Annotated in this window: 101 protein-coding genes and 2 tRNA genes (2 of these 103 only partly in view); 58 read left to right on the top strand and 45 right to left on the bottom strand. The window is 68.7% G+C overall.

Translation table 11 applies throughout. The features are described 5' to 3' along the window. Positions 1 to 405, top strand: partial view of an NAD(P)/FAD-dependent oxidoreductase gene (locus ABD333_RS30835; protein WP_344546044.1) — the final stretch only. Its footprint begins 687 nt before the window's first position; only the last 405 of its 1,092 coding nucleotides appear in the window; its start codon lies beyond the left edge, outside the window; its stop codon occupies positions 403 to 405. A 37-nt stretch (positions 406 to 442) separates the two neighbouring features. Here the strand turns inward: ABD333_RS30835 and ABD333_RS30830 are convergent, their stop codons facing one another. Beyond that, the gene (locus tag ABD333_RS30830) at positions 443 to 898 is read right to left on the bottom strand and encodes a MarR family winged helix-turn-helix transcriptional regulator (RefSeq protein WP_344546043.1); all 456 of its coding nucleotides are present in this window, start codon (positions 896 to 898) and stop codon (positions 443 to 445) included. A 104-nt stretch (positions 899 to 1,002) separates the two neighbouring features. Between ABD333_RS30830 and ABD333_RS30825 the strand changes: the two genes are divergently transcribed. Next, a complete protein-coding gene (locus tag ABD333_RS30825) occupies positions 1,003 to 1,911 on the top strand; it encodes an LLM class flavin-dependent oxidoreductase (RefSeq protein ID WP_344546042.1) in 909 nt (302 codons plus the stop codon). A 263-nt stretch (positions 1,912 to 2,174) separates the two neighbouring features. Here ABD333_RS30825 and ABD333_RS30820 read toward each other — a convergent pair whose 3' ends face one another. After that, positions 2,175 to 6,260 (bottom strand): replicative DNA helicase, encoded by a 4,086-nt coding sequence (locus tag ABD333_RS30820; protein WP_344546041.1) that lies wholly within the window; start codon positions 6,258 to 6,260, stop codon positions 2,175 to 2,177. 352 nt (positions 6,261 to 6,612) lie between these two features. Between ABD333_RS30820 and ABD333_RS30815 the strand changes: the two genes are divergently transcribed. Then, complete coding sequence (locus ABD333_RS30815; RefSeq protein WP_344546040.1) at positions 6,613 to 7,944, top strand: MATE family efflux transporter; 1,332 nt, start codon at positions 6,613 to 6,615, stop codon at positions 7,942 to 7,944. Positions 7,945 to 8,039: 95 nt separating this feature from the next. After that, positions 8,040 to 8,204: a hypothetical protein gene (locus ABD333_RS30810; RefSeq protein WP_344546039.1), complete on the top strand. Its 165-nt coding sequence runs from the start codon at positions 8,040 to 8,042 to the stop codon at positions 8,202 to 8,204. A gap of 2 nt (positions 8,205 to 8,206) precedes the next feature. Here ABD333_RS30810 and ABD333_RS30805 read toward each other — a convergent pair whose 3' ends face one another. From ABD333_RS30805 to ABD333_RS30775, 7 genes are all read right to left on the bottom strand, one after another. Continuing rightward, a complete protein-coding gene (locus tag ABD333_RS30805) occupies positions 8,207 to 8,983 on the bottom strand; it encodes a peptidoglycan recognition protein family protein (RefSeq protein ID WP_344546038.1) in 777 nt (258 codons plus the stop codon). Between the two features lie 577 nt (positions 8,984 to 9,560). Then, positions 9,561 to 9,698 (bottom strand): hypothetical protein, encoded by a 138-nt coding sequence (locus ABD333_RS30800; RefSeq protein WP_344546037.1) that lies wholly within the window; start codon positions 9,696 to 9,698, stop codon positions 9,561 to 9,563. Between the two features lie 359 nt (positions 9,699 to 10,057). Beyond that, positions 10,058 to 10,504, bottom strand: coding sequence for a 50S ribosomal protein L9 (rplI, locus tag ABD333_RS30795; protein WP_344546036.1), 447 nt, complete (start codon positions 10,502 to 10,504; stop codon positions 10,058 to 10,060). A gap of 18 nt (positions 10,505 to 10,522) precedes the next feature. After that, the gene (rpsR, locus tag ABD333_RS30790) at positions 10,523 to 10,759 is read right to left on the bottom strand and encodes a 30S ribosomal protein S18 (protein ID WP_019631633.1); all 237 of its coding nucleotides are present in this window, start codon (positions 10,757 to 10,759) and stop codon (positions 10,523 to 10,525) included. Positions 10,760 to 10,826: 67 nt separating this feature from the next. Then, the gene (locus ABD333_RS30785; RefSeq protein WP_344546035.1) at positions 10,827 to 11,369 is read right to left on the bottom strand and encodes a single-stranded DNA-binding protein; all 543 of its coding nucleotides are present in this window, start codon (positions 11,367 to 11,369) and stop codon (positions 10,827 to 10,829) included. A 53-nt stretch (positions 11,370 to 11,422) separates the two neighbouring features. Continuing rightward, a complete protein-coding gene (gene rpsF, locus ABD333_RS30780) occupies positions 11,423 to 11,713 on the bottom strand; it encodes a 30S ribosomal protein S6 (protein WP_344546034.1) in 291 nt (96 codons plus the stop codon). Between the two features lie 220 nt (positions 11,714 to 11,933). Then, positions 11,934 to 12,101, bottom strand: a complete 168-nt coding sequence (locus ABD333_RS30775; RefSeq protein ID WP_344546033.1) for a hypothetical protein — start codon at positions 12,099 to 12,101, stop codon at positions 11,934 to 11,936. Positions 12,102 to 12,335: 234 nt separating this feature from the next. On the opposite strand from ABD333_RS30775, the gene ABD333_RS30770 reads away from it, so the two are divergent. From ABD333_RS30770 to ABD333_RS30760, 3 genes are all read left to right on the top strand, one after another. Continuing rightward, entirely contained in the window at positions 12,336 to 12,641 is a 306-nt protein-coding gene (locus ABD333_RS30770) for a hypothetical protein (RefSeq protein ID WP_344546032.1), read from the top strand. A gap of 532 nt (positions 12,642 to 13,173) precedes the next feature. Next, the gene (locus ABD333_RS30765; protein ID WP_344546031.1) at positions 13,174 to 13,944 is read left to right on the top strand and encodes a deoxyribonuclease IV; all 771 of its coding nucleotides are present in this window, start codon (positions 13,174 to 13,176) and stop codon (positions 13,942 to 13,944) included. A gap of 203 nt (positions 13,945 to 14,147) precedes the next feature. Beyond that, the gene (locus ABD333_RS30760) at positions 14,148 to 14,540 is read left to right on the top strand and encodes a DUF4190 domain-containing protein (RefSeq protein ID WP_344546030.1); all 393 of its coding nucleotides are present in this window, start codon (positions 14,148 to 14,150) and stop codon (positions 14,538 to 14,540) included. Positions 14,541 to 14,604: 64 nt separating this feature from the next. Here ABD333_RS30760 and ABD333_RS30755 read toward each other — a convergent pair whose 3' ends face one another. Beyond that, positions 14,605 to 15,057 carry a barstar family protein gene (locus ABD333_RS30755; RefSeq protein WP_344546029.1) on the bottom strand — a complete coding sequence of 151 codons (453 nt, stop codon included), beginning with the start codon at positions 15,055 to 15,057 and terminating at the stop codon, positions 14,605 to 14,607. A 265-nt stretch (positions 15,058 to 15,322) separates the two neighbouring features. Between ABD333_RS30755 and ABD333_RS30750 the strand changes: the two genes are divergently transcribed. Continuing rightward, complete coding sequence (locus ABD333_RS30750; RefSeq protein ID WP_344546028.1) at positions 15,323 to 15,787, top strand: hypothetical protein; 465 nt, start codon at positions 15,323 to 15,325, stop codon at positions 15,785 to 15,787. 627 nt (positions 15,788 to 16,414) lie between these two features. Here the strand turns inward: ABD333_RS30750 and ABD333_RS30745 are convergent. The 4 genes from ABD333_RS30745 to ABD333_RS30730 form a co-directional block, all read right to left on the bottom strand. Then, positions 16,415 to 17,836: a glycosyltransferase family 87 protein gene (locus ABD333_RS30745; RefSeq protein ID WP_344546027.1), complete on the bottom strand. Its 1,422-nt coding sequence runs from the start codon at positions 17,834 to 17,836 to the stop codon at positions 16,415 to 16,417. A 45-nt stretch (positions 17,837 to 17,881) separates the two neighbouring features. Next, positions 17,882 to 20,134, bottom strand: a complete 2,253-nt coding sequence (locus ABD333_RS30740) for a transglycosylase domain-containing protein (RefSeq protein ID WP_344546026.1) — start codon at positions 20,132 to 20,134, stop codon at positions 17,882 to 17,884. Between the two features lie 600 nt (positions 20,135 to 20,734). Then, a complete protein-coding gene (locus tag ABD333_RS30735) occupies positions 20,735 to 23,065 on the bottom strand; it encodes a transglycosylase domain-containing protein (RefSeq protein ID WP_344546025.1) in 2,331 nt (776 codons plus the stop codon). A gap of 760 nt (positions 23,066 to 23,825) precedes the next feature. Next, a complete protein-coding gene (locus ABD333_RS30730) occupies positions 23,826 to 24,209 on the bottom strand; it encodes a DUF5318 family protein (protein ID WP_344546024.1) in 384 nt (127 codons plus the stop codon). 186 nt (positions 24,210 to 24,395) lie between these two features. On the opposite strand from ABD333_RS30730, the gene ABD333_RS30725 reads away from it, so the two are divergent. The 5 genes from ABD333_RS30725 (at position 24,396) to ABD333_RS30705 (ending at position 30,720) form a co-directional block, all read left to right on the top strand. Next, positions 24,396 to 25,031: a PadR family transcriptional regulator gene (locus ABD333_RS30725; protein WP_344546023.1), complete on the top strand. Its 636-nt coding sequence runs from the start codon at positions 24,396 to 24,398 to the stop codon at positions 25,029 to 25,031. A gap of 73 nt (positions 25,032 to 25,104) precedes the next feature. After that, positions 25,105 to 26,184: an inositol-3-phosphate synthase gene (locus ABD333_RS30720; RefSeq protein ID WP_344546022.1), complete on the top strand. Its 1,080-nt coding sequence runs from the start codon at positions 25,105 to 25,107 to the stop codon at positions 26,182 to 26,184. A gap of 279 nt (positions 26,185 to 26,463) precedes the next feature. Beyond that, positions 26,464 to 28,251: an ABC transporter substrate-binding protein gene (locus tag ABD333_RS30715; RefSeq protein WP_344546021.1), complete on the top strand. Its 1,788-nt coding sequence runs from the start codon at positions 26,464 to 26,466 to the stop codon at positions 28,249 to 28,251. A gap of 77 nt (positions 28,252 to 28,328) precedes the next feature. Then, on the top strand, positions 28,329 to 28,724 hold the full coding sequence (locus tag ABD333_RS30710) for a RidA family protein (RefSeq protein ID WP_344546020.1): 396 nt from the start codon (positions 28,329 to 28,331) through the stop codon (positions 28,722 to 28,724). Positions 28,725 to 29,430: 706 nt separating this feature from the next. Beyond that, a complete protein-coding gene (locus tag ABD333_RS30705; protein ID WP_344546019.1) occupies positions 29,431 to 30,720 on the top strand; it encodes an MFS transporter in 1,290 nt (429 codons plus the stop codon). On the opposite strand, the gene ABD333_RS30700 is transcribed toward ABD333_RS30705, so the two are convergent. The 3 genes from ABD333_RS30700 to ABD333_RS30690 form a co-directional block, all read right to left on the bottom strand. Beyond that, entirely contained in the window at positions 30,717 to 33,083 is a 2,367-nt protein-coding gene (locus ABD333_RS30700) for an ATP-binding cassette domain-containing protein (protein ID WP_344546018.1), read from the bottom strand. The two genes, ABD333_RS30705 and ABD333_RS30700, sit on opposite strands and share 4 nt — an antisense overlap. Before the next feature lie 206 nt (positions 33,084 to 33,289). Beyond that, complete coding sequence (locus ABD333_RS30695; protein ID WP_344546017.1) at positions 33,290 to 34,609, bottom strand: adenosylmethionine--8-amino-7-oxononanoate transaminase; 1,320 nt, start codon at positions 34,607 to 34,609, stop codon at positions 33,290 to 33,292. Further along, positions 34,606 to 36,177, bottom strand: coding sequence for a CCA tRNA nucleotidyltransferase (locus ABD333_RS30690; RefSeq protein ID WP_344546016.1), 1,572 nt, complete (start codon positions 36,175 to 36,177; stop codon positions 34,606 to 34,608). Before ABD333_RS30690 ends, ABD333_RS30695 begins: the two co-directional genes overlap by 4 nt. Positions 36,178 to 36,552: 375 nt before the next feature. Between ABD333_RS30690 and ABD333_RS30685 the strand changes: the two genes are divergently transcribed. From ABD333_RS30685 to ABD333_RS30670, 4 genes are all read left to right on the top strand, one after another. Further along, positions 36,553 to 37,242 (top strand): aminoacyl-tRNA deacylase, encoded by a 690-nt coding sequence (locus tag ABD333_RS30685; protein WP_344546015.1) that lies wholly within the window; start codon positions 36,553 to 36,555, stop codon positions 37,240 to 37,242. 137 nt (positions 37,243 to 37,379) lie between these two features. Next, positions 37,380 to 39,869, top strand: a complete 2,490-nt coding sequence (locus tag ABD333_RS30680) for a DUF6049 family protein (RefSeq protein WP_344546014.1) — start codon at positions 37,380 to 37,382, stop codon at positions 39,867 to 39,869. After that, a complete protein-coding gene (gene murJ / locus ABD333_RS30675; protein WP_344546013.1) occupies positions 39,853 to 41,604 on the top strand; it encodes a murein biosynthesis integral membrane protein MurJ in 1,752 nt (583 codons plus the stop codon). Before ABD333_RS30680 ends, murJ begins: the two co-directional genes overlap by 17 nt. A 213-nt stretch (positions 41,605 to 41,817) precedes the next feature. Beyond that, positions 41,818 to 43,374 (top strand): protein kinase family protein, encoded by a 1,557-nt coding sequence (locus ABD333_RS30670; protein ID WP_344546012.1) that lies wholly within the window; start codon positions 41,818 to 41,820, stop codon positions 43,372 to 43,374. A 253-nt stretch (positions 43,375 to 43,627) separates the two neighbouring features. Here ABD333_RS30670 and ABD333_RS30665 read toward each other — a convergent pair whose 3' ends face one another. Next, positions 43,628 to 44,044, bottom strand: a complete 417-nt coding sequence (locus tag ABD333_RS30665) for a hypothetical protein (RefSeq protein WP_344546011.1) — start codon at positions 44,042 to 44,044, stop codon at positions 43,628 to 43,630. Between the two features lie 283 nt (positions 44,045 to 44,327). On the opposite strand from ABD333_RS30665, the gene sigM reads away from it, so the two are divergent. Both sigM and ABD333_RS30655 read left to right on the top strand, forming a co-directional pair. Further along, positions 44,328 to 44,948 (top strand): RNA polymerase sigma factor SigM, encoded by a 621-nt coding sequence (sigM, locus tag ABD333_RS30660; RefSeq protein WP_344546010.1) that lies wholly within the window; start codon positions 44,328 to 44,330, stop codon positions 44,946 to 44,948. Further along, positions 44,948 to 45,745 (top strand): anti-sigma factor family protein, encoded by a 798-nt coding sequence (locus tag ABD333_RS30655; protein ID WP_344546009.1) that lies wholly within the window; start codon positions 44,948 to 44,950, stop codon positions 45,743 to 45,745. The genes sigM and ABD333_RS30655 overlap by 1 nt, the downstream gene beginning before the upstream one ends. A 48-nt stretch (positions 45,746 to 45,793) precedes the next feature. Here the strand turns inward: ABD333_RS30655 and ABD333_RS30650 are convergent, their stop codons facing one another. Continuing rightward, entirely contained in the window at positions 45,794 to 46,363 is a 570-nt protein-coding gene (locus ABD333_RS30650) for a dienelactone hydrolase family protein (protein ID WP_344546008.1), read from the bottom strand. 181 nt (positions 46,364 to 46,544) lie between these two features. On the opposite strand from ABD333_RS30650, the gene trxB reads away from it, so the two are divergent. Continuing rightward, positions 46,545 to 47,498, top strand: a complete 954-nt coding sequence (gene trxB / locus ABD333_RS30645; RefSeq protein WP_344546007.1) for a thioredoxin-disulfide reductase — start codon at positions 46,545 to 46,547, stop codon at positions 47,496 to 47,498. A 99-nt stretch (positions 47,499 to 47,597) separates the two neighbouring features. Continuing rightward, positions 47,598 to 47,912: a thioredoxin gene (gene trxA / locus ABD333_RS30640; protein ID WP_344546006.1), complete on the top strand. Its 315-nt coding sequence runs from the start codon at positions 47,598 to 47,600 to the stop codon at positions 47,910 to 47,912. Positions 47,913 to 48,441: 529 nt separating this feature from the next. On the opposite strand, the gene ABD333_RS30630 is transcribed toward trxA, so the two are convergent. The 3 genes from ABD333_RS30630 to ABD333_RS30620 form a co-directional block, all read right to left on the bottom strand. Further along, positions 48,442 to 48,882, bottom strand: a complete 441-nt coding sequence (locus ABD333_RS30630) for a nitroreductase family deazaflavin-dependent oxidoreductase (RefSeq protein ID WP_344546005.1) — start codon at positions 48,880 to 48,882, stop codon at positions 48,442 to 48,444. A 309-nt stretch (positions 48,883 to 49,191) separates the two neighbouring features. Then, on the bottom strand, positions 49,192 to 49,851 hold the full coding sequence (locus tag ABD333_RS30625; RefSeq protein ID WP_344546004.1) for a DedA family protein: 660 nt from the start codon (positions 49,849 to 49,851) through the stop codon (positions 49,192 to 49,194). A 129-nt stretch (positions 49,852 to 49,980) separates the two neighbouring features. After that, positions 49,981 to 50,598 carry a GNAT family N-acetyltransferase gene (locus tag ABD333_RS30620; protein ID WP_344546003.1) on the bottom strand — a complete coding sequence of 206 codons (618 nt, stop codon included), beginning with the start codon at positions 50,596 to 50,598 and terminating at the stop codon, positions 49,981 to 49,983. A 398-nt stretch (positions 50,599 to 50,996) separates the two neighbouring features. Here ABD333_RS30620 and ABD333_RS30615 point away from each other — a divergent pair, with 398 nt between their 5' ends. After that, positions 50,997 to 52,235 carry an aminotransferase-like domain-containing protein gene (locus tag ABD333_RS30615; RefSeq protein ID WP_344546002.1) on the top strand — a complete coding sequence of 413 codons (1,239 nt, stop codon included), beginning with the start codon at positions 50,997 to 50,999 and terminating at the stop codon, positions 52,233 to 52,235. An 84-nt stretch (positions 52,236 to 52,319) separates the two neighbouring features. After that, positions 52,320 to 53,261, top strand: coding sequence for a D-alanine--D-alanine ligase family protein (locus tag ABD333_RS30610; RefSeq protein ID WP_344546001.1), 942 nt, complete (start codon positions 52,320 to 52,322; stop codon positions 53,259 to 53,261). 1,890 nt (positions 53,262 to 55,151) lie between these two features. On the opposite strand, the gene ABD333_RS30605 is transcribed toward ABD333_RS30610, so the two are convergent. The 3 genes from ABD333_RS30605 to rsmG form a co-directional block, all read right to left on the bottom strand. Continuing rightward, positions 55,152 to 56,129, bottom strand: a complete 978-nt coding sequence (locus ABD333_RS30605) for a ParB/RepB/Spo0J family partition protein (protein ID WP_344546000.1) — start codon at positions 56,127 to 56,129, stop codon at positions 55,152 to 55,154. Between the two features lie 25 nt (positions 56,130 to 56,154). Further along, positions 56,155 to 56,970, bottom strand: coding sequence for a ParA family protein (locus ABD333_RS30600; RefSeq protein WP_344546243.1), 816 nt, complete (start codon positions 56,968 to 56,970; stop codon positions 56,155 to 56,157). Positions 56,971 to 57,344: 374 nt separating this feature from the next. Then, on the bottom strand, positions 57,345 to 58,031 hold the full coding sequence (rsmG, locus tag ABD333_RS30595) for a 16S rRNA (guanine(527)-N(7))-methyltransferase RsmG (protein ID WP_344545999.1): 687 nt from the start codon (positions 58,029 to 58,031) through the stop codon (positions 57,345 to 57,347). Between the two features lie 170 nt (positions 58,032 to 58,201). Here rsmG and ABD333_RS30590 point away from each other — a divergent pair, with 170 nt between their 5' ends. Further along, entirely contained in the window at positions 58,202 to 58,654 is a 453-nt protein-coding gene (locus tag ABD333_RS30590; RefSeq protein WP_344545998.1) for a DUF6458 family protein, read from the top strand. Between the two features lie 625 nt (positions 58,655 to 59,279). Here the strand turns inward: ABD333_RS30590 and ABD333_RS30585 are convergent. The 6 genes from ABD333_RS30585 to rpmH all read right to left on the bottom strand — a co-directional run bounded on the left by ABD333_RS30585 (position 59,280) and on the right by rpmH (position 62,695). Then, on the bottom strand, positions 59,280 to 59,510 hold the full coding sequence (locus ABD333_RS30585) for a hypothetical protein (protein ID WP_344545997.1): 231 nt from the start codon (positions 59,508 to 59,510) through the stop codon (positions 59,280 to 59,282). Positions 59,511 to 60,358: 848 nt separating this feature from the next. Next, on the bottom strand, positions 60,359 to 60,844 hold the full coding sequence (locus tag ABD333_RS30580) for a Jag family protein (RefSeq protein ID WP_344545996.1): 486 nt from the start codon (positions 60,842 to 60,844) through the stop codon (positions 60,359 to 60,361). Between the two features lie 36 nt (positions 60,845 to 60,880). Continuing rightward, the gene (yidC, locus tag ABD333_RS30575; RefSeq protein WP_344545995.1) at positions 60,881 to 61,837 is read right to left on the bottom strand and encodes a membrane protein insertase YidC; all 957 of its coding nucleotides are present in this window, start codon (positions 61,835 to 61,837) and stop codon (positions 60,881 to 60,883) included. Beyond that, positions 61,830 to 62,186 (bottom strand): membrane protein insertion efficiency factor YidD, encoded by a 357-nt coding sequence (yidD, locus tag ABD333_RS30570; protein WP_344545994.1) that lies wholly within the window; start codon positions 62,184 to 62,186, stop codon positions 61,830 to 61,832. Before yidD ends, yidC begins: the two co-directional genes overlap by 8 nt. Further along, entirely contained in the window at positions 62,183 to 62,545 is a 363-nt protein-coding gene (gene rnpA, locus ABD333_RS30565; RefSeq protein ID WP_344545993.1) for a ribonuclease P protein component, read from the bottom strand. The genes yidD and rnpA overlap by 4 nt, the downstream gene beginning before the upstream one ends. Positions 62,546 to 62,557: 12 nt before the next feature. After that, complete coding sequence (rpmH, locus tag ABD333_RS30560; RefSeq protein WP_344545992.1) at positions 62,558 to 62,695, bottom strand: 50S ribosomal protein L34; 138 nt, start codon at positions 62,693 to 62,695, stop codon at positions 62,558 to 62,560. Between the two features lie 989 nt (positions 62,696 to 63,684). Here rpmH and dnaA point away from each other — a divergent pair. The 21 genes from dnaA to ABD333_RS30455 all read left to right on the top strand — a co-directional run bounded on the left by dnaA (position 63,685) and on the right by ABD333_RS30455 (position 88,835). Beyond that, positions 63,685 to 65,799 carry a chromosomal replication initiator protein DnaA gene (dnaA, locus tag ABD333_RS30555; protein WP_344545991.1) on the top strand — a complete coding sequence of 705 codons (2,115 nt, stop codon included), beginning with the start codon at positions 63,685 to 63,687 and terminating at the stop codon, positions 65,797 to 65,799. Positions 65,800 to 66,438: 639 nt separating this feature from the next. After that, the gene (gene dnaN / locus ABD333_RS30550; RefSeq protein WP_344545990.1) at positions 66,439 to 67,569 is read left to right on the top strand and encodes a DNA polymerase III subunit beta; all 1,131 of its coding nucleotides are present in this window, start codon (positions 66,439 to 66,441) and stop codon (positions 67,567 to 67,569) included. A 432-nt stretch (positions 67,570 to 68,001) separates the two neighbouring features. Continuing rightward, positions 68,002 to 68,922 (top strand): phosphogluconate dehydrogenase (NAD(+)-dependent, decarboxylating), encoded by a 921-nt coding sequence (gene gnd / locus ABD333_RS30545; RefSeq protein WP_344545989.1) that lies wholly within the window; start codon positions 68,002 to 68,004, stop codon positions 68,920 to 68,922. A 107-nt stretch (positions 68,923 to 69,029) separates the two neighbouring features. Beyond that, positions 69,030 to 70,154 carry a DNA replication/repair protein RecF gene (gene recF / locus ABD333_RS30540; RefSeq protein ID WP_344545988.1) on the top strand — a complete coding sequence of 375 codons (1,125 nt, stop codon included), beginning with the start codon at positions 69,030 to 69,032 and terminating at the stop codon, positions 70,152 to 70,154. After that, complete coding sequence (locus ABD333_RS30535) at positions 70,147 to 70,668, top strand: DciA family protein (protein ID WP_344545987.1); 522 nt, start codon at positions 70,147 to 70,149, stop codon at positions 70,666 to 70,668. Before recF ends, ABD333_RS30535 begins: the two co-directional genes overlap by 8 nt. A 567-nt stretch (positions 70,669 to 71,235) precedes the next feature. Further along, a complete protein-coding gene (gyrB, locus tag ABD333_RS30530; RefSeq protein WP_344545986.1) occupies positions 71,236 to 73,173 on the top strand; it encodes a DNA topoisomerase (ATP-hydrolyzing) subunit B in 1,938 nt (645 codons plus the stop codon). A gap of 337 nt (positions 73,174 to 73,510) precedes the next feature. Continuing rightward, positions 73,511 to 76,012, top strand: coding sequence for a DNA gyrase subunit A (gyrA, locus tag ABD333_RS30525; protein WP_410556124.1), 2,502 nt, complete (start codon positions 73,511 to 73,513; stop codon positions 76,010 to 76,012). Positions 76,013 to 76,051: 39 nt separating this feature from the next. After that, a complete protein-coding gene (locus tag ABD333_RS30520) occupies positions 76,052 to 77,086 on the top strand; it encodes a DUF3566 domain-containing protein (RefSeq protein ID WP_344545984.1) in 1,035 nt (344 codons plus the stop codon). An 89-nt stretch (positions 77,087 to 77,175) separates the two neighbouring features. Next, positions 77,176 to 77,253: transfer RNA gene (locus tag ABD333_RS30515), tRNA-Ile, on the top strand. Between the two features lie 592 nt (positions 77,254 to 77,845). Further along, positions 77,846 to 78,322 carry a DoxX family protein gene (locus ABD333_RS30510; RefSeq protein ID WP_344545983.1) on the top strand — a complete coding sequence of 159 codons (477 nt, stop codon included), beginning with the start codon at positions 77,846 to 77,848 and terminating at the stop codon, positions 78,320 to 78,322. Positions 78,323 to 78,491: 169 nt separating this feature from the next. Continuing rightward, complete coding sequence (locus ABD333_RS30505; protein ID WP_344545982.1) at positions 78,492 to 78,977, top strand: hypothetical protein; 486 nt, start codon at positions 78,492 to 78,494, stop codon at positions 78,975 to 78,977. A gap of 469 nt (positions 78,978 to 79,446) precedes the next feature. Next, complete coding sequence (locus ABD333_RS30500; RefSeq protein ID WP_344545981.1) at positions 79,447 to 80,643, top strand: sensor histidine kinase; 1,197 nt, start codon at positions 79,447 to 79,449, stop codon at positions 80,641 to 80,643. A 2-nt stretch (positions 80,644 to 80,645) separates the two neighbouring features. Next, positions 80,646 to 81,320: a response regulator gene (locus ABD333_RS30495; protein ID WP_344546242.1), complete on the top strand. Its 675-nt coding sequence runs from the start codon at positions 80,646 to 80,648 to the stop codon at positions 81,318 to 81,320. 66 nt (positions 81,321 to 81,386) lie between these two features. Beyond that, the gene (locus ABD333_RS30490) at positions 81,387 to 81,755 is read left to right on the top strand and encodes a hypothetical protein (RefSeq protein WP_344545980.1); all 369 of its coding nucleotides are present in this window, start codon (positions 81,387 to 81,389) and stop codon (positions 81,753 to 81,755) included. Between the two features lie 213 nt (positions 81,756 to 81,968). Continuing rightward, positions 81,969 to 82,280 carry a hypothetical protein gene (locus ABD333_RS30485; protein WP_344545979.1) on the top strand — a complete coding sequence of 104 codons (312 nt, stop codon included), beginning with the start codon at positions 81,969 to 81,971 and terminating at the stop codon, positions 82,278 to 82,280. A gap of 32 nt (positions 82,281 to 82,312) precedes the next feature. Then, positions 82,313 to 82,633 carry an ArsR/SmtB family transcription factor gene (locus ABD333_RS30480; protein ID WP_344545978.1) on the top strand — a complete coding sequence of 107 codons (321 nt, stop codon included), beginning with the start codon at positions 82,313 to 82,315 and terminating at the stop codon, positions 82,631 to 82,633. Next, a complete protein-coding gene (locus tag ABD333_RS30475; RefSeq protein WP_344545977.1) occupies positions 82,630 to 83,550 on the top strand; it encodes an SRPBCC family protein in 921 nt (306 codons plus the stop codon). Before ABD333_RS30480 ends, ABD333_RS30475 begins: the two co-directional genes overlap by 4 nt. 203 nt (positions 83,551 to 83,753) lie before the next feature. Next, on the top strand, positions 83,754 to 84,944 hold the full coding sequence (gene dinB, locus ABD333_RS30470) for a DNA polymerase IV (protein WP_344545976.1): 1,191 nt from the start codon (positions 83,754 to 83,756) through the stop codon (positions 84,942 to 84,944). A gap of 559 nt (positions 84,945 to 85,503) precedes the next feature. Next, on the top strand, positions 85,504 to 86,556 hold the full coding sequence (locus tag ABD333_RS30465; protein WP_344545975.1) for an SGNH/GDSL hydrolase family protein: 1,053 nt from the start codon (positions 85,504 to 85,506) through the stop codon (positions 86,554 to 86,556). A gap of 202 nt (positions 86,557 to 86,758) precedes the next feature. Then, on the top strand, positions 86,759 to 88,036 hold the full coding sequence (locus ABD333_RS30460; RefSeq protein WP_344545974.1) for an endonuclease/exonuclease/phosphatase family protein: 1,278 nt from the start codon (positions 86,759 to 86,761) through the stop codon (positions 88,034 to 88,036). Positions 88,037 to 88,118: 82 nt separating this feature from the next. Next, positions 88,119 to 88,835, top strand: coding sequence for a bleomycin resistance protein (locus ABD333_RS30455; protein ID WP_344545973.1), 717 nt, complete (start codon positions 88,119 to 88,121; stop codon positions 88,833 to 88,835). 580 nt (positions 88,836 to 89,415) lie between these two features. Here ABD333_RS30455 and ABD333_RS30450 read toward each other — a convergent pair. Both ABD333_RS30450 and ABD333_RS30445 read right to left on the bottom strand, forming a co-directional pair. After that, positions 89,416 to 89,766, bottom strand: a complete 351-nt coding sequence (locus tag ABD333_RS30450) for a VOC family protein (RefSeq protein ID WP_344545972.1) — start codon at positions 89,764 to 89,766, stop codon at positions 89,416 to 89,418. 169 nt (positions 89,767 to 89,935) lie between these two features. Continuing rightward, on the bottom strand, positions 89,936 to 90,685 hold the full coding sequence (locus tag ABD333_RS30445) for a methyltransferase domain-containing protein (protein WP_344545971.1): 750 nt from the start codon (positions 90,683 to 90,685) through the stop codon (positions 89,936 to 89,938). On the opposite strand from ABD333_RS30445, the gene ABD333_RS30440 reads away from it, so the two are divergent. From ABD333_RS30440 to ABD333_RS30425, 4 genes are all read left to right on the top strand, one after another. Then, the gene (locus ABD333_RS30440) at positions 90,666 to 91,208 is read left to right on the top strand and encodes a MerR family transcriptional regulator (RefSeq protein ID WP_344545970.1); all 543 of its coding nucleotides are present in this window, start codon (positions 90,666 to 90,668) and stop codon (positions 91,206 to 91,208) included. The genes ABD333_RS30445 and ABD333_RS30440 overlap by 20 nt on opposite strands. Positions 91,209 to 91,295: 87 nt before the next feature. Then, a complete protein-coding gene (locus ABD333_RS30435) occupies positions 91,296 to 91,529 on the top strand; it encodes a hypothetical protein (RefSeq protein ID WP_344545969.1) in 234 nt (77 codons plus the stop codon). Then, positions 91,486 to 92,403, top strand: a complete 918-nt coding sequence (locus tag ABD333_RS30430) for a helix-turn-helix transcriptional regulator (RefSeq protein WP_344545968.1) — start codon at positions 91,486 to 91,488, stop codon at positions 92,401 to 92,403. Before ABD333_RS30435 ends, ABD333_RS30430 begins: the two co-directional genes overlap by 44 nt. 49 nt (positions 92,404 to 92,452) lie before the next feature. Next, positions 92,453 to 93,613 carry a DMT family transporter gene (locus ABD333_RS30425; RefSeq protein ID WP_344545967.1) on the top strand — a complete coding sequence of 387 codons (1,161 nt, stop codon included), beginning with the start codon at positions 92,453 to 92,455 and terminating at the stop codon, positions 93,611 to 93,613. A gap of 34 nt (positions 93,614 to 93,647) precedes the next feature. Here ABD333_RS30425 and ABD333_RS30420 read toward each other — a convergent pair whose 3' ends face one another. The 4 genes from ABD333_RS30420 to ABD333_RS30405 all read right to left on the bottom strand — a co-directional run bounded on the left by ABD333_RS30420 (position 93,648) and on the right by ABD333_RS30405 (position 97,635). Beyond that, complete coding sequence (locus tag ABD333_RS30420; protein ID WP_344545966.1) at positions 93,648 to 94,517, bottom strand: aldo/keto reductase; 870 nt, start codon at positions 94,515 to 94,517, stop codon at positions 93,648 to 93,650. 54 nt (positions 94,518 to 94,571) lie between these two features. After that, entirely contained in the window at positions 94,572 to 95,363 is a 792-nt protein-coding gene (locus ABD333_RS30415; RefSeq protein ID WP_344545965.1) for an SDR family NAD(P)-dependent oxidoreductase, read from the bottom strand. Positions 95,364 to 95,447: 84 nt separating this feature from the next. Then, positions 95,448 to 97,265 carry a M64 family metallopeptidase gene (locus tag ABD333_RS30410; RefSeq protein WP_344545964.1) on the bottom strand — a complete coding sequence of 606 codons (1,818 nt, stop codon included), beginning with the start codon at positions 97,263 to 97,265 and terminating at the stop codon, positions 95,448 to 95,450. 151 nt (positions 97,266 to 97,416) lie between these two features. Then, positions 97,417 to 97,635, bottom strand: coding sequence for a hypothetical protein (locus ABD333_RS30405; protein ID WP_344545963.1), 219 nt, complete (start codon positions 97,633 to 97,635; stop codon positions 97,417 to 97,419). 227 nt (positions 97,636 to 97,862) lie between these two features. Here ABD333_RS30405 and ABD333_RS30400 point away from each other — a divergent pair, with 227 nt between their 5' ends. The 3 genes from ABD333_RS30400 to ABD333_RS30390 all read left to right on the top strand — a co-directional run bounded on the left by ABD333_RS30400 (position 97,863) and on the right by ABD333_RS30390 (position 98,855). After that, a complete protein-coding gene (locus ABD333_RS30400) occupies positions 97,863 to 97,982 on the top strand; it encodes a DLW-39 family protein (protein ID WP_307797310.1) in 120 nt (39 codons plus the stop codon). Positions 97,983 to 98,023: 41 nt separating this feature from the next. Then, the gene (locus tag ABD333_RS30395) at positions 98,024 to 98,752 is read left to right on the top strand and encodes an HAD-IA family hydrolase (protein ID WP_344545962.1); all 729 of its coding nucleotides are present in this window, start codon (positions 98,024 to 98,026) and stop codon (positions 98,750 to 98,752) included. A 30-nt stretch (positions 98,753 to 98,782) separates the two neighbouring features. Next, a tRNA-Ala gene (locus ABD333_RS30390) sits at positions 98,783 to 98,855 on the top strand. 369 nt (positions 98,856 to 99,224) lie between these two features. Here the strand turns inward: ABD333_RS30390 and ABD333_RS30385 are convergent. From ABD333_RS30385 to ABD333_RS30370, 4 genes are all read right to left on the bottom strand, one after another. Then, positions 99,225 to 99,497: a hypothetical protein gene (locus ABD333_RS30385; RefSeq protein ID WP_344545961.1), complete on the bottom strand. Its 273-nt coding sequence runs from the start codon at positions 99,495 to 99,497 to the stop codon at positions 99,225 to 99,227. Positions 99,498 to 99,551: 54 nt separating this feature from the next. Next, on the bottom strand, positions 99,552 to 100,586 hold the full coding sequence (locus tag ABD333_RS30380) for a peptidoglycan-binding protein (protein ID WP_344545960.1): 1,035 nt from the start codon (positions 100,584 to 100,586) through the stop codon (positions 99,552 to 99,554). Then, entirely contained in the window at positions 100,586 to 100,714 is a 129-nt protein-coding gene (locus ABD333_RS30375) for a hypothetical protein (protein ID WP_344545959.1), read from the bottom strand. The genes ABD333_RS30380 and ABD333_RS30375 overlap by 1 nt, the downstream gene beginning before the upstream one ends. Before the next feature lie 1,655 nt (positions 100,715 to 102,369). Further along, positions 102,370 to 104,559, bottom strand: coding sequence for a terpene synthase family protein (locus ABD333_RS30370; RefSeq protein WP_344545958.1), 2,190 nt, complete (start codon positions 104,557 to 104,559; stop codon positions 102,370 to 102,372). Positions 104,560 to 104,756: 197 nt separating this feature from the next. Between ABD333_RS30370 and ABD333_RS30365 the strand changes: the two genes are divergently transcribed. From ABD333_RS30365 to ABD333_RS30350, 4 genes are all read left to right on the top strand, one after another. Continuing rightward, positions 104,757 to 105,386 carry a DUF1707 SHOCT-like domain-containing protein gene (locus ABD333_RS30365; RefSeq protein ID WP_344545957.1) on the top strand — a complete coding sequence of 210 codons (630 nt, stop codon included), beginning with the start codon at positions 104,757 to 104,759 and terminating at the stop codon, positions 105,384 to 105,386. A gap of 315 nt (positions 105,387 to 105,701) precedes the next feature. Continuing rightward, positions 105,702 to 106,853: a sensor histidine kinase gene (locus ABD333_RS30360; protein ID WP_344545956.1), complete on the top strand. Its 1,152-nt coding sequence runs from the start codon at positions 105,702 to 105,704 to the stop codon at positions 106,851 to 106,853. Continuing rightward, positions 106,850 to 107,503 carry a response regulator gene (locus ABD333_RS30355; RefSeq protein WP_344545955.1) on the top strand — a complete coding sequence of 218 codons (654 nt, stop codon included), beginning with the start codon at positions 106,850 to 106,852 and terminating at the stop codon, positions 107,501 to 107,503. Before ABD333_RS30360 ends, ABD333_RS30355 begins: the two co-directional genes overlap by 4 nt. Positions 107,504 to 107,656: 153 nt before the next feature. Further along, the gene (locus ABD333_RS30350; RefSeq protein WP_344545954.1) at positions 107,657 to 108,310 is read left to right on the top strand and encodes a hypothetical protein; all 654 of its coding nucleotides are present in this window, start codon (positions 107,657 to 107,659) and stop codon (positions 108,308 to 108,310) included. Here the strand turns inward: ABD333_RS30350 and ABD333_RS30345 are convergent. Next, positions 108,307 to 109,278 carry a helix-turn-helix domain-containing protein gene (locus ABD333_RS30345; protein ID WP_344545953.1) on the bottom strand — a complete coding sequence of 324 codons (972 nt, stop codon included), beginning with the start codon at positions 109,276 to 109,278 and terminating at the stop codon, positions 108,307 to 108,309. The genes ABD333_RS30350 and ABD333_RS30345 overlap by 4 nt on opposite strands. Positions 109,279 to 109,381: 103 nt before the next feature. Between ABD333_RS30345 and ABD333_RS30340 the strand changes: the two genes are divergently transcribed. Beyond that, entirely contained in the window at positions 109,382 to 109,834 is a 453-nt protein-coding gene (locus tag ABD333_RS30340; RefSeq protein ID WP_344545952.1) for a rhodanese-like domain-containing protein, read from the top strand. A gap of 189 nt (positions 109,835 to 110,023) precedes the next feature. Here ABD333_RS30340 and ABD333_RS30335 read toward each other — a convergent pair whose 3' ends face one another. The 3 genes from ABD333_RS30335 to ABD333_RS30325 form a co-directional block, all read right to left on the bottom strand. Continuing rightward, entirely contained in the window at positions 110,024 to 111,841 is a 1,818-nt protein-coding gene (locus ABD333_RS30335; RefSeq protein ID WP_344545951.1) for a CocE/NonD family hydrolase, read from the bottom strand. A 184-nt stretch (positions 111,842 to 112,025) separates the two neighbouring features. Next, on the bottom strand, positions 112,026 to 113,636 hold the full coding sequence (locus ABD333_RS30330) for a CocE/NonD family hydrolase (RefSeq protein WP_344545950.1): 1,611 nt from the start codon (positions 113,634 to 113,636) through the stop codon (positions 112,026 to 112,028). A 185-nt stretch (positions 113,637 to 113,821) separates the two neighbouring features. Then, complete coding sequence (locus tag ABD333_RS30325) at positions 113,822 to 114,940, bottom strand: AraC family transcriptional regulator (RefSeq protein WP_344545949.1); 1,119 nt, start codon at positions 114,938 to 114,940, stop codon at positions 113,822 to 113,824. Between the two features lie 280 nt (positions 114,941 to 115,220). On the opposite strand from ABD333_RS30325, the gene ABD333_RS30320 reads away from it, so the two are divergent. Then, a protein-coding gene (locus ABD333_RS30320) for a DEAD/DEAH box helicase (RefSeq protein ID WP_410556126.1) crosses the window boundary here: on the top strand, positions 115,221 to 115,343 show its 5' portion. It continues 1,398 nt past the right edge of the window; the window shows 123 of its 1,521 coding nt (coding positions 1–123); the start codon lies at positions 115,221 to 115,223; its stop codon lies off the right edge, out of view.

Here is a 115,343-nt window from a genome sequence, read left to right as displayed (position 1 = left end):
GGCGTGAACATCAACGGCGACTACCTCAGTGACGGAAAGGTCACCACACGTACCCCGCAGGGACAGGTGAGGGTGACCGAGACGCTCACCGTCCACGGCCACGACCACATCTACGCGCTCGGTGACATCACCGACATCGCCGAGGCGAAGATGGCGGGTTACGCGATGCAGCACGCCGAGGTCGTGGCACAGAACATCAGCGCCCAGCTGCGAGGCGAACGACCCACGGCCACCTACCGGCCGTCGCCCGTGCCGTCCGTCCTCCTGCCGCTCGGACCCAACGCGGGCGTCGGCCAGGTGCCGTCAGGGGAAGGGCCCGCCGTGCTGCCGGCCGAGGCGGTCTCGGAGTACAAGGGCACCGACCTCTTCGTGGGCCGGTTCAACGAGCTGTTCGGGGTCGCCTGACCTGGAGAGCCCGCCGCGTGCGGCTGGCCGCGTGCGGCTAGCCGTGCGCGGCGGGAGCCCGTTCGTCCAGCTCCATGAAGACCGCCGGAACCTCGTTGTCCTTCACCATCCGGCCGAGCAGTTCGGCGAGCTTGCCGGAATCGGACTCGCTGAGCCCCGACGGAAGCATCTCGATCCGGCGGCAGGTCTCGGCGTAGAACTCCTCGGCGAGCCTGCCGCCCTCCTCGGTCAGCGCGACCCGGGCGGCGCGCCCGTCGCGCGGGTCGGGTTCGCGGCGCACGAGGCCGGTACGGGCCGTCCGATCCACCAGACCGGTAAGACTGGACTTGGCCAGGCCCAGCACTCCGCCGAGCTCGGTCATCCCGTACGGCTGTGACATCAGCACGCACAACAGCTGGCCCTGCTGCGGGGTCAGCCCGTACTCCCGGGCGGACTCGGCGTACACGGCATTCACCAGGAATGAGGAACGTACCAGTGCGGTGACAACGCTCATCGGCTCACCCGTGGCTTTTCCCATTCCCCCAGAATACGCCAGCCCATGAGGTAGTCCGCCCACCCTCATTAGTTCGCTATACAAACTAACAAGGATTGATGACGATGCCAGAACGACGGACAGTCTTCGGAGCCGGTGTCAGCACCGCGGTCACCGACGCACCGGAGACCCTGCGACTCGCCGCCCAGGCCGACCGGCAAGGGCTCGACCTCTTCTCGGTCTCCGACCATCCCTACTTCGCCGACCGGCTCGACGCCTACTCCATCCTCGGCGTCGCCCTCGGCCGCACCACCACCATCTCGGGGCTCGTCAGCGTCACCAACCTGCCGAGCCGCCCGGCCCCGATGCTGGCGCGCACGATCACCTCGTTGTCCACGCTCACCGGCGGCCGGATCGTGCTGGGGATCGGCGCCGGTGGCCTCTGGGACGACATCGCGAGGCTGGGCGCCCCGCGACTCGGACCCGGAGCGGCCGTCCGCGCCCTGGAGGAGGCGATCACCCTCATCCGAGCGCTCTCCGGCGGCGGCGATCCCGTGACGTTCGACGGCGAGTTCTACCAGGTCACCGAACTGCAGCCCGCCCAGGTCGCGCCCGTTCCCATCTGGACCGGCTCGGTCGGCCCCAAGTCCCTGGCCGTGACCGGCAAGCTGGCCGACGGCTGGATCCCAGGTCACGCGGCCGACTGGCTCAGCGAGCGCTACCGGACCTCCCGCTCCATCATCGACGAGGCCGCCACCGCCGCCGGCCGCGACCCCAAGGACATCGCCACGATCTACAACCTGCCCGGCCGCATCACCACGACGCCCCTCACCACCACACGCGATCACGACGGCCGCTGGCTCGGCGGCTCGGCCGAGCAATGGATCGAAGAGCTCACCGGCGCGGTCCTGGAACACGACGCCGCCGGCTTCGTTCATTTCGAGACCGGCGACGCCCCCCGGGATATCACCCTGGGCCGCTGGGCCGAAGAGATCGTCCCCGCCGTACGCGAAGCCACCGTCCACCGGCTCTAGAACCGCCGGACGTTCTGGCCACGCCCGCCCGTCCGCGCCCGTCCGCGCCCGTCCGCGCCCGTCCGCGCCCGTCCGCGCCCGCCCGCGCCCGCCCGCGCCCGCCGTGCTGAGCAAGCGCCCGGTCGTGGCGTGTTGACGTGCGTTGCCACCTGGGCTCTCCGATCACTGCGGAGATCTTCTGTGCCCCCACTACCCCGGCAGCGCCGCGACCGAGCCGGGCCTGCACCGCTTCGCGTGCCAAGGCCCGGCACCCGGGCGCCGGGCTACTGGGCCATGTCGACGAAGCGGCTGTAGTGCCCTTGGAACGCCACGGTCACGGTCGCGGTCGGGCCGTTTCGGTGTTTGGCGACGATGAGGTCCGCCTCGCCCGCCCGAGGCGACTCCTTCTCGTACGCGTCCTCCCGGTGCAACAGGATGACCATGTCCGCATCCTGCTCGATTGAATTGTGGATGGATATCCCATTTGCCACGAAGTTGTGCAGGCCCATGACCGTGGCGTCGTAGACATCCTGCTCGCCGAGGCACTCCACGGCGACGATCTCATCCCAGAAGACGTCGTTGGTGGCCAGCAGTTCCAGCTCGGCACTGTCGAGCACGGCTGCGACCCGTCCCAGACGCGCCCGGCCGGGTGCGCGGCCGGGTGAGCGCTTCCACATCGCGCTGCCACTGAACTCGGCGCCCATCGCCGCAGAGGACTCCCGATGCGTCATCCCCCGCTCGGCCAGGAGCTGCCGCACATCGCCCCACACCCCACCTGGAACGGTGTCGAGGTTGGTGCTCGAACGTAGTTCACGCAGCCTCTCCGCAGCGGCGGCCGCGATCACACCACGCGCGCCGTGCACCTTCACGGCCTCGAAGAACGCCAGCTGGTTTTCGGCGCCGTGGAGATGAAGCTGATAGCCCGGCCGGGAAGCGCCCTTTGTCACGGTCTTGATGCGCGAGAGGATCCCGAATCGCAGCAGGAGACGAGACACGCCTTCCACTAGCCGACGGCTTGTCGACGCGTAGGAGACCCGGCACTGTCCGTTCTTCGCATCCCAGTGGACGCACCCATCGGTCGCCCAAAGATGCCGCAGAAACAGCGCGACCTGCTCCTTCGGCAGCCGGAACACCGGGGCCGGGACGAACTTCTCGTGAGAACGCAGGCCGAAGAGCCCCAGCTCATCCAGCCACTCCGCGATCGGGTCGCGACGCCCGTGCGTCAACCGATATGGCGCGGGCAAGCGCAGAGTCGTGACACGGGCGGCTTCAGAGTCGCCGCGCACGGCGGTGACGCCGAAGTGCCTGGCGGCTTCAGAGTCGCCGCGCACGGCGGTGACGCCGAAGTGCCTGGCGGCTTCAGAGTCGCCGCGCACGGCGGTGACGCCGAAGTGCCTGGCGGCTTCAGAGTGGCCGCGTACGGCCGTGACGCCGAAGTGCCTGGCGGCTTCGGTCACTGCGGACAGACACGCCTCATCCTTACTGGCGTAGCGGATCGGCTGCCGCTTGACGAACGAGCCGTCTCCGATCAGATGCGCCAGCAGGGTCACCCTGTCCGCCGGCCACGGCTCGATCGTCAGAGGCGGCGGAACGTGCCGCGCCGCAGCGATCCGCGCCCCCGGGCCGAGCTCCGCAAGGGCGGTCCAGCCGGTATACGTCAGGAAGGGATGATTGGCCGTGGCTTCGATCTCCTTGCCCGACGCCAGCCGGACCCGGAAGACCTCCTTGCGTCCCGTCGAGAACGCATGGGTCAGCGTCCTCGGCACGTACTTGAGCCGCTCATCGAGGGCCCACACCGGAATGTCACGAGCGCCGCTCTCGAAGAGCTCCCCGATCGAGACCTCCTCGTTGGTATCCGCGCGCATGACTCGGGTCGCGGCCGTCACGCAACCCGATTCGCGAAGGTCGGAGACCATGGGCTTCTTGTCCGTTCGCTGCTCAGGGCCTCGGTTGAGCTGGGAGAGCGCGATGACGGGGACCTGGAGCTCCTTGGCCAGGAGCTTCAGCGAACGGGAGAACTCCGAGACCTCGACCTGTCGGCTCTCGACGCGTTTCCCGGAGGTCATCAGCTGCAGGTAGTCGATGACGACGAGGCGCAGGTCGTGCTGCTGTTTGAGCCGACGGCACTTGGCGCGGATCTCCATCATCGACATGTTGGGCGAGTCGTCGATGAACAGCGGCGCCTCGGCGACCTCGCTCATGCGGCGTGCCAGGCGCGTCCAGTCCTCGTCCTGCATCGTGCCCGAACGCATGGCGTGCAGCGCGACGCGGGCCTCGGCCGACAGCAGACGCATCGTGATCTCGTTGCGTCCCATTTCCAGGCTGAAGAACGCGGAGGTCAGGCCGTGCTTGATGGACGCCGCCCGGGCGAAGTCGAGCGCGAGCGTCGAGTTGTGCGTCGGGATGCACGAACGTCCGGCGAGATACATGTGGTCGTCGTTGTCCACTTGGACGCAGCGCACGGGCACACTCGGGACCGGCCGAACGTCCACGATGTAGCGCACCCGAGCCTCGGCATCGACGTTCTTGCGCTGCCGGGCCAGCTTGCGCGGCAACCGGAAGACGGTCTCAGCCGGGGTGAAGTTGATCCGGTAGTAGGTGGACGACCGCCCTTCGACCGGCTTGGCCGTCATGGTCGCTCGGTAGCCGAGGCTCAGGATCAGCTCATGCGCGCCTTCGGCCAGCCGCTTGTTGGCGAAGCCGAGCTGCACCTGTCCGTTCTCGGTCACACTGCCGGCGGCGTCGAGCACTCCTGCCAGCAACGCCCGACGCTGCCGCTCCGAGCCCCTCAGATAGGTAGGTGGGATGCAAGCGTCCTCTGCGACGCCGAGGGCACCCAGGCTGTCGCCCAGTCCGGGCAGTACGTAGCGTCCGGACTCCGCGCTTGGGGAGACCAACTGGCCGGTGGCTGAGATCATCTCGACGAGCTCGGGGTCATCGAGAACGAGCTCGCCAGGGCGCTCGGCTCCGGCACCGAGCCACACGCCGAGAACGTAGGGATCGACGGGCACCTCGGCCGCGGGCAGGTCGAAGGGGGCTGCCACCTCGACGGCATGGTTCGTGCGGCCGTCCCCGCGGCGCCGCAGGGTCGCGGCGATCTCCACGGTCGTGCTGATCGACCGTGGCGTGGTCACACCGAGGTGGCCATGGTCGTCGTGACCCCGCCGAGAGGCGACGGCACCGTCGAAGGCGAGATCCTTCGCGGCGTCAGTGAAGCTGAGGACGGATCTGACTCCCGTTCCGGAGCGTCCGATACGACTGGTCGCCTCGACCTGAGGGAGCGAGATCGTACGCGAACCAAGCCCGCTCGCGGTCGCCGTCCAGGGGACCTCGGAGCGCACAGCCGGGGGCTGCTCGGCTATCCCACCCCGGCCGGGCTCCATGGCGCGACGGTGCCGGGACGAGCCTCGCGCGAGGGCGTACGCGGAGGTCGTCGACCGCCTCACCGCCCGCCGTCGCCCGTGCGCGCGTACGGAGGGAGTCGTCGTTCGCCACTGGTGCTCGGCGTCAGCGACGATCACTTCGCCGTCGGAGAACTCCACCTCGTAACAAGGACGCCCGTACATCACCTCGGTGGCCGCCACGACGCGGGTGGGCTTACCGTCCGCCCCCAACAGGTAGTCACCGACCTTGACCTCCCCCATCGTCGTCCATCCAAAGGGGGACACAAGGGGAGTATCCAGGGCAAGTGCCTTACCCATCGCAGGTCGCGCGGCGACCACTACCATCTGCCCCGCGTGCAGGCCGTTCGTAAGGGCGTCGAGGTCGCTGAAGCCGGTGGGGACGCCGGTCATCTGGCCGCCGCGGCTACCGATCGCCTCGATCTCGTCGAGGGCGCCGGGCATGATCTCGCTGAGGGGAACGTAGTCCTCGCCGGAGCGCTTTTCGGCGATGGCGAAGACCTCGGCCTGGGCCCGGTCGAGCACGTCGTCGGCGTCGGCCCCGTCGGCGGCGTAGCCCATCTGGACGATGCGCGTGCCCGCCTCGACGAGCCTGCGCAACATCGACCGTTCGCGAACGATCTTCGCGTAGTAGCCGGCGTTGGCCGCGGTGGGCACCGAGGAGATCAGCGTGTGCAGGTAGGGCGCCCCGCCGACCCGGCCGATCTCGCCGCGCTTGGTCAGCTCGCCGACGATGGTGACGGCGTCGGCGGGGTCGCCGCGGCCGTAGAGGTCGAGGACGGCGTCGTAGATGATCTGGTGGGCGGGACGGTAGAAGTCCTGCGTGCGCAGTACCTCGACGACCTCGGCGATGGCGTCCGGTGAGAGCAGCATGCCGCCGAGCACGCCCTGCTCGGCGTTGATGTCGTGCGGCGGGGTGCGTTCGAACTCGGGTGCGGGTTCTGAGCCGCCTATCTCGGCAACGCTCACGTTGGACCCCCTCCGCTTCCCAGGTCTCAGCCGCCCCGCCAGCTTCGCTGCCGACCCTGTCTCACACGTCTACCGCCTGCGTCGGACATTCTCCTGAGTGCCACTCCGAGGGAGCAAAGTGATCTGTGGACGGCTCTGTGGAGCCGCTGTGCAGATGTGCCGATTCGTTGTGCACTACCTGGGGACAACTCTGGGGATTCTTGCGGGTCGGCGACTGACATAGCCTGGGTGACCTGCTAAAACGCCCGTCCACCGGGTGTGCGGGAAAGAAAGTCGCCGATGCGGTGGCCTGGGGCCACCGATGTAATAGGCATATTTCCTATAAGCCTTACACCTTGGTACTGTGGCGGTCATGGTCGGCTCACCCCCACGCCTCCGGAAGAACCCCCACGACCGCGAGATCCTGCGGCTGGCGGTGCCGGCCTTCGGCGCGCTCATCGCCGAGCCGCTGTTCCTGCTGTCCGACACCGCGATCGTCGGCCACTTGGGCACGGCACAGCTCGGTGGCCTCGGCGTAGCCGGGCAGGCCCTCAGCACCCTGGTCTACCTGTGCATCTTCCTCGCGTACGGCACGACCGCCAGCGTGGCCCGCCAGGTGGGAGCCGGTGATCTGCGCGGCGCCGTCCGGCAGGGCATCGACGGCATGTGGCTGGCGCTCACGATCGGCGTGGTGCTCATCGTGGCCGGGTGGCCGCTCGTCCCCTGGATCGTCGACGTGTTCGGCGCGTCCCCCTCGGTGACCCCGTACGCCGAGACCTATCTGAAGGTCAGCCTCTTCGGCATCCCGGGCATGCTCGTGGTGCTGGCGGGCACCGGCGTGCTGCGCGGGCTCCAGGACACGCGTACGCCGCTGGTCGTCTCGATCGGCGGCTTCTCGCTCAACCTGCTGCTGAACGTGATCTTCGTGCTGGGCTTCGGATGGGGCATCGCCGGCTCCGCGTGGGGCACGGTGATCGCTCAGACGGGCAGCGCCGCCGTCTACGTGGCGGTGGTCCTGCGGGCGGCCGGGAGGCTTAGGGTCTCCGTACGGCCCGACGCGGCCGGGTTGCGGGCCTCGGCCACGGCGGGCCTGAGCCTGGTGCTGCGTACGGCGGCGCTGCGGCTCGTCCTCATCGTCGGAACGTCGGTCGCGGCGCGCATGGGCGATCCAGAAATCGCCGCGTACCAGGTGGGATTCCAGATCTGGACGTTGCTGGCGTTCGCCCTCGACGCCATCGCGATCGCGGGCCAGGCGATCACCGGCCGTTATCTGGGCGCGAGCGACACGACCGGCGCGCGGGCCGCCACCCGGCGCATGGTCCAGTGGGGCGTGGTCTGCGGGGTCGTGTTCGGCTTGGCGATCATCGCGGTACGGCCGTGGCTGCCGGGGCTCTTCACATCGGACGATCACGTACGGGACCTGCTGCTCACGTCCTTGCTGATCGTCGCACTGCTGCAGCCGGTCGCGGGCGTGGTCTTCGTGCTGGACGGCATCCTCATCGGAGCGGGCGACGGCGGCTACCTGGCGGCCACCACGCTGATAGCGACGATGGTCTTCCTACCTGCGGCGTTGCTGGCGTACATAGCGGACGCGGGGCTCATCGGGCTCTGGCTCGCGATCGGTCTGTGGATGCTCGCCCGCTTCACCACGCTGAGCCTGCGCGCGCGCGGCGACGCCTGGATGGTCACAGGCGCCACGCGGTAGCGGAGTGAACAGTGGGACGGAATCGCGAATGTCGCCCCCCTACCCCTACCCGACCTCGCTAGGATTCGAACATGTGTTCCACACACGGAGAGCGGATGGCCAGGCTGACACAGGCCATCGACGACCTGGCGGCAGAGGGGCTGGCCGGGTTGCCGCCCGACACGCTCGTGGAACGGGTCGCCGGGATCTGGTCCCTGGTCGAGGGCATCGATCCCGAGATCGCACGACGCCGCACGCGCTACACCATGCCGGAGTCCTGAGGTCAGCCGTCCTCGGGCTCGTCGACCGCCCCGTACAACCGGACTGAAATCGCATCCCGCAACTCCGGAAGCCTCGAATACAGCACATCACCCGGACAGTCGGTGTTGCCGAGGTCGCGATGTCCAACCACGGCCTTGTCGGGATCGAGTTGATACTCGGCGCAGAGCCACGTGCAGGCCGTGACCAGCGAAGTCCACAACAACGCTGGAACGGAGGCCTTCGCGTAGTTGCCCTCGTTCTCGATTCCGATGGTGTGGTCGTTGTGGTGCAGGGCCTGCGCCCCGACCACATGCCTGCCCGTGAGGATCGCCGACAGACTGCCGTCCCGGCCCTCCATCACGTATCCGCCGCGGCTGATCGTGAGGTGCTGCCCGGTGTCGTTCCAACCCCGGTGCCTCATGTGGAAACGCTGGATGTCGCGCGACAACCGGTAGGCGTGCTCCAGCGATTCGTTGGTCGTGTTCGGCGTCGCCGTATGGTGCACCACGATGCGGTCCGGCATCCGCTCGACGACCTTGGCGCCCTTCCGCGACCTCCTGGCTCCCCATTCCTGCCGCGTGTAGACCCGTGGCCGCGACGGCAGGGGACGTTCGACCGCGCCTCGGATGCTCTCCGCCATGGCCTCATTCTCGGCCAGGCCCACCCCCATGAACACGCCGAAGATCCCCGCCGCACCCCCCAGAACCGTGCGGCGGCTCAGCACCGGGTCGCCGCCCCCCTCCGGCAGCCAGCCATCCGAACACCCGCACACGCGACCCCCCAGCTTGTCATGATCCATTATCGGAACGTAGTCGCGCCCAGAGGGAGGACCAAGGACACGGCGATTCACGGACGCTTAACAAAAACCCCCCGCAACACCATGAAACAGACGCCCACACTCCCCCGCCCTGCGCCCCGTACCACCCCGGCGCAGCAGCGCGCCGCCGCGCAAGCGCCCCGCCGCGGCATGGGAGCACGGCGCTCCGGAGGCCGTGGCGCCTTGGATTACCGTGGCATCTTGAGCGACCGTGGCACCCTAGATGCGACGTGGCGCCCTTGATGAGCGTGTCGCTTTCCGTGAGCGTGACGCTCTCAATAGCCGTGGCGCTTGACCGTGGCGCTTTAGGTGGACGTGGCGCCTTCGGTGACCGTGACGCTCTGAGTGGGCGTGGCACGTTCGGCGAACGTAGCGCCGTCGGCGGACGTGGCGCTGGCAGTAGACGTGGCGTTCTGGGGCGCTCCTGGCGCCTTGGGTGAGCATGGCGCCTTGGGTGAGCATGGCGCCTTGGGTGAGCATCGCGCCTTCGACGAGCGTGGCGCTTTCAGTAGGCGTGGCGCCTTCGGCGGACGTAGCGCCGTCGGCGGACGTGGCGCTGTCAGTGGACGTGGCGTCCTGGGGCGCTCCTGGCGCCTTGGGTGAGCATCGCGCCTTGGGTGAGCATCGCGCCTTGGGTGAGCATCGCGCTTTGAGTGAGCATGGCGCCTTGGGTGAGCATCGCGCCTTCGATGAGCATGGCGCCTTCGGTGGACGTAGCGCCTTCGGTCGACGTGCCGCTTTGGGTGGACGTAGCGCTTTCGGTCGACGTGACGCTTTGGGTGGGCGAGGCACCTTGGGCGGACGTGGCGCTCTGAGTGGGCGTGTGCCTTTTAGGTCGACGTGCCTCTTAGGTCGACGTGCCGCTTTGGGCGAGCGTGGCGCCTTGAGAGATCGTGGCGCCATCGTAGGTGTGGCGCCGTGGGTGGGCGTGGCGGTTTGGTTGGGCTGGGTCGGAGGGTGTTGTGGAGTGGGGTGGGCAGCACTAAGCCGCCGGGTGGGAGGCTTGGCGCCTCTCACCCGGCGGCTTGGTGTGCGTTATGGCGCGACGGCCGTGGTTCAGGCCTCGACGACGTTGACGTCGATCGACGCGTTGACGTCGGGGTGCAGGCGGACGCTGGCCCGGTGCGAACCGACGGTCTTGATCGGGTTGCCGATCTCGATCCGGCGCTTGTCGAGGTCCGGGCCACCGGCGGCCTTGACGGCGTCGGCGATGTCGGCCGCGGTGACCGCGCCGAACAGGCGGCCGTTGCTGCCCGTACGGGTGCGCAGCGTCACCTTGAGCGCCTGCAGCCGACCGGCGACCTCCTTGGCGTGCTCGACGGTCGCGATCTCGCGGGCCGAACGTGCCTTCTTGATCGACTCAATCTGCTTCTCGGCGCCTCGGGTCCACTTGATCGCGAACCCGCGCGGCACGAGGTAGTTGCGGCCGTAGCCGTCCTTGACCTCGACCACGTCACCGGGCTCACCGATACCGGAAACCTGCTGAGTCAGGATGAGCTTCATGGTTCAGATCCTCCTGACTCAGCGAGCGGTGCTGGTGTACGGCAGCAGCGCCATCTCGCGGGCGTTCTTGATCGCCGTCGCGACGTCGCGCTGGTGCTGGGTGCAGTTGCCGGTCACGCGACGGGCCCGGATCTTGCCGCGGTCGGAGATGAACTTCCGCAGCAGGCCGGTGTCCTTGTAGTCGACGTAGGAGATCTTCTCCTGGCAGAACACGCAAACCTTCTTCTTCGGCTTGCGGGGAGGTGGCTTCGCCATCGTGGTGCTCCTTATGTAGAGCCCCGCTCACGCGGGAATGGACGTTTGTCGAATTGCTTGATCTTGCTTAGAACGGCGGGTCGTCGGAGAATCCGCCGCCCCCGCCGGAGCCGCCGCCGGTGGCCCAGGGGTCGTCGGCCGGGGCGCCGCCGCCCTGACCCCCCTGGCCGCCCTGGCCGCCGCCGCCGCTGAAGCCGCCGCCCGCGGCGGCACCGCCGCCGAAGCCGCCGCCCCCGCCACCCTGCCGCTGGGTCTTGTTGACCTTGGCGGTGGCGTTGCGCAGCGAGGGGCCGACCTCGTCGACCTCGATCTCGAAGACGGTGCGCTTCTCACCCTCACGGGTCTCGTACGACCGCTGCTTGAGGCGTCCCTGCACGATCACCCGCATGCCGCGCTGCAGGCTCTCGGCGCAGTTCTCCGCCGCCTGCCGCCAGACGTTGCAGGTGAGGAAGAGGGCCTCGCCGTCCTTCCACTCGTTGGCCTGGCGGTCGAAGAACCGCGGGGTCGACGCGATGCGGAACGACGCGACCGCCTGGCCGCTGGGGGTGAAGCGCAGGTTCGGGTCCTCGACGAGGTTCCCGACGATCGTGATTACGGTGTCGCCTGCCATTGGGCTCGCTCCGGCGGGTAGGTGGGCCTGGGGCCTGACGCGGTGCGCCTGGCTCAGTGGACCTCGGGGCGGATGACCTTCGTACGCAGGATCGTCTCGCTCAGGTTGAGCTGCCGGTCGAGCTCCTTGACCGTGGCAGGCTCGGCCGTCAGGTCGACCACCGCGTAGATGCCTTCGGACTTCTTCAGGATGTCGTACGCGAGGCGGCGCCGACCCCAGATGTCGATCTTCTCGACGCTCCCGCCGTCGTCCTTGACGACCTTCAGGAACGGGTCGAGCGACGTGGAAACGGTACGCTCGTCGACGGCCGGGTCGAGGATGGCCATGAGTTCGTAACGACGCATGCTGTGTCCCTACCTCCTCTGGACTGGTGCGGTCACGGTCTCTCCGTGACAGGAGGGCTGTTGCGTCAGTCGCGGGGCGGTGCCGGCCGTCGTGACCGGGGCGCCTACCGCGAGACCGATACAGGCTACCAAGAGTTTGCAGCGTGTCAGGCTATGTACGCAGCCAACACACGTTCTCAGACGGCCGGGCCCTCGCGCGCCGGCCCGGAAAGCGCCCGCGTCAGCGTCTGGCGGCCCGCGTGCCGGTCGGCCGCGCGCAACGCCGGCGTTCCAGCTCGGCCATGATGTCGGCCATCCTGGCCCGCATCCGGGCGGTCTGGGTCGTCAGCACCGACAGCTCCTCGACGAGCTCGGCGTCGCCGATGACCGCGAAATCACTCGCCTTCACCGTGCACCTCCTTGCGTTCCCTGCTTCCCCTCAGGGCGGACGGCTCGCCGGGGGCGGCCGTTTTCGAATCCATGTTCGACCGTACCGCTTGGGGACGACATTTTCCGCCGTACCTCGCGGGTTGATCGCCAGCCGTCCCGGGAATCTCTTCACGGACGTGATACGTCCGTCCCGTCCGGGGCATGACGTCCCAGACGTAACGGCGAGCACACTCGCAGCTGGAGGGGAGGCCCCATGCCACAGGAGGCAGCCGGTCAGAAGCGTTCGGTCCTCAGCCTCAACACCGACGGAGAACGGCACCCGATCGAGAACTCCCTCGCGGTCGCCGCCATCGTCATCGGGTTGGTCGCGCTCATCCTGGGATTCATCCCCGCGACCCACTTCTTCGGCGCCATCGCCGGCGTGATCGGGCTTCCGCTTGCGCTCTACTCGCAGATGATCTCGGCCACCACCGGCGAACGCTGGCTCAACGTGGTCGGCATGGTCGCCTCCTTCGTCGGCACGGCCTTCGCCCTACGCCACGGCGGCTTCACCCCCTAACGGCCCTTTGCCCACCCAGACGGCCGGACAACAACCCACCCATATGCCCTCGCCAGCCGCCGTACGACCCCGGCTATACGCCACTCCCGGCTGGACGGCTGGTCCTGGCTGGACTGCTGCCCCCGGGGAACGATCGCTCCCGCCCGGACGGCCGCTCCGGCCGGACACCCGGTCCCTGACCGGACGGCTGCTCCTGACGGACACCCGCTCGCTGATCGCACGCCCGCTGCCTGCCGGACGGTTACTCCTAGCCAGACAGAGGCCCCTGCCGGACGGCCGCCCCTGACGCCTGCCGGACGGCCACTCCTGACCGGATGGCCGCTCCTGGCCGGATGGCCGCTCTTGGCGCGGACGGCTGGTCCTGGTCGGACGGCTGTTCAGCTGTGCGCCGTGCCGCTTGTGCGTCTGCATGGATGCGGCGGCCGTGCGTCTGTGCGGATGTTCGGCCGCATCGAGCGCGTCTGCTTGGACTTGCGCGGTCTATTGGACTTGCGCGGTCTAACTGTCGGAGGGCGCGGCTAGGCTCGGGGGCATGCGCATCGGAGCCCACGTCGACCAGACCAACCCGCTCGACAACGCTCGCGCCGTCGAGGCCGAGGTCGTGCAGTTCTTCCTCGGTGACCCGCAGGGCTGGAAGAAGCCGGTCCTGCCTGAAGGCGTCGACGCGGTCAGGGACTCCGATGTCGACGTGTACGTGCACGCCCCGTACACGATCAACGTGGCGACCTCCAACAACCGCATCCGCATTCCCAGCCGCAAGAACCTCACCCAGCAACTGGAGGCGGCCGCCTCGATCGGTGCCAAGGCCCTGATCGTCCACGGCGGGCATGTGCTGAAGGACGACGATCCCGAGACCGGCTTCGAGAACTGGCGGAAGGTCTTCGAGCGCATCGAGTGCCCGATCCCCGTCTACATCGAGAACACGGCGGGCGGCGGCAACGCCATGGCGCGCAAGTTCGACCGCATCGCCCGGCTGTGGGAGGTCCTGTCCAGCGTTCCGGGGCTCGACGACAAGATCGGCTTCTGTCTCGACACGTGCCACGCGCACGCGGCCGGCGAGGACCTCATCGACGCGGTCGACCGGATCAAGGCCATCACCGGCCGGATCGACCTGGTCCACTGCAACGACAGCCGCGACGCGTTCGACTCCGGCGCCGACCGGCACGCCAATCTGGGCTCGGGCACCATCGACCCCGAGCTGATCCTCGGCGTCGTCCGCGCCGCCGGCGCACCGGTCGTGGTGGAGACCCCCGGCGCGGGCCAGGCCGACGACATCGCCTGGCTGCGTTCGAACCTGGCCTGAACCGGCCTTTCCGTTCGTCCCGTCAGCGGCTCAAAGGGTGGCTTCCAGCGGGAACTTCGGCGACATGTGCGGCATCTAACTCCGCGAAGTCCCTTAATCAGCACACGCACACCAAGTCGTCACACTGGCATAATCCGCACAGTCCACACCTCAGCGCACGCGCGACACTTGCGGCGGCGGGCGCGCGAACGATCGGGAAGTCGATGGCCCAGCCCCCTTACGACCCGTACGGCTACGGCTCGCAGGACCCCTACGCACAGCAGCAGCAGTACCCGCCGGCCCAGGTTCAGCACCACTACTACGGCGGCGCGCCCGTCGCCGTGCGCACCAACGGCATGGCGACCGCTTCGATGATCTTGGGCATCATCGGCATCTTCACCTGCGGCTTCGGCTCGATCCTCGCGGTGATCTTCGGACATGTCGCGCAGAGCCAGATCCGCCGTACGGGCGAGGGCGGCAGCGGCATGGCCGTAGCCGGCCTGATCATGGGCTACATCATGCTCGCGCTCGGCCTTCTTTACTGGATCGTCGTAGTCGGTATCTACGGCGCGGCACTGTGGAGCATCAGCGAGTCCGGCTCGGGCAACACCTACTAGCCGAGGGTCTGGGCTGGGCATTGCCGGTGATCCCTCGTAGGCCGGAGACCGCGTGTCTCCGGCCTCATTCCAGTTCGGGGACGCCTATGACGTGGGCGCCGCCGTCTCCGATGAGGAGAACGGTCATAGGGGTGTCACTGTCCCGCCATGACTCCACGGCTTCGGCGAACACGTCGAGCGCCGTACGGAACGAGCCCTCGTCGGCCGCGGCCAGTTCCCACCACGTCTCGTACCCGATCAGGTAGCCCTCCTGACCGGACGCCCAGGACAGGTCGGTCAGGCAGTCCTCCAGCGCGTCCCAGTTGTCGCCGAACCAGTCCGGAAACTCGAAGACCGCGGCGCACGCCCGCAAGAGGGACTCCTTTCCACGGATGGCCGCGCCGTCCAGCCGGAAGATCCGCATGCCGGCTCGTTCAGCCCGTTCGGTCCAGTCGAACGAGGCGGGCGGCCGCCACTGGAACACGCCCGGCTCCAGCCGCCCCGCGAGCAGGTCGTTCAGTGCCCTCTTCGCGCCCACTTCATCTCCCGGCGGTCTCCCTCCGGCCGATGGCCCGCCCCTGGTCGGCCAGTCGCCGTCATCACGGCGTCCCCGCCTGCTCGCGATCGTTCCACAGGGCCGGTACGGACGGCCCCGGCGACGCGCTGACCTGGCCTGATCGTTCACTGGAGTCAACACCTTGACAGGTCGCCGAGCCATTTCCTAATATCTCTATACACGAGAGGCTCTTAACAAGAGCTACTCGCTTTGAGAGTCGGTACCCGTTCTCGGGAGGAGACCCACCATGAACCTCACCAAAACCCCCACGACCGTCGAACGCGTCCATGCGGACTACCGCACCGTGAAGCGCCTCGGCCACTGGACGACCGCACGGCACATCGAGGTGCGCGCCCACCGCGGCGGCGCCGTGATCGACCTGCGGTCGCCGCGGATTCCCGAAGGAGACATCGAGGTCCGTCTCGACCTCGACCACGCGTGGGTGAAGGTGCTCGTCGACGACGACACCGAGATCGACAGCTGGGACCTGCGGTTCGTCAGGCGCGGTCGCGTGAAGGACTGGACCGGCGAGAACGGCTCCGGCCGCCGCGTACGGCTCGTCGGCGAGATCCGCAGCGCGGAGGTCCGGGTGCACCGTGGCGGTATCGCGACGCTGTCGGCGCTGTTCTCCCGCGAGTTCCTCGACGAGGCGCGCAAGGTCCGCAAGGAGGGCGGTACCCCGTCCATCCCCGACCCTGGCTACGAGGGCTGAATCTCCACCCATCCGAGATCGCGCACGGCCCCGCACACCGTGCGCGATCAGCACGCCCGCCAGCGGCTTACACCCTCTTCCGCAAGCCACGTCGCCCACTAGTCGACTGGTAGAAGGCGTCGCTAACTGAGTGGCGGCTGACGCCGCTCACCGCGCGACAGGTGGCAGCGCCAAACCGCATCGCAGTGGCGGCGCTAGGGCGTGTTTTGGGGCGGGTAGCAGGGGTGCGGAGCCAGAGATGAAGATGGAGGCCGGCCGCCCTGCGCTCGGCGAGCGCGGCGGTGGACGGCCCGGTCGCGGAGCTGGGCGATGATGCATTTGACCTTGCGTTCGGTACTGATGCCATGCCGAAGGGAGGCCGCACTCATTGACATCACGCCTCAGGCGACGCCCTAATCGTGTCGCACGTGGCGGCGCTAACCGCGTGACAGGTGAGGCCACTGGCCGCGTGACAGGTGAGGCCGCTAGCCGCGTGGCGAGTGACGTCGCTGGCCGCGTGGCAGACGGCGGTGCCAATCGCATGGCAGGTGGCCGCCGCTAGCCGCGTGCCGGGTGGCGCCGCTTGCCGGGCGGCGGCGCCCGCCGCGTGGTGGGTGGCGGTGGTTGGTGGGTGGCGGGGTTTGGTTTTTAGGGTGTGGCGGCTACGGCTCGGCGGCTGCGTAGGGTGCGGAGGCTGATGACGTCGGGGGCGCCGTCGAGTATGCCGCCCGCTGGATCGTCCACGCCGTTCTCTCGTACGGCATCGCCCGACGGGCGCAGGATGTCAAGTACGACCAGCAGCGCCAGCAGTAGCACGGTCACGAACCTGGCGAAGAGCGCCAGGAAGTAGACGCTGTCGTCAATGCCGCCCGGCGGGACGTCGAAGTGCAGCAGTGTGGAGACCGTGGTCGATAGGTCCGCGCCCGGCTGGCGGTGGTGGACGGCCAGTAGGTACCACCAGATGCCGAAGAAGTAGATGACCTCGCCCGCCTGCCAGACGATGAACGCGGGTAGGCGTGGGCGGGCCAGGACGGCGAGCGGTAGGAGCCAGAGCACGTACTGCGGCGACCAGACCTTGTTGGGCAGCATGAAGGCCACCAGGACGAGGAACATCAGCTGCGGAAGGCGCGGACGGGTCGGGGCCGCGAGGGCCAGGATCGCGATGCCGATGGCGAGGACGAGGAAGGTGCCGGTACCGAGCAGGTTGAGGTCGTCGGTGTTGTTCGCCGCTGGCACGCCGTGGTCGCGCAGGTAGAAGAAGATCGATCCCCAGTCGATGCCGCGGCTACGGCTGAAGCTGTAGAACTCCAGCCAGCCCTCCCATGCGAACACCATCACGGGGAGGTTGACGACGAGCCATCCGATCGCGGTCCCCGCCACCATGCGGCCCATGGCACGCCACTGCCCGGTCCGTACGCACAGTAGGACGAGCGGTCCCAGGAAGAGCAACGGGTAGAACTTCGCCGCGATGGCCAAGCCCAACAGCAGGCCCGCCAGCAGCGGCTTCTTGGACGCCCAGGCAGCGAGTGCCAGGGCCGAGAGTCCTACCGCGAGCAAGTCCCAGTTGATGTACGCGGTAAGCAGCAGCGCGGGCGAGCACGCCACCATCAGGCCGACCCTCAGTGTCTTGCGTCCGGCTACATACGCCGTGGCGAGAACGGTGACAATGGCCAGCAGCGCCAGCAGCAACACGGTCACGTTGTAGAACGCCATGCCACGGGTCTCGACGCCGAACGGCCGTACGAGCGTGGCCACCAACTGCATGAAGAAGCCGCTCAGCGCCGGGTACTCGACGTACGTGATGTCGTCGCCGGCAAAGGAATCGAAGTAGGGCACCTTGCCGTCGTTCAGGCCACGCACGTAATAGAGCGGGTAGATGTCGGTGTAGCACGCCCGCGTCGTCGTCTTGACGAAGTCGAAACCCGCCGTGGCGCACGGTCGTTTCTGCAGCCAGCCAAGGACGCATACCAGCGCGGTGACTCCGGTCAGCACCGGCAACGAGCGCATCAGGCGCCCATGGCCGCCCGGCTGGTCGTCCAGGGTGGATACGGCAGGGGTAGACGACGGCATGGACGAAACCCTATTGCCCATGGCCAAAACAGCACGAACACCGGATCAGGGACCCCAGCCACCCTGGTCGCTCTGCGTTCGCGGCTGGTTCGAACGCTGATCCGGGTTCTGGCAGCGCGAGTCGTCCGGATGCCGCATGCACCACCACGACGGCGGCGGGTCGGACGGCGGGACGTCGGGGTCGCAGCCCAACGGCATGCCCCACTGGTCACACGGCTGGCCGCCGGAGTCGGGTGGGGGCGTCGGCGTGGTCGGTGTGGGCGTCGGCGTGCCCGGCGGGCACCGTTCGCCGTCCGGCGGGGCCGGTGCTCCGGGCACCTCCGGCTCGCACGACGGAGTCTTGGAAGGCCTGGGCGTGGGTGCAGGTGGGGGCGTGTCCCAGGCCTTCGGCACGCTGTCGCTGTAGGTCGGCTGGTCGAAGGCCTCCGGCGGCATGTTCTCGCCGGCGATCACCTTCTCCATGAAGTTCTTCCAGATCTGCGCCGGGATGGTCCCACCGTAGATGCTGTTGCCCCGGAAGCCGGGAATGCCGGAGATCGGCTTGACCTTCGTGTGGTACATCGTCACGGCCGTCGACAGCTGCGGCACGTACCCGACGAACCAGGCCGCCGCGTTCCGCTCCGTCGTACCGGTCTTGCCGGCGACCTCACGGCCGTCGCTCAGCTGCGCCCTGGTCGCCGTGCCGCTCTGGACGACCGACTTCATCGCGTACGTCGCCTGCGCCGCCTGATCCTTGGTCAGGACCCGCTCCTTCTCCTTGTCCCATGGCAGCGCGATCTTGCGGTACTTGCCATCGTCCTTCTTGACCTCGACCTTGGTGACCAGGTGCGGGGCGACGGGCCGGCCGCCGTTGGCGAACGCGGCGTACCCGGACGCCTGGTAGACGGCGGGGATGTTGGCGATGCCCAGCGACAGACCACCCTTGTTCCGGTGCGGGGCCAGCCACTTCTTCGGGATGCCCAGCTCCGTCGCGGTCTCGACGACGTCGTCGAGGCCGAGCTTGAGGCCGAGCTTGACGTAGGCGGTGTTGACCGACTTCTCGGTGGCCTTGACGAGGTCGATGACACCCATCGGCGGATCGCCCTCGTCGTTGTTGACCTCGTAGCAGTTGCTACTGACCGGCAGGTTGTTGCCTTCGCCGTCGAAGCACTGCGGCGACCTGCCCATGATGGTCGACTTGACGCTCTGGCCCTTCCTGAGGGCCGTGGCGAGCACGTACGGCTTGAACGAGGACCCCACCTGGGCACCCGGCGTGAAGACGGTGTCGACCTGGCTGCGTTGGGGATTGCCGCCGTAGAACGCCTTGATCTCGCCGTTCTTCGGGTCGACCGCGATGAGCCCGGCGCTGATGGTCTTCGGCCAGCGGCCGACGCCGGCCTCCACCATCGCGTCCTTGGCGTACTCCATCCACTTGGGATCGAGGCTGGTCGTGACGCGCAGCCCGGCGTTCTCGATGTCCGACGGGAGACCCTTGATCTGCCGGAGCTCGTCCAGGACCTGCTCCCTGATGAAGCCGGTCTGGCTGGTCTCCTTGGCGTCGCTCCACTTGTACGTCGTCTTCGGGAACTGCATGCTCTGCCGCGCCGAGGCGCTCAGCGCCTTCATCTCGACCATGCCGTCGAGGACGTAGTTCCAGCGGTAGCGCAGTGCCTGGTTGGCCTCGTCGTTGCCCCGGGTCTTGAAGTACGTCGGCTGCTGGATCATCGCGGCGAGCATCGCGCCCTGCGCGACGTTCAGCCTGCTCACGTCCTGGCGGAAGTAGGCCCGCGACGCCGCCTGGATGCCGTTCGCCTGACGGCCGAAGTAGACCGTGTTCAGGTACATCTCAAGGATCTTCGCGCGGTCGAGCTTGCCGGCGAGCTTCAGCGAGATGAAGATCTCCTTGAACTTACGGCTCATCGTGCGGTCCTGGCTGAGCCCCTTGTAGTAGTTCCGGGCCAGCTGCTGGGTGATCGTCGAACCGCCCTGGGTGTCGCCGCCGATGGCGGTCTTGAAAACCGCGCGGACGAGTCCCTTGGGAGAGACGCCGTGTTCGCTGTAGAAGTTGCGGTCCTCCGCGGCCAGCACGGCCTGCTGAACGTGCTTGGGCACCTTGCTCAGCGGAACCGACTCACGTGTGGCCCCCAGCCGCACGATGGGCGTCTTCCCGTCCTGATAGAGAATCGCCGAGCCCTGGTCGGTGACGCCGTCCTGCGGCTCGTCCGGGATCGGCGTGATCGCGTACCCGACCGCCACCAGCGTCACGGCGCCGAGGAACAGCAGGGCCGTCACACCGGAGACGACCTTCCATGACGGCACGTACCGTCTCCAGCCCTCACGACGAGGCCCCTTCGACCTTCGCCGCCCCCGCGACCCCCCAGATCCGCCGGGCCCACCCGGTCCGCCCCGTCCACCGCCCCCGCCACCCGGACGGTGTCCGCTGAGCCGACCCGGCCCGCCCTGCCCGGACGGCCTCGGAGACCTGCCGGGCATCGGCGAGCCGGCGGAGTTCCTCGCAGGCATGCCCGCCCTGCCCGGGCGGTATGAACCCTTTCTTCCTGAGTTCTCTCCGTAGTCCGGTCCGTACGGGCTTGGGTAACTCACACGCATCCTCGTTCGACTGGGGTACGGCTCTGCGTCGTCCGAGAGTACTGCGCACGCCGGTTACGGTGTGACCGCCGTGCTCGGCTCGCCTTTCAAAGGACCGCTTGAACAGCCAAAACGCACACGTTTGCCCTGACCTGCACCCCTCGGAGCAAGCGCAGCCGACTCCGCGGGCGATCCTCAACCTCCGGTACGCAACTCACCCCACAGGCGGTTCATCACCGCCAAAGCAGGCGTGGCGGGCCTCCACCATGGAGACCCGCCACACTCACATCCAGCCCGCAATCCGTCAGCCGCTACAGCCGATGGCCTCCGTCACTCCTCAGATCGGGGGGTGTACGGGAGAAAGAAGGCCGCCCGCTGCGATTGTTGCGGGAAGGGCGGGTCTTGGTCGCCCCCATTGCCGCCATCGTCACCGCCGCCTCGGCGGCAGGACGGGTACTGCTGCGCCAGGTCGGGGTTCGTGGCGCACCACCACCGCGGCGGATTCGGGCTCGGCGGCTTCCTGGGGTCGCAGTTCCCGTTCGGGATGGGCGTCTGGCACGGCGGCTTGTTGCCAGGGTCACCCGGGTCGCCCGGTTCACCGTCGTCCTTGCAGCGCGGGTGGTCCTTGAACATCGGGTGCTCGCACCACTTGGGCTTCTCGTCGCCCTCTTTCTTCTTCTTGGGCAGCTGGGCGTACTTGTAGACGGTGCCGTCCATCGTCGCCTGCGGGAACGGCTCCGGGCTCATCTTCCTGGTCGCGTCGACCATAAAGCTGCGCCAGATCTTCGCCGGGATGGAGCCACCCTCGACCTCCCCGATGCCGGGAAGGATGAGGGACTTCTTCCGCTTCAACGTCTTGTCGTAGTTGTCGTTGAACAACGTGACGGCGGTGGAGAGCTGCGGCACGTAGCCGACGAACCAGGTGGCCACGTTGTGGTCGGTCGTTCCGGTCTTGCCGGCCGCCTCACGGTCGGGAAGCCGCGCCGCCGTCGCGGTACCGCCGGTGACGACCCTGCGCATGGCGTGGGTCGCCTTCGCCGCTACGGTCTCATCGAAGACCTGACGCTTCTCCCACTTGAGTTCCTTGAACGTGGTCTTGTTGTCGGGCTTCAGCACCTTCTCGATCACGCGCGGCTGATGGTAGGTGCCGCCGTTGGCGAACGCGGCGTAGCCCGCCGCCTGTTCGACGGGCCGAATGTCGTTCGCGCCCAGGAACATTCCGGCGCCGCCCTTGTGACCCTTCAGGAGCGTGCTCGCGATGCCGGCGTCCGTCGCCGTCTTGAAGACGTCGTCGGAACCGACCTTGAAGCCGAGCTGGACGAACGCCGTGTTGTTGGACCACTGCGTCGCCTCGATCAGGTTCATCGCAGGCTTCGCGTGACCGGTCCGGAACTTCACGCCGCCCGGCGTGATATTGCCCTGCGTGTCGATCGGCACCATCGACCGGCCGTCGACCAGGCTCTGGAGGCTGTAACCCTTCTTGAGAGCGGTGGCGAGAACGTACGGCTTCATCGCAGAACCGGCCTGGGCGGACCCCTGCCAGACGTTGTCGAACGCCTGGTCGAGGTAGTCGGGCCCACCGTAGAAAGCCCGCACCTTCCCGGTCTTCGAGTCCACCGAGATCAGACCGACCCGGATCTTCTTCTTCGCCAGCTTCTTCGGATTCACCTGAGGGACTGTCTGCTCCGCCGCGCGCTTGGCGGCCACCATCATCGCCGGGTCGAAGGTCGTGTAGACGCGGAGCCCCTGGGTGGTCAGCTGCTTGCTGGTGATGCCCTGACGCTCGAGCTCCAGCTTGGCGCGCATGAGCATGTAACCCTTTTGCCCGCCGAACAGATCACCGGACGCACCCGCGCTGTAGTAGCGGGGCAGTCCCTTCGCCTTGTAGGCGGCCGCCTGCGCGGAGTCCATCTTGTCCATGGTGACGAGGCCGTTGAGCGTGTACTCGTACCGCTCCTTGATCCAGGCCTTGTTCTTGGCCTCGGACGGGTCCCGGTTGGGGTTCTGGATGAGTCCGCCGAGGAAGGCCGCCTGATCAGGCCTGAGCTCCCACACGTTCTTCTTGAAGTATTCGCGGGAGGCGGCTTGGACACCATAGGTATCGCGACCGAAGTAGATGGTGTTGAGGTAGAGCCCTAGGATTTCGTCCTTCTCATACCTCTCTTCAAGCTTCATCGAGATGAAGAGCTCTTTGAACTTCCGGCTCATCGTCCGGTTGTCGACGTCGGAGTAGTGGTTCTTGGCCAGCTGCTGGGTGATCGTGGAGCCACCGCCCCGGCCACCGGTGAGGTTGACCCACACAGCCCGCGCAGTGCCCTTGATCGAGATACCGCGCTTGTCGCTGTGGAAGCTCCGGTTCTCGGCGGCGAGCACGGCGTCCTGGACGAAGTCCGGCACTTTGTCCTTCGTGGGCTTCTCGCCCTGCCCGCCCAGCTGTACGATCTGCCGCTTCTTGCCGATCCGGCCGATCTCCTTCTTGCCGCCGGCGTAGTAGAAGATCGAAGCCTGGTCGTCGACACCCGTGTTCGTGGGCTTTTGAGGAAGCGGAGTCTGGGCGTAGGCGACGGCGATCATGGTGCAGAGGGCCGCGAAGCCGAGGAGCATGACGCCGACCACCGCTCGCCACGGAGGCAGGTAGCGACGCCAGCCTTGCCGCTTCACCCCTGGGCCGAGCAGAATCCGCTTCCAGCCGGTGCGTTCGGTCGGGTTCTTGGGGGCGTCGAAGCCAGTGGGGCCACCTGGTCCGCCGGGGCCACGGCCTCCGGGGCCACCTGGCCCGCCGGGGCCACGGCCTCCGGGGCCGCCTGGGCCTCGGCCGTTCGGGCGGCCGTTCGGGCGGCCGTTGGGGCCGCCCAGCCTTCCGGGGCCGCCGGGGCGGCCTCCGGGACGCGGTGGGGCCTCAGCGCGGGACGCTGCGCCTGCCGCCGCGCCCGCTCCTGCCGCGCGGGCCGGGGCGCCAGGGCGTCCTGGAGCACCTGGACGGCCGGGTGGGTTCGGGCGGCCGGGTGGGTTCGGGCGGCCGTTGCCCGCGGCACCCGGGCGCGCTGCGCCGCCGGGACGGCCGAGGCCGTTCGGCTGTCCGGAACCGTCGGGGCCCCCGGGACGTCCGACTGGAGCGCCGGGCGCCCCAGGACGGCCCGGCGCGCCGGGGCGGCCGGGCAGGGCGGAGGACTGGGGGGCTCCCGGCCGGGCGGGAACGCCACCTGGCTGGCCGGGGCGGGGGTGCTGCTGCCCGCCCGGCCGCGGCGACCCGGGTTCTGGTCGGGGCTGGCTTGGATTACTCACGCGACCTCATCAACGGGGGTAACGGCTGGTGCGTCGTCCGAAGAGTACTGTGCAGGCTGGTGAGCGGGTTACTGCCGTGCACGGTTGTGACGCCCTGACATGGGCCGTCCTCGCTGGTCGCGAGGCCGCCTGGGAGCTATCCCCGCTGGCTGCGGGGCTCGTGCCCATGGCCGAGGACGTATGACACCGACAAGTGATTCCAGGCGCAACCCTGGCACACTTCGACCACATAGACCCTGAATTCTCCGTATTCACGGTCCATCTCAGCAAGATCGGCAGTCGCCTTGACCCTGCCCTCGTAACGGCCCAGTTCGTCTCCGTAAACATAGGTGACGTGGGTGAGGTGCTCGCGGCCGCAGATCGGACAGGGCTTGTCGGTGGGTTCGCCGTGGTACCTGGCGGCGCGCAGGAGATAGGGGTGGGCGTCACAGGCCTCGTCCCTGGTCAGTGCGCCGGCGCGCAACTCGGCCAGGGCCGCTCGTTTCGCGAGGCCGTAGTCCACGACCAGCCTCGGTCTCATGGGCGGTTGCTCCGACCCCACATGCCAGCAGAGTACGGCTCTGATCCGCCCTTTGGAAGATCACTTACGGGGCGCGGCGGGCCTCGACTTGCCAGGACGGGCACCGGTACGTATCTTTCAGATGTATCGAGTCGATACATTCGGTCGATACATCAAGTCGAGACATCGGCTCTACGGGAGTGGAACATGAGCAGTAGGAAGGGACAAGGCGTGCTCGAGCTCGCCGTGCTCGGCCTGCTGCACGAGTCCCCGATGCACGGCTACGAGCTGCGCAAGCGGCTCAACACCCTGCTGGGCATGTTCCGCGCCTTCTCGTACGGCTCGCTCTACCCGTGCCTCAAGCAGCTCCTCGCCAACGGGCTGATCATGGAGGACCGGCCGGAGGAGCCGACCGTGCCGCTGGCACTCCAGAGCCGGCGCTCAAAGATCGTCTACAAGCTCACCGCCGAGGGCAAGGAGCGGCTGCAGCAGCTCCTCACCGAGGCCGGGCCGGCGTCCTGGGAGGACGAGGGGTTCGGCGTGCACTTCGCCTTCTTCTCGCACACCCGCGCCGACGTCCGGCTGCGGATCCTCGAAGGGCGGCGCAGCCGGCTGGAGGAACGCCTGGAGGGCGTCCGTGCCGCGCTGGCGCGCACCCGTGAGCGGGTGGACAGCTACACCCTCGAGCTGCAGAACCACGGGCTCGAGTCCGTCGAACGCGAGGTCAGGTGGCTCAACGAGCTCATCGGGCGCGAGCGGGCGGAGCAGGATCGGCAATCACAGCAAGAGCAAGCACAGACTTCGAATACGACTCAGGACATGCCTCGGGAGACGGGCCGCTGACCGCGGTTCCGCATTCCCCTCGGGGTCGGGTGAAACACACCACATGTTCCGCAAGAGAGAATGGAGCAACCGGATGGGTTCGGTGCGCGTAGCCATCGTGGGTGTGGGCAACTGCGCCTCTTCGCTCGTCCAAGGTGTCGAGTTCTACAAGGACGCGGCCCCCGAGACGCGAGTCCCCGGCCTGATGCACGTTCAGTTCGGCGACTACCACGTCGGTGACGTGGAGTTCGTCGCGGCCTTCGACGTGGACGCGAAGAAGGTCGGCATGGACCTGTCCGAGGCCATCCACGCGAGCGAGAACAACACCATCAAGTTCGCCGACGTCCCGCCGACCGGCATCATCGTCCAGCGCGGCCACACCTTCGACGGCCTCGGCGAGTACTACCTCGACATGGTCGAGGAGTCCGACGCCCAGCCGGTCGACGTCGTGCAGGCGCTCAAGGACGCGCAGGTCGACGTGCTGGTGTCCTACCTGCCGGTGGGCTCGGAAGAGGCCGACCGCTTCTACGCCCAGTGCGCCCTCGACGCCAAGGTCGCCTTCGTCAACGCCCTGCCGGTGTTCATCGCCAGCGACCCCGAGTGGGCCCAGAAGTTCACCGACGCCGGTGTCCCGATCGTCGGCGACGACATCAAGTCCCAGGTCGGCGCGACCATCACGCACCGCGTGATGGCCAAGCTGTTCGAGGACCGCGGCGTTGAGCTGCTGCGCACGTACCAGCTCAACTTCGGCGGCAACATGGACTTCATGAACATGCTGGAGCGCAAGCGCCTCCAGTCCAAGAAGATCTCCAAGACCCAGTCGGTCACGTCCCAGATCCCGCACGAGATGGCCAAGGCCGACGTGCACATCGGCCCGTCCGACCACGTGCCGTGGCTCGACGACCGCAAGTGGGCCTACGTCCGCCTGGAGGGCAAGTCCTTCGGCGACACGCCGCTCAACCTGGAGTACAAGCTCGAGGTCTGGGACTCCCCCAACTCGGCCGGCGTCATCATCGACGCGGTGCGCGCCGCCAAGATCGCCAAGGACCGCGGCATCGGCGGCCCGATCCTGTCGGCCAGCTCCTACTTCATGAAGTCGCCGCCGGAGCAGTACAACGACGACCAGGCCCGCGACGCCGTCGAGGCGTTCATCCGCGGCGACGTCGAGCGCTGAACGACCGGAGCCGCAGGCAGCCGCTGAACGGCCGGAGCCGCTGACGGCGGCCCCTCCGGTCCCGGACGGGACTGAGAGGCTGGTCACAAAACACACCCAAGGACGCCCTGACAGTGGACAGCACTGTCAGGGCGTCCTTACTTCTATAAGGAAATGGTGATGTAGCGGCCGTTGTCACGCTCTGGCCCTACTCTGGCACCGCCGGTGATGGTCGAGTGCTCACGGGCGGGGTCGCCGGAGAGGCCGCCCGTGGGCCGGTCGGTCTGTGGAGGAACGGGGATGGCAGGCGAGGCACGAAGGGCGACCGCGGGGCTGCTGGGGCTCGCGATGGGGCTGACGGGCTGCGGCGGTGGTGGCGGCGACTCCGAGGGCACGAACGCTGGGCCGCCACGCGACGGCGGCACTCTCCGGATCATCGGGTCGTCCGACGTCGACCACCTCGACACCGCCAGCGCCAACAGCACCGGCGCGCACGGCCTCAACCGCACGTACGCGCGGACCCTCTTCGGTACGCGGGCGTCCAACGAGTTCAAGGAGACCGTGCCGGTGCAGGCCGACGTCGCGGCCAGGGTGCCGAGCAAGGAGAACGGCGGCATCAGCAAGGACGGCCGTACGTACACGATCAAACTCCGCGAGGGCGTCCGGTGGAACACGCGCCCGCCCAGGCCGGTGGTCGCGGCCGACTTCGTCCGCGGGATCGAGAGGCTGTGCAATCCGGCCTCCCCGGCGGGAGGCCTCGCCTACTACGTGTCCACGATCCGCGGGATGGACGGCTACTGCCGAGGCTTCGCCAAGGTGAACGCGAAGGACGCCGACACCATCGCCGCGTACCAGAACAAGCACGCGATCCCCGGCGTCCAGGCCAAGGGCGACGACACCCTCGTCTTCAAGCTGCGCCGGCCGGCGAGCGACTTCCTCAACCTGCTCACGCTGCAGTTCACCGCCGCCGCGCCGAAGGAGTACGACGCGTACGTGCCCGACAGCCCCGAGTTCCGGCAGCACACGATCTCCAACGGCCCGTACCAGATCACGTCCTACAAGCCTGGCCTCTCGTACGTGCTGAGCCACAATCCGGCCTGGCGGCAGGAGACCGACCCGCTGCGCGAGCGTCATGTCGAGAAGATCCAGCTCACTCTCGGCCAGGACTCGCCCGACACCGTTCAGCAGCAACTCGAACAGGGCACCGCCGACCTTTCGTGGGACCAGCCGGTGCCGGTCACGGCGATCTCCCGCCTGCGGGGGTCGCAGGACGACCGGTTCGCCATCCGGGACACGCCGAGCAGCAGTCCGTACCTGGTGTTCAACACCCGTGGCCGGACGGGCGGCGGCGCGCTGGCCAGGCGTGAGGTACGGCAGGCGCTGCAGTACGCGGTCGACCGGACGACGCTCATCAAGATCGTCGGCGGCCCGGAGGTGGCCGAGCCGCTGCACACCATCATCCCGCCGGGCAACGCCGGCCACTTCGCCTCCAATCGCTACGCGACGCCGGGCGAGAGCGGCGACCCGGTCAGGTGCCGTCTCCTGCTCGCCAAGGCGGGGGCGCCCAAGGACCTCACGTTGAAGTTCCCCTACCGCGTCCAGGGCACGCACAAGCGCATCGCCGAGTCGATCAAGGAGAGTCTCGGTGCCTGTGGCGTGAAGGCCGAGCTCATTCCGGACACGGGGGGCAACTACTACGGCAAGACGCTCGCCGATCCGGCCAAGGCCCGTGACGGCGTCTGGGACATCGCCGCTCCGGGCTGGACGCCCGACTGGTACGGCAACAACGGCCGTTCTCTCATCCAGCCGTTGTTCGACGGCCGTACGTACGGGCCCAACTCGACCAACTTCGGCGGCTACGACAACCCCCAGGTCAACGCCCTCATCGACAGTGCACTCACGGCATCGGACCAGGGCCGCGCCGCCGGCTACTGGCAGCTCGCCGATCAGAAGATCATGGAGGACGCGGCCGTCATCCCGCTCCTCAACCGGGCTCTTCCGATCTTCCGTTCCGCCCGGGTGCGCGGCGCCCGCTATCTGCCGACGGCCACCGGGTACGACTACACCCGGCTCTGGCTGGCCTCCTGAAGCGTGGCCCAGATCACCACCAGGCGCGACCCTGGACGGCTATCCTGGATATCTAACCTCCAGAAAGGTGGACAACGATGTCGCACACCATCGTCAACCCGAGCGAGCTCCACGACCCGGTGCGTTTCGGCTACAGCCACGTCGCCGAGACCTCCGGCGGCCTGGTCTTCATCGCCGGCCAGTACGCGTCCGACGGGAACGGCGAGGTGCCCACGGCCGACTTCGCCGAACAGGTCAGGCTGTCCCTCGCCAACCTGCGCACCGCCCTCAGGGCCGTCGGCCTGGACTACGAGCACGTCGTCCAGCTGCGCACGTACATCGTCGACCACGACCTCGCCAAGCTGGAGATCCTCGGCCGTCACATCGGAGAGATCTGGGGTGGCGAGCCCCCCACGCAGACCCTCAACGGTGTCGCCGCCCTCGCTCTCCCCGGCATGAAGTTCGAAATCGACGCCATAGCCGTCCGCCCCTGACCGCGCCCACACCGCATGCAAGCCCGGCCACCGCGCCAAAGCCCCACGCCACAGCCCCGCGCCACGAGCGCCGAACGCCGCCCCGCCGGCTCGCGCTGCAGCACCGAGCCCTGCCCCGCAGGCCCGCGCCGCAGCGCCGAGCCCTGCCCACAGGCTCGCGCGCCACAGCACCAGCACCGAGCCTTGCCCCCGCAGGCCCGCGCCACAGCACCGAGCCCTGCCCACAGGCTCGCGCCACAGCACCAGCACCGAGCCCTGCCCCCGCAGGCCCGCGCTACAGCAGCGAGTCCTGCCCGCAGGCCGCGCGCTACAGCACCGAACGCCGCACCACAGGCCCGCGCACAGCACCAGCACTGAGCCCCACCCCCGCAGGCCCGCGCCGCAGCGCCGAGCCCTGCCCACAGGCTCGCGCGCCACAGCACCAAACCCCGTGCTACAGGCCCGTGCCACAGCACCGAACCACCCGCGCCGCAGTCCGCGCTACCGCACTGAGCCCCCCGCGACACAGGCTCGCGCGACAGCACCAAACCTCCAGGAGTCCAGGCCCCCGCTGCAGCCTGAGCTCGCCAAGCTACGGCTGGGCTCCGGCCATGGTCCAAGCGGTGCGGCATTGAGACCGGTGCAGCTCAGATACACCGGTGCGGTACCTGAATGGAGCGGATACCGCCCGGGTCTGGGAGGTGAGGAACGCGCGTAGGGTGATCTGGTGAGGGCCAGTGAGTTGCGGGTGATCCTGCGGGGGCGGGATTTCCGGCGGCTGTACGCGACGCGCCTGGTCTCGCAACTCACCGACGGTCTGTTCCAGGTGGCGCTGGCGGGATGGGTGTTCTTCTCGCCCGAACGGCAGACGTCCGCCGGCAAGGCCGCCGCCGCGTTCGCCGTGACCCTGCTGCCCTACTCGGCCCTCGGTCCGTTCGCGGGTGTCTTCATCGACCGGTGGCAGCGGCGCCAGATCCTGCTGTGGACACCGATCGTGCGGGCGCTGATGGTGGTCGCGGTCGCCGGGCTGGTGGCCTCCGGCAATGACGGCCTTCCGTTCTTCCTGGGCGTGTTGCTCGTGCTCGGGGTCAACCGGTTCTTCCTGGCGGCGCTGTCCGCCGCGCTGCCGCACGTGGTGCGCCGTGACCATCTGGTCACCGCCAACGCGTTCGCGGTCACCTCGGGGACGATCGTGGCGTTCCTCGGCGCCGGTGTGGGGTATCTGCTGCGGCAGGTGTTCGGCGCGGGTCATAGCGGCACCGCGCTCATCCTCCTCTGCGCGGCCGGGCTCTTCCTGCTGGCGGGCGTCGTCGCGACGAGCCTGCCGCGCGGTCGCCTCGGGCCTCACCTGGACGAGGTCGCGGCGCAGACGCGGGACGCGCTGGGGAACGTCGTGCACGGCCTCGCCGACGGGGCCAGGCACATCCGGGACCGGCCCTCCGCGGCCCTGGCGCTCGGCGCGATCTCGTTCCACCGGTTCGTGTACGGCGTCATCCTGATCATGACGCTGCTGCTCTGCCGCAACCACTTCACCACCGACGCCGACGCCGGCCTGGGCAAGTTCGCGCTGATGCTGGGGGTCTCCGGGGCCGGTTACTTCGCGGCGGCGCTGATCACCCCGCCGGTCGTGCGGCGGATCAGCAAACAGGCCTGGATCGTCTGGCTGCTCGCCGGAGGTTCGGGGGCCCTGCTGGCACTCGGCATGTCGTTCACCGAGCCCGCCTGGGCGGCCGGAGCCTTCGCCCTGGGGGTGGTGTCGCAGGGGGTCAAGCTCTGCGTCGACACGATCCTCCAGGAAACGATCGACGACGCCTATCGCGGCCGGGTGTTCGCCGTCTACGACATGCTCTTCAACGCCACGTTCGCCGCCGCAGCCGCAGCCGCAGCAACCTGGCTTCCTTCCGACGGTGTCTCGTACCCGACCCTGGCCCTGGTCATCGTCGCGTACGCCCTCAGCGCCGTCGCCTACCGGACCGTGACCTCCCGCATCACCCGCCATCCGCTGAGGACGACCTAGCACCTAGCCCGCAGATACGTCGCGGTGAGGCTGTCCGGACAGGCCGCGACCTCGCGCGGCGTCCCTTGGGCCACGATCTGCCCGCCCTCGTCGCCGCCGCCCGGACCCAGGTCGATCACGTGATCGGCGGCGGCCACCACGTCGAGGTCGTGCTCCACGACGACCACCGTGCTGCCGCCGTCGACGAGGGCGTGGAGCTGGCGCATCAGCACGTCGGTGTCCGCCGGATGCAGGCCGGTGGTGGGTTCGTCCAACAGGTAGAGAACGCCGGAACGCCTGGTCCGCTGCAGTTCGGTGGCCAGCTTGATCCGCTGTGCCTCGCCGCCGGACAGCTCGGTCGCGGGTTGTCCCAGCCGCAGGTAGCCGAGGCCGACCTCCTGCAAGGTACGGAGCGAACGGGCTGCGGCGGCCACATCGGCGAGGAACCCGGTCGCCTCGTCCACGGTCAGGTCGAGCACGCCCGCGATGGTCACGCCCCGGTAGGTGATCTCCAGAGTCGGCGGGTTGTAGCGGGCACCGTGACAGTCCGGGCAGGGCGCGTACGTGGTCGGCAGGAAGAGCAGTTCCACCGAGACATGACCCTCGCCTTGGCACGTCTCGCAGCGCCCGCCCGCCACGTTGAACGAGAACCGCCCGGCATCGTAGCCACGCGCTCTGGCCTCGTCCGTCGCTGCGAACACCTTGCGCACCGCGTCGAAGAGCCCGGTGTAGGTGGCCAGGTTGGAGCGCGGCGTACGGCCGATCGGCTGCTGATCCACCCGCACGACCCGCCCGACGGCCGCAGCCTCGGCCAGTACCTCGATCAAGGTCGACTTGCCGGAGCCGGAGACGCCGGTGACCGCCGTGAAGGCGCCCAGCGGCACGTCCACGTCGAGGTCGCGGAGGTTGTGGCGGGTGACGCCGCGAAGCTTCATCCATCCGGCGGGTGAACGAGGCGTACGCGACGGCCGTTCCGCCTCGCCGAAGAGATAGCGGCGGGTAGCGGACGCCTCGACATCTTGCAGTCCCTCGACAGGCCCGCTGTAGAGGATCCGGCCTCCGTGCGTTCCGGCGAGCGGGCCGACGTCCACGACCCAGTCGGCCCGGCGGACCACGTCCAGATCGTGTTCGACCATGAAGACGCTGTTGCCCGCCGCCTTGAGCCGCCGGAGTACCGGCATCAGCGCTTCGGCGTCGGCCGGATGCAGGCCCGCGGACGGCTCGTCGAGCACGTACACCACCCCGAAGAGGCCCGAGCGCAGCTGGGTGGCCAGCCGTAGCCGCTGGAGTTCACCGGCGGAGAGCGTGGGGCTGGACCGGTCGGTGCTCAGATAGCCCAGGCCGAGCTCCAGCAGCACCTCGATGCGACCGACGAGCTCCCGCGCCAGCACCGTCGCCGGACCGCCGCCGCCTTCGTCCGCGTACGGCCGGAGGAGGCCGGCGAGCGCGATCAGCGGAAGCGCCGCGAGCTCGGAGATCGTACGGCCGGCGAACGTGACCGCCAGCGCCTCGGGTTTGAGGCGGTGCCCCTCGCAGACCGGGCACACCGTACTCACCAGGAACTCGGCCGCCTTCCGGCGTCTGCTCTCATTCTTGGACTCGGCGTAGGCACGCAGCACGAGCCGCTTGGCGCTGGAGTAGGTGCCCTGGTAGGGCCGGTGGATGCGATGCGCCTCACGTACGGGATGCACGGTGACGACCGGCTGCTCGTCGGTGAAGAGGATCCAGTCGCGTTCCTCCTGCGCCAGCTCACGCCACGGGCGATCGATGTCGTACCCGAGCGTGGCCAGGATGTCGCGCAGGTTCTTGCCCTGCCAGGCACCGGGCCAGGAGGCGACGGCGCCCTCCCGGATGCTCAGCGAAGGGTCCGGGACCAGTGAGCCTTCGGTGACGTCGTGCACCATGCCGAGGCCGTGGCAATTGGGGCACGCGCCCACGGGAGTGTTGGGCGAGAACGAGTCGGAGTCGAGCCGTTCGGCCCCGGGCGGGTAGTCACCGGCGCGCGACACCAGCATCCGCAGCGAGTTGGAGAGGGTGGTGACGGTCCCGACCGACGAACGTGAGGACGGCACGGAACGGCGCTGCTCCAGCGCCACGGCGGGCGGCAGGCCGGTGATCTCGTCCACGTCGGGCACGCCGACCTGATGGACGAGGCGCCGGGCGTACGGCGCGACCGACTCCAGGAAGCGGCGCTGCGCCTCGGCGTAGAGCGTGCCGAACGCCAGCGAGGACTTCCCCGACCCCGACACGCCGGTGAACGCGACCAGGGAGTCACGCGGGACCGCGACGTCCACGCTCCGCAGGTTGTGCACCCGCGCCCCACGCACGCGCACGAACGGGTCGTCCGCAGCGGTGTCGTGGCCCCCCGGCGTCGCGTTCCCCATGATCTACAAGCTACAACCCGTCCTCGCACGTCAACCCGCCACGACCGACCGCTCGCTCAGCGCGGATGCCGCGCGTGGACGGGCATGGCCGGCACACACGCCGCACATGGCGCGCACGGCACGACGCGCACAGCACGGCACGGCGGGCGTGGACGGCGGGCGTGAACGGCGGGCGTGGACGGCGGGCGTGGACGGCGTGGCGGGGCTTAGAGGGATTCGGCGGCGGCGTACATCGCCTCGGTGATGTGGCCGATCTCGTCCTCGGAACAGACGTACGGTGGCATCGCGTAGATCAACTTGCCGAACGGGCGGAGCCAGACGCCGTGGTCCATGACGGTCTTCTGGATGGCGGGAACGTCGACCGGCTCGCGTGCCTCGATGACACCGATCGCCCCCAGCACCCTGACGTCGGCGACGCCCGGAAGGTCGCGGGCGTCCTCCAGGCCCGCCGTGAGCAGGGCCTCGATCGTGTCGACCTCCTCTTGCCAGTCGCGGGAGAGCAGGAGGTCGATGGAGGCGTTCGCGGCGGCGGCCGCCAGCGGGTTGGCCATGTAGGTCGGGCCGTGCATGAGCACCCGCGTTCCCCCGTCTCCGGCGGCGATCCCCTCGGCCACCCGGTCCGTGCAGAGCGTCGCGGCCATGGTCATGTATCCGCCGGTCAGGGCCTTGCCGACGCACATGATGTCCGGCGCGACCTCGGCGTGGTCGCAGCCCCAGAGCTCGCCCGTACGGCCGAACCCGGTGGCGATCTCGTCGAGGATCAGCAGCAGGCCGTGCTCGTCCGCCAGCTCGCGCAGGGCCCGCAGGTATTCGGGGGCGTAGAAGCGCATGCCGCCCGCGCCCTGGGCGATGGGCTCGGCGATGATCGCCGCGAGCTCGCCCGCGTGGGCGGCCACGAGGTCGGCAAGGTCGCTCAGGTACGCCTCGTCCGGCTCGGCCTGGTAGCCGCTCGGGGGTTTCGGGGCGAAGACGTGCTGCGGCAGGACGTCGGTGAAGAGGTGGTGCATGCCGTTCACCGGGTCGCAGACGGCCATGTCGCCGAACGTGTCGCCGTGGTAGCCGCCGCGCACCGTCAGCAGGCGGTGCCGTCCGGAGTGGCCCTGCGAACGCCAGTACTGCAGCGCCATCTTGATCGCGACCTCCACCGCGACCGAGCCGGAGTCGGCGAAGAACACCTTGGTGAGCGGCTCCGGGCTGAGCTCGACGAGCCGCTCCGCGAGCCCGATCGCCGTCGGATGGGTCAGCCCACCGAACATCACGTGCGCCATCTTGCCCAGCTGGCGGGTGACGGCCGCGTTCAGCTCCGGGTGGTTGTGCCCGTGGATGGCCGCCCACCAGGACGCCATGCCGTCGATGAGCTCGGTGCCGTCCGCCAGGGTCAGGTGCACCCCCGACGCCGAGACGACGAGCTCGGCCGGGTAGGCACCGGGCATCGGCGCGTACGGATGCCATACGTGCTCACGGTCGTACGCCAGCAGGCGCTCGGACTCCTGCGGGCTCATCCGGCCAAGCCTGAGCTGGATCATGAACTTTCGTCCTCGCTCGTGCGGTCCGTACTCACGCCTTTTGTGCCCACGCCGTCAACGCCCGGCCGGTCGGCGCCAACAGGGGTGCCTGACTTATCCAAAATGCCTTGCTCGACGGCCCAGCGGCGGAGCTCGCCGACGGCGGCGTCCTTGCCGATGAGACCGCGGTCGAGACGGAGTTCGAGCATGTAGCGGTAGGCCTTGCCGACCAGAGGGCTCGGCTTGATGCCGAGGATCTCCTGGATCTCGTTGCCGTCGACCTCGGGACGGATCGAGGCGAGCTCCTCCTCCTCGGAGAGCCGCGCGATCCGGGTCTCCAGATCGTCGTACGTGCGGCGCAGGCGGTCGGCCTTGCGCTTGTTGCGCGTCGTGCAGTCGGCCCGGGTCAGCTTGTGCAGCCGCGACAGCAGCGGCCCGGCGTCGCGCACGTACCGGCGTACGGCCGAGTCGGTCCACTCGCCCGTGCCGTAACCGTGGAAACGCAGGTGCAGCTCGACCAGCCGGGACACGTCGGCGACGACGTCCTTGGGATAGCGCAGCTCGGTCAGCCGCTTGCGGGTCATCTTGGCGCCCACGACCTCGTGGTGGTGGAACGACACCCGTCCGCCCGCCTCGAACTTGCGGGTTCTCGGCTTGCCGATGTCGTGGAGCAGCGCCGCCAGCCGCAGGACCAGGTCGGGCCCGTCCTCCTCCTGCGCGATCGCCTGTTCCAGAACGATCAGCGAGTGCTCGTACACGTCCTTGTGCCGGTGGTGCTCGTCGATCTCCAGCCGCAGCTTGGGCAGCTCGGGCAGCACCTCGGCGGCCAGGCCGGTGTCGACCAGCAGGGCCAGCCCCTCCCGGGGGTAGGTGCCGCAAACCAGCTTCGAGAGCTCGTCGCGCACCCGTTCGGCCGAGACGATCTCGATCCGGCCCGCCATGTCGGTCATGGCCTGGACGACGTCGGGCGCCACGGTGAAGCCCAGCTGCGAGGCGAAGCGCGCCGCCCGCATCATCCGCAGCGGGTCGTCGCTGAACGAGTCCTCGGGGCGGCCGGGCGTGCGCAGCACCTTGCGCTGGAGGTCGGTCAGCCCCCCGAACGGGTCGACGAACTCGTGCCCCGGCAGGCGCGCCGCCATGGCGTTGACCGCGAAGTCGCGGCGGCGCAGGTCCTCGACGAGCGAGGTGCCGTACGCGACCTCCGGCTTGCGGGACTTGGGATCGTACGACTCGCTGCGATAGGTCGTGATCTCCAGCTCGTGGCCGCGCTTGCGGAGCCCGACCGTGCCGAACTCGATGCCGATCGTCCACACCGAGTCCGCCCAGCCGCCGATGAGCTCCAGGACCCGGTCCGGCGGCGCGTCGGTGGTCAGGTCGACGTCCTTGCCGGGACGGCGCAGCAGGGCGTCCCGCACCGGGCCGCCGACGAGGGCCAGTTCGTGCCCGGCCGCCGCGAACCGCTCGCCGAGCTCGTCGGCGACGGGCGCGACCCGGCGCAGCAGCTCGGCGATCGCGACGCGCTGGGGCTGCGAGGCCCGCGACGACGGCTCATGCGGTTCAGGGGTGGAATTCTCTTCAGGCACGGCCATCGAGCGTATTTCCTTGGTGAGCGGCTGACAAAAGACTTTGGGACGATCCCGGCCGGGAAGAAAGGTAAGAGGCCTCTTCACACGTCGCGATCCCCGGGTTACGTTCTGGACACCCCGAACAGGACGCTCGCGCGGCCGCCGGTCAGAGCTTTCCGTACGACCAACGGTAGCGGGGGCCGATGGGGTGATCGGTACGGCCCGGCGCGAGAGGTACCGCGCACGCACGCATGGTCACAGTGGCCACACGGGACGCACGGCGAGGATAAAACCCGGCGCCGTGGGTATGTGGGGAGATCCCCCAGCGGAGCAGGGAGGCGGGGGCCAAGAAAGACATCGGGGGTGTGCGGGGCCTCCCCGCAGAACGGAGCTGAAGAGATGAAGGACGCTCTCACCATCCACCGCGCGCTCCTCGAACGGGAGACCCTCCACGAGATCGTGCGGCTCCCCATCGCGATCGCGCACGCCGACGAACTGCCCAAGGCGTTGGGACTTCCGGCGGGCCGATGCCTGGTGACGCGCGTCTATGCCTGCAACGACGTCCACCGGGGCCAGCGCTTCCTGGCAGGCGTGATCGTTCCGGCGGGCGTTCGTCCACCGGCCGAGCAGATCCGCCTCGCCGTCGGTGCGCGGCTGATCCGTCCCGCCCGGCCCGATCTCGTCAACACCGTCACCGACTACGCGGCGGGGCTGGTCTGCCCGCTGCTCCTGCCGGATTCGATGCCACTGCTGATCGGCGAACACACCATCGGCGAGCTTCCGGTGGACGACGTCGTCTACACCGCGACCGGCGAGGCCTCCACGGCACTCGGCATCCGGGCCCTGGACCTGTTCGCGCTCAGCGGCGCCAAGCCGGTCGATCTGAGCAGCGCCCGGGCAGCCGGCGAACGACCTGTCCAGCAGGTCGGTGAGCAGGCCGGCAAGCGCGCAGGGAAGGACGCGGAGACGCAAGGCGGCCGGCACGCCGGGAAGGACGCGGGCGCGCAGGCCGGCGAACGGACGGCCGCGACCACGACGGGCAGGCGTACGCCACTGAGCTTCCCGAGGATCCGGCACGGTCTTCGCTGATCATGCGGATCGACCGAATCGCGGGCAGGATTGGATCTACGGAGGTGGCGAGGAAGGTCTGATGTCGGCTACGTCACGGCTAACATCGAGGCCGTGATGCGGGAATGCGACGCCCGCTGCCCTCGGGCGGACATGGCGTGAGAACGTTCGAACGCGCGGCCGCGGTCGCCGCCGCGATGGCCTGCGTCATGGCGTCGGCCACGCCGGTGCTCGCCGACCCCCGCGATCACAGGGCGGAACGCGCCTCCCGGCAGGCCGCACGCCAGCTCCAGTCCCGCGACCAGGTCTCCCTCGTCCTGACGGGCGTGACGCCCAAGTCCGCCGGCCCGACGGGCCCCAAGTCCAAGGTCCAGATCTCCGGCACGGTCCAGAACCGCTCTGGCGCCGCGATCAACGGCCTGTCGGTGCAGTTCCGCTATTACGGCAAACACGTCACCAGCCGGGGGCAGCTCGCACAGCTCGCCGCGAGCCAGCCGTCCGCCGTCCTGCCGGGCGCCCCTCCGGGAGGCGCCAGTAAGAAGGCCCTGCCCGAGGCGGCCGTGGCCAACGGCAAGCAGGCGTTCACGGTCGGCTTCACGACCGGCGGGATGGGGCTGCGCCAGTTCGGGGTGTATCCGGTCGGTGTCGAGGTGTCCGACGCCACCGGCCGGGTCCTGGGCGGCCAGACGACCTTCATCACGTACGTCCCGGCAGGGCGGGCGACCTTCTCGCCCCTGAAGGTGGCGTGGATCTGGCCGATCGCGAGCGGAATCCACCGCGCCAACGACGACACGTTCACCGACGACCAGCTGGCGAACGAGGTGGGCCCGGACGGGCGGCTGACCAGGCTGGTCAGCGCCGCCGCACGGACCGGGACCCCCGTGACCTGGGCGATCGACCCCGCGGTGCTCGACGACGCGCAGGCCATGAACGCCAAGGGCGGCTATTCGCTGGTGCGCGGCAAGAAGACCACCAGACGGCCCCAGAACGCGGCCGGCGTCACCTGGACGAAGGCCCTCAAGGACGCCGCCAGATCCGATCCGCTCTTCAACCTCCCGTACGCCGACCCCGATGCCGTCGCACTGGTACGGCACAAGCTGGGCACGCACCTCACCACCGCGTACAAGAACGCCAACGAGGTCACCGCGGCGGTCCTGCAGCGGACTCCGAACGTGCAGATGGCGTGGCCGCCGTCGGGCGCGGCCGGACGGGGCACCATCAACCAGCTCATCAAGTCGGGCGGCCTGTCGAGCGGGTCCGGCACGTTCGTGATGAGCAGCCGCGAGTTCGCCGCGCAGAGCCCGACGCAGAGCGCCACCACGGCCGTGCCTACCGACAAGGGCGCCATGCGGGCCGTCGCCTACGACGAGACGCTCAGCGACATCGTCAGCGCCGACAGCAGTTCGCCGGGCGCGGCCACGCTGGTCGAGCAGCGGTTCCTGGCCGAGACCGCGATGATCACCGCCGAGGCGCCCGACGTGCCGCGCACGGTGGTCATCGCCCCCAACCGGCGCTGGGACCCGGGACCCGGGGTCGCCGAGCGCCTGCTCAAGTACTCGGCCGAGGCCCAGTGGCTCGACGAACGCACGAGCGTCGCCAAGATCGCTCAGGCCCAGCCGGTCAACCGGCCCTACCAGAACTACTCCAACGCATACGAGAAGTACGAGCTCGGCAAGGACTACCTGGCCGCGGTACAGAGCATCGCCAGGCGGGCCATGACGTTCCGCGCGATCCTGAATCCGCCGGTCAACGTCTATGAACGCAGCATCCTGCGCATGGAGTCGTCGTACTGGCGCAGCCGGTATTCGCGGTCGGTGCAGGCCCGGAAGGAACTGTCGGACGAGCTCAAGACCGACATGGACGGCCTCCATGTCGTCATGCCCAACAACAAGCGGATCTCGCTCGCCGGGACGTCCGGCCGGCCCGTGGTGACCATCGCCAACGACCTGCGCGGCAGGACGGTCAGCTTCCGGATCGAGATCATCTCCCAGAGCGCCGGTCTGCGGATCGGCAAGCTCGAACCCAGGGACCAGCGCGTGATCAAGCTCGATCCGGGCAAGAAGCACCAGGCGCGCATCCCCGTCCAGGCGTCGGGCAACGGCAACTTCAAGATGGTCGTCCAGCTGATGACGCCGACGGGCGAGCGCGGCAAGGTCTACGGCGAGCCGACGGGCATCACGGTCAGAAGCACGCAGTACGGCAGGCTCGCCCTGCTCATCACGGGCGGCGGACTTGCCGTACTCTTCGTGGGCGTCGGAGTGCGGGCCATGCGAGCAAGGCGCCGCCGGAAAGCGGAGGCAGCCGGTGACGGGTCGACGGGAGTGGGACCAGCAGGGACGACCGGACCGCAGGGGGCAGGGTTCCCCGGCGACGGGTCCGGGTACCCCGCCGAGTCCGCATTCCCCAGCGGGCCCGAATTCCCCGGCGGGACCGGGCTCCACGGCGGATCCGCGTTCGGGCCATCCGGGCCCCCCTCCGGGAACGCCGGGCCGTCCGGGCACTCCGGGAACGCCGGGCCATCCGGGAACGCCGGGGGCACCGGGCCATCCGGGAGCACCGGGACGCCCGATGACCGGCCCAGGATCACCGGCGGCTCCCCGGGGGACGGGCCGTCCCCCTTCGGCCGGTGGGATGGAAACCAGAGTTGACCTTCCGGCGGCCATCGCGGGGGCCGGAGCCCAGCAGACCCGCGTAGACATACCCGTAGGCGTTCCCGGCGCACCCGGCGCGGGCGGCGAGGCGCCGGCGTCCGGTGGCGGTGCGTCAGGACTGCTGCGATCCGGGGCGATCATGGCCGTCGGAACGCTGGCATCGCGGGTCACCGGGTTCCTGCGGACCGCGATGCTCGTGGCCGCCCTCGGCACCGACGCGGTCGCGGACGCCTACAACACCGCCAACACCGTCCCGTTCATCGTCTACGACCTGCTGCTCGGCGGGATCCTCACCGCCGTGGTCGTACCGCTGATCGTCCGCGCGCGCGAACGTGACAGCGCGTACGGCGCGCAGTACGAGCAGCGGCTGTTCACGCTGGCCGTCCTCGGACTGTCGGTGATCACGGCGATCGCGGTGCTGCTCGGGCCGGTGTTCATCACCATCTACGGCGGCAAGATGCAGGGCGACCAGCGCGAGCTGGCGGTGCTCTTCGCCCGGCTGTTCGCGGTGCAGATCTTCTTCCTCGGGGTGAGCGCGTTCTCCGGCGCGATCCTCAACACCCGCAAACGCTTCGCCGCGCCGATGTGGGCACCGGTCCTCAACAACATCGTCATCTGCTGTACGGCGGGCGCCTTCCTGCTGGTCGTCTCCGGCAAGGTGACGCCCGAGTCGATCTCGTCCGGCCAGATCACGCTGCTGACGGCGGGCACGATCGGCGGCATGGCGCTGCAGACCCTGGCGCTGTGGCCGTCGCTGCGCGGCTCGGGTTTCCGGTGGCGGCCCCGGCTCGACTTCCGCAAGGGCGAGCTCGGGCAGATGGGCCGGATGGCGAGCTGGACGCTCATGTACGTGGTGATCACACAGATCGGCTTCGCGGTGACCACCCGGCTGGCGAACGCGGCGGGCGTGGAGGGCCGCCAAGAGGGCATCGGAAACGTCGGCTACACCCCGTACTTCAACGCCTACCAGCTCTTCCAGCTGCCCTACGCGATCATCGGTGTGTCGGTGATCACGGCGCTGCTGCCGCGGATGAGCGAGCACGCGGCGGCCGGCCGGATGGCCGAGCTCCGCGACGACTTCTCGAGTGGCCTGCGGCTCTGCTCCGCGGTGATCCTTCCCGCGGCGGCGCTGATGGCCGTCTTCGCTCCCGAGATCACCACCGTGCTCTTCGCCCACGGCCACACCAGCGAGGGCGACGCCCTGGTCATCGCCAACGTGCTGCGCGCCTTCGCGATCGCGCTCGTGCCGTTCGCCGCGTACCAGCTCATGCTGCGGGTCTTCTACTCGATGCAGGACACCCGCACCCCCGTGTTCATCAGCGTCGCCGTCGTCGCCACCAACATCGCGGCGTCGATCGCGATGTACAGCCTGCTGCCCACCGAAAAGATCATCGTCGGAATCGCGAGCGGCTTCGCGGTCGCCCAGACCGTCGGCGCGATCGTCGGCTGGACGATCCTGCGCGGCCGCCTCGGCGGCATGGACGGCCGCCGCGTCTTCACGGCGTACCTGAAGCTGGCGGTGGCGATCTGGCCGCTCATCGGCTTCGCGTACGCGACCCACGCGATCATCGACGCCACCCTGGGCCTCGGGCTGCTGCCCGGACTGCTCGCCCTGGCCGTCGGCAGCGCCGGCGGAGGGCTGCTCTACCTGGTCTTCGCCAAGCTGCTGCGCGTCGGCGAGGTGCAGTCGATGATCTCCATGGTCGCCGGCCGCCTGCCCGGCCGAGGCTAGGTCCTTGCGGGACGACTGCGCCGAGAGTGACGTAAGGGTAAATCGCGGCAAAGTGCACAGGACGCGCGGCGATAAGGCAGCCACCGGCCGGTGTAAGCACTACCATGTGGGGGACTACGGCTTGCGGGGCGACACCCTGGGGAACGCAAAGAGGAGGGTCGGAGGCGTAAGCTGCCACGCCACGAACATGGGACTTTTGCGCAGGACGTTGCCGTGAGCACGTCAGTCATCGAGCCCGGCACCCGTCTCGCCGGCCGCTACCGCCTTGAGGAGCGCATCGCCGACTCCGGCGGATCCACGCTCTGGAAGGCCATCGACGAGATCCTGGCCCGCGCCGTCGCCGTCCGGACCTTCGAACCCGACTTCCCCCGCATCGCCGAGGTCGTCACCTCCGCCCGCGCCGCCAGCCGGCTCACCGACCCCCGCCTCACCCAGGTCTTCGACGCCGACGACAGCGGCGAGAACGCCTATGTCGTCAGCGAATGGGTCGCCGGCGAGACCCTTGAGCAGATGCTCACCAAGGCGCCACTGGAGCCTGGCCGTGCCGCCACCCTGCTGTACGAGGCGGCCGAGGCGATGGCCACCGCGCACGCCGCGGGCCTGGCCCACCTCTGCCTCACCCCCCGTGACCTGGTCTGGACGACCGGCGGCACCGTCAAGCTCCTCGGCATCGCCACCGACGCCGTACTGGCCGACTGCTACGCCGACGACCCCGCCGCCGAAGACGCCCGCGGCCTGGGCGGCATGCTCTACGCCGCCCTCACCGCCCACTGGCCCGGCGCCGCCGACCGTTCGGGGCTGCCCGCCGCCCCCGGCAACGACGGCGTCCCGCATGCTCCGCGCCAGGTCCAGGCCGGCATCTCGCACCCCCTGAACGCCATCACCTGCCGCGCCCTCGGCATCGAGGTCGCGGGCCAGAGCGCGATCGAGACCCCGGCCGATCTGGCGCAGGCCCTCCGCGGCGTCCCCCGTACACCCCTCCCGCTCTTCGCCGGCCTGGCCGCCGCGCAGCCGCCGCCGACCCCGCCGCGCCCCGTACGCACCCCGCCCCCCGCATCGCCGCCCCGGCCACCACAGCCGCGCCGCCCCGCGTCCCACCGCGCCCAGCCGCACCCCACGCACAGCCTCTCGGCCAGCCCGACGGCCCCGCACACCGCCCGCAAGCCGATCAGCCGCGGCCTCATGGGAGTCGGCGCCGCCGCCCTCACCGTCATCGTCGGTCTCGGCATCTGGGCGATCTCCAGCTTCGGCGAGGACGACCCGGGCAACACCAACAAGGCCAACATCACCAACGGCGGCAAACAGTCCGAACGAGCCCGCCCCACCGAAACCAAACTCCCCGCCCTCAGCGCCAGGGGTGTCGAAGAACGCTGGCTTGGCGGCCCAGACTCCTCCATCGCCAAGAACGCCGAGGCCGTCTTCGACGGCGTCATGAAGCCCGCCTGGCACTCACAGAGCTACGCCAACGTCAACTTCGGCAACTACGAGAAGGGCCTCGGCGTTCTCCTCGACATGGGCTCGGCTGTGAAGGTCGCCAGGGTCGAGGTCAACACGCCCGAAGGCGGCGCCACGATCCAGCTCCGGGTCGGCGACACCGACGTGGCCGCGTCGCTGTCGCCCGTCGCCAAAAAGATCAGTAGCGCCGGCGGCTTCAATCTCGTTCCCACCGCCGAAGCGCGCGGCCGCTACGTGGTCGTGTGGTTCACCCAGCTTCCGCCCTCGCGCAAGGCCAAGCTCAGCGAGATCACCGTCTACGGTTCCAAGGCCTGAGCCAGCCTCCGCGGCAGCCCAGTCGTTCACCACCAGCTCGACGAAAGAGGGACCCTCCGCTCGGAGAGTCCCTCTTTGCATGTCTCGGTAGGCAGCGTCTACCTCAACGGGCGGCTATGGTCCCGACAGGGAGCGCCGACCTCGACAGCTGGCATGCCTCTGCTGGCTGCGCCGGCTCCCGATAAGGGCGACTTGGGTCAATAGGCACCGCTGACTTCGGCAGGAAGCGTTCGCCTTGGTGGGCGGGCTTGCCTCAGTAAGCAGCGCTACACCGCCTCCCGTGATACCCGTTGCCGTCATACACCGCGATGCAGAGACGAGCCTGGTAGCCCTTGCCGTCCCATACCCAACGCGTCGTGTGCTTCGGGCGCGTGTTCTCGAGCCACCCGGCGGCGCCCACCTGTCGCCAGGCTCCCTTCCCCTTCCGCCGCTCAATCGTCACACGGAAGTCAGCGTTGTACTTCTTGCTGTTGTGGAATCGACCTCGCGCGTAGAACTTGCCTTTTCCGCGGTGGTCGATGTCGAGACGTCCGGTGACCCCGTCATACCGGACCACGCGTTTGCTGTAGTAGACCTTCGCTGAGGCGGGGGTGGCGGGGACGGCGACCAGGCCTCCGGTCAGGGCTGCGACGGCCACTGCGGTGATGCCTCGTTTGAGGTGTGATGCCATTGAGTGCGGTTCCCCTTCGTCACGACATCAGTACCGAACGCACGCTATTGGGCTTCTTGGGCTCGATCGAGGCTTGGCGGGGGCGTGTTGTTTGCCGGATGTGGACAGGGTGACCGGGTAGCGGGGGACGTAACATCTACGCCGCGAATGGGGAGGTGGCCAGATGAGCTGTGACGGGGGGTCGCACCAGTCGGTATCGTGCCTGTGAGCAGAATGTCCCCTCCCCTCAGGAATCTGTGGTGTCGACCCCAGCAGGCCAGACCGCATCCACGAGAAGGTGCCCATGGCGTCGGTGAGCATGCGGCGCGTGGACGAGGTGCCCGACAAAGAGCTGCTCGCCCGGCATGCTCAGGGAGACCCGCATGCCTTCGCCGAGCTCGTCAACCGGCACCGCGACCGGATGTGGGCGGTCGCGATCCGTACTCTCGGAGATCCGGAAGAGGCGGCGGACGCACTGCAGGACGCCTGTCTGTCGGCGTTCCGGGCGGCGGGGCGGTTCCGTGGCGACGCGGCGGTCACGACGTGGCTGCACCGGATCGTGGTGAACGCCTGCCTGGATCGGCTGCGCCGCAAGTCGGTACGGCCTGCGACGCCGATGGGCGACGACGCCACGTTCGACGCGGTGGCGCCGAAGATGCCGGATCCCACCGACGCCCACGGGGTGTCGCTGGACGTGCGGTCGGCACTGGCGGAGCTGCCGTATGAGCAGCGTGCGGCCCTGATACTGGTCGACATGATGGGTTACTCCGTCGACGACGCGGCCAAGGTGCTGGAGGTGCCGCCCGGGACGATCAAGAGCCGCTGCGCCCGTGGACGCGCGCGACTCGCGCCACTTCTCGTTCAGCATCGGAACCGACGGGAGCGTAAGAACGTCGGAGGTGTGGAAGGAGGTGGCATGCCCTGATGAACCCCGCTCACTATGACTACGACACCCTCGCCGATCTGGCCGAGGGTTTGCTCGAAGCCGATCAAGCCGCCTCCGTCAACGCGCACCTCGACACCTGCGCCGAGTGCCGGGACCGATCCGCCGACCTTGCGGACGTCTCCCGGATCCTGGCGGAGGCACCCGTTCCGTCCATGCCCGCCGAACTGGCCGCGCGCATCGACACCGCCATCGCGGCGGAGTCGATGGGCAACGCCACGGTGGTGAGCCTGGAGCAGCGGCGCGGAAGGCGGCACTGGCGGATCCTGTCCGCCGCTGCCGCGACGGTGGTAGTGCTCGGCGGCGGAGCTCTGGTCGGCAAGGCGGCCCTGGACGGGTCCGGCGATAATGATCACTCGGCGACGGCGCACTCTCCCGTCACTGACCGCAAGGATTCCAGTGGCGGCGCCCCAGCGAACGCGGCGCCGTCGGAACGTACGCAGACGCTCGGCGAGAGTGCGCAGCCCAAGGCCGCGGACACGTCGTACACCGTCTCCCGCAGCGGGACCGACTACCGGCAGGGACAGCTCAACCAGCAGGTCGGGCGGCTGTTCGGCAAGGGAGCGGAGCTGCGGGCGGGCGGCGGCCAGACGCCGGACGCGCAGCTGGCCCGATGCGTGTCGACGATCACCGGTGGGAAGCGGCCGGACCTCGTCGACGTGGCCAGGTACGAGGGTGCGGACGCCACAGTGATCGCGCTGCCGGGCGCCAAGCCGGGGACCTGGAACGTCTGGGCCGTGGGCCCGAACTGCTCGGTCCTGAAGCGCGAGTCCGCCTGATCGAAGGCCCTTCTGCCCGGTGAGCCGGGTCAGGAGGGCTTTCGCGTGTCAGAGATCGGCGAGGAAGGCCAGAGCCGTCTCCCAGGCTCGCTCGGCGGCCTCGGCGTCGTAGTCGGGCAGGTCAGGGTCGGTGAAGAGGTGCCCGGCGCCCCGGTAACGGTAGACCTCGGCGTCGGCCCCGGCCTTGCGCATCCGCAGGTACCAGGCGTTCAGCCAGTCGACGGGTTCGAACGTGTCGGGGTCGGCGACGTGCAACTGCACCGGGATCTCGGTGGATGCGTCGTCGGCCAGATCCGACGTACCGTGGAAGAGGAGCAGCCCGCGGGCCTTGTCGTCGGCGAGGGCGAGGTTCTGGGCGAGGGCGCCGCCGAGCGAGAAGCCCGCGTACACCAGGCCCCCGTCGGACAGCGGCGCGGCGGCCGCCACGGCGCGCCTGAGGAGTTCGTCCCGGCCGATCTCCTCCCGGATCTCGGCTCCGGCCTCGGGTTCGTCGACGACGCGCCCGTCGAAGAGGTCCGGAACGTGCACCTCGTGGCCGGCCGCCCGGAGCCGTTCCGCCGCCGTGTGGACGGCGGGCCGCAGGCCGTACATCGAGTGCAGGAGAAGAATCCGTGCCATGTGGTCAAGCTTATGACCAGCCGGGCGGGCGGTTCGGGCCGGACGGGAATCCCCGGGCCCTAGGATCGGTTGACGCCACTGGCAGGCCCGTACCGGCCGGGGGCATCGGCGACGGCGACGACCTGGCGAACAGGGGCGGGTCCTCAGCAGGGGGCCGGAAGAAGCAGAGAGGCGCAGAAACGTGAGCGACGTCCGCAACGTCATCATCATCGGCTCGGGCCCCGCGGGCTACACGGCCGCGATCTACGCGGCCCGCGGTGACCTCAAGCCGCTGGTCTTCGAGGGTTCCGTGACGGCGGGTGGTGCGCTGATGAACACCACCGACGTGGAGAACTTCCCCGGCTTCCCCGACGGGATCATGGGTCCCGATCTGATGGACAACCTGCGCAAGCAGGCCGAACGCTTCGGGGCCGAGCTCATCACCGACGACGTCACCGAGGTCGACCTCAAGGCCGACCCGAAGGTCGTGAAGGTCGGCGAGGACGTCTACCTGGCCAAGTCCATCGTGATCTCGACCGGCTCCGGCTACCGCGAGCTCGGGCTGGAGAACGAGAAGCGGCTGTCGGGACGCGGCGTCTCCTGGTGCGCCACCTGCGACGGCTTCTTCTTCCGCGACCAGGACATCGCCGTGGTCGGCGGCGGCGACACGGCGATGGAGGAGGCCATCTTCCTCACGAAGTTCGCCCGTTCCGTCACCGTGATCCACCGCCGCGACGAGCTGCGCGCCAGCAAGATCATGCAGGACCGGGCGTTCGCCAACGAGAAGATCCGCTTCCTCTGGGACAGCGAGGTCATCGAGATCCACGGCGAGGACAAGGTCAGCGGCGTCGGCGTCCGCAACATCAAGACCGGTGCCGAGGCGGCCCTCGACGTCACCGGGCTCTTCATCGCCATCGGTCACGACCCGCGCAGTGAGCTGTTCGCCGGCCAGCTGGACACCGACGCCGACGGCTACCTGCTCGTCGACGCGCCCACCACGAAGACGAAGATCCCCGGCGTGTTCGCCTCGGGTGACGTGGTCGACCACATCTACCGTCAGGCCATCACCGCGGCCGCCAGTGGCTGCTCCGCGGCCATCGACGCCGAGCGCTGGCTGCAGGACCAGGGCACCGCGGAGCTGACCCACCAGGTCTGAGCCGAGCCACCTGAGGCACCTGAGGCACCTGAGGCACCTGAGCCATCGACGCGGATGCCGGCGGCGGGGGGCCTGCCGCCTTTGATTGAAGGAGACACCATGAAAGCCGTTACCGACGCCGACTTCGAGGCCGCCGTACTCAAGAGCGACAAACCCGTGCTGGTCGACTTCTGGGCCGAGTGGTGCGGCCCGTGCCGCATGGTGGCTCCGATCCTCGAAGAGATCTCCGCCGAGCACGGTGACAAGCTTGAGATCGTCAAGATGAACATCGACGAGAACCCTCTGAAGCCTGGACAGCTCGGCATCACCGGCATCCCGACGCTGCAGGTCTACAAGGACGGCGAGATCGTCAAGCAGATCGTCGGCGCCAAGCCGAAGGCCGCCCTCCTGCGCGAACTCGCCGACTTCATCTGAGGTGACCGACGCCTCGCCTCTCCCGCGGCGAGCGCACAAAGCCACGGCCCGTACCCCTTGGGGTGCGGGCCGTGGCCGTCGGAACGCGACCGAGCGCGGGTCCCCAACGGCACGGCAACCGCAGATACCCGTCGGAACGCCAGCCGCAGGTCGCCCAAAACGGAACGGCAACCGCAGGCTCCGTCGGCACGGCGGCCGCAGATCCCAGCGACCGTGACCGGCCGCCCGCGACCGCGACCGCAGGCCAAGCCAGGCGGGTTCGCCTCCATGATCGTTCACCTGTGCGTGAAGGGCCTGAACGCGCTGGTACGGGATCAGCGCTGACGGGACTCGTGGGGAACGCGACCGAGCGCGGCGCGTACAACACGAAACCGGCCGGCGCGTTGTCCACGTACACGATCCGCGGTGGCGGCGATCGACGGATTCTTTCCGGTGATGCCGAGCGAGAGCATGGTCATCACCGCGGGCGTCTACGCGGCCTCCTCGGGGGAGCCGAACGTGGTGCTCGTCGTGGTTCTGGCCGAACGTGTCAGGCGCGTTCTAGCACGACGACGGGGATCTCGCGGGTGGACCTTGCCTGGTACGTGTCGTACTCCGGCCACCAGGAGGTCATCAGTCGCCACAGGCGCGCTCTCTCCTCGCCTTCGGCGGTGCGTGCGCGGACCAGGAACTTCTCGCCCTTGATCTGCACCTGCGCCTCAGGTTCGGCGAGCAGGTTGAGGTACCAGGAGGGGTGCGTGGGGCCGCCGCTGAACGACGATCCGATGAGCACGTAGCGATCGCCGTCCTGCCCGAAGAAGAGTCCCGTACGGCGCAACCGTCCGGACTTCCTCCCCACCGTTGTCAGCAGGAGATTGGTGACGCCGCCCTCCATGTAGCCGCTTTCACCATCCGTCGCGAGATAACGCTGGACGTGCTCGGCCACGCTCGGTTCCGGGCTGTCGATCACCTCTGCGTCCCACCTGGACATGTCTTCCTCCATCTTCGTACGAACGGCGCGACTGTCAGGAAGGGGCGGAGACGCCTTGCCTCCACCGTCCCAATCGTTGCGACCGCTCGACCGCCCACGTCGATCGTGAGGCTCATGCCGTGCGTTCTGCCTGTGACGACGGTCTACTTCCCTGCACAGGCTCGTGGGGGTGTCCCCCGGCCCTCGGTACCTGAGGTCGTCGTGCCGAGGTTGTCGATCACCCGAGAAGAGGGCACTTTGAAGTATCCCTGTCCTACGGACGGCAAAAGCTCGGCGGGCCGGGGAGGGCCCGCCGAGCCATGGACGGTACTAGGCGGAGACAGAAACCTGACGGGCTTCGTCCTCGTCAGCGGCCACAGCCGGGTCGCTGGGATGGTTTCTCTTGCGCAGGTAGCGGATGACCTCGACCACGATGGTGACACCGATGGCCATTCCGAGGCCGAGCGCGACCCCCTTGATGGGGTCGTTCTCGAACGCCTTGCCGCCCAGGTAGCCGAGGAGCGTCCCGTACAGGGCCCAGCTGACGGCTGCCAGAGTGGCGAAGAAGGTGAAGGACCGCAGTCGGTAGCGGACACAACCCATCGTCATGGTGACCGCGGTGCGGCCGCCGGGGACGTAGCGGGCGACCACGAGGATGAGCCCGCCGCGTTCGTGCATCGTCCGGCTGGCCCAGTCGAACGCTTTGTGCCGGCGCGTGCCAGGTCGCAGCCGTGAGGTCAGGCGGCTCCCAGAGCCGCGTCCAATGAAGTAGGAGATGTGGTCTCCGAGGAACGCCCCGATAGCGGCCAGCACCACGACGAGCACCACGTTCGGCTCCCCCGAGGAAGCCGCGTAGACGCCCGCGGTGATGACCATGCTCTCGCTTGGCACCACCGGAAAGAATCCGTCGATCGCCGCAACCGCGAACAGCACCAGGTAGAACCACGGCGAGCTGACCGCCGTATGCACAAGATCCAGAATTCCGTCCACAGGAAGAATCTAGTAACGATCACTCGCCCGCGGATCGGACTTAGGTCCAGAACCACCCCCTACTTTGGGTGGGGTGTCCCCCCGACCTGACAATGACCCGTCCCTGAGGTGATCGAGCCTCAGACGGCCTCAGACGGGACGGAGCGCGCCCTCCGGGGTCATGGAACCCAGGAGGCGCTCCAAGGCCACCTCGACGTCCTCACGCCAGGACAGAGCCGACTTGAGCTCAAGCCGAAGACGGGGATAACGGTGGTGCGGCCGTACGGTCTTGAACCCGACCGAAAGCAGGTAGTCCGCCGGCACCATGCAACCGCCCTCCTCGCCCTTCAGGTCGCCGAAGGCCTCGATGGCCTTCACCGCACGGCGAGTGAGGTCCTTGGCGACGCCCTGCACGAGCATCCGGCCCAGCCCTCCCCCGGTGAACTCGGGGAGGATGTGCGCGGTCATCAGCAGTACGGCGTCGGCGCTGACGGGACTCGTGGGGAACGCGACCGAGCGCGGCACGTACAGCGGCGGCGCGTACAAAACGAAGCCGGCCGGCGCGTTGTCCACGTACACGATCTTGCCGCAGCTGCCCCACTCCAGGAGCGTCGAGGAGATCCAGGCCTCCTTCTCCAGGTCCGGATCACCGTTCTCCACGGCGCGTTCCCGGCTCACCGGATCCAGCTCCCAGAAGACACAGCGACGGCAGCGACGCGGGAGATCGTCGAGATTGTCCAACGTGATGTTGACGAGACGACGCGACACCGGATCGGCACCCCCTGGTGGACCCGTCCGGCGAACCTCGGGTGGCGCGGCCGAGGACCGGACAACGAGCGTGCTGGGGAACGGGCTTGCTCGCGCGGAGCGCCACTTCGCGGAAATTCCCGGCAACTATCCGGGATCCTCAGGCATCGTATCGGACGGAAGGCTTCGTCCCGCCGTAAGCACGATCAGGCGGGCGTGGGCCATCCGGCGGTTTGTGAGCGGTGCTCAACGCAGAGTCACCGCCATCCGTCGCCGACGGCGGTCGGACGGGGTCGTCCTCAACCGCGCGCAGGCGATGCCGTAGTTTGCAGGGAAATCAAACGCCACGGAGGTGCCTCGTGGAACAGCACTCGCGTACAGATGCCTACTCAGATCGCTATGCCGATCGTGCCGCCGGCATGGTCGCCTCTGAGATCAGGGCTCTGTTCGCAGTCGCTTCCCGTCCCGAGGTGGTCTCGCTCGCGGGCGGCATGCCGTACGTCTCCGCGCTTCCCCTCGACGCGGTCGGCCAGATGGTGGGCGACCTCGTCGCGCGCAACGGGGCCGAGGTCCTGCAGTACGCCTCGGCGCAGGGCGACCCGAGGCTTCGTGAGCAGATCTGCGAGGTCATGTCGCTGGAGGGCATCCAGGCCTCCGCGGACGACGTCGTCGTGACGGTCGGAGCCCAGCAGGCACTCGACCTCATCACCCGGATCTTCGTGAACCCCGGGGATGTCGTCCTGGCGGAGGCGCCCTCGTACGTCGGCGCGCTCGGCACGTTCGCGTCTTACCAGGCGGATGTCGTCCACGTACCGCTGGACGAAGGCGGCCTCGTTCCGTCCGCGCTCCGCGAGACCTTGGAACGGCTGCGCGTTGAGGGACGACGGGTGAAGTTCCTCTACACGGTGCCCACGTTCCAGAACCCCGCCGGCGTCACGCTCACTCAGGCGCGCCGTGCCCAGATCCTGGAGATCTGCGCCGCGTACGACGTGCTGGTGATCGAGGACAACCCGTACGGGCTCCTCGGCTTCGACGACGAGCCCATGCGGGCACTCCGCGCGGACGACCCCGACCGGGTCATCTACCTCGGCTCGTTCTCCAAGACGATCGCGTCCGGCCTCCGCGTGGGCTGGGTCCTGGCGCCGCATGCCGTCCGCGCCAAGCTCGTCCTTGCCGCCGAGTCCGCGGTGCTGTGCCACTCCAGCCTGACTCAGCTGGCGGTGCGGGAGTACCTCACGACGCAGCCGTGGCAAGAGCAGATCAAGGGCTTCCGCGAGCTCTACCGCGAACGCCGCGACGCGATGCTGGACGCACTGGAATCCCTCATGCCGGAAGGTTGCACGTGGACGAGCCCCGCCGGTGGCTTCTTCGTGTGGCTCAGCCTTCCCGACGACCTGGACGCCAAGGCGATGGCCCCCCGTGCCATCGCCCAGCGCGTCGCGTACGTTCCGGGCACCGGCTTCTACGCCGACGGCAGCGGCCACCGGCACATGCGGCTGTCGTACTGCTACCCCGAGCCGCACCGCATCCGCGAAGGCGTCCGGCGGCTGGCCGGAGTGATCGAGCAGGAGATCCAGCTCCGCGACACGTTCGGCGGAGCCGGTGGGCCCGGCGCCCAGACCACCCTCGTCGACACCCCGGGCCCGGAGACGCTCTAATCGAGATGCACGCCGCTCGAATAGCACCTCCCCGCAACCGTGGTTTGCTTGGGAACGCCGCAACACCGTCTGAAGGGCACTGGATTGGAACTCGGGCACGTGGTCGTCCTCGCCGGGGGTCTCTCCTACGAACGAGAGGTCTCCCTGCGCTCAGGCCGCCGGGTCACCGACGCACTCCGTTCGGTCGACGTCCCCGTGGAACTCCGTGACGCGGACGCCACGTTGCTGGACTCGCTCACCGACGATCCTCCGGACGCGGTGTTCCCCGTGCTCCACGGGTCCGCCGGTGAGGACGGCTCGATTCGTGACGTCCTTGAGCTCCTGGACGTCCCGTACGTGGGTGCCCGCCCGGACGCCTGCAGGGTCGCCTGGGACAAGCCGACCGCCAAGTCCGTCGTCCGCCAGGCCGGCATCGCCACACCCGCCTCCGTGGCCCTCCCCAAGGAGGTCTTCCACGACCTCGGCGCGTCCTCCGTACTCGACCGGATCCTCGATCGGCTGGGCCTCCCGCTCTTCGTGAAGCCCACCCGCGGCGGCTCGGCGCTCGGCGCCTCCGTCGTACGCGAAAAGAGCGATCTGCCCGCCGCGATGGTGGGCTGCTTCGCCTACGGAGATGCGGCCCTCATCGAGCAGTACGTCGAGGGCACCGAGATCGCGGTAAGCGTCATCGAACGAGCCGGAGAGCCCTTCGCCCTTCCCGCGGTGGAGATCGTCGCCCCCAACCGCATCTACGACTACACCGCCCGCTACGACGCAGGAGACACTGAGTTCGTCACCCCCGCACGCCTCTCCCCCGAAGCCGCGCAACGCGCCACGGACGCCGCCGTGACCGCCCACCGAGCACTGGGCCTACGTGACCTCTCCCGCACCGACCTCATCGTCGACGCCTCCGGTGAGATCCACTTCCTCGAAGTGAACGTCGCCCCCGGCATGACCGAAACAAGCCTCCTCCCCCGCGCCGTAAGCGTCGCAGGCCTGGACCTGGGCACCCTGTGCCGAGACCTGATCCTCCGCCGCCTCCGCTAGCCACTGTTTCCCGTGAAACACCGCCAGCGCCCCACCGACACCCCGTGGACTCCGAACCCCACCTGCACCAAGCCAGACCACCGGCCGCGCCCCCCGGTGTCACGGGTCCACGTCTGGCTTCGAAACCCGGCGTGAGCTGACCAAGCAAAGTCGGCGCACGCAGCTGCCCGGCAGACTGACCCAGGAGCCTTACGTGGCAGACGCGGCCAAACGCGTGGGTACGTGCCTCGGTCTTCGGAAGATGGCAACGTCCGCACCAGACCGGCGGAAGCCCACACGCCCCACGGACCGAGACGCCAACTAGCCCGGCCTGCTCGACGACAGCGAGCCGCAGGGACATGCAGCTGACTGCACACGAACGGGCAGGCGCCACGGGACGAGCGCACACCACGAGAGTGGCAGGCGCATGGAACCGGCACGCATCGAGGGATGAGCGGGCGCCGCAGAACGGATAGCACGCGCGGCATGGGGCTTGGCGATCGCCAAGGCCTTGCTCGACGGGGAGCGAGGCGGGCGCGCCACGGGACGGCTAGACATCCTGGACGGCAGGCGCAGCAGGAGAGGAGGCAGCACGAGACAGCCGCTGGGACGAGAATGCTTGCCCGTGTTGAAGTGCCGAGCGGAGTGGGCTGGGTGGGATTGGCGGGCGAGATCAGCGTGCGACGCTGGTGATGCGAAGCTGGCGCTCTCAAGCTACGGAGGACCCTTGTGGCGGTGGCTTCTCTGAGCGCCCGCCACCACCCGCATCGGCCGTTCCGCCTACGCGCGGATGCTCAAGCTGCCGCCCGCGGTTCAGCGTCGTTTCGACAGGCACGTTCGTGCGCTCCTGCCTTGAGAGCGTCGAGGTCCACGAGAACCGGGCGCCGGCGTCGTACCTCTGAGCGTCTGGCACGCCAGTCGGCCGCGCTCGCCCGCCGTTCCCCGGAGCGCTGGGGACGGAGTCGACGAAATGAGGCACGGAGTCCCTCGCCTAGGTCTCGTCGCTTCTGGTAGGCGCCGGAACTTGGTGTCGAGCAGGAAGCGCGTCGGGCCTGTACGAATACGGTCCGCCTTTCTGGGATAGCCGGGGAGCGAGCAGGCCGCGCGGGCGCTTCGGACAAGGGGCTATGTGCGGGCAGGCTCCGCCGGCCGTCGTCTGGGCGCGAACGTCTATATCGAGGCAGGGGGCTGTGCTTCACGTGAAACACGGTTGGATTTGGCCTCAGAACTGACCGGCGGACGGGTTGTCCGAAGGTGCCGACCTTGTGCTGTCAGTTGCCAAAGCAGGGCCGGGGACGCCGCGGTTGCGGGGCATCGTCGCTCCGAACGCCGTCTGGAGCCTTCTGCCAGCAAGCCCGTGGCGGCGCCTGTGCACGATCATGTGCATCCGTCCTGCGGGGCTGATGGGACTGCGAGCCGGGCGGCCTGAGATCCGTGTGGAAGTATCAGCCAATTACCTAGGAGCCATCTCTCGGTGCGGTCGACGTGCTCCATGGCTCGCCGTGGGCAGGCCGCGGATGGCTCTGGCCACGTGCGCGCGGATGCGTGCTTCGCCCCAGCCGCTTGCCAGGGAGTATGAATCGCAGGGTTGTGTTTCATGTGAAACACGGGTGGACGCGCCTCACAGGCTGCCTGGTGGTTGAGTTCGTCGGAGGCGCCGGTTCGGGTTTGCCTCGTACGTTGAGCTGGCCATTGCCGTGAAGGGGCTGGGGTGACGCGACGGGAGCGTCCCTCCGCGTGTCCTCTGGGGCTTGGCGTCCGTCAGGCTGCCAGGGTTCTGGGGCGATCGGGTGCGGTTGGAGCTTGTCGCATGCCGTCAGCGTTCTACTGCTTGTCTAGGAGTTGTTTCAGGGCTCGGTGGAGCGGAGAGTGCGACGCCCCGGGAGCGGGGCTCTCGGGGCGTCGGGGCGATCAGGTGTCGCTGACTCCGTCTTCGTCGGGAGCCATCGTTTTGATGATGCGGTCGAGGTCCTCCAGGGAGGCGAACTCGACCACGATCTTGCCCTTGTTGCGGCCGAGGTCTACGCGGACCTTGGTCTCGTAGCGGTCGGAGAGCCGGTCGGCCAACTGCTTGAGGGCCGGGGCGACGGGCTTCTTTCGCTTCTGGCGCGGCGTCTGGGGGCCATCCTCGACCTCGCGCATGGCGATGATCTCTTCGACCGCGCGGACGGAGAGGCCCTCGGCGACGATGCGGGCGGCCAGGTTCTCCTGGGCCTCGACGCTCTCCAAGGAGAGGAGCGCGCGGGCGTGGCCTGCGGAGAGGACGCCGGCGGCGACGCGGCGCTGGACCGCGGGCGGCAGGTTGAGCAGCCGCAGTGTGTTGGTGATGTGCGGGCGGGAACGTCCGATACGGGTGGCCAGCTGCTCATGGGTGGCGCCGAAGTCCTCCAGCAGCTGCTGGTAGGCGGCGGCCTCTTCGAGGGGGTTGAGCTGCTGGCGGTGCAGGTTCTCCAGGAGCGCGTCCCGGAGCATGTCGTCGTCGCCCGTGTCGCGGACGATGGCGGGGATGACGTCGAGCCCGGCGAGCTGGGACGCGCGCCAGCGGCGCTCCCCCATGACCAGCTCGTACTCGTGCTCGGCCGACTCGATCCTGCGGACGACGATCGGCTGCAGGAGACCGACGATCCCGATCGACTCGGACAGCTCCTCCAGCGCCTGCTCGTCGAAGTTCTCCCGGGGCTGGCGGGGGTTGGGCCGGATGGCGTCGAGCGGGAGCTCGGCGAAATGTGCTCCCGCGACCGGCTGCATGGTCGGGGTCGCGGCGCCGTCTGAGCCGTTCGGCCCGCCGGGAAGGCCGGGCTCCCCCGCCGTTCCCGGGGTGCCCGGAGGCGGAGATGTGGGAATGAGGGCACCAAGCCCCTTGCCCAGACCTCGTCGCTGCTGGCTCACGCCGCCTCCCCGTTGATGTGGACGCTCACTGCGCTGCTCCGCGGTGGGCGATCTCGGATGCGGCTTCGCTGTAGGCGAGCGCACCGCTCGATCCCGGATCGTATGTCATGACGGACTGTCCGTAGCTCGGCGCCTCGGAGACGCGGACGCTTCGCGGGATCACGGTGTTGAGCACGACGTCGCCGAAGTGATCGCGCACGTCGTCGGCCACCTGCGCCGCGAGTCGCGTACGGGCGTCGTACATCGTCAGCAGGATCGTGGAGACGTTCAGGTCGGGATTGAGGTGCGACTTCACCAGGTCGACCGTGCGGATCAGCTGGCCCAGGCCCTCCAGCGCGTAGTACTCGCACTGGATCGGGATGAGCAGCTCATCCCCGCCGACGAGGGCGTTGACCGTCAGCAGCCCCAGGGACGGCGGGCAGTCGATGAGGACATAGTCGAACTTGTCCGTGTCGTACGAGTCGAGCGCGCGCCGCAGCCGGGACTCCCGGGCGACCTTCGAGACCAGCTCGATCTCGGCACCGGCGAGGTTCAGGGTGGCCGGAGCGCAGAAGAGATTCGGAATGTCGGCGGCCGGGACGACGATGTCGGCCAGCGGCATGTCCTCGATGAGGACGTCATAGATCGACGGGATCTCGGCGTGGTGCTCCACGCCGAGCGCCGTGGAGGCGTTCCCCTGCGGGTCCAGGTCGACGACCAACACCTGGGCGCCATGCATCGCCAGCGAGGCGGCCAGGTTGACCGAACTCGTGGTCTTGCCCACCCCGCCCTTCTGGTTGGCAATGGTGATCACACGGCAGTCGGCGGGCCTGGGCCACTCCTTCTGCCTGCGACCTGACATGGCTTTGATCACGGCGATAGATGTTTCTTGTGAAACATTGGCGTCCTTGAGCGCCTCGCGCACGAGCTGCGACTCCCCCTGAGATGGTCCCTTGCGCGGTCCCGGCGGCTGCTGCGTGCCTCCGTTGGTCGGTACGTATCCGACGGTCTCCGCGGTCCCGGACGTTGTGTTGCCCCACATTGCATGCCCGGAAGGCGTGCCGCCCCCGGGTTTCTTGTCGTCATCCGGCTCGGTGGGCGGCGTCTCCGTGACGCCTTCGGACGACGATTTCTCGGCCTCGGCCGGCTCGTCCTGGCCGGGCCAGCCCAGGCCGGACGTTTCGTCATCGGGGGATTCGTTGGCGCGGTCAGGCCAGCCCAGTCCCGGTCCCGTGCTCATGAAGACCTCTTCCTCGACCCTCTAGCGTCGCCCTTCCCAACCAACCGACCCCGGCCGGACTGCCGGCGGGGCTCGCGTTCGGCGACCACACGGACAAGCGTTGTCGGCGGCTCGACCCTACCGCGACCGACTTGGAGTAGTTCAGTCGTACGTACCCCGAACCGCTTCAGAACGGGTCGAGCCTCCTCCAACTCAGCGGCCGCACGTTCACCCTTCATCGCCAGGAGCTCACCCCCGGGCCGGAGAAGTGGCAGCGCCCATTTGGCGAGACGTTCCAGCGGAGCCACCGCTCGGGCGGTCGCGACGTCGACGGAGAAGTCCCGCACGACCTCCTCGGCCCGGCCTCGGCGTACCTGGACGTTTTCAAGCTCCAGCATCTCGACGACCTCGTTCAGGAAGGTCGTCCTGCGGAGCAGGGGCTCCAGCAGGGTGATCGAAAGATCCGGTCGTACGATCGCCAGCACCAGCCCGGGCAGTCCGGCACCGGAGCCGATATCGACCACCTCGGCGCCCTCCGGGATCGCCTCCGCCACGACGGCGCAGTTGATCAGATGCCGTTCCCAGAGCCGATCGACCTCGCGGGGGCCGATGAGGCCCCGCTCGACTCCGGCATCGGCGAGAAACTGCGCATAGCGCTCCGCCACCGGCAGCGCGTCGCCGAAAACCTCACTCGCGATCCCCACCGTACGAATCGTTCCACAAAAAGTCCCGAGGGCGCACACATGAAACGAGCAGTACGAAGACTGTTCGGACGGCCACATGGGGCTTACCGGACACCGGCACAGGCATATTCGCCCCTGGCCGGGTAGATCCGAGGCAGCAGCCCGTCCGAAAACGGAAGGAATTCCGAATCATGGGAGTGGGAGTCAGTCTCGCCTTCATCAGCTTCGGCGCGATTCTCGCGTTCGCCCTCCGCGTCGAGCTCTCCGGCATAGACATCCAGCTCGTGGGCTGGATCCTCATCCTGGCGGGGGCCATCAGCATGGCCTTCACCCTTCTGTACACGCGGCCACGCCGCCAGGCCGGTCTCATGACCGGCGCCGATCCCGGCTACGTGGAGCCGGCCGAGCCCGAGACGGTCATTCACGAGGAACGCACCGTCGAGCAGACCCCCAACGGCCCGGTCGAGCACATCGAACGTGTCATTGAACGGCCTGGTCATGCCGCGGATCCGCCGCACGGCCACACCTCACAGGACCCGGCACGCGCACAGGATCCCGCGATCGCCCAGGACCCCGCGGCACAGAATCGTCCCCACGCCACCACCCCGCCCCTGCGCCACGCTCCTCACGAACGTCCCTCCTGACCTACTTCCGCAGGGCAGGGCTCAACCCAAGAACGGAAGGCGTCCGGCCAACTGGTCGCCGACGACTCGCCGCAACGTCGCCAGTTCGCCGGGCGCCGACCCCTTCCCACCGGGTCTCCCTCCGCGTACACAAGCAAGCACATGAAGTAGGCGCGCTGCAGCTGACCAGATCCCAACTATCCACAGGCGTTATCCACAGCCCGAGAGTCGTCACAGGGAGTCATGGCCTACAGGTGAGTCTCGGCTCTCACCGTGACTCCCCCACTCGGAAAACCCCTGGCCACGCGGCGTTCCCTGGCCAAAGACGCTCCGCCAACGTTCGTTCTCTGCCCTCTGTTCGGGCAGGACGTCGCTTGTCCAACGCGTCCACAATCCCCAGAGCCACCGCCTCCTGGGGATGACGGCGACCGCACCGCAGGGCCGACGCTTCAGCACGCAAGCTGGTCGGACGAACGAACGCGGCGATGCCCGATGGCATGTGCTTCGAACTGCGCAGACCGTGTGAGCTTGGTGACCGTGTGTTGCCCACGAACGCTGCCGCATACCGCTTCTGATTGACGAACGGCGGCAGCCCGCGCCTGCGCGGGTCCACCGCCGTCTGGTGTTGTGGCTGCCGAGGCGCGGCTCAGCCGTCCTTGCTGCAGTTGTAGGTCGTGTTGAAGCGGTCCACCCGGCAGACGTAGACCGTGACCTTGTACTTGACCTTCGAGTTCGACCAGGATCCTCTCTTCACCTGGCCGAACTTCGTGGCAAGCGCGACGCGAGGGGTCCAGCTCTTGCCGTTCTTGTTCCACGTGTGGACGAAGAGGGCCGCTCGCTTCCCGTCCCCCTTGGTGTCCTTGACCGTCCCCGACACGCTCGCCTTGTAGAACCGACCGCCAAGGCTTTGCCAGCAGATTCGTGCGTCGTGGAGACCGAGGTGTTCCGGCAGCTCCAGCCCTTGGCGCTCGCCTCTGCCTCAGCACCGGCGGGTGCGGCGACCCCGACGACGGTCCCCAGGGCGATACCCGATACCGCGATCGCACCGATCATCGTGCGTATAGCGTTCCTCCCGTAGGTCTGCTGATCCTCCGTGGACCGCCGGAAGTCCATCAGACGACCGTCTCCCGGACGTCTCCGCAGCATCTCCGCACCGCCTCCGCAGCACCTCCGCAGCATCCGCAGCACCTCGACAGCGCCTCGACAGCGCCTCCGCAGCGTTCACGGCCATCGCGTTCGTTCTCCTTCGGTTCTTGGTCGATTCGAAGGATCACGCGGTGGCCGTCTCTATTTCACGACGCCGCACCCTTGACCTGCGAGAACTCGTACACCACCTCCGTGGACGCAACCCTCCGCAGCGCTTCCGCAGCCTCTCCCGAGTATCCGCAGCACCTCCGCGGCACCCCCAACGCCTCCGCGACGCCTCTGCAGCATCTCCGCACCGCCTCGGCAGCGCCTCCGCAGCATCCGCAGCACCTCCGGATCGCCTCCGCAGCCTCCCCAGCGCCTCCGCAGCATCTCCGGAGCATCCGCAGCGCTTTCGCAGCATCTCCGGATCGGCTCCGGATCGGCTCCGCAGTGACTTCGGAGCGTCTCCAAACGGACTCCGGAACGTCTTCGAACGTCTTTGCCAATCTCGTCGGCACGTCACGGGTGAGACGGGACGCAAAACGGCGCCGGCCCCGTCGTTGCGGGGGCGGCGCCGTGCTCGCTCGTGCGTGGAGGTCAGGCGGGGAGGACCACCACGTAGCGCTCGGGCTCTTCGCCCTCGGACTCGCTGCTGAGGCCCGCGGCGGCCACGGCGTCGTGGACGATCTTGCGCTCGAACGGGGTCATCGGGGCGAGCGGCTTGGGCTGGCCGCTCTGCTTCACCTCGTTCGACACGTCCTGGCCCAGCTTGGTCAGCTCGGCGCGGCGACGCTCGCGGTAGCCGCCGATGTCGAGCATGAGGCGGGTCCGGTTACCGGTCTGGCGGTGCACGGCCAGGCGGGTCAGCTCCTGCAGGGCCTCCAGGACTTCGCCGCGCTTGCCGACCAGCTCGTCCAGCGCCCCGCCCACGACCGCGACCATCGCCCGCTCGCCTTCGACGTCCATGTCGATGTCGCCGTCGTAGTCGCCGATGTCCAGCAGACCCTCGATGTAGTCGGCGGCGATCTCGCCTTCCTGCTCGAGCGCCTGGACGTCGACCTCGGTGGTGTCGGTCTGGCTCAACGGGATCTCCTTCTTCGACAAGGACCGGGGTTCAAACTAGCGCTTCTGGCTGCCGCTGCGCTTGCTGCGAGGCTTGCGAGTCGGCTGGTTGCGCACGACCTTGGGCTTCGGCTCCGGCTCGGGTGCCGGCTCCGGCTCCTTCTTGAGCTTGGTCTTGAGCCCTGTGGACGTCTTGGCGTTCTTGCCCGTGGCCGCCTTGCCGTCGCCGGTGCCGTTGCCGTTCTCGTCGTGCGGGTAGTACTTCTTGTAGATGTAGTGCTGCTGCGCGAGCGTCCAGCTGTTGGACGTCACCCAGTACATGAGCACACCGAGCGGGAACCCGATGCCGAAGAGGCCGAACAGCGGCGCGAGGAAGACCATCATCTTCTGCGCCTGCATCATCGGGTTGTTGTCGTCCATCGTGCCCTGCAGCTTCTGTCGCTGCATGCTGGACCGAACGGTGAAGAAGGTCGTGCAAGAGCTGATGATGACCGCGATGCCGGTGACCACGATCGCGGCGACCGCGCCGGCGTCCCACGCATTCAGGAACGTGTCCGGAATCTTCGCGCCGAAGATCGGCGCCTCCTGCGCGCTCTTGACCAGCTCCGGGGTCATCGCGAAGACGCCCTGCCCTGCATCGGCGTCCGAGATCTTCTTGAGCACCTGGAAGAGACCGATGAAGACCGGCATCTGCACCAGGATCGGCAGGCAGCCCGACAGCGGGTTGGCGCCGTTCTCCTGGTAGAGCTTCATGACCTCTTGATTGAGGCGCTGCTTGTCGTTCTTGTACTTCTTCCGCAGCTGCTGAATCTTGGGGTTCAGCTCCTGCATCTTCTTCGACGCGTGGATCTGCTTCACGAACAGCGGGAAGAGCAGCAGGCGCAGGAAAACCGTCAGCAGGAGGATGGTGCCGCCCCAGGCCCACCCGCTGTCCTTGTCAATGCCAATGGAGCTCAGACCCGTGTGAATCCACACGATGAGCTGAGCAACGATCTTGTATAGCCAGTCAAGCACCGGGCAGCTCCTTGGGCTCTGCTAGGGCGGGGCCGCTCTCCTCGCGGCCGGAGGTCTTCGAAGGTGCGTCCCCTCGGCGGGGCGGTACGGGGTCGTACCCGCCTCGGTGGAAGGGCTGGCACCGGCCGATCCGGCGGACCGTCAGCCAGGTGCCGCGCAGTGCGCCGTGCACCTGGAGGGCCTCCAGGCCGTACGCGCTGCAGCTGGGCTGGAAGCGGCACTGCTGTCCGAGCAGAGGGCTCAAGAAGCGGCGGTAGGCGCGGACGAGGAGCATCAACGCACGTGCCGCGAGGCTCGGCCTCGTGACCTCGTACGACGAGGGGACGTACCCCTCGGGCTGGCTCGTCATTTTCGCCCCTTGGACGCGGGCCGCAGCAGCCGGTCAAGCGCCGACTCGAGATCCGCGGCCAGTTCGTCGTGACGTGCCGTACCCGCGGCGGGATTGGCGCGCACTACGAGCAGGCTACCCCGCGGAAGTCGATCGAGGTGCACGCGTACGAGGTGGCGAAGCCGCCGCCGTACGGAGTTTCGTACGACCGCGTTTCCCACGTTACGGGCCACGATGAAGCCGACCAGCGGATCTTCTTCGGTGGCGTCATCCCGGCGAAGCAGGTGAACGACGACAGTTGGGCGTCCGGCGCGGCGACCGCGCCGGACGGCCAACGTGAACTCGTCCCGCCGCCGCATCCGGTGTCCGGACGGCAGCATGCGAAGGGAGGGTCAGACCGCGACTTTGGAGCGGCCCTTGCCGCGCCGCGCGGAAATGACGGCGCGCCCAGCGCGCGTGCGCATGCGCAGCCGGAAGCCGTGCTTCTTGTGGCGACGACGGTTGTTCGGCTGGAAAGTACGCTTGCTCACTCGAGGCTCCAGTGCTGCGGTCGGTTTGGTTCTTCAGGCGCGAAAATTCGCATCGAGGGCCGCGTCTGGTCCCTCGCAGCGGGGGCCCATCCGGCTTTCCCTTGGGAGGCAAGACAGCGGGCACGCGTCATCTCCGTCGATGCGACTCGACCTCGAAACGTTACGGGCAACCTGCCCATTAGGTCAAACGGAGAGCACCGACTCGGAGGTGCCCAGGATACCCGCCCGAGCCCCTCCCCCGAGCCACACCACCCGACTCCCCACCGCTCACCCCGCCCCACTCCCCGAGCCACCCCTGGGTATGGGACCCGCATCCTTCGACCTCTCCAAGGTCAGCATCGCGGCGCAACGCGCAGGAAGGCTTTCCGAGCCCGCCACTGCCAAGGTCAACGCTCCGAAGCTGTACGACTTTCTTCCGCCGGCTCACGACGCCGATCGCCCCCGCTCTCCGAGCAGCTCGTTCTGAGGCAGTGCGTCGAGCGCCGTCCTCAAGTCGGTTGGCAGAGCCCCATGGCTCGGCGCTACTGGGTGCTATCGCCCGGCTCCTTGCTGGACCCGTCGCTTGGTCCGCTGGACGCGGGTGGGGCGCTGTTGTTGGTGATCATTGGGGGTGTGAGTGGCTGTAGGGCCTGAGGCGTCTGGCGGGGTGAGGTGTTGTCTGAGTGTGTTGCGGGCGGGCTGCGGGCAACGCTAAGGTCTCCCGGCGAGCCGATGGACTCCTGGTGTCCTTTCAACCGGCTCTCTTCCCCTCCTGGGACTCGCGGTGAGCCATCTCGAGTCCCCTTCAGATCACCTACCTGACCATCCGCTGTGGGCTTTTACACAGGCATCCGATGCTCATACACAGCGTGTGGACAACTCTGTGGACAACTCGTGAGAGAGTAAGTCTTCCGCGGTGGGGCTGAGCTCGTTGAGACTGGCCGCGCCCGTGGTGGTGCAGGGCAACCGGGGTGCCTCGGTTGACGGGGAGTTTGGGAGGGACCTTGCGCATGGACGGTCAGGATCTCGCGTCGGTCTGGACCCGCACCCTCAACGCGCTCACCGAAGGCGAGCTCCCGCCGAGCTACCGCGCCTGGCTTCCGTTGGTCCGCCCGCTGGCCCTTGTGGAGGGCACCGCGCTGCTGGCGGCGCCGAACGAGTTCGCCAAGGACGCACTGGAAACGCGCCTTCGCAACCTGATCACGCAGGCGCTGTCCCATGAGCTCGGCCGCGAGATCCGCGTCGCCGTCACCGTTCATCCCGAGCCTGTCGAGGGCGATCCGCGCGGCTCCGAGTCCGCTTCTTATGGCGAACGTCCCTACGACGACCGTTCTTACGGTGGCCAGCCTTCGTACGGTGAGCAGACGTCCTACGGGGACCAGGGTTATCCCGAGCAGTTCGGTGAACGGCCCTACGGAGACCAGGGATACGGCTCGTCCTCACCGGGAGTTGTCCACAACTCGTCCACGGGAAGCGGAGGTTATCCACCGCAGGACGAGGACCGTGGGTGGCAGCAGCGTGATTCCGAACACTCCGGCGGTTACCCCACTACCCCGCGTCCACCGGCGTATGGCGCTGGACCGGGCCACCGAGGTCCCGCCCCGTTCGACGGACGTGGCCAAGAGCATGGCGGTTTTCCCGGGCGCGGTAGGGCCGGCGGCTCCGAGGGGCCCGGAGGCTCCGGCGGCTCAGAGTCACGCGGCGGCCTCGGCGAACCGGGGCGGCGTGGCGGACCCGGAATGGGCAACGGCTCTGATTCGTACGGCCAGCCGGGGCCGATGCAAGGCGGCAGGCACTCTCCGTCCCATCTGAACGACCGCACGCTAGGCGCGCCTCGGCCAGGCCGACCGTCCGAGTCTTCTGGGCGAGGCGAACCACAGCACGCCAGCGAAGCTCGCCTCGGCCCCCGGCACCGTAGCCGCGAGCCCGAGGACCCTTATGCGAACGACACGTTCCAGCCGGACGACTCGTACCGCACAGAAGAGCCCCTGCGAGATGAGGAGTCGTCTCTACCCGGCCAGGGCGGTATGCCTGGCACGAACGGCCCCGGCGCACAAGGGGCTTCTGCGAACGGCGGCGGGGCCGAGCACGCGCGGCTGAATCCGAAGTACACGTTCGAGACGTTCGTCATCGGCTCGTCGAACCGGTTCGCGCACGCGGCCGCCGTCGCCGTCGCCGAACAGCCGGCCAAGGCGTACAACCCGCTGTTCATCTATGGAGACTCTGGCCTCGGCAAGACGCACCTGCTGCACGCCATCGGCCACTACGCGCAGAGCCTCTTCAACGGAGCACGCGTCAGATACGTGAGCTCCGAGGAGTTCACCAACGACTTCATCAACTCGATCCGCGACGGCAAGGCCGACGGCTTTCGCCGGCGCTACCGGGATGTGGACATCCTCCTCGTCGACGACATCCAGTTCCTCGAAGGCAAGGAACAGACGCAGGAGGAGTTCTTCCACACGTTCAACACCCTCCACAACGCGAGCAAGCAGATCGTGATCTCCAGTGATCGGCCACCCAAAGAACTGGTGACATTGGAGGATCGGCTGCGCAACAGGTTCGAGTGGGGCCTGACGACCGACGTCCAGCCGCCCGAGCTCGAGACCCGGATCGCGATCCTGCAGAAGAAGGCGCGGCAGGAGGGGCTCGCGGCGCCGCCGGACGTGCTGGAGTTCATCGCCTCGCAGATCGCGACCAACATCCGCGAGCTCGAGGGCGCGCTGATCCGGGTGACCGCGTTCGCCAGCCTCAACCGCCAGTCGGTGGACATGAAGCTGGCCGAGATCGTGCTCAAGGATCTCATCCCCAACGACTCCGGGCCGGAGATCACCGCAGCGATGATCATGGCTCAGACTGTGGAGTACTTCGGGACGACGATCGAGGACCTCTGTGGACCGTCGCGCTCGCGCATGCTGGTGACCGCCCGGCAGATCGCGATGTACCTCTGCCGGGAGCTGACCGAGCTGTCGCTGCCCAAGATCGGGCAGCAGTTCGGCGGCCGCGACCACACCACGGTGATGCACGCCGAACGCAAGATCCGTTCCCTGATGGCCGAGCGTCGCGCCATCTACAACCAGGTCACAGAGCTGACCGGACGGATCAAGCATCAGGCTCGCAAGCGCTGACGTGCCTCGTCCGCGGCTCCGCCGGCGAGGCTCGCGGGGGACGTACCGGGTCGCGTGCGAGAGACTTCGGACGGCACGACGAAGACTTCGTTCGGCACAACGACTCCCACAGGTTGGGGAAAACTCTGGGGATCCCGGTGGAAAAGCCGGGGGACAACCTGCGGAGAACCTGAGGACAATTCGTGGATGGACTGGGGACCGGTTGGGGACAGCCACCGCACGCTATGGGGATGAATTCGTGGACGACTTGGGGATGGCCTGGGGACGCCCTGGGGACAGCCTCGCCGCCCGCGGCATCCGACCCGGACCGGCCTCAGGAAGCCGTGCCGACCTGCGGAGAACCCGTGGAAAACCGGGGGATGACTTGAGGACGGCGTGTGGGGATGATTTGGCCGTCCTCAGGCGGCGCTCGGCCGTCCACCTTCGATACACAGCCGCGGTGGACAGAAATACGGGCTCTCACCTGGGAGAACGCAGGATGTCCACACTTTCCACGGCCCCTATGACGAGTACTACCTCTCTTATCTATTCAAGAAAAAGCTCAACTCAAACTAGGGCCTGGGGATCAAGCGCCCCGGGTGCGTCACCTGAGCTCTTCCACCTCACCCTTGGTCCGAAACCTGCAGGAGGCGGGTCCCCTTGAAGTTCCGCATCGACAGAGACGCGCTGGCCGAAGCCGTGGCCTGGACGGCACGAACGCTTCCGGTCCGGCCGCCCGTGCCCGTGCTGGCCGGCATGCACCTCGTCGCCGAGGGCGACCGGCTCAAGCTGTCCGCCTTCGACTACGAGGTCTCGGCGCAGGTGTCCACCGACATCGACGTGGAGGACGCGGGCACGGCGCTCGTCTCCGGCCGCCTCCTCGCCGAGATCTCGCGCAGCCTTCCTCCCCACCCTGTGGAGGTGACCACGGACGGGGCGAAGGTGATGCTCCGCTGTGGCAGCGCGAAGTTCACACTCCTCACCATGCCTGTGGAGGACTACCCGACCCTGCCGGAGATGCCTCCGGCCGCCGGGTCGGTGGGCAGCGACGAGTTCGCCGCCGCCGTCAACCAGGTCGCGGTCGCCGCCGGTCGCGACGACACGATCCCCATGCTCACCGGTGTACGTGTGGAGATCGAAGGCGAGACCGTGACCCTCGCCGCCACCGACCGCTACCGGCTGGCCGTACGCGAGCTGCACTGGAAGCCCGAACGCCCGGACTTCTCCGCGGTCGCCCTGGTGCCCGCCAAGACGCTCGCCGACACCGCCAAGTCGCTCACCGCGGGCGCGGAGGTCTCGATCGCGCTCGCCGGGACGGGCGGCACCGGCGAGGGCATGATCGGCTTCGAGGGCGGCGGCCGCCGTACGACCTCGCGCCTGCTGGACGGCGACTTCGTCAAGTACCGCTCGCTCCTGCCGAGCGAGTACGCGGGGCTCGCGGAGATCCAGACCGGCCCGTTCATCGAGGCCGTCAAGCGCGTCTCCCTGGTCGCCGAGCGCAACACCCCTGTGCGGCTCTCGTTCAGCCAGGGAGAGGTCGTCCTGGAGGCCGGGACTGGCGACGAGGCCCAGGCCGTCGAGGCCCTGGAGGCGACGCTGGAGGGCGACGACATCGACATCGCCTTCAACCCGGGCTTCCTGCTGGACGGGCTGTCGAACATCGGGTCCGACATCGCGCGGCTCTCGTTCACGACGCCGACCAAGCCCGCCGTGCTCACCGGCAAGCCGCCGGAGGAGGGCGTCAACCCCAACTACCGCTACCTGATCATGCCGGTGCGCCTGTCCGGGTAAGGGCGGCCCCGGCGTCCTCCGCGTGACGGCAACGAGGATCATGGACTGAGAGCCTGCGGACCGGCGGGGCTGAGCCGGACCGCCGTACAGATCGACAGCCTGTGGAAAAGTCCACGGGCCGCCGATCCGTGCACGCACCGACTCTGCGGGACGCGTTAGCCGGTGACCGTCGTCCGGCCGGACGACGTGCGTGTGGGGTGGTGCACATGCTTGTCAGCGGAAGGCCCGTACATCCACAGGGACTGCGGAACGCGGAGGACGGGGGCACGGAGGCGGCCGGACGCGGGGCACGCGAGATCCGCAGGCTGTGGACGAGACGCAGGTCGATAGGTCTGGGGACTGTCTCTGCGGGTACGCGGCAGTCAGGCGGCAAAGCCTTCGGGGCCTTCGGGCATGACTAGGCAGAGTTACGCACAGGGGAGTGGAGTGAGCATGGAGCTGGGGATGATCGGCCTCGGCAAGATGGGCGGCAACATGGCCGAACGTCTGCGCCGAGGTGGCCACACGGTCGTGGGATACGACCGCAACCCTGATATCAGCGACGTCAGTTCGCTGGATCAGCTGATCGAACGGCTGTCTCCGCCAAGGGCGGTCTGGGTGATGGTGCCCGCGGGTAAGCCGACGCAGGACACCGTCGACCAGTTGGGGAAGCTGCTCCAGCCCGGCGACATCGTCATCGACGGCGGTAATTCACACTATGTGGACGACCAGAAGCACGGCGAAGAGCTCGCGGTCAAGGACATCGGCTTCATCGACTGCGGCGTCAGCGGCGGTGTCTGGGGCCTGCAGAACGGCTACGCCCTCATGGTCGGCGGCGACGACGCGAACGTGAAGCGCCTCATGCCGATCTTCGAGACGCTGAAGCCCGAGGGCGAGTTCGGCTTCGTGCACGCCGGGACGATCGGCGCCGGCCACTTCGTCAAGATGGTCCACAACGGCATCGAGTACGCGATGATGCAGGCCTTCGGCGAGGGCTACGAGCTGATCGAGGCCAGCGACATCGTGACCAACGTGCCGGAGACGTTCCGCAGCTGGCAGGAGGGCACGGTCATCCGCTCCTGGCTGCTGGACCTCATGAACCGCGCGCTGGCCGACGATCCACAGCTCGACGAGATCCGTGGATACGCGAACGACTCCGGCGAGGGACGCTGGACCGTCCAGGCGGCTGTGGACCACGCGGTCCCGCTGCCCGCGATCACCGCCTCGCTCTTCGCCCGCTTCGCCTCCCGCCAGGACGACTCGCCCGCGATGAAGATCGTCGCGGCGCTGCGCAACCAGTTCGGTGGACACGCCGTGGAATCGGCCAAGGGCGCCGACTCCCCCGGCGCCGACGTAGACCCACCCAACCTCTGACCAGCCGCGTCGAAGAACAGCCGTGTCTTAGCGCTGACTAGTCGCGGCCTAGCTCTGTCGAGTCGAGGGGTCCGGGCGACCAGCGGGAGGCTCTACGCTCATGTCCCGTGTACGTCGCCCACCTTTCGCTCCAGGACTTCCGTTCGTACGCCACCGCCGAGGTCGCGTTCGAGCCGGGAGTCACCGCGTTCGTGGGCCCGAACGGACATGGCAAGACCAATCTCGTCGAGGCGATCGGCTACGCCGCGACCCACGGCAGCCACCGCGCGGCCACCGACGCGCCGCTGGTCAGGCAGGGTGCGCCGCGGGCGATCGTGCGCGTCGGCGTCGTCAAGGACGACCGCAAGGCTTTGATCGAGCTGGAGATCAACCCGGGCAGGGCCAACCGGGCGCGGCTCAACCGCTCCCCTGTCCCCAGGCCGCGCGAGATCCTGGGGATGGTCCGGACCGTGCTCTTCGCCCCCGAGGACCTCGCGCTCGTTAAGGGCGACCCGGGTGAACGCCGCCGGTTCATGGACGAGCTGCTGACCACCCGCGCCCCGCGCTTCGCGGCCGTACGTTCGGACTATGAACGTGTCCTGAAACAGCGCAACGCCCTGTTGAAATCTGCGGCCGCGCACCGTCGTTCCCCCGGCCCTGAGGTCATCGCCACCCTCGACGTGTGGGATTCGCATCTCGCGCGTACGGGTTCGGAGCTTCTGGCGGCACGCCTGGAGCTTGTGGCGGCGCTTCGTCCCCTGGTGGCCAAGGCGTACGCGGCGCTAGCCCCCAGCAGTGGCGCGGCCGACCTGTCCTACAAGAGCTCGCTGGGGGACGCGGAGTTGTCCACAGACCGTGCACAACTTGCCGACGCCCTATTGGTTGGTGTGGCCGAGGCTCGCAAACAAGAGCTTGAACGAGGCGTGAGCTTGGTCGGGCCACACCGCGACGAGCTCGTCCTACGCCTAGGCGACCTGCCCGCCCGTGGCTACGCCAGCCACGGAGAGTCGTGGTCGTTCGCCCTTGGGCTGCGCCTCGCCGCGTTCGACCTGCTCCGGGACGATGGCGACGACCCTGTGCTCATCCTCGACGACGTCTTCGCCGAGCTGGACGCAGGACGCCGCAGCCGGCTGGCCGAGATGGTCGCCCCCGCCGAACAGGTCCTCATCACCGCGGCGGTTCCGGCCGACGTCCCCGCCGAGCTGACCGGCGCCTCGTACTCCGTCTCCGACGGGCAGGTGACCCGTGACTGATCCACAGGATGTGCACAACTCTCCCGACTCGCAGAATCCCGGTGACACACCGGCCAAGTCCGGGATCGAGTTGGCCCGCGAGGCGCTCGCGCAGGCACGCGCCGACGCCGCCAAGCGGGGCTCGGTGCCGGGCCAGGGCAAGCGCAAGGGCCCGCGCGGCCCGCGCGGGCCGCAACCCGGCCGAGGCGGCGATCCGAAGCTTTTCGGCGCGGCCATCCGTGAGCTGATGGCCTCCCGAGGCTGGGAACAACGCGCGGCCGTCGGCGGAGTCTTCGGCAACTGGCCCGGAATCGTGGGCCCCGAACTGGCCGAGCACACCCGCCCCGAGAAGTTCGAGGACGGCGAACTCACCGTCGCCGCGGACTCCACCACCTGGGCGACCCAGCTCCGCCTGCTCTCCTCCACCCTGGTCAAGCGCCTGAACGAGGAGCTCGGCCACAACACCGTCCGCCGAGTCAAGGTCGTGGGCCCCTCCTCCGGCCCCCGCCGCCCCGGCGCCTGGCGAGTCCGCTAACCACCCTCCGCCTCCCCCACCCGCCAAGCCGGCCGCTCTCCCCCGCGGCTGGGGCTCGGGTTCGGGTGGGGTTTGCGCTGTGGATGAGCAATCGCGGGGTGGGATTTAGCTGACGTTGCGCGTGGCGGCTCGTCTTTGGGGCGGTGCTGGTCGTGTGTTGAGATAGTGATCTTGGGTGGGGGTTGTGGGGTGGATCGGGGTGGGACCGGGGGTGATGGCGTGGTTCTCCGGTGGAGGGGTGCGAGGGACGAACATCCGTTCGGGGCGATCAAGAGCGGTTCCGCTTCGAGTGCCCCGTAGGCCCGTAGAGCCCCCAGGGGCAATGGGGGGATGTATCTCCTTGCCCGCTCGCCCGCCACACGCGCATACAGCGCCCGTGAGTGCCACTTTTCGGTCCATGACCCGGTAGAATGAAATCGGGTTCAGGATGCTGCGCCGCCTTGGGTCGTCCGGAGTCTCCGATCGACAGACCGGAGCATAGGGCGCCCTTACGTGTGTTACGGGGCACACCGCGTGCTTTTCGAGGGACGCGGGTGGCGGTGCGCTTCCCCGGCAGGAGGATCTCCTTTGGCGTACGACGCTAGTTCGATCACTGTCCTTGAAGGTCTCGAGGCGGTTCGCAAGCGCCCGGGCATGTACATCGGGTCGACCGGGGAGCGAGGCCTCCACCATCTCGTGTACGAGATCGTGGACAACTCCGTCGACGAGGCGCTCGCCGGTTACGCCGATGACATCCATGTGACGCTGCTGGCCGACGGCGGCGTGCGGGTGCGTGACAACGGCCGGGGCATCCCCGTGGGCGAACACCCTGTGGAAAAGCGCCCCGCCGTCGAGCTGGTCCTCACCACGCTGCACGCGGGAGGCAAGTTCGACGGCAAGGCGTACGCGGTCTCCGGCGGCCTGCACGGTGTCGGCTCCGCGGTGGTGAACGCGCTCTCCAAGAGGCTTGAGGCCGAGATCAAGACCGACGGCCACTACTGGCGCCAGTCGTACACCTGGACGGGCCCCGAAGCCCCGCTGGCCAAGGGTGAGCCCACCGACGAGACCGGTACCCAGATCACGTTCTGGCCGGACGGCGACATCTTCGAGACCCTCGACTTCAGTTTCGAGACCCTCTCCCGCCGCATGCAGGAGATGGCGTTCCTCAACCGCGGTCTGGCGATCACGTTGAAGGACGAGCGGCCGGACCACATCAACGGTGAGCCGCGCGAGGTCCGCTACCACTACGAGGGCGGCATCGAGGACTTCGTCTGCTACATCAACAGCAAGAAGGATCCGGCCCACCAGTCGGTGATCTACTTCGGCGACGACACCGAAGGCATGTCGATCGAGATCGCCATGCAGTGGAACTCCTCGTACGCAGAGTCCGTGCACACGTTCGCCAACACGATCAACACGGCGGAGGGCGGAACGCACGAGGAGGGCTTCCGGGCGGCGCTGACCACGATCGTCAACAAGTACGCGCGCGAGCGGGGCCTGCTTCGTGAGAAGGAGGACAACCTCGCCGGCGAGGACGTCCGCGAGGGCCTCACCTCGATCATCTCGATCAAGCTGGCCGACCCGCAGTTCGAGGGCCAGACCAAGACCAAGCTCGGCAACACCGAGGCCAAGTCGTTCGTGCAGAAGGCGGTCAACGAGCACCTGCGCGACTGGTTCGACCAGAACCCCGGCGAGGCCAAGGAGATCATCAACAAGGCCTCGCAGGCCGCGCGGGCCCGCATCGCCGCGCGTGCGGCGCGTGACCTGACGCGGCGCAAGAGCCTGCTGGAGTCGACGTCGCTGCCCGGCAAACTGTCGGACTGCCAGTCGACCGACCCGTCCGAGTCAGAGCTCTACATCGTCGAGGGCGACTCGGCGGGCGGCTCGGCCAAGGGCGGCCGTAACCCGCACTTCCAGGCGATCCTGCCGATCCGGGGCAAGATCCTGAACGTCGAGAAGGCGAGGATCGACAAGATCCTCAAGAACAACGAGGTGCAGGCGATCATCACCGCGCTCGGCACGGGCGTGCATGATGAGTTCGACATCGCCAAGCTGCGGTATCACAAGATCATCCTGATGTCGGACGCCGACATCGACGGCCACCACATCAACACGCTGCTGCTGACGCTGCTGTTCCGGTTCATGAAGCCGCTGATCGAGGCCGGTCACGTCTACCTGTCCCAGCCGCCGCTCTACAAGATCAAGTGGGACGCGCGCGGCGGGGAGGCCGACTACGCCTACTCCGACCGGGAACGGGACGCGCTGATCGAGGCCGGTATCGCCGCCGGCAAACGCGACCCCCGGCCCCGCGACCAGATCCAGCGCTTCAAGGGACTGGGCGAGATGAACGCCAACGAGCTGTGGGACACCACGATGGACCCCGACAACCGGGTCCTGCTCCAGGTGCAGCTGGACGACGCGGCCCAGGCGGACGAGTTGTTCAGCGTCCTCATGGGCGAAGAGGTCGAGCCGCGCCGCGAGTTCATCCAGCGCAACGCCAAGGACGTCCGTTTCCTGGACATCTGATGAGCCGAGGCCTCCTTCGCGGCCCGGCCGCCCATCGCTGCCGACCACTCGGCATCCGCGCCCGTGGCGTCGGCTCGCGTCCGGCGGGCGTCGGTTCGCGTCCGGCGGGCGTCGGTTCGCGTCCGGCGGGCGTCGGCTCGCGTCCGGGGGGCCTCGGTTCGCGTCCGGCGGGCCTCGCGGATGTGTCGCGAGTGGTATCGGTCCGGGAGCAGAGGCCTTCGGCAGGCAGCAGTCGTAGTTCCACTATTCAGAAGAGGTCTTTCAGGTGACGGAAGTGACCACCGATGGCGGGGGCCTGGGCGGCGGGCGCGTCGAGCCGGTCGACATCCAGAGCTCCATGCAGGCGAGCTATCTCGACTACGCGATGTCGGTCATCGTGTCGCGTGCCCTGCCCGACGTACGTGACGGCCTCAAGCCGGTGCACCGCCGCGTCATGTACGCGATGTACGACGGCGGCTACCGCCCTGACCGCGGCTACTTCAAGTGCGCCCGCGTCGTCGGCGACGTCATGGGCAACTACCACCCCCACGGCGACTCGCCGATCTACGACGCCCTCGTACGCCTGGCGCAGCCGTGGGCGATGCGCTACCCGCTGGTCGACGGCAACGGCAACTTCGGTTCGCGCGGCAACGACCCGGCCGCGGCCATGCGTTACACCGAGTGCCGCATGGCGCCCCTGGCGATGGAGCTTCTGCGCGACATCGACAAGGAGACCGTCGACTTCTCGCCCAACTACGACGGCCGGTCGCAAGAGCCCGACGTCATGCCGTCGCGGTACCCCAACCTGCTGGTCAACGGCTCGGCCGGCATCGCGGTCGGCATGGCCACCAACATCCCGCCGCACAACCTGCGCGAGGTGGCCGAGGGCGTCAACTGGTTCCTCGACAACTACGGCGCGAGCGACGAGGAGCTCCTTGAGGCGCTGATCGCGCGCGTCAAGGGCCCGGACTTCCCGACCGCCGGCCTGATCGTCGGCCGCAAGGGCATCGAGGAGGCCTACCGCACCGGCCGCGGCTCGATCACCATGCGCGCCGTGGTCGAGGTCGAGGAGATCCAGAACCGCACCTGCCTGGTCGTCACCGAGTTGCCCTACCAGGTCAACCCGGACAACCTCGCGCTCAAGATCGCCGACCTGGTCAAGGACGGCAAGATCGACGGGATCGCCGACGTCCGGGACGAGACGTCCGGCCGCACCGGCCAGCGCCTCGTCATCGTGCTCAAGCGCGACGCGGTCGCCAAGATCGTCCTCAACAACCTCTACAAGCACACCCAGCTTCAGGAGACCTTCGGCGCGAACATGCTCGCGCTGGTCGACGGTGTGCCGCGTACGCTGCGCATCGACCAGTTCGTCCGCTACTGGGTGGCGCACCAGGTCGACGTCGTCGTCCGCCGGACCAGGTTCCTGCTGCGCAAGGCCGAGGAACGCGCCCACATCCTGCGCGCGCTGCTTAAGGCCCTCGACCGGATCGACGAGGTCATCGCCCTCATCCGGCGTTCGCCGTCGGCGTCCCAGGCGCAGAGCGGCCTGATGAGCATGCTGGAGATCGACGAGATCCAGGCGCAGGCCATCCTCGACATGCAGCTGCGCAAGCTCGCCGCCCTGGAACGCCAGGCGATCATCGACGAGTACGACAAGCTCATGTCGGAGATCGCCGACTACAACGACATCCTCTCCTCGCCGGAGCGGCAGCGGCAGATCATCGCCGACGAGCTCGCCCCGATCGTCGAGAAGTTCGGCGACGAGCGGCGCACCGAGATCATCCCGTTCGACGGGGACGTCTCGTACGAGGACCTCATCGCCGAAGAGGACGTCGTCGTCACGATCACCCGCGGCGGCTACGCCAAGCGCACCAAGACCGACCTCTACCGGGCGCAGCGGCGCGGCGGCAAGGGCGTCCGGGGTGCGCAGCTCAAGCAGGACGACATCGTCGACCAGTTCTTCGTCACCACGACGCACCACTGGATCCTGTTCTTCACCAACAAGGGCCGGGTCTACCGCGCCAAGGCGTACGAGCTGCCCGAGGCCAACCGCGACTCGCGCGGCCAGCACGTCGCCAACCTGCTGGCGTTCCAGCCGGACGAGCACATCGCCCAGGTCATGGACCTGCGCGACTACGACGTCGCGCCCTACCTCGTCCTGGCCACCAAGCAGGGCAAGGTCAAGAAGACGTCGCTCACCGACTTCGACTCGCCCCGCAGCGGCGGCATCATCGCCATCAACCTGGCCGAGGACGACGAGGTCATCGCCGCCCGGCTGGTCTGCCCGGAGGACGACCTGCTCATGGTCTCCACCGGTGCCCAGGCGATCCGCTTCCGCGCGGACGACGACTCGCTGCGCCCGATGGGCCGCGCCACCAGCGGTGTGATCGGCATGCGGTTCGAGGAGGACCAGGAGGTCCTCAACATGCTCGTGATCCAGGCCGGGGCGCAGGATGTCCTGGTGGCCACCGAGGGCGGCTATGCCAAGCGAACTCCGGTGGACCAATATCCGTTGCAGGGACGTGGGGGTAAGGGAGTCCTCACCGCTAAGATCGTGCAAACTCGCGGCAGGCTGGTAGGGGCGCTGATGGTCGGCCTCGACGACGAGGTCTTCGCGATGACGTCCAATGGCGGCGTCATCCGGACGAGCGCGGCCGAGATCAAGCAGTCCAGCCGGCAGACCATGGGGGTGCGTCTCATGAACCTCGCGGAGGGTGACAGTGTGGTCGCAATCGCGAGGAACGTAGAGTCCATGGATGAGCCGGACACCGCTACGGACTCGCCGGACGGCTCGGAGGGGCACGTAGAGTCCATGGACAACGCAAGTGATGAGGCGGACGAGGGGACCGGAAGTGAGTGACCCTGAACCCGCCACCGAACCGGTAGGCCAGGAGGACACGTGAGCACCCAGCCCGGCAAAGGCAAGGGCCGCTCCGGCGGCACCGGCAAGGGTTCCGGTTCGAGTTCCGGCTCGTCCGGCCCCTCTGCGGGCGCCAAGAAGGCCGTCCCGGCCGCGAAGCCCGGTCGTGACGAGGCGACCGTGGAGATCACGCCGGTGCAGCCCGCCACGGACGAGACCACGCCCGACCTGGGCGGCGCCAGCAAGCCGGTGGACGGCAAGCCGACGGGCGGGAAGCCGGTGGGCGGGAAGCCCGCCGACGCCAAGCCCGCCGACGCCAAGCCGAAGGATCTGGACCAGACACGCGTCGACACCAAGGCCGACGCCAAGCCTGCCACCGGCGGCGGTTCCGGCAAGCCCGGCAACTCCCCCGCCCCAGGCGCTCGCGGCGGCTCAAGCAGTGGCGGCGGCCCGGGCGCACCCGGCAAGCCCGGCGGTTCGCCGGTGATCCCGCCGGTCAAGGACACCCCGGCCGAAGGCGGCCCCAGCTGGAGCCGTTCACCCGAAGCGGGCCGCGACAAGCCGTTCGGCCGCCGCGAAGTCGCCGGGTCGAACGCGGGCGCCGGCTCGGGTTTCGCGGGCACGGCGCTCAAGGACCGTCCCGCGCAGAACTCGACCGGCTCCTCCGGCTCCTCCGGCGGCACCAAGCCCGCCAAGTCCGCGCGGAAGGCCCAGCTGCAGCTCGCACGCCTTGAGCCGTGGTCGGTGATGAAGTTCAGCTTCGTGATGTCGCTGGTCTGCTTCGTCGTCCTGCTGGTGGCCGTCGTCGTCCTCTACATGATCTTGTCCGGCCTCGGCGTTTTCGACTCGATCAGCGGCACCATCGACGAGCTCACCCGCGACCCGCGCCAGAACGGCGGGGGCCTGGACGCGGGCAACTGGTTCTCGTTCTCGCGCATCTTCGGCTACACCGTCCTGGTCGGCGCCCTGAACGTCCTCCTCATCACGGCGCTCTCCACGGTCGGCTCGGTCATCTACAACCTCGCCGCCGACCTCGTCGGCGGGGTCGAGGTCACCCTGAAGGAAGCCGAATAGCCACAGCCCGCCGTCCAGCGAAACCGATTACCGGTTGCCCTGCCAGATGGGGTAATCTCTCGTTGCGCCGCGAGGACGGCGGCAGGTGCGGGCCTATAGCTCAGCTCGGTTAGAGCGCTTCCCTGATAAGGAAGAGGTCCCTGGTTCAAGTCCAGGTAGGCCCACCAGGCGACACCCCCCGGAGCACCGGGGGGTTTTTCGTTGAGTGGGGTATGGGGCGCCCGGCCCTTTGCCATGGATAAGGGCTCACCGGTCTAACGGCCAATTTCGGTCAGCGGTGTCACGGTCAGCGGATGGACGCCTCGACGTCTCCCGCCCACGTCTACGTCATCGGGGGGTGCGAGGACGCTCGCCGTCGAGCGTCAAGCCGCTGAGCAACTCCTCCAGGTCACCCCCGAGATCCGCGACATTGCGCTCGCCAACCGCGCGTTCTTCGGCCGCGTCGCGTTGCGGCTCTTGCCTTCAGCGTGCGTATACGCGCGGTCGTGATCGGTGCGTGAAGTTCCGCTGGCCACAGCCTCGCTTGCTCGCGCGCCTGGCGGGCCGCCACGGTCCACCGGATCCTGGTCCGTCGCTGACTTGGCCGGCTCCGCCTGCTCGACGCGCCATCCTTGGTCGGCATCCACCGGCCGTTCGAGCCGTACGGCCCATGGGCGGGTTAAGTTCGAAATTTCGGTCTGCACTGTAACCGTCACGCACCGCATCCGGCTTGTTAGCGTGCTGATCGACCACAGCGCCCGATGCTTTTGGAGGAGCACCGTGAGCCCCCACGCCAGTCAGAATCCCTACATTCCCGATCGCCTCTCCTTCCTGCCAGACGCCGGGCTGCTGGTCGGCCGCGTGGCCATCGGCGTCGTCTTCATCGCGCACGGCTGGGACAAGCTGGACAAAGGGCACGGCGCCGTCAGCGCCGGGTTCGACAAGGGCGGTATCCCGTTGCCGGACCTGTCGGCCGCCTTCGTGACCTGGGTCGAGCTGGCGGGCGGCATCGCCATGATCCTCGGTCTGCTGGTGCCCCTCACCGGGCTGCTGCTGGCCTTCACCATGGCGGGCGCCTACTGGTACGTACACCGCGAGAACGGACTGTTCGCCAACGAGGGGGGCTATGAGTACGTGCTGGTGCTCGCCGCCCTGGCGCTCCTGCTGACTTTCGTCGGCGGCGGACGGTTCGGGCTCGACGCCGTGTTCTCGCGCCGCGTCCGCGGACAGAGGTCCCGAACGGGTGAGGTCGTGTAGCTGAGCTCCCCTACCAGGAGTAGTTGCTCGCGGGCCTTCATGCTCGGCATGCGGTGCTCGCGTGCCCGGGTCTGGATGGTGCGGTACGAGCGGCCGGTGATGAGGGCGGCCGCTGGGATGGAGCGGAACCGGGCGGGAGGTGACGTCGTGGATGGTGCGGTGCTGGGAATTGTCACCTCCCGCTGCCTGGGAGACCGCTTGGACATCGCCTGACGAGCACGGTCGGCCGCAGCAGGACAGGCTGGGTGAGCTGGTGGTGACGGCGCTGCTGCCCTCCATGTCGCTGTGCTCTTGGGGAGACCTGGATGGCGAGCGCTACCGGGACGCCTATTTCGGCGCTTACCCGGGTGTATGGCGACACGGCGACTGGATCGCCATGACCGGGCGCGGCACCGTGATCATGCGCGGTCGATCGGACTTCACGCTCAACCGGCGAGGCGTACGGCTGGGCAGCGCGGAGATCTACCAGGCGCTCGACCGGGTACGGGAGTTTGATCGACGCACTGGTCGTGGGGTGGACGAGCCGGACGGCGGGTGCTGGATGCCGCTGTTCGTCGCCGGGGTGTCGACTCCCCCGGCTGCGGGCGCGGGTCAAGGATGGCATTCGCACCCACGCCTCGCCCCGGCACGTGCCGGACGAAATCGTTGTGACTAGTCAGGGCGCCGGGCCGACTACCGTCCTCGGTGCCGCAGCCGTGGACTGGTCTGAGGCCATCGCACGGTTCGTAGAACTGGCACGGCGCTGACAGGCGGCGCTAACCGCTTAGCTGTTGGCTGTCGCGCTTGGTGAGGGAATTTTCATCACCTGGTCACGTACTTGCGTCCGATAGGCCACCGACCACGGGGGCGGGGGATGGACGGGCTTGCGGGCGATGGTCTTTGCTTTCTTTGTGAGCAATTTCGTTGTGGTCGGCAAGAAAACTGTGAGGCGCGGCAGTAAAGCGGGGTCGGCGAGCGGTTGAATCGTCCTACCGCGATGGGTTGAGGAATTATGGCGGCATGCGACCAGTGGAGCAGGACGCATACTCCACTGGGTTGAGGGCCGTGTCCAACCACTGGTGGGGAATAGTTAGCATTCGCATGTGAGCGCGATGGGGTCATCACTTCGCCGACGGTTGGCCGCGTTGTCTCCGTGGACGGCTGATGCCGCGCTCGCCGTGGCGCTGTGCGTCGGCGGTGTGTTGTGGGAGCTCTACGAACCCCATCAGGGCATGGAGCCTCCTGACGCCGTGTCGCGCCTGCTGATCGTGGTGGTGAACCTGCCGCTCGCCGCGCGGCGTCGCCTTCCGTTCACCGTGCTGGCGGTCTCGTGTGCCGCCGCGATGCTGTACCACCACCTTGGTTACGGCTACGGCCAGAACAACATGGGGCCGTTGCTTGCCCTCTACACGGTCGCCGCCCACCGTCCCCTGGGATGGGCGGTTACCGGTGGGCTGTTGACGGCGGCCGAATGGGCACACGCCAACCTCGCTATGGTCCGCGCCAACTCCGCGATGGCCCAGGCCAAGCCCTGGTCTGTGCTGGCCCAGTCAATGCTGGTGTGCGCCTGCGTACTCGTCATCGGCCGCGGTGTGCTTCTGCTCGCCGAACGCAACAACAGTCTCGCGGATCTGTCCGAACGGCTTCGCCGTGAGCGGGAACGTGCCGAGCATCAGGCGGCTGTTGCAGAACGAGTCCGGATCGCACGGGAACTTCACGACGTCGTGGCGCATCACATGTCCGTGATCGCCGTACAGTCAGGGCTTGCCCGGTACGTTTTGCGCACGGATCCGGCCACCGCGGAGAACGCGCTGGAGCTCATCGCCGAAAGCAGCAGCGAGGGCTTGGCCGAGGCTCGGCGGATGACGTCGGTCCTGCGCGTCGACGCCGAGGATGCCGGTTCGGAGGAGGATGACGTCTTCGGGCCGGGTCCTACGGGGCCGGCCCGGATCCAGGTCATGGTCGACCGGATGCGGTCGGCGGGGCTTCCGGTCGAGCTCGTCGTCATGGGCGAGTCCCGGCCGCTGCTTCCGGCCATGGACCGTTCCGTCTACAGGTTGCTCCAGGAGGCGCTCACCAACGTGATCAAACACGCCGGGCTGGTGCGTACGAGGGTCGAGCTGGCCTACGGGACGGCGGAGCTGTCGATCAGAGTGGTCAATGACGCACCGGCAGAGGCCGTACAGCCGCTCCCGGACGCGAAGTCAGGACATGGACTGATCGGGATGAGGGAACGTGTGCTGCTGTTCGAGGGGACCTTCCGGGCGGGACGTTCGCCCCAGGGAGGCTTCGAGGTGACGGCGGTCTTCCCGCTGCCCGTTCCGGTGGGGGAGGAGCGCTGACCATCTCCGTGCTGGTCGTGGACGACCAGGTACTGATTCGTGCGGGGCTGGCGGCGCTGATCCGCGCGGCTCCCGGGCTGACGGTGGCCGGTGAGGCCGAGACGGGCGAGGATGCCGTCCGCCTGGCCGCCGCGCACCGGCCCGATGTGATCCTGATGGACGTCCGGCTTCCCGGGATCAGTGGCATCGCCGCCACCGAACGCATCCTCGCCGCCGGTGGCAACGGCGACTCCGAGGGGGCCGCGCCGCCCAAGGTGCTGATCCTCACCACCTTCGACCTGGACGAGTACGTGTACGAGGGGATCCGCGCGGGCGCGTCGGGATTCCTCCTCAAGGACACGCCGCCCGAGCGCCTGCTGACCGCCATCCGGACGGTGGCGGCCGGCGACATCCTGCTGTCACCGGCGGCGTTGCGGCGTCTGCTGGAGACCTTCACCACCCCCCGGTCGTCCGCCGCGCCCGAGCTGGCGGCGCTCACCCGCCGGGAGACCGAGGTGCTGGCCCTCGTGGCCCGCGCCCACACCAACCGGGAGATCGCCGAGACGCTTTCGCTGAGCGAGGCCACGGTTAAGACCCACCTCAACCGTGTGATGGCCAAGCTCTCCCTGACGAGCCGCGCCCAGGCCGTCGCGGTGGCCTACGACTACGGCCTGGTCACTCCTCGTTCTCCCCGCTGACGTAGGTCATGGAGAGGATGCGAACGTTTGTTCGGCTTTTGGGGGGTTTTCGGGTAGACCTTGCCTATGGCACGAGTTCCACCCATCGTCCGCGCTCAGGTGATCCAAGGGGTCGCCTACCTGCTGGAATGGCAGCGTCTTCCCGTTACGGAGGGGCGAGGCTGGGGCGCGCGGATCGCGTGGTTGGAGCAGACGGACGAGGGCGCGTGGTTCGTGAAGGGCGGCGTCGTTCCGGAGGGCACCGTGCAGCCGATCGACGGGCAGGACTACAGCCGGGTGCCTCGGGATCCCCGGCCGAGCGACCCGTCGGATCCGCGTGATCCCAAGAGCCGGCGGTACGGGCGGGACCGGGAGTACATGACGGGGTTGGCTCAGGCCCAGGATCCGGATGGCGACTGGGATGAGTGGATGCGCCGCGCGGAGGGGCCTTTCTGAACGGATTCGCTCTGGCGGGGGAAGTGGTTCGCCTGCCAGGGGGATCCTCCGTCTTGGCTGAGCCGAGATGGTGTGGAAATGGGAGCCAAGCACGTCCATAGGCCACGGTCGGTTTCGGTGGTCTGGGCAGCGGTCGTATGGACCGCGCTCTACGTTGCCTCCAAAGTGCACCTGGCTTTGGAGGAACGGCTCGGGGTTACGGGCGGGCCACGCGTGGCACCTGATTCCTACCGCGGCTATGGGCCAGGCGAGGTCGCGCAGGCCCAATGGGCGAACGCGGCGGCGGGAGCGCTCATCGTGGGCGCCCTGGTAGCCGCGCTCTTCACGGCCCGTCATCGGTGGCCCCGCAGGATGCTCCTCGCGGTGCTGGCCATCTGCGCCGCCATGGCGGCGGCCGGCGCGATCGGCATGATCGGTAAGGCGGTCTTCACCGAGCAGGGCGGTGCCGTCTTCGGGGTGTACTGCGCCGTCTGGACGGTGCTTCTCCTTCTCGCGGCGCGCGACGTGCATCGGCGCGGGGTCTAGCCTTTATATGCTGGTGCGGCTATATTCCTCATATGGCATCTACGTTCGAGGTGCTGGCCGAGCCGAGCCGCCGGGAGATCCTCGATCTGCTTCGCGACGGCGAACGGCCGGTCGGTGAACTGGTGGAACGGCTGGCGCTCGCGCAGCCGACCGTCTCCAAACATCTGAAGGTGCTGCGCGGCGCCGGGCTCGTGGAGGTCCGGCAGGACGCGCAGCGCCGCTGGTACCGGCTCGTTCCAGAGCCGCTGGCCGAGATCGACGAATGGCTCGCGCCGTACCGGCGCATGTGGACGCGCAGCCTCGACGCCCTCGAACGCCACCTGGACACCATGCCGGACGAGGAAACACGATGACGACCCTGCAGACGATCAACGGAGAGCCGACGCTGCGAATCGAGCGGCGGCTCAAGCATCCGCCCGCGAAGGTGTGGCGGGCGGTGACCGATCCGGCCGAGCTGGCCGCCTGGTTCCCCGCCAAGGTCGAGGCCGAACTGCGTCCCGGCGCGCCCATGCGCTTCACCTTCCCGGAGGAGGCGGTGGTGGACGGCGCGTGGGACGGCGAGGTCCTCGAAGTCGATCCGCCGAGGGTGTTCATGTTCCGCTGGAACGCGGACGTGCTGCGGTTCGAGCTCGTTCCGGAGGGCGACGGATGCCTGCTGGTGTTCACGCAGACGATCGGGGGCGGCAACGTCGGGCGGCTCGGTGCCGGACGTACCGCCGCGGGCTGGGACGCCTGCCTCGACGAGCTGTCGGGGCGCCTTGACGGCCGCGGCGTGCCACCTCGTACCGACTGGCCCGAGCGGATGGCCCACTACATCGATGTGTTCGGCCTCGGTGACGGCCACGTCCGGAAGGTGGACGGCGGCGGTTACGCGCTTCACTTCGCCCGTGACCTGGTGTGGAAGCCGGTTGACGAGGTGTGGCGGCTGCTCGTGGACGACGCGACGCCGGACGTCGGCGATGCGCCGCCGGCGCGGACGGTCAACGAACACGTGCCGGCCGGCAAGGTCATTCGGGTCGAGGCGCCGCGCCTGCTGGAGTGCGAGGCAGGGCCGGAGAGCCGTGTGCTGTGGGAGGTCTTCTCTGATCCGGCCTTCGGTGTCAGGGTGGAACTGACCCATACCGTGACCGAGCCGCGGGCCGACGTGCTCGCCGCATGGCACGTTCAGCTGGATCTGTTCTTCGCCGCCACGCAGGGCAAGGCGGACCTCTCGTGGCCGCAGGAGCGGTTCGAGCAGCTGACCAAGCGCTATGCGGAACGGCTGAGCTGACCAGGCGTTGAGCGGAACGGCTGGGCTGACCGAGCGTCATGCGGAACGGCTGGCCTGGGTTTGCGGAACGGCTGACCTGACCGAGCGTTATGCGGAACGGCTGGCCTGACCTGGGTTTGCGGAACGGCTGACCTGGGTTTCTGGGAACGGCTGGCCCTGGAGCGGGCTCGCATCGCCGGGGCCGTTCATGCGAACATATGTTCGTGTCTGATGAGGCGGCGATCCTGCACGCCGATCTGGACGCATTCTACGCGTCGGTCGAACAGCGTGACGATCCCCGGCTGCGGGCGAGGCCAGTGATCGTGGGCGGCGGGGTGGTGCTCGCGGCCAGCTACGAGGCCAAGGCGTACGGCGTGCGGACGGCGATGACCGGCGGGCAGGCACGGCGCCTGTGCCCGCAGGCGGCGGTCGTCCCGCCGCGGATGTCGGTGTACGCGGAGGCGAGCAAGGCCGTGTTCGCGGTGTTCAGGCACACGACCCCGATGGTCGAGGGACTCTCGATCGACGAGGCGTTCCTCGACGTGAGCGGGTTGCGGAAGATCTCGGGGCGGCCTGTGGACATCGCCGTACGGCTGCGCCGCGAGGTCCTCGAAGAGGTCGGCCTGCCGATCACGGTGGGCGTCGCGCGGACCAAGTTCCTCGCCAAGGTGGCCAGCGGCGTCGCCAAGCCCGACGGGCTCCTGGTCGTGCCACCGGACGGCGAGCTGGACTTCCTGCATCCGCTGCCGGTGGAGCGCCTGTGGGGCGTCGGCCCGGTCACCGCCGAGAAGCTCAGGAAACGTGGCATCACGACCGTCGGTGAGGTGGCCGGGCTGACCGAGAACCTGCTGGTCTCCATGCTCGGCCGGGCGTCCGGACGGCACCTGCACGCCCTCGCCCGCAACCGTGACCCGCGTCCCGTGCGCACGGGCGTCCGCCGGCGCTCGATGGGCGCGCAACGGGCCCTCGGCCGCCGCCGGCGTTCCCCGGAGGAACTGGACACCTTCATGGTGGGCCTGATCGACCGGCTCTGCCGGAGACTGCGCACCGCCAAGCGGGTCAGCCGTACCGTCACGCTCCGCCTGCGCTTCGACGACTTCACCCGGGTGACACGTTCGCACACGCTGCCGCAGGCCACCGCCGAGACCCCGGTCATCCTCGCCGCCGCCCGCGAACTCCTGTGCGCGGCCCTGCCGATGATCGAAGCGCAGGGGATCACCCTGATCGGGATCACTCTCGGCAACCTGCACGACGACAGCGCGGTGCAGCTGGCCCTGCCGTTCGACCGCGCCACCGGCCCTGCCCTCGACACCGCTGTGGACGACGTCCGCGACCGCTTCGGCTCGGCCGCCATAACCCGCGGCGTCCTTCTGGGGCGCGATCCGGGAATCTCCGTTCCCCTGCTGCCCGACTGAACGCTCCGTGCGGCGATCGCGTTCGGGCGTGTCGGTGTGGCGGCTGGAGCGTGTGGCGGATCTCCCCGATCGTTACACGGTCAACATGGGGAAGATCCTGGGGAATGGCCGGGCAGGGCAGGCCATTACCGCTGGTGAAGCCTTGTGGGGTTGTTTATCCACAGGCTGTGGATGGCAAGGGTGTTTGGGGGGTGGTCCCAGGGGTGTCCTAGGGGCTGCCCCACCTCAAGATCGGGGGACCTCCCCGATGTGCCCGAAGCCCGTTCACGATGGGGTTTCAGGTATGCAGAACCCCACGCCTTCCGTACGCGTCGCACGTCTTTCCATCGGCGTCCTCGCCGGTGCCGCTCTGATCGTCGGCATTGTCCACAACTCCCCGACCTTCTCCGCCGGAGCCGCGGTACTCAGCTCCGGACGGGCCGTTCAGTCTCAGCCCGCAACGCCTTGGGTAGGTGCGTGGGGAACAGCCGTCCAGCGTCCGGTAGGCGGTAACGAAGACAGTGGCGTCAACTGGTCGCAGCAGGGTTTCGCCGACCAGTCCGTACGGCAGGTCGTACGGGTGAGCACTGGCGGCACGTCCGTTCGCATACGCCTGTCCAACGTGTACGGCACCAAGCCGCTGCGCCTGTCAGGCGCGACCATCGGGCGTTCTGCGGGCGGGGCGATCGTGTGGCCGGAGACATTCAGGAAACTCACGTTCGGGCGTTCGACGTCCACGGTGGTCCCGGCCGGGCGGGAGCTGGTGAGCGACGCCGTGCCGCTGACGACCTCGCCGCTCGAACGGCTCGCGGTGACGCTGCGGTTCGCCGAGCCGACCGGGCCCGCGACGTTCCACAGGTTCGCGTTGGACAAGACCTACCGGGCCAAGGGCGACCGGCTCTCCGATGTCGGCAGCGAGACGTTCACCGAGTCGACGAACTCCTGGTACTACCTGAGCGGCGTCGAGGTCGCCGGGGGCGGACGGCCTGGCCGCAACACCGTGGTGACGCTCGGAGACTCGCTCGTTGACGGGGTCGGCGCAACCCCGGGAGCGGACTCACGGTTCCCCGACCACCTGGCCGAACGCCTCGCCGCCGCACGCCGTCCGTTCGGCGTGGTGAACGCGGGCATCGGGTCCAACAAGCTGCTGAACGACTCGGCCTGCGGCGGTGACAAGGCGCTGGCAAGGCTCCAGCGTGACGTGCTGAGCAGGCCGGGCGTGCGGTCGATGATCGTCCACCTCGGCGCGAACGACCTCGGCGCGCCCCAGGTCGACGATCCCTGCGTACGCCCGAACCCGAAGGTGACCGCGAAGCAGCTCATCGACGGGCACCGCGCACTGATCCGGGCCGCGCACGCACACGGAGTGAAGGCCATCGGCATGACGATCCTGCCGATGAAGGGCGCGCTGTTCCCGATCTGGAGCGAAGAGGCCGAGCGCGCCCGCCAGACGGTCAACACCTGGATCCGCAACAGCGGCGAATACGACGCGGTCGTGGACGTCGCCAAGGTGATGAGCGACCCTGCCGACCCCCTCAAGCCCCGCCCGGGATACGTCTTCATGGACGGCCTGCACTCGAACGACGCAGGCAACCACGCCATCGCCGCATCCATCGACCTGAAAGCCCTGTAGCCCCACCGACCGCAGGGCCTGCAGCCACGTCGATCGCAAGGGCCTGTGGCCTGCTGGTCTCGAGGACCTTTAGCCCGTCGACTTGCGAAGGTGCGGGTGTTGGCAATGAAGCCGTCGCCGCACCGTTGTGCGCCGATCACTTGCCGGATGAAATGTGCATGGCAGGATCAACCGGTCGTCGCACTTCGGTGAGGAGAAGCGCATGAAGGCCCTCCGTGTTCGTACCGCCTCGGTCGCCACCGGGCTGGCGCTCGCGGCCACCACCGCCGTCACGGCACCCAGCGCGTCCGCTTCGGCGCCGGGCGCGGGCACTTCGGTTGGGGTTGGCGGTGGGCGGAACGTGCGGTTCGCCACGTTCAACGCCTCGCTCAACCGCAACACCGAGGGTGCGCTGGTCGCGGACCTGTCGAACGCCGGAAACGCGCAGGCGCGGACGATCGCCGAGATCATCCAGCGGACGCGGCCCGACGTCGTCCTCATCAACGAGTTCGACTTCGACGCGCGCGGGCGGGCCGCGCGGCTGTTTCAGGACAACTACCTCTCCGTCGGCCAGAACGGCGCCGCGCCCATCAGCTACCGGCACCGCTTCGTGGCGCCGAGCAACACCGGTATCGCGTCGGGCTTCGACCTCAACAACGATGGCAAGGTCGTGACCGAACCCGGCGCGGCCGGCTATGGCGACGACGCGTACGGGTTCGGTGTCTTCCCCGGCCAGTACGGGATGGCCGTGTACTCGCGGTACCCGATCGACGAGCGCCGCGTCCGCACGTTCCAGAAGTTCAGGTGGAAGGACATGCCTGGCGCCCTGCTACCGGACGACCCGAGCACGCCCGCTCCGGCCGACTGGTACTCGCGCGCCGAGCGGAAGGTCGTCCGGCTCTCGTCCAAGAGCCACTGGGATCTCCCCATCCGCGTCGGCCATCGCACCGTGCACCTCCTCGTCTCCCATCCGACGCCGCCCACGTTCGACGGGCCCGAGGACCGCAACGGCCGCCGCAACCATGACGAGATCAGGCTCTGGGCGGACTACGTACGTGGTGGCCCGGCCGCTCGTTACATCTACGACGACAGGGGGCGGCGCGGCGGACTGAGCCGAGGCGCCTCGTTCGTGATCGCCGGAGACCAGAACGCCGACCCTGTGGACGGCGACAGCGTCAACGGTGCCATCAACCAACTCCTGCGCAATCCCCGGGTGAACGCGTCGGTCATCCCGAGCAGCGCGGGCGCCCCCGAGGCCGCCGCGCTGCAGGGCGGCGCCAACACCACCCACCGGGGTAACCCGGCGTACGACACGGCCGACTTCGCCGACAACGCCCCAGGCAACCTGCGCGTGGACTACGTCCTGCCTTCGCGCGGACTGCGGCCGGTAGGCGGTGGCGTCTTCTGGCCTGTCGCCGCCGATCCGTTGTCCAGGCTCACGGGCTCTTACCCGTTCCCGAGCTCCGACCATCGTCTGGTGTGGCTGGACCTGCGCCGCTGAGGCTGCGGCTCGTTCGCGCGAACGAGCCGCAGCGTCGCTAGTCAAGTTTGACTAGCAGGGAAGCTGTGCGTACTGTCGCGGCATGGGTGAAAAGACCGTTCCGATCTTTCCTTGCCGCTCCATCGACGACTGCTGGGCCTTCTACGAGGCGCTCGGCTTCGAGCTGACGTTCCGGCAGACCCGGCCCAATCCGTTCATCGCCGTTCAACGCGGCGGCATCGAGCTGCAGTTCTACGGGCTCAAGGCGCACGACCCGAACACGGGCCTGTTCGGGTGTTACGTCCTGACGACCGATGTCGATGCGCTGTACGAGGCGTTCCGCGGTGGGCTCAAGGCGTCGCTCGGCCGTATCCCCACGCGTGGGCTGCCCAGGATCGGCAGGCTCGGCGACATGTCGTACGGCGTCCGGCAGTTCCTGGTGACCGATCCGGACGGCAACCAGCTGCGCATCGGCCAGCCGACCTCCGATGACTTCTCGCACCGCCCCGCGCCGAAGGACAAGGTCGGCCGGGCACTGCACACCGCCCGGCTGTTCGTGAACTCCAAGGAGGACTTCGAGGGTGCGGCGAAGGTCCTTGACCATCTGCTGGCGGACGACGGAGCGAGCCTCACGGTGACGCAGCGGGTCGAGGTTCTGGTGCTCCGTGCCGATGTCGCGCTTCAGCTGGACGATCTGCCGCGCGCTCAGGGGTTGGTGGCGGAGGTCGGACGAACCGAGCTCGGGGCCGAGGAACGGACGGCGGTGCACGACGAGTTGCGTCGGCTGGAGGATCTCCGGAAGGTCGTTGACGCTGGGTGAGGGCTCCGCCTCCGCGGCGTCGGCGTGGTGGGCTTTCGGGGTGTCGGCTGGTGAGTTGGCGGTTGGTGCAGACATCGTGGCATCCACAGGAACTTCGCGCCTGGGGACTGATTGGGGACGGCCTGGGGATGACCCGGGATGGCTGGGGACCGACTGGGGACATGCGGTGGGTGACGTAATCCACCGTTGTCCTGAGGGTGTGGAGGCTCGCTGCCCACAGGTTGTGCACGAGAACGTCGCCGGCACGCAAGATGAGCCTGTCTTGGCTGGTCATGGGCTTATCCCCGGCGGTGGACAACCGGTGGGCGACCTGGGGAAGGTCAGGGGACAGAAGTGGGTAGCCGCTCGGCCCGTGATCCGCAGGCTGTGCGGCAGCGTTTTCCACAGATTGTGGATTGCTGTGGTGAGGCGCCGTGCTGGCCACAGAACGTCGACGGCCTGTGCGTAAAGCCCTGTGGAACCTGGCCTTTTGGGGATTCCGCTGTGGAGATCAGGCCCACGGCACGGCAGTCGCGCAGGCTTTGGTGTGTGTATTTCGTTGCCCTCAGCCTGTGGATAACTTCGTCGATGCGCCGGTGCGTTAGAGGTCGTAGGCGACCTGGTGGTGTGGCTCGTACAACGGAAGCTCGGCGCCGCTGGGCAGTCTGACCGTGGCAAGCGTGCCCCAGCCCTGCGCACTCGGCGGTTTCGTGATCTCGACGCCCTTCGAACGCAGGTCGTCGAGCGTCTGCTCAAGGTCGTCGCACATGAGGTAGAGCTCGTGCCGCGGCTCCCCGTCGGTGGGATGCGCGGCGATCTCGGCGGGCGGCAGCTTGAAGATCAGCCAGCCGCCGCCCGCGTCCACACCCGGGAAGCCGAGGACATCGCGGATGAACGCCCGGTCCGCATCGGCGTCCCGGCTGTGGACGATGACGTGCACTCCGTTGATCATGCTGCTGGTCTACCCCTGTCCACCGTGCCCACCCAGGCCAGCTGGAGGCAGAGGTCAGCGGGTGCCGCAGTGCCTAGGTCAGCGGGTGGCGGTGCCCACGTCAGTGGGCGGTGCGGTGGCTAGGTCAGTGGGTGGCGGTGCTTAGGGCAGTGCGGTGGCGGTGGCTGGGTTAGTGGGTGGCGGAGGCTACGAAGAGGGGGACGGCGACGAAGGAACGGTCGGTACGGGCTCGTTCACGCTGCTCGGCCAACCAGGTGTCGGCCTGCGCCCGGCTGATGGCGCCCGCCGAGACGACGGCCTCGACGGTGTTGGAGAGCACGGCCTCGGCGGTCGGCCCGGTCAGGACACCCGTGTGCACCTCGACCTCGACGTCCTCGAACCCCACGTCCAGGAGGAGGTTCCGGTGGTGCCGGGCGATCCGCGGGCTCGTGACGAGGTCCGCGCGTGCGTGGACGATCGTCCGGGTGAGCCGCGGGTCGTCGGAGTCGATGACGAACGTGTCCCAGTCCTGGCCGACCAGCACGATGCGGCCGCCGGGTGCCAGCACGCGGCGTGCTTCGGCGAGAGCGCGGGCCGGTTCGTCGAGGGTGTGGAAGACCTTCTCGGCGCGGTAGCCGGTCACCTCTCCGTCCTCGAAGGGCAGCTCGTAGGCCGTTCCGAGCCGGAAGTCGCCGTCCGGGAAGCGGTGCCGGGCCGCCGCGATCATCTGCTCGCTGAGATCGAGGCCGACGGCTCGTACACCCCGGCCGGTCAGTTCGGTCACGGCTCGTCCGGCGCCGCAGCCCACGTCGACCACCAGCGCGTCCGGTGCCGGGGCGAGGAGCTCGTACGAACGGGCGCGCAGCTCGGCCACGCCCGGGGCGGCGTCGACGGCGTCGAGTACGGGGATCAGGGCCTCGATGTCGCTTGTTGTGGACATGTGCGAAATCGTGCGACTTAATGTCGACATGAAGTCAAGCGTGGACGACGCCACGGTGAGCATCGGCGACGCCGCGGCGCGTTTCGGGTTGGCCACCCATGTGCTCCGGCACTGGGAGGCGATGGGGTTGCTCGCTCCGTCCCGGAACGCGGGGGCTCGGCGGCGCTACACCACCGGCGACCTCTATCGGATCGCGATCATCCTGCGGGCCAAGGAAGGTGGCTTCGGGCTGGAGGAGATCCGGGCGATCCTGAGCGCGCCGGGCCGCGCCGAGCGCCGCGCCCTGCTGCTGAGGCGGCGAGCCGAACTCGCCCGGCGGATCGCCGAGGCGCAGGCGTCGCTCGACCTGATCGACCGCGGGCTCGAATGCGAACACGAGGACCTCGCCGCGTGCCCGAACTTCCGGGCGCAGGTCGCCGCCCGCGCCGGCCTCGGCGTCCCGCGCGACCTTTCCGCCGCCGGAATGCCGCCACGCCCGGCCGTCAACGAAACGCAGAACGAAAACGGCGGGCCCGGCGCATGAGCGCACGGATCTGCGCAGCTCATCGGGTTGCGGCGGCCCCTCCCGGCAACGAACACCAGTTCGATCTCATGCTACGCTCGCGGACTCATGGGACACCTTCTGAACGAGCCTGTACGAGCCGAGCACGACACGGCCGGACGGCTCACCGCCTACGAATGGCGAGGTGCGCGCTACTCGGTGGAGGAGATCCTGAAGACCTACGGATCGTCCCCGGAAGGCCGTCTCTACCGCGTCCGGATCACCGGTGCCGACGGCGTCGCGATCGCGGAGCTCAGCCGTGACGCGGACCGCTGGCGGCTCCGGCACCTCTTCTCCGCCTGACGGCGGCGACCGCGAACCGGACCGGGCGGTCTGGACGCGTGTCCGCGGCGTCCAGGGAACACCTCTCGACCTGCTGACCGCCCGCATCGGCGCCCGGCACTACGCGCCGCATGCCCACGACGAGTACGCGATCGGCGTGTGCACCGACGGGCTCGAAGTGATGAGCTACCGGGGCGAACGCCACTACACCGGGCCCGGCATGCTCGTGATGCTGGAGCCCGGAGAGGTGCACACGGGTGGTCCGGCGGACGCGGGCGGCTTCACGTACCGGGTCTTCTATCCGAACGCGGCGTTGCTGTCCGAGGGCGGGCTGCACGTTCCGCATTTCCCTGAGGCCTTCGTACGAGACGAGGAGCTCGCCCAGGAGGTCTGGCGTACGCACCGCCTGCTCGTCCGGGACGATGACCTGCTCGAAAGCGAGACCCGGCTGCTCGAACTGCTGCGTGCGCTCGTACACAGGCATGCTTTGTCACCTATGCACACATCTCGCCGCGGCACATTCGAGACGGGCGAACGGGGCGACGCCGCCGCGCTCCGGATCGCTCGTGCCGTGACGGGGCGCCTCGCGGACGAGTTGGTCGATCCCCCGACCCTCGCGGACCTCGCCGCCGATCTCGGGCTGTCGCGCTATCAACTGCTGCGGGCGTTCCGTGACGCCGAGGGCATGCCGCCGTACGCCTGGCTCGCGCAGCACCGGGTCGCTAGGGCCCGAGCGCTGCTCGACGCCGGACACCGTCCGGCCGAGGCTGCGACGCTGGTCGGGTTCGCCGATCAGGCTCATCTGACCCGGTGGTTCCGGCGCGTTCTCGGAGTAACACCCGGGGCGTACCGCAACAGCGTTCAAGACAGCGCCCTTCGCGTCCGGCGAAGCTGACCTCCGCGCCGCACGACGGTGCGTGCGCGTGAACGAACGGAGGACGTGGGTGAGTCGCCGCGGGTGGGTGTTGTTCGCGCTGATGGGCGTGCTGTGGGGGATTCCCTACCTGATGATCAAAGTGGCGGTCGAGGGTGTCTCGGTGCCCGTGCTGGTATTCGCGCGGACCGCCATGGGAGCCGCCCTGCTGCTGCCTTTCGCGTTGCGTGCCGGTGGGTTCGGCATGCTTCGGCGGCACTGGAAGTGGCTCGTGGTGTTCTCCGTCCTGGAGATCCTCGGGCCGTGGGCGCTGCTGTCCGACGCCGAACGTGAACTGTCGAGCTCGATGACGGGGCTGCTCATCGCGGCCGTGCCGATCGTCGGGATCATGGTGGCGCGCCTGGCCGGAGACTCCGAACGGCTCGGAGTGGCGCGATGGGCGGGGCTCTTGCTCGGCCTGGGCGGCGTCACCGTTCTGGCGGCGCCGCATCTGGACGGCGGCAGCGCCTGGTCGATCGGCGAGGTGATGCTGGCGGCGTTCGGGTACGCGACCGCCCCGATGATCGCCACCCGCAAGCTGCAGGACGTTCCGAACCTGACGCTGACCACCGCGTGCCTCACGTTCGCCGCGCTCGTCTACCTGCCTCCGGCCGCCATGACATGGCCGGAGACGATGCCCAGCGGACGCGTGCTCGCCGCACTGGCCGGACTCGGCGTCCTCTGTACCGCGGTGGCGTTCATCATCTTCCTGGAGCTGATCCGAGAGGTCGGCACCTCCAGGACCCTGGTCTTCACCTACGTCAACCCCGCCGTCGCCGTCATCGCCGGCGTGGTGCTGCTCAGCGAGCCCCTCACCGCCACGATCGTCGTCTCGTTCGGCCTTATCCTTTGCGGCTCCGTCCTGGCCACCGTCCGCCAACCCGCCGACCCAACCCCTGTCAACACCGATCCAAGCTCCGCCGATACCGATCCAACCCCGACCGACGCCGATCCGAGCTCCGCCGACACCGACCCAACCCCGGCCGACACCGCCCCAAGCTCCGCCGACACCGCCCCAAGCTCCGCCAACACCGACCCAACCCCGGCCGACACCGCCCCAAGCTCCGCCGACACCGCCCCAAGCTCCGCCGACACAGACGCAGCGCCCGCCAACACCGACGCAACCCCCGCCGACGCTGACTCCGGACCGCCCGTAATCAACACCCCCACCGCCAACACCCAACTCCGCTGATAGTGCGGGTCTGTTGGGCCGCAGCGTGTGGGGGTTAGCCGAGGGCGGACAGTTGGTCGGTCTCTTCGGGGGTGAGGGAGATGGTGCCGGCGGCGAGGTTGTCCTCCAGGTGCGCGACCTTGGAGGTGCCGGGGATGGGCAGCATCACGGGTGAGCGGTGGAGGAGCCAGGCAAGGGCGAGCTGGGCCGGGGTGGCGTTGTGGCGGGCGGCGGCCTCGGCCAGGATTCCGCCGGGCTCGGCGAGCTTGCCCGTCGCCAGAGGGAACCATGGGATGAAGCCGATGTTTTGGCGTTCGCAGTGGTCCAGTAGGGCCTGCGACTTGCGGTACGTCAGGTTGTAGAGGTTCTGCACGGAGACGATGTCGACGATTTTGCGGGAGGCTTCGAGCTCGTCCACCGACACCTCGGAGAGGCCGATGTGGCGGATCTTGCCTTCGCCCTGCATGTCCCGCAGAACGCCGAGCTGCTCCTCCAGCGGTACCGTCGGGTCGATGCGGTGGAGCTGGTAGAGGTCGATCCGTTCCAGCCTGAGCCGGCGCAGGCTCATCTCCACGCACTGCCGCAGGTATTCGGGACGGCCGAGCGGCGGCCACTCGTTCGGGCCCGACCGGGTCAGACCGCCCTTGGTCGCGATCAGCAGGTCGTCGGGGTACGGGTGGAGCGCCTCGGCGATGAGGTCCTCGCTGACGTACGGCCCGTACGAGTCGGCGGTGTCGATGAACGTCACGCCCAGCTCGACGCTGCGCCGCAGTACGCGCAGGGCCTCGTCGCGGTCGGCGGGCTCGCCCCAGACGCCCGGGCCGGTGATCTGCATGGCGCCGAAGCCCAGCCGGTGCACGGGCAGGTCGCCGCCGAGGGTGAACGTGCCGCTCGCGGCCGCCGGGCGTGCAGAAAGGTCACTCATGGAATCCCCTGGAACGTCGTCGTTGTCGCGTTTCTATTGGATCATGGCGACTCGTCAGCGTTTGCCGCGCTGTCCCTGGGCGAGGCCTTGGGTGATCTTGTCGCTCCCGGCGCGGCGCTGGATGGCGGCCGCGAGGCCCGGCGCCGCGCCCCCGATCAGCGCGCCGACGCGCAGGCTCAGCGGTGCGACGTCGACCTCGGCGAGGTTCTTGTCGATGGCTCGCAGGGTCGCCCGTGCCACGTCCCGCGGTGAACGTGTGCCGATGCCGCGCGGCAGGTCCACCTTGGCTTCGGCGAACATGCCCGCGTCCCTGATGAAGCCGGGGAACACCGTTGAGACCCCGACACCGTGCGGCCGCAGGTCCTCCCGGAGCGCTAGGGCGAACCCGCGCATCCCGAACTTGGTGGCGTTGTAGAGCGAGGCCTGCCCGGACGCGGTCTTGCCGGCCAGGGAGGAGATGAAGACCAGGTGCCCGCGGCCACGAGCGGACATCGCCTCCCCCACCAGCTTCGCCATGACGATGGGGGCGCGCAGGTTGACGTCGAGGGCTCGGTCGATCTCTTCCGTCGAGTAGTCGGAGAGAAGCCCGGAGGCGGGCAGCGCCGCGTTCGCCACGAGGACGTCGATCTCACCGGCCTCGGCCAGCAGGCGTTCGAGGGCGTCCGGGTCCGCGAGATCGGCGGCGATCGCGTGGCCGCCGAGCCGGTCGGCCAGCGGTTCGAGGACGTCGGTGCGGCGCCCGGTCAGCACCACCTCACCGCCGCGCGCGGCGAACGCCTCGGCCAGCGCCTGTCCGATGCCACCCGTGGCACCCGTGAGCAGAACCTTTGCGCCTCGCAGATCCATGACGGGATGATCCCACTCGTGGTCGCCCGGACGCCATAGGCCCCGGGGGCGGCGGCGGACCATTCCGCCCCCGGGGCGTGGACGTCAGCCGTTGAGGGTCACGACGAACTTGCCGGCGCGACCGATGTTCCCGGACGAGTCGATGGCGCGGTACTCGATCGTGTGGCGGCCCGTACCGAGCCTGCCGTACGTCAGGTGGTCGATGACGGTGCCGTTCGCGGTGAACAGGAACGGCGCCTTGGAGTCGGTCGGCCAGCCGAAGTAGTTGAACCAGCCGTCCCCGTCCACCCGGAACTCGGTGACGACGGCGCCGGGACGGTCGTCCGCGCCGGTCAGCCGCATGGTGAACGGGCCGTCGAAGACGTACTCGGCGGGCTTACCCGGCCGCGGCCTGGTCGCCTTGGCGGCCTTGGACAGCTCGTACGTCACGGTCGGCCGGCGCGCGTCGATCGTCCAGGCGCGCGTGCGTGAGCCCAGCTTCGCCACGAGCCGGTGGCTGCCGGGCGAGAGCCGCAGCTGCTCCAGGTCGATCGAACGGTCGCCACCTCGCACGCGCCGTCCGTCGACGTACCAGGAGATGCGCGGCGCGTGGCGCGCCGGGTGCGTCGTCTCGGCGTAGACGACGTCCTTCGCGCTCACCGGGCGGTCGGTCGGGGTCGAGGACGTGAAGTCCGCCGCCTTGCTCGCGGGAGGCGTCTTCACGCGCGTGTCGACCGTCCACGTGCGGGTCTGCGTGAGCGCGGCGGACGCGCGGATCTCCGGGTCGCGGACGAACGCGGTCGGGTCGGTGACCGTGGCCTTCAGCGTGTGCACGCCGGGCCTCATCGGCAGCCTGCGCAGGTCAAGGTTGCGGAGGTCGCGCGCCCCGCGTACGACTCTGCCGTCGAGCGTCCACCGGACCGACAGCTCGTGCCCGGTCGGGTGCATCGTCTCCAGCCACACCACGCGGTCGGCGCCGATCGGCGCGTCGGCGGGCGTGTGCGCCTGGACGAGGTTGACCTTGGCGGAGATCCGCTGGGTCATGCGTTCGCGGGAGACCTGGTCGAAGTAGTAGCCGAGCGTCTTCATCATCGAGTGCTGGCTCGGCCGCCAGACGCCCTTGGTGGTGTAGAGCCCGCCTTCGTACCGTCCGATGGTCCCGCCGGACTCGCTCCGCTCACCTAGCCAGCGCCACCACTTCTTCTTCTGGTCGCGCATCTGCTGCTCGGTGAGGAGCGTGTGGTGGATGGACGCCGGTTCGGGACCCTCGTACGTGCCACCGGGTACGCCGCGCTGGTAGTAGTCGTACTCGTCGTCCAGGCCGCCCAGCGAGTGCCCGAGCTCGTGCGGCGTGATCAGGGCGGACAGCGCGTTGCCACCGGACGCGGTGGCGTACGTGCCGCCCGCGCCGCCGTAGGTGTCGCTGTTGGCCAGCGCGAGGATCTGCCGGTTGGCGGACGAGGTCCCGGAGATCAGGTCGGCGTACTTCTTGGCCGCCGCCGAGCTCATCGTCAGCAGCCGCTGGGGCCCCTGCGTGGTGCAGCCGCCCCAGAACGCCATGCCGAGCGGCGTCGTCCGGCGCGGGGACTCCAGCGCGGGGTCGCAACTGACCCCCGACTCCCCCGACTCGATCTCGACGGCATAGACGTTCACATAGCTGCGGTACGACTTGAACGGCTCGATCGTCCACAGGTCGCTCAGGTGCTTGTCGACATGAGCCCGGAACTTCGGCAGATCGGCCATCGTGTAGCCGTCACCCATGATCACCAGATTGAAACGCTTGCCCGGATCCCCGGTGACCTGGATCGGCACGACCTTCGCGTCACCGGCGGCGGCCACGGCCGTGCCCACCGCCCCGACCGGGAGCGCGACCGTGGCGGTGCCCGTCACCACGGCGATCGCGAGCGTCCTTGCTCTCCTCATGCGCCTGCCTCCTCGAGGGCGCGCACGGGGGACGAGATCGGTCCGGGAAACCGGGCGCGCCGGCTCGACCCGTTGATCAAACGGGCAGGGCCGGATTATCGCGAGAAGATCGGGTTTCGCACCATACTTCGGGCTGGCCGGTTCCAGTCGGTCACAGGCCGAGCCGCCAGAGCACCAGGATGAGCGAGCAGAGCACCAGGCCCGCGGCGCCCAGCGGTGCCCGGCCGAGCGTGATCAGCGCCGTGCAGCCCGCGGCGACCGCGGCGGCAACCATGACCATGCCCCGGCCTCCCGAGCCGTCCTCGCCGGGCTCAGCGGCTGTCCCCTGGAGTTCGCGCTCCCAGAGACCGAAGTCGTCCTCTGCGCTCATGGGACTCCCAGACATTTCGCCGTGCCCGGATTATGCGGCCGATGCGTCCGTCCGGCGAGATGGCGGAAACGACAGAGCCTTCGTACCCGGCGGTCCCGCCGGATAACGGTGCGGGGTGCGGAGTGCACGCGATCGGTTGCTAGGCTGCGGAGAGCCTGGGGAAGAGTTACATGATCGGAACGCCCCCCAGGTTTTGGCTTCATAGTCGAGGTGAAGGGGTCCCCACCGTGAAGAAGCTGCTTGTTCTCGCTGTTCTTGCTCTTGGCGGCTTCGCTGTCTGGCGTCGGCTCCAGCAGGACCGCGCTGAGCTGGATCTGTGGACCGAGGCCACGTCCTCCGACAGCTGAGACTCCGGAGATAGCGGAGCACGTTCGAGGGAGGCCCCGGCGTGACCGGAGCAGAGCGGATCACGATCGCCTGCCTCGATCTCGCCGGGACCACTGTGGCCGACGGCGACGCCGTGGCCACGGCCTTCGCCGAGGCGATCGCCGCCATGGGAGTCGTCGCCGGCACGACGGCGCACGAACGTGCGATGGCCTGTGTCCAGGACGCGCGCGGCCGGCCCAAGATCGAGGTCTTCCGCATGCTCTTCGGGGACGAGGCCCGTGCGCAGGCCGCGAACCTCTCGTTCGAGCATTCCTTCGATCTGGCCGTCGACCGTCGTGGGCTCAGCCCCGTGCCCGGCACCGAGGACGCCATGGAGCGCCTCACCGGTGCCGGGATACGTGTCTGCCTGCTGACCGGCTTCAGCCGCCGCACGCTCGGCCGGGTCATCGACACGCTCGGCTGGTGGAACCGCGTCGACATGGCGCTGTGCCCCGAGGACGGCGGCCGCGGCCGCCCGTGGCCGGATCTCATCCTGTCCGCCGCACTGCGCCTCGGCATCGACGACGTACGGCACATCGCCGTCTGCGGCGACACCGAGAACGACATGCTCTCGGGCCGCCGCGCGGGAGCCTCCGTTGTAGCGGGCGTCCTCACCGGCGCACACGACGCCGACCGCCTCCAGCGCGCCGGCGCCACCCACGTGCTCTCCAGCGTGGCCGACTTCCCCGACCTGGTCCTGCTGCCGCGCCCCCGCCACCACGATGACGCAGTGACCGCCGAGCACAGGTAAGCTTGTCGCGCCCTCCCAGGGCGCACCCAAGGGGCCTTAGCTCAGTTGGTAGAGCACCGGCTTTGCAAGCCGGGTGTCAGGGGTTCGAATCCCCTAGGCTCCACACCTCAGAAGCCCAGGTCAGAAGTAGACTTCCGACCTGGGCTCTCGCCTTTCACGATGTCCGTGCGCCTCACCACGGCCATTCACCCACCAATGTCACAGGCCCATCGGCAGTTGTGGCTGTCGACCGCCCAGGTCTCACTCGCACACTGGGAGCGACCAGCTCGCCGCTACGTCAGGGCGGGGCAACACGGCAGCTACGCAGAGCATGCGAACGCACAGGCATCGCCTAGGGCAGGGCAATGATCCGGGAGCTTGCAGTTGCCAGATCTGGGTCAGGTCGTCCGGTCGGCAGGGCGACGCACAGGCAGGAGCGAGATCGTCACCGTCAGGAGGCGGAGATCGTGCCGTACGGTGCGGGCCTTGCCGCTCACTCCTCGCTGATGCCCATGGCGAAGGAGAAGGTCGCTATGAACTCCCGGTAGGCAGGGTCTGTCTCGGCGGCGGCTATTGCGGCCAACTCCTCGACAAGATGCTGCTTGTCCCCGTCCGGCAGCTGTCCAAGCAGGTATGCGGCGTACTCCATCTGCTTGAGCGCCGTGTCGTCGTCCAACACGGAGTCGTCGCACGTCTCGAAGAACCACGTGTACGCGACGATGGCTTCGAGGAGCCGCCGTACCAGTCCGGGGGGATTCTGCATCACGCAACCTCCCGCGAACGCCCCGGCCCGGCCGCGAGCCGGGGCGTTCGCGGACGGTCAGGAGGCGTCCCAGGCGACGGCCACCGCGCCGTCGTCCTCGCGCCGGACGCTGACACCGTCGGTCGTCTTGGGGTCGCGGAACCTGATCCACGGCTTGGACTTGGCGGAGTCGACGACGAGGATCTCCGAGTACCAGCCGCGGGCGTCGTGGACCGCCACCCGGATGTTGGCCGGAGGGAGCTGCTGTATCCCGTTGTCACCCCAGAAGCCGATCGACGAGGCGTCGCCGGGGTGGATCGAGATCGGGGTCACCGCGGCGGGGCCGTTGTTGAGCTGTCCGTAATAGCGCACGTCGTCGTCCTCCTCGGGGGGACGGGGGGAAAGGGCCTTCTGGAGCGCGGCCGCGGTGCGGGTGCCATAGACCCCGGCCGTCTCGGAGATGTTGTTCTTGCGTTGGAACGAGGTGACGGCGTCCACCGTCTCGGTGCCGTAGTCGCCGTCGGCGCCGAACTTGGGCAACCGCTCGCCGACCTTGAGCAGCGCGTTCTGCAGGTCGCGTACGCGGTCGCCGATGTCGCCGCGCCGTAGCGTCGCTGCGGGAGCCTTGCCGTTCCATCTGTACGGGGTGTAGTCCGGACGGCCGTATCCGGCGATGGACGAGGCGGACCGTACGCGGCGTTTGCAGGCGTCACCGGTGTTGCCTTCGATGGTCTGAACACGTCCGCCGCCGAGCGCCTTCTCCACAATGCCGACGTGGTCGATGGCGCCGATGGTGTTGGAGTTGCCCCAGTCGAAGAAGACGATGTCACCGGGCTTGGCTTTGTTGATGTTGGCGGTGGTGCCGGAGTGCCAGCGTCCGATCCTCTGGAAGTCTTGGGCGTGCCAGACGGTGTAGGCGCGATCTCCAGCCGGTAGGACGGCTTCGGCGTTGCCGGAGCGGCGAGCCCATTCGGTGACCGCGATGTCACACCAGGGAGCGCGGAGGAACCCGTCGCCGTGGCGCGCGGCGTACGCGCGGGTGAGCGTGTTGGGACGGCCGGAGGTGCCCAGCCATTTCCTGGCTTCGGCGATCAACGCTGCGGCGCTGCCCATCAGCCGTCTCCACGGTAGAAGCCATCGGGATCTGGCTCGCCGTAGAGATCGACGAGGACCCGGTCCTCGTCGGGTTCGGTGGCGTGGTGCGCGTCGGGCACGGCCTCGGGGGGAGGCGGCTCAGTCATAGTTGAATCTCCTGCGAGGTGGTGATCGCGTTGAGTATTGCGGGACAAGTCGCCATAGAGTGCGAAATTACGACAATGTGCACCCGACCGAGCGGTTGTCGATGATTCGCGTACTCCTGTGAACAGACAAACACCCCAGATCAACACAATCAGGAGATCCGGCGCCTCGCGCCCACCACGCAGGACCCCGCCGCCAGGACGATTTGGATGGCCGCGCAACGACAGCAAGCGCACCAGGCAGAACGCGCAGCGAGAACCAGCCTCCACAGCGCAGCCGCCGGAACAGGACCGCTAGGACACGTCCGCCAAAGCCACCCGGTCAAAGAGTCCGGCTGAGCGCGCTGGCGCCGTGTACCGCACTCCCCGAAGGCCGCGTCGGATCAGCGTTCCCCGGCTGAGGCGAAATCTCTGCTGCGATGGCGGACCCGCTGACCCTGCCGCAACTTCACGTCACCAAGGCGGTCACAGCTCAACACCACTTAGAAAGTGAGGGGTTTCAAGTGCTCTGCCCGCGCCGGACGTGGATCCGTGGCTCCCGCCTCAATAGGTACGCGCAGGACGAGGCCACAGGCACGCCCTAGCCCCGCATCGCGGGCTCGAGACGACCGGGCCCGGGCGGACAGGACGTGGGCCACAGCCCATCTGCATCAGGCACGCCGACTGAAAACGCAGGCCACGCCAGGTGCGCGGAGAAGTGTGACGCGCAGGCCGCGCCGTGGCGGGGACGTGGTGTGCGGCGCATGTGCGGCAAGCCGTGCTGGGCGGATCGTGCGCGAGGAAGAGGTGCGGCGGATAGCGCGCGCCGTGCCGGGCGAGTCGGCTGCGTGGCGGCGGGTTGCGTCGGGTGGGAGATGGCGTGCATAGCGCACGTTCGGTAGGGGCACGCAGTACGGATCATGCGCGGGGAGAGGTGCGGCGGGTAGTCCGCGCTGTGCCGGGCGCGTCGGATGCGCGCGTACAGGAGCGTGGCTGGGCTGCGCTGGGCCGAGGCGTGGCGAGCAACGCATGTTAGGCGGGGGTGCCGGGCGGAGGCGCTCTAGGTGAGGCTTACGGGCAGAGTTGCGGCGGGTAGCCCGTGCGGGGGGCGCGCGGACAGGAGCGTGGCGGGCGGGCTGTGTCGGGTGGGAACGTGGCGGGCAACGCACGTTCGGCAGGCCCCGCCGGGCGGAGCATGCGCGGGAATAGATGGGGCGGTTAGGCCGCGCCAGGTCGGACGTGGCACAGCCCATCTTGGGCAGGCCGCGCCGGTAGGAACGCGTCGGGTGCGCGGACAGGAGCATGGCTCGCAGGGCCTGGACGTGGCGGGCAGCGCACGTTCGGTAGGGGCACGTTGGGCGGAGCATGCGTGGGGTGAGGCGCGGGCGGGTCGCGTCGGGCGTGGGCGTGGCGGGCAGTGCATGTTCGGCAGGCCGTGTCGGGTCTTAGGCGTCCTGGGCGGGGCATGCGAGCAGAAGTGTGGAGGATCGTTCGCGCTGGGTGGGAACGTGTCGGGCGGGGCACGTCGGGTGCGCGCGGCTAGGAGCGTGGCGGTCAGTTTGCGTCGGGTGGGACGTGGTGCAGAGCCATCTCTGGCAGGGCGCGCTGGGTGGGGCATGCGTGGGGTTGGTGGGTGGGGCACAGCCGGCCGGGGGGTTGGCCGGCTGTGCCCTAGGTCTTCATTGGGGAGAGGTTGGGTGGGTGGTGGAGAGGAGGCGGGCTGCGGAGGTGCCTAGGCCTGTGGGACCTAGGTTTGGTTTCCTTGGGGCGGGTGTTCGTGGGGTGTGGTGGCGGAAGAGGTCGGACTCCTTGTAGCGGTTGCAGCCGTGGTGCCAGTTCAGGATTCCGGCTAGCCAGTGTTGGAGTTCGACTACGTACCGGTCGAGGGTTGTGCGTTCTGCTGGGCTCAGGTCGGCGTCCTCGTACAGGATGGGTAGCTCGTGGTCGGCCACGTGCTGGAACTGGCGCATCCGGGAGGCCATCAGGTCGGTGACGATCGACAGGGCGGTTGGGTAGTCGCACTGGAAGAAGTTCTGGACGACGAGGATGCCGTTGTGGACCTCGCCCTCGAACTCGATCTCCTTCTGGTATGAGAAGACGTCGTTGAGCAGGGCGGCGTAGTCCATGGCCGCGTTCTCCAGCGAACGCATCGGGCCGCTTTCGTAGATGTCCGGGGGCACCTGGCGGCCGTGGGCCAGCCGGGAGAGGCTCATCGTGAGTTCGGAACCGAAGGTCTTCCGCCGCATCTCGACGTAGTCGACCGGGTCCGGGATCCGGTTGCCAATCTGATTGGCGAGCTCCCAGAGCCAGCTGTCGAGCATCTCCTCGATCCCGGCGCGGAACTTCTCGCGCGCGCTTACTGTCATTGATCCGGCCGTACGGGCCCATAGGTCGGCCAGGCCTCGTTCCAGCGCTGTCACGGGTATGGCAACGGCTGTTTCTTGTTTGGTCGGCATGAACATGCGGAGGCGGTCGTTGCATGCTTTCGCCCCGGCCAGGTCACGGGTCCGGCCGTACGCCACGGGATAGAGGTCGTCGGCGTACGTGCCCCAGGTCAGCCAGCCTGATGACAGGTCGAGCTCTTCTGGAGAGGCGTCGGGGTGGATTCCGGCGGCGCACAGGGGGAGGTCGTAGTCGATGAGCTTGGCCTCGTTCCACACGCCGGGTTGCGGATGGAGGAAGCCCATCCTGCCCGCCCACTCGACCACGTTGCGGCGCGCGGCGTTCAGGTGCGGGCTGAGGGTGGTGGTGAACGGCATGTAGAGGTCGGGGATGCGCGACGGCCCGACTCTTTCGTACGGCGTGTGCGTGAAGCCGCGGAGCCTGCTCACCATGGCCCTGATGTTGGCCGCCGACATGCCGAACGCCGAGGTCGCGGCCTTCTTGTTCATGTACCGGCTGGAGCGCATGTGCCATTCGTGCCCGCCCGACTGCCAGTCCTGGAGGCCCTTCACGTACGCGACCACCTTGGCGCACGACTCCGGGTCGAGTCCCTTTTCGGCGAAGAGCGGGGTGAGTTCGGTGAGCGCCGTGTGCTCGAACTGCTGGAGGCGCGAGGTGAGCAGGTCGTTCACCGCGTCCGCGGCCTCCTGCGTCGTGCATTTGAGGAACGTCTCCAGGACGAGGACGCCGTTGGCCAGTTCGCCTTCGTCCTCCGTCTCCCGCTGGTAGGAGAAGAGGTCGTTGCGCAGGTGCACGCCGTCCGCGAACGAGTCGCGCAGGACCTGCAGCGGCCGGGAGCCGGCGACCTCGGCGGGCACCTCGGCGCGTGCGGCGTGTTCGACGAGCCCGGCGGACCACGGTGCCCCGCCCACCTTGCGGCGCATCTCGATGTACTCGACGGGGTTGGGCACGCGGCGCGCGTTGATGTTGGAGAGTTCCCAGAGCGACTCGTTCAGGAGGTTCGCGGTGCTCTCGGCGAAGCGCGCGCGCCACGCCATGGACATGGTCGGCACGCTGCGCGCCCACAGATCCGCCAGGCCCGCTTCGACGGGGTTGGCCGGCTCGGGCGTTCCGGCGGCGAGGTCCATCGGCATGAAGGCGGGCAGCCTGTCGAGGTGCTCCTTGCCGCCCCGCCGGTCGTGCGTGCGCTTGTAGAGCTCCAGGAAGTGGTCGTCGAAGAAGAACACCCAGATGTACCACTCGGTGATCAGCGTCAGCTCCGGGCCGTCACAGTCCGGATGGGTGTACGCGCACAGCAGCGCGTAGTCGTGGGCGTCGAGATCCGCCTCGTCCCAGATGCCTGAGCCCTCCAGCATCCCGAACTCACGCGCCCATAGCCTGGATTCCTCGCGCGCCACTTCGAGATGCGGGTTGAGCCGTGCGGGGTACGGCATGTAGAAGTCCGGCAGCTCAAAGGGCTGTGACATTGACGCGCCTTCCGATGTGGATGGTGACGGAGAGTCAGCGGGCGTAACCGGTTAGGGATGATGCCCCGGTTGCGTCAGGCGGCAAACTGCACTTCCGGCCACGGTCGGTGACCCGCACGGTCACGCAGAGCACTCCTCCGAGGACCTACCGCTGGATGCGCTGGGCTATACGCATCTACTCGGGGTAAGGAGCCGTTATGAAGCACCAGAGCGAGAAGGCGAGCGCGGGTCGTTCGGCGGGGGTGGCCTCCGACGCCGAACGGAACGCCGTCATCACGCGGCTGAACCAGGCATGCGGCGAGGGACTGCTGAGCCTGCGGGAGTTCAGCGAACGGGTCGAGGACGCGCAACTGGCGCGCACCCGCGCCGAACTCGACGGGCTCGTCGGTGACCTTCCGTCGCGGAACGACGCTCCCGAGATCCGTACCCAGTGGCATCTGGCGGCGATGGGCGGGTTGCGCCGCCATGGCCGCTGGTACATGGACCGCCATCTGGTGTCGCTCGCCGTGGTCGGCGGCACCAACCTCGATCTGCGCGAGGCGAAGGTCGCCGCCCCGGAGGTGACGCTGACGAAGATCTCCGTGCTCGGCGGCGTCTCGGTGTGCGTGCCCCGCGGCGTGCGGGTGGTGCTGGAACGCCGCGGAGTGCTCGGCGCGCTCGCGCACGGCCTCTTCGGCGGCCGCGGCACGGGCACGGATGTGGGCGACGAGTGCGGCCCTGTCGACCCCGATATCCCCACTGTGCGCGTACGCGCGTTCTCCTTGCTCGGCGGCGTCACCGTTCAGGAGCCGCCCCTCATCCGCCAGTCCCTGCAACGCTCCGCCTGACCTAGCGGTTGCGGCACTCTGCTTGCCGGGGCCTTGCGGCGCTGAGTGGCCTAGTCCCAGTTTCTGCGCTGCGCTAGCTGGCCGAGCGGTTGCGGTGCTTTGCCTGTCCGGATCCTTGCGCGCTGGATGGGCCTGGTCACTGCGATGCGCTGGCTGGCCGGTCCTTGCGGCGTGCTGGCGGGTCGAGCTGTTGCGCGCGTTGGATGGTCGGGGCGTTGCGGTGCTCTCTGGAGGGCCCCTGCGCGGCTGAGGTGGTGGTGCGGAATCACTCGTGCGGGCGAGGTGTGGTGAGGGGTTCCCGCTGATACTGGGTGAGTGTCCGTCCGAGTTCGTAAGGGTGACGGGCGGCTTGTCGACGTGCTGGTGGCGGTCGCGGTCGCCGTTCCGGTGACCGTGCCGTTCGCTACCGCGCCCGAGGTGACGCCGCTGGGGGTGGTGCTGAACTACGGCACGATCGTTCCGCTGATCTGGCGGCGTCGCGCGCCGTTCGCGGTCGCGTTGATCGTGGCGACCTTCGCCATGCTCGTGCTGGCCCACCATCGGCCCGGCCAGATGCTGCAGTACGGCATGCTGGTGACGATCTACACGCTGGCCGATCTGGGGCGGCGGCGCTGGCAGCGCTGGGGGTTCATCAGCGTGCTCGTCGTCACCACCCCGCCCAGCTCGCTCCTCATCAAGGACAACGACGCGGGGGAGTTCATGTTCACGCTGCTCCTGCCAGTGTCCGCCTTCCTGCTGGGCACGCTCGCGCGGACGGCACGGGAGCGTTCGGACGCCTTGATGGAACGCTCCGTACGCCTGGAGCGGGAGAGGGAAGCGGACGCGGCGCGGGCGGCCGCGGAGGAACGGGCACGGATCGCGCGCGACATGCACGACGTCCTCGCCCACGCCGTCAGCATCATGGTCGTCCAGGCGGAGGCAGGTCCCGTGGTCGTCCGTACCGATCCCGACCAGGCCGAACGAGCCTTCGACGCGATCGCCGACGCGGGCCGGGACGCGATGACCCAGCTGCGGCGAATGCTGGGCGTGCTCAAGGAGGAGCAGGACGTCGGGGTACGTACGCCACAGCCGACCGTCACCGCTCTCCCCGACCTCCTCGAACAGGTGCGGTGCACAGACCTGCGCGTGGAGCTGCGAGTCACGGGCGAGCCTTGTGCACTGCCCGCCGACGCCGACACCGCGGCCTACCGCATCGTTCAGGAGGCCCTCACGAACACGGTCAAGCACGCCGCTGCCTCCGCCGCCACGGTGCTGCTGCGGTGGCAGGACGACGAGTTGGAGATCACGGTGACCGATGACGGACGCGGCCAGGACGCCACGGACGGGTGGCGGCGCGGTGGCGACGGCCTGATCGGCATTCGGGAGCGTGCCGTGGCCTGCGGCGGGGAAGCCGAGGCGGGCCCGATGCCGGACGGCGGCTTCCGGGTGATCGCGCGGCTCCCCCGCACGTCGGTGGTGGCGTCGTGATCCGGGTGGTGCTGGCCGATGACCAGGAACTCGTCCGCAGCGGGTTCACGATGATCCTGGACGCCCAGCCGGACATCGAGGTGGTCGCCGAGGCGGGCGACGGCGCCGCGGCGATCGCCGCCGTCCGGGCGAACGACCCGGACGTCGTCCTGCTGGACATCCGGATGCCCGGCATGGACGGCATCGAGGCCGCGAAGGTCGTGTGCGCCGAGACCCGCGCCCGCGCCATCATGCTGACCACGTTCGACCAGGACGACTACGTCTACGACGCGCTCTACGCGGGCGCCAGCGGCTTCCTGCTCAAGGACGTACGCCGCGATGACCTCGTGCATGCCGTACGCGTCGTGGCGGCGGGGGAGTCGCTGCTCGCGCCCGCCATCACGCGCCGGCTGATCTCGGACATCACCCGCAACCGTCCGCGCTCCGGGCGTACGCCTTCGGACCGGCTGGCCATCCTGACCGAGCGGGAACGCGAGACGCTGCGCCTGCTGGGCCGTGGCCTCTCGAACGCGGAGATCGCGGCGGCGATGGTCGTCAGCGAGCACACCGTCAAGACGCACGTCAGCAACGTCCTGTCCAAGCTCGGCCTGCGCGATCGGGTCCAGGCCGTCATAGCCGCCTACGAGACCCGTCTGATCGAGCCCTCCTGACTCCGTCGCGCGGGGGAGCCGACGCTCCCGCCTCGCCCGTGTCACCGATGGCCCAAGACCGCTCGCGGCGGTGATCACATGCGGAGCCCGTTTCCAGAGGATCGAGAACGTGACCACCCCAGTCACGAACCTCACCTCCTCAGGAGCGACCACATGACGCACGCGGCCAAGACCGAGTCGCCCTCTGTCGGCACGTTCACCCGGCTCACCTTCCACCTGGCGCCGGCACTCATGCTCGTGTACGGCGTGGTCCGGCTGATCGACGGCCGTGACGGCCAGTACGGCCCGGGCGCCGCCTGGACGATCGGGCACCTGTTCTTCTTGGGCGCGCTGATCCTCTACGGTCCGGTGGTCGTGGGGCTCCGGCGACGGGTGCCCTCCGGTGGCACGGCCCGAAAGCTGACCGCCGACATCGCCGCCGGGGTCGCCCTCGTCGGGCTGGCGGCGTTCATCCGGGTCGCGATCGTCGACATCGTCGTGGGGCTACGGGCGGCCGATTTCGCCGAGAAGCGGAGGCTCTCGGACGAGTACTCCGACGTCCCGGCCGTGTTGCCGCAGGCCTTCTACGAGATCGGGCCAATGTTCTTCATGCTCGGCCTAGTGGCCCTGCCGGTGCTGCTGGTCGTGGTCGGTCCGCGCGGTGTCGGCGACGTGCTCAGCCCCGTGCTGGTCACCTTCGGCTTCGTCACGATCTCCATCAACCTGGATCTGCTCCCGGCCGCGGCTGCGCTGATCTGGCTCGCCCTTGCCCGCTACGCCCGTACGCCCCCACCTGCCGCTACCCCTCGGCTGCTGGAACGCGCCTAGGAGGCGGACGTGTGGAAGGTGCGGCGGTAGGCGGAGGGGGAGGTCTTCATGGCGCGGGTGAAGTGGTGCCGGAAGGTGACCGGGCTTTCGAAGCCGACCGCCGCGCCGATCTCTTCGATGGGCATCGCGCCGCCTTCGAGGAGAGGCAGGCTGGCCATGACGCGCTGGGTGATGACCCAGCGCAGCGGGCTCGTTCCGGTCTGCCGGTTGAAGTGCCGGATGAACGTGCGAGGCGCCAGATGGGCTTGGCGGGCCAGCTCGGCGACCGTGATGGGTTCGGTGAGGTGGTCGAGCGCCCACGCCATGGCGCGTGCCACCGCGTCGTCCGCCGCTGGTTCGGTGACCGCGGCCTCCACGAACTGGGCCTGCCCGCCGTCCCGGTGCGGCGGGATGACCAGGCGGCGGGCGACCGTGTTGGCCACCCGCGCGCCGTGGTCCTTGCGTACGAGATGCAGGCACAGGTCGAGGCCCGCGGCGCTGCCCGCGCTGGTGAGGATAGTGCCGCCGTCCACGTAGAGGACGTCTGGATTCACGTGAATCATTGGGTACCGCTGCTGCAGGAGCGCCGCGTACCGCCAATGGGTGGTCGCCTCGCGTCCGTCCAGCAGGCCCGCCGCCGCCAGGGCGAAGGCGCCTGAGCAGATCGAGACGACCCGGGCGCCCCGGTCGTGCGCCTTCCGCAGTGCGGCGACGACCTCGGGCCGCACCTCGCCGCGTACGTCCGGAACGGCCACGACCATGACGGTGTCCGCGGCGGCGAAGACGTCCAGGTCGTTCTCGGTCGTCATGGTGAAGCCGCCGACGGCTCGCATCGGCCCGCGTTCGAACGAGCAGACGCGCAGGTCGTACCAGGGAACGTCGAGTTCCGGCCGGGGCAGTCCGAACACCTCGACCACCGAGCCGAGTTCGAACGGCGCCATGCCGTCGAAGGTCAGGACGGAGATCGTATGGCGCTTGGCGAGCCGCATGGCGAGATCTTATCGGTCGCAGGCATTCATGCCACTGTCCAGTGAGGCCGCCCGGCCGCCACGATTGACGTGTTCGCAGGGACAGACACCAAGGAGCACGCCGATGTCCACGATCACCGCCGCCGCCAACGCCGAGGCGCTCGCGCACTTCGCCGCCCGGCTCGCGTTCGAGACCGACGTGTCGGACGTCGCCGCCGAGCTGGCGACCGGGACGCCCGGCATCGTGGTGGTCGACTCGCGCAGCGTCGAGAGCTGGAACCAGGGCCACGTGGACGGCGCCGTCCACCTCCCGACCGCTGAGATCGCCGAGCGCGCGGCCGGCCTGATCGAACGGGACGCGGCCGTGGTCGTCTACTGCTGGGGTCCGGGTTGCAACGGCGCGCAGAAGGCGGCCCTGGAGTTCGCCAAGCTCGGCTACGCCGTCAAGGAGATGATCGGCGGCTTCGAGTACTGGGCCCGCGAGGGCTTTCCGGTGAAGAACGGCGCCGGGCTGGTGACGCGTCGTGCCGCCGACCCGCTGACCGCGCCCACCTCCGGCATCTCCTGCGCTTGCTGAGGCTCCGTACGTCGTGCGCTGAGCCGGTTTACGGGTCGAGTACGTGGTTTCCGGGATTGTTCGTGGGCGCTCCAGGCCGCACCGTCGAAGAGTCGGCTCCCACGGGGTCGAGCTGAACGCGGCGGGTTGCCGGTCGAAGGGCCTCCACCACCACCCGGCAACTCGCCGCAACCATGACGACGTGTCAGGTCAGCTCGGTCGGGTCGGGAGGGCGATCCAGGACGGGTTCCGCGGGTCGTGCCACAGCTTGATGTCGCCGCCGAGGCTGTCCTTCAGCTGGGGGAACGGCGGGAACAGGTGCGGGAAGTCGCCGGTCTGGACGGCCAGCCGCAGCTTGTGACCCGGCTTGATCGACCACGACGCCGGGAAGATCTCGACGTCGACGGAGACGGGCGTGTCCTTGGGCATCGCCTGCTGGGAGGCCTTGGTGTACGGGTGCCACGGCTGAACGATCATCCCGTTCCGCACCACGCTCCTCCCCTGGTCGAGCCGCCGCATCGACAGCGACAGCCAGCCGGCGGTGAGCTGCACGGCCGAGCCGTCCGGCGCGACGTCCTCCAGCCGGACGGTCAGCTGGCTGTCGCGTGACCTGGTCGAGACGGTGAAGTGCGCGTTCACCGGTCCGGCCAGCCGAAGCGGGCGGTCGCGGACGGGCAGGTCGTACGTCAGCCCGTGGAGATCGTTGTAGCGGTTGTCCGTCACGCACGGGATCTTGATCGGGCCGTTGCCGAACTCCCCGCCGAACAGCGCCCACTGGAACGTCGAACGCGAGCACAGCCCCGAGAAGAGGTTCCACGGGACGGTGTCGGGCTTGCCGGACGGCTGTGCGCCGCCGCCGATGACGAGCGCGCCGGGGCGTCCCCTGCTCGCCTGCCCGGACAGATGCGCCTTCTGGTAGGTGACGTCCACCGGTGGCCACTGCCCGGCCGTACGCCACTGGTTGGCGCCGTTCTCGTAGTACGTGACCTGCTTGTCGCGCCGTTCGAGCGCCGGGTCCGGAACGCCGCGCACGTAGTGGTCGAACCAGCGCAGCTGCAGTTCGCCCAGCTTGACGCCCGGCGGCTCGTTGATGATGCCGGGCAGGCTCACCCCGGCCGCGGGGATGGCGGCGACGATGTGCGACCACGGCCCGTTCACGAACTGCACGGGCGTCCCGTTCGCGGACAGCCGCTGGTAGAGCATCGGCGTGCCGCGCTGGAACGCGTCGAACGCGCCGCCCATCAGCAGCGTCGGCACCTTGATCTTGTCGACGTAGGTCAGCGGGGAGCGCTCGCGGTACCAGGCGCTGTCGTACGCCCGGTCGCCGCCCTGGAGCATCTCGGGCACCATCTCCAGGTTCTTGCCTGCGGCGTCCCAGTGTTCCTGGATGTTCTTGAGCGCGGTGGCGGGATCCTTGAGGAGGTTGGTGTTGGGCAGGATGCCCAGCATCGAGACGACGGCGAGGTAGGCGGGGGCTAGTTCGAGGTAGCCGCGGCCACCCTTGCCGACAAGGTCGCGGTAGAGGTCGCCCATCGGAACGGCCGGCGCGATGGCCTTCAGGCCCTTGGGTTGCTGGGACGCGGTGAAGAGCTGGTTGATCCCGCCGTACGAGATGCCGAAGAGCCCTACGCGGCCGTCACTCCACGGGCGTTCCTCGGAGGCGGCCCATTCGACGACCGTCTTGCCGTCGGAGTGTTCGGGCGGACCCCAGATGTTCCACTTTCCTCCTGATCCGCCGGTCCCCCGTACGTCCACGGTCACGATGACGTAGCCGCGTTTGACCAGCGCCCAGTTGATGGGCGGCAGCGCTAGGGCGGTCTTCACGTACGGCGTCTGCTGCACCAGCACCGGGAACCTGCCCGGCACCACCCGGCCGCGCTGCGTGGGCCGTTGGACGTCGGCCAGCAACCGCACGCCGTCGGCCATGGTGATCGGCACGTCGCGTTCGATGTCCATGCCGTCGTACTGCTCCGGACGCGCCTTCCAGCCGTCGGCGGAGTAGTGCGGGAACGAGCCAGGCGAGGCCACGGCAGCGGTAGCGGCGCCGGCAAGCCCGGAAGCCGTCGCTGCGGCAGACCTGGGAGCTGTCGCCGCGGCAGGTGCGGCGTTGGCGGATGCGGCGGTTAGCGTTGCGGGCGCCGCGACAATGGCGGCTGCGGCGAGGACGGCCGGCGCCGTACGCAGGGAGAGCTTCGTCACGGGAGCTTCCTCCTTAGCGGACCGGCAGGTCGAGGCTCGACGGGCCGGAGAACGTGAGACTGCTGCCGGGCTTGCCGGCATCCATGGACCTGAAGTCCTTGGTGTCGATCACCAGTGCGAGCCGGTGCCCCGAGGGCAGGTCGTAGCCCGTGCTCTGCAGGCGCAGATCCACCGGGAGCGGGACGCCGGGCGCGACGTCGCGCAGGGTGTACGGGGCGTACGTGATCAGGCGCCCAGTGCCGCCGGCGTCCACGTCGTACAGGTAGGCGAAGAAGCTGTTGATCGGCGCGGTGGTGGTGACGTTCGTGCGCAGCCGCACGTCACCGCGGATGGCCCTGCCACCTGCCAGCCGGGAGCTCTGCCAGACGGCGCCGTCCGCGCGGGCGATGCCGGACGTCCTGATCGTCGGCGCGATGCCCGTGAACTGCTCGATGGCGTTGGTCACGAAATGGAGCCCGGAGTCGGCGCCGGTCCCCTGGCCCGCCCGGATGGTGACCTGGGCGTCCGGCCCGCCGGTCCCCTGGTCGAGCTTCTCGCCGGAGCTCAGCGTGAAGCGTTCGGTCCGCTTGGCGATGGCGGCCCAGTCGGCGTACGGCTCGCGTGTGCCGGGGTCGAAGGGATTCTGGAGCCCAGGCTTGTTGACCTTGGGGGTGAGGACGACGGGTGCGTCCTGCGGTACGTCCGTGCGGCCCGCCAGGTGCTTGTCGAAGAAGCGCGTGAAGCTGTCCCAGACGGGGTTGGGCAGCCCGGCGAGGCCGGTGGCCTCCCCGGTGGCGTGGTCGGCGGGCGTGAACTCCAGGTGCTTGTGCGGCACCGTGAGCCGGTTGAAGAAGTCGACGAACTGGTTGGGCGGGAAGAAGCTGTCGCCCCAGCCGTTCGCCAGGAAGACCGCGGTCCCGTTCCGGTTGATCTCGTCGACGCGCGTGGAGGCCGACCGTGCTCCCGCCCACGCGAGGATCTTTTGCGTGCGCGGGTCGTCCTCGTGTTCGACCCGCTGGAACGCCTTCATCATCTCGGTGAACTCGGCGGACGGGCGGCCGAGGACGCGCCCGACGGTCCACAGCGAGGGCACGGTCAGCGAGACCCGCGTCCTGTTGGGATAGAGGGAGCCGGCCAGGTCGGCGTACGCGCTGAGGCCGCCGACCGCCTTGGTCCGCTTGTCGTACGCGGCCATCTGCAGCGCCATGTCGCCGCCGTAGGAGATGCCCGCCACGCCGAGACGGCCGGGATCGGCGCGGGTGTTGGCGATGAGCCAGTCGTAGGCGGCGGAGATGTCGGCGAGGTCTTTCGGCCCGGCGACGTCGATCTCGCCGCCCGAGCCGAACAGGCCGCGCGGGGTCATGGAGAGCACGACGTAGCCGCGGGCGGCCAGCTTGTTCGCCTGGAGCAGGTACTCGAAGTCGTTGGCCGCCCAGCTCGCCGGGAACACGATGGCCGGGTGCCGTCCGGGCGAGGCGGGCTCGATCACGTTGGCCTTGAGCTTCACTCCATCGCGAGCGGTCAGGTCGAAGAAGCGGAATCCGGTGGTGGGGGCGGTGGTGGCCGCGGCGGCGGGGGCCGGCGGTGCGACGAGTCCCGCGACGAGGGCGCAGGCGGCCAGGAGAAGGAGGGGCCTTCGCTTCATGGGCGATGACGGTAAGCGGCTGATTACTCGTCGGCCATGGCCGGAGCGCTCAGGCCGCCTGGCCGAAGCGCTCACTATTGGATGTGAACGCCAATAGCGGCGCGCCGAGGCGCTCTACCGCGCGGGGGCGCTCTACCGCGCGGGACGCTCTACGGCGCGCCGAGGCGCTCTACCGCGCGGGGCGCTTACCGCGCGGTGCGGTAGGCCCCCGGCGTCGTGCCCGTCCAACGCTTGAACGCCCGGTGGAAGGCACTGGCGTCGGCGAACCCCAGCCGGACGGCGATCTCCTCGACACTCTGCTCGCCGTTGGCCAGCCCGGCGATCGCCGCGTCGCGGAGCACCTCCTCCTTCACGGCGCGGAACGAGACGCCCTCGGCCTGCAGGTGCCTCCGCAGCGCCTGCGGGCTCACCGTGAGGCGCGCGGCGGTCTCGGTCAGCGAGCCGTGGCCGAGACCGTTCATCAGGATGCGGCGTACCCGATCGGTGTACGAGGAGGCCGGACGCGGCGGGCTGATCAGATCGGCCGGGGCGTTGGCCATCCGTGCCCACAGCGCCGCCTCGTCCTGCACGATCGGCGCCCGCAGATACGCCGCGTCGAACACCAGGCCGGTCACGGGATGCCCGTACGACATCGGGCACCCGAAGATCGGCCCGTACTCCGCCACATGCACCGGCGGCGGATGCCCGAACTCCAGCCGCACCAGCGGCACCCGCTGATCGATCGCCCAGCCGACCACCCGATGCCAGATCATCACCAGGCACTCGGTGACGAAATGATCAGGATCGGGAAGCCCCCCGAGGTCGATCGTCAACCGAAACACCGCCGATTGCGTCACGTTCGGGCGGGAGACCGGCGAGTTTGTGTGCGGCGTCACATCGCGCGCCGGAGTGTGGTCCGAGCCCAGCGCCGCGCCACCCGAGCTCACCTCCCGGCGGGCTCTGAAGGGCTCGGGGGTCTCCACGCGAAAGCGCACCCTGGTCGGGAACAGGCCGTAGAAGTCGGCGGCGCGCCGGAGGGCCGTCGCGAGATCCGGGCTGCCGAGCACCACCAGGCACATCATCGCGAACGTGCCGCGCTTACAGGTAAAATCGCCCAGTCCGAGGAACTCGTCGTCCAGCGCGTCCCAGAGCCCGCGGATCAGCTCCGCGTACTGTTCGCGGGTCACCCGGGCCCGCGAATCGCCCAGCAGCGCAGGCGGAATCGACGCACGCAGGAGCACCGGCCACACGTCCATCCCGCGCTCCCGAGCGCCCCGCAACGCACTGTGCACGAAGTGGATCGCGATGGTGCGGGATGGCGCCATGGGCATAAAAGTAGCTCTTGGGATGCTGGAGAAGGAGGTCCAAACGGGGACCAGGGCATAAAGAGGTGCTCCTGGAACGTTAGACTCAACAAATCACTCTTACGACGCCCAAGCGTCAGGCTCGTCCTTGCAGGCCACAGATCCGACTGTGGTGCCTCCCGAGACGTGCCCCCCTCTCGGAAGGTAATGCGTGACAACCCTGCCTGTTGGTAATGCCCTGCCCGAGTCCGACCTGACGGTCGCCGACTCTCCCGCGGTCCCCACGTTCGCCGAGCTCGGTATGCCCGAGCCCATGGTGAGCGCGCTGGCCCGCCAGGGCATCGAGGCACCGTTCCCCATCCAGGCCGCCGCCATCCCCGATGTGATGGCCGGCCATGACGTGCTCGGTCGTGGCAAGACCGGC

The sequence above is a fragment of the Actinomadura fulvescens genome, from assembly GCF_039533225.1.
Taxonomy (GTDB): Bacteria; Actinomycetota; Actinomycetes; order Streptosporangiales; family Streptosporangiaceae; genus Spirillospora; species Spirillospora fulvescens.
Note: the sequence above shows the minus strand (reverse complement) of the source record. Positions and strands in the feature narration are given on the sequence as shown.

Bases quoted from the DNA above. Each gene is read 5' to 3' on its own strand.
- ABD333_RS30830 (WP_344546043.1), bottom strand. From the start codon at position 898: ATGAGCGTTGTCACCGCACTGGTACGTTCCTCATTCCTGGTGAATGCC.
- ABD333_RS30825 (WP_344546042.1), top strand. From the start codon at position 1,003: ATGCCAGAACGACGGACAGTCTTCGGAGCCGGTGTCAGCACCGCGGTC.
- ABD333_RS30815 (WP_344546040.1), top strand. From the start codon at position 6,613: ATGGTCGGCTCACCCCCACGCCTCCGGAAGAACCCCCACGACCGCGAG.
- ABD333_RS30810 (WP_344546039.1), top strand. From the start codon at position 8,040: ATGGCCAGGCTGACACAGGCCATCGACGACCTGGCGGCAGAGGGGCTG.
- ABD333_RS30805 (WP_344546038.1), bottom strand. From the start codon at position 8,983: ATGGATCATGACAAGCTGGGGGGTCGCGTGTGCGGGTGTTCGGATGGC.
- ABD333_RS30800 (WP_344546037.1), bottom strand. From the start codon at position 9,698: ATGCTCATCGAAGGCGCGATGCTCACCCAAGGCGCCATGCTCACTCAA.
- rplI (WP_344546036.1), bottom strand. From the start codon at position 10,504: ATGAAGCTCATCCTGACTCAGCAGGTTTCCGGTATCGGTGAGCCCGGT.
- rpsR (WP_019631633.1), bottom strand. From the start codon at position 10,759: ATGGCGAAGCCACCTCCCCGCAAGCCGAAGAAGAAGGTTTGCGTGTTC.
- ABD333_RS30785 (WP_344546035.1), bottom strand. From the start codon at position 11,369: ATGGCAGGCGACACCGTAATCACGATCGTCGGGAACCTCGTCGAGGAC.
- rpsF (WP_344546034.1), bottom strand. From the start codon at position 11,713: ATGCGTCGTTACGAACTCATGGCCATCCTCGACCCGGCCGTCGACGAG.
- ABD333_RS30770 (WP_344546032.1), top strand. From the start codon at position 12,336: ATGCCACAGGAGGCAGCCGGTCAGAAGCGTTCGGTCCTCAGCCTCAAC.
- ABD333_RS30765 (WP_344546031.1), top strand. From the start codon at position 13,174: ATGCGCATCGGAGCCCACGTCGACCAGACCAACCCGCTCGACAACGCT.
- ABD333_RS30760 (WP_344546030.1), top strand. From the start codon at position 14,148: ATGGCCCAGCCCCCTTACGACCCGTACGGCTACGGCTCGCAGGACCCC.
- ABD333_RS30750 (WP_344546028.1), top strand. From the start codon at position 15,323: ATGAACCTCACCAAAACCCCCACGACCGTCGAACGCGTCCATGCGGAC.
- ABD333_RS30745 (WP_344546027.1), bottom strand. From the start codon at position 17,836: ATGCCGTCGTCTACCCCTGCCGTATCCACCCTGGACGACCAGCCGGGC.
- ABD333_RS30730 (WP_344546024.1), bottom strand. From the start codon at position 24,209: ATGAGACCGAGGCTGGTCGTGGACTACGGCCTCGCGAAACGAGCGGCC.
- ABD333_RS30725 (WP_344546023.1), top strand. From the start codon at position 24,396: ATGAGCAGTAGGAAGGGACAAGGCGTGCTCGAGCTCGCCGTGCTCGGC.
- ABD333_RS30720 (WP_344546022.1), top strand. From the start codon at position 25,105: ATGGGTTCGGTGCGCGTAGCCATCGTGGGTGTGGGCAACTGCGCCTCT.
- ABD333_RS30715 (WP_344546021.1), top strand. From the start codon at position 26,464: ATGGCAGGCGAGGCACGAAGGGCGACCGCGGGGCTGCTGGGGCTCGCG.
- ABD333_RS30710 (WP_344546020.1), top strand. From the start codon at position 28,329: ATGTCGCACACCATCGTCAACCCGAGCGAGCTCCACGACCCGGTGCGT.
- ABD333_RS30700 (WP_344546018.1), bottom strand. From the start codon at position 33,083: ATGGGGAACGCGACGCCGGGGGGCCACGACACCGCTGCGGACGACCCG.
- ABD333_RS30695 (WP_344546017.1), bottom strand. From the start codon at position 34,609: ATGATCCAGCTCAGGCTTGGCCGGATGAGCCCGCAGGAGTCCGAGCGC.
- ABD333_RS30690 (WP_344546016.1), bottom strand. From the start codon at position 36,177: ATGGCCGTGCCTGAAGAGAATTCCACCCCTGAACCGCATGAGCCGTCG.
- ABD333_RS30685 (WP_344546015.1), top strand. From the start codon at position 36,553: ATGAAGGACGCTCTCACCATCCACCGCGCGCTCCTCGAACGGGAGACC.
- murJ (WP_344546013.1), top strand. From the start codon at position 39,853: ATGGAAACCAGAGTTGACCTTCCGGCGGCCATCGCGGGGGCCGGAGCC.
- ABD333_RS30665 (WP_344546011.1), bottom strand. From the start codon at position 44,044: ATGGCATCACACCTCAAACGAGGCATCACCGCAGTGGCCGTCGCAGCC.
- sigM (WP_344546010.1), top strand. From the start codon at position 44,328: ATGGCGTCGGTGAGCATGCGGCGCGTGGACGAGGTGCCCGACAAAGAG.
- ABD333_RS30655 (WP_344546009.1), top strand. From the start codon at position 44,948: ATGAACCCCGCTCACTATGACTACGACACCCTCGCCGATCTGGCCGAG.
- ABD333_RS30650 (WP_344546008.1), bottom strand. From the start codon at position 46,363: ATGGCACGGATTCTTCTCCTGCACTCGATGTACGGCCTGCGGCCCGCC.
- trxA (WP_344546006.1), top strand. From the start codon at position 47,598: ATGAAAGCCGTTACCGACGCCGACTTCGAGGCCGCCGTACTCAAGAGC.
- ABD333_RS30630 (WP_344546005.1), bottom strand. From the start codon at position 48,882: ATGTCCAGGTGGGACGCAGAGGTGATCGACAGCCCGGAACCGAGCGTG.
- ABD333_RS30615 (WP_344546002.1), top strand. From the start codon at position 50,997: ATGGTCGCCTCTGAGATCAGGGCTCTGTTCGCAGTCGCTTCCCGTCCC.
- ABD333_RS30600 (WP_344546243.1), bottom strand. From the start codon at position 56,970: ATGTCAGGTCGCAGGCAGAAGGAGTGGCCCAGGCCCGCCGACTGCCGT.
- ABD333_RS30590 (WP_344545998.1), top strand. From the start codon at position 58,202: ATGGGAGTGGGAGTCAGTCTCGCCTTCATCAGCTTCGGCGCGATTCTC.
- yidD (WP_344545994.1), bottom strand. From the start codon at position 62,186: ATGACGAGCCAGCCCGAGGGGTACGTCCCCTCGTCGTACGAGGTCACG.
- rnpA (WP_344545993.1), bottom strand. From the start codon at position 62,545: ATGCTGCCGTCCGGACACCGGATGCGGCGGCGGGACGAGTTCACGTTG.
- dnaA (WP_344545991.1), top strand. From the start codon at position 63,685: ATGGACGGTCAGGATCTCGCGTCGGTCTGGACCCGCACCCTCAACGCG.
- gnd (WP_344545989.1), top strand. From the start codon at position 68,002: ATGGAGCTGGGGATGATCGGCCTCGGCAAGATGGGCGGCAACATGGCC.
- gyrA (WP_410556124.1), top strand. From the start codon at position 73,511: ATGCAGGCGAGCTATCTCGACTACGCGATGTCGGTCATCGTGTCGCGT.
- ABD333_RS30490 (WP_344545980.1), top strand. From the start codon at position 81,387: ATGGCACGAGTTCCACCCATCGTCCGCGCTCAGGTGATCCAAGGGGTC.
- ABD333_RS30480 (WP_344545978.1), top strand. From the start codon at position 82,313: ATGGCATCTACGTTCGAGGTGCTGGCCGAGCCGAGCCGCCGGGAGATC.
- ABD333_RS30475 (WP_344545977.1), top strand. From the start codon at position 82,630: ATGACGACCCTGCAGACGATCAACGGAGAGCCGACGCTGCGAATCGAG.
- ABD333_RS30460 (WP_344545974.1), top strand. From the start codon at position 86,759: ATGAAGGCCCTCCGTGTTCGTACCGCCTCGGTCGCCACCGGGCTGGCG.
- ABD333_RS30455 (WP_344545973.1), top strand. From the start codon at position 88,119: ATGGGTGAAAAGACCGTTCCGATCTTTCCTTGCCGCTCCATCGACGAC.
- ABD333_RS30450 (WP_344545972.1), bottom strand. From the start codon at position 89,766: ATGATCAACGGAGTGCACGTCATCGTCCACAGCCGGGACGCCGATGCG.
- ABD333_RS30440 (WP_344545970.1), top strand. From the start codon at position 90,666: ATGTCGCTTGTTGTGGACATGTGCGAAATCGTGCGACTTAATGTCGAC.
- ABD333_RS30445 (WP_344545971.1), bottom strand. From the start codon at position 90,685: ATGTCCACAACAAGCGACATCGAGGCCCTGATCCCCGTACTCGACGCC.
- ABD333_RS30435 (WP_344545969.1), top strand. From the start codon at position 91,296: ATGGGACACCTTCTGAACGAGCCTGTACGAGCCGAGCACGACACGGCC.
- ABD333_RS30420 (WP_344545966.1), bottom strand. From the start codon at position 94,517: ATGAGTGACCTTTCTGCACGCCCGGCGGCCGCGAGCGGCACGTTCACC.
- ABD333_RS30415 (WP_344545965.1), bottom strand. From the start codon at position 95,363: ATGGATCTGCGAGGCGCAAAGGTTCTGCTCACGGGTGCCACGGGTGGC.
- ABD333_RS30410 (WP_344545964.1), bottom strand. From the start codon at position 97,265: ATGAGGAGAGCAAGGACGCTCGCGATCGCCGTGGTGACGGGCACCGCC.
- ABD333_RS30405 (WP_344545963.1), bottom strand. From the start codon at position 97,635: ATGAGCGCAGAGGACGACTTCGGTCTCTGGGAGCGCGAACTCCAGGGG.
- ABD333_RS30380 (WP_344545960.1), bottom strand. From the start codon at position 100,586: ATGGGCAGCGCCGCAGCGTTGATCGCCGAAGCCAGGAAATGGCTGGGC.
- ABD333_RS30375 (WP_344545959.1), bottom strand. From the start codon at position 100,714: ATGACTGAGCCGCCTCCCCCCGAGGCCGTGCCCGACGCGCACCACGCC.
- ABD333_RS30370 (WP_344545958.1), bottom strand. From the start codon at position 104,559: ATGTCACAGCCCTTTGAGCTGCCGGACTTCTACATGCCGTACCCCGCA.
- ABD333_RS30365 (WP_344545957.1), top strand. From the start codon at position 104,757: ATGAAGCACCAGAGCGAGAAGGCGAGCGCGGGTCGTTCGGCGGGGGTG.
- ABD333_RS30350 (WP_344545954.1), top strand. From the start codon at position 107,657: ATGACGCACGCGGCCAAGACCGAGTCGCCCTCTGTCGGCACGTTCACC.
- ABD333_RS30345 (WP_344545953.1), bottom strand. From the start codon at position 109,278: ATGCGGCTCGCCAAGCGCCATACGATCTCCGTCCTGACCTTCGACGGC.
- ABD333_RS30340 (WP_344545952.1), top strand. From the start codon at position 109,382: ATGTCCACGATCACCGCCGCCGCCAACGCCGAGGCGCTCGCGCACTTC.
- ABD333_RS30330 (WP_344545950.1), bottom strand. From the start codon at position 113,636: ATGAAGCGAAGGCCCCTCCTTCTCCTGGCCGCCTGCGCCCTCGTCGCG.
- ABD333_RS30325 (WP_344545949.1), bottom strand. From the start codon at position 114,940: ATGGCGCCATCCCGCACCATCGCGATCCACTTCGTGCACAGTGCGTTG.